General features: G+C 38.4%; 97 protein-coding genes and 1 other annotated feature. Of the genes, 83 read left to right on the top strand and 14 right to left on the bottom strand.

The window, feature by feature from the left end:
* Positions 1 to 87: IS3 family transposase (locus GVV19_RS05435; protein WP_159638028.1), on the top strand; the 87-nt coding region annotated here is incomplete at its 5' end.
* A 92-nt stretch (positions 88 to 179) separates the two neighbouring features.
* Here GVV19_RS05435 and GVV19_RS05430 read toward each other — a convergent pair.
* From GVV19_RS05430 to GVV19_RS05420, 3 genes are all read right to left on the bottom strand, one after another.
* Positions 180 to 578, bottom strand: coding sequence for an HIT family protein (locus GVV19_RS05430; protein ID WP_159640127.1), 399 nt, complete (start codon positions 576 to 578; stop codon positions 180 to 182).
* An 80-nt stretch (positions 579 to 658) separates the two neighbouring features.
* Positions 659 to 1510 carry a lipoprotein gene (locus GVV19_RS05425; protein WP_159638848.1) on the bottom strand — a complete coding sequence of 284 codons (852 nt, stop codon included), beginning with the start codon at positions 1508 to 1510 and terminating at the stop codon, positions 659 to 661.
* Between the two features lies 1 nt (position 1511).
* Positions 1512 to 2495: a peptidylprolyl isomerase gene (locus tag GVV19_RS05420; RefSeq protein WP_159638846.1), complete on the bottom strand. Its 984-nt coding sequence runs from the start codon at positions 2493 to 2495 to the stop codon at positions 1512 to 1514.
* Between the two features lie 213 nt (positions 2496 to 2708).
* Here GVV19_RS05420 and sufC point away from each other — a divergent pair, with 213 nt between their 5' ends.
* The 12 genes from sufC (at position 2709) to GVV19_RS05360 (ending at position 14798) form a co-directional block, all read left to right on the top strand.
* Positions 2709 to 3530 (top strand): Fe-S cluster assembly ATPase SufC, encoded by an 822-nt coding sequence (sufC, locus tag GVV19_RS05415; RefSeq protein WP_159638844.1) that lies wholly within the window; start codon positions 2709 to 2711, stop codon positions 3528 to 3530.
* Positions 3530 to 4342 carry a SufD family Fe-S cluster assembly protein gene (locus tag GVV19_RS05410; RefSeq protein WP_236262324.1) on the top strand — a complete coding sequence of 271 codons (813 nt, stop codon included), beginning with the start codon at positions 3530 to 3532 and terminating at the stop codon, positions 4340 to 4342. Before sufC ends, GVV19_RS05410 begins: the two co-directional genes overlap by 1 nt.
* On the top strand, positions 4333 to 5541 hold the full coding sequence (locus GVV19_RS05405; RefSeq protein WP_159646085.1) for an aminotransferase class V-fold PLP-dependent enzyme: 1209 nt from the start codon (positions 4333 to 4335) through the stop codon (positions 5539 to 5541). Before GVV19_RS05410 ends, GVV19_RS05405 begins: the two co-directional genes overlap by 10 nt.
* Before the next feature lie 8 nt (positions 5542 to 5549).
* Positions 5550 to 5990, top strand: coding sequence for a Fe-S cluster assembly sulfur transfer protein SufU (gene sufU / locus GVV19_RS05400; protein ID WP_159638840.1), 441 nt, complete (start codon positions 5550 to 5552; stop codon positions 5988 to 5990).
* Positions 5983 to 7398: a Fe-S cluster assembly protein SufB gene (gene sufB, locus GVV19_RS05395; RefSeq protein WP_159646082.1), complete on the top strand. Its 1416-nt coding sequence runs from the start codon at positions 5983 to 5985 to the stop codon at positions 7396 to 7398. Before sufU ends, sufB begins: the two co-directional genes overlap by 8 nt.
* Before the next feature lie 16 nt (positions 7399 to 7414).
* Positions 7415 to 7969: a 5-formyltetrahydrofolate cyclo-ligase gene (locus GVV19_RS05390; protein WP_159640151.1), complete on the top strand. Its 555-nt coding sequence runs from the start codon at positions 7415 to 7417 to the stop codon at positions 7967 to 7969.
* Entirely contained in the window at positions 7956 to 9113 is a 1158-nt protein-coding gene (locus GVV19_RS05385; protein WP_159646079.1) for an MFS transporter, read from the top strand. The genes GVV19_RS05390 and GVV19_RS05385 overlap by 14 nt, the downstream gene beginning before the upstream one ends.
* A 225-nt stretch (positions 9114 to 9338) precedes the next feature.
* Positions 9339 to 10586, top strand: a complete 1248-nt coding sequence (locus GVV19_RS05380) for a citrate lyase holo-[acyl-carrier protein] synthase (RefSeq protein ID WP_159638832.1) — start codon at positions 9339 to 9341, stop codon at positions 10584 to 10586.
* An 11-nt stretch (positions 10587 to 10597) separates the two neighbouring features.
* Positions 10598 to 11851: a tyrosine--tRNA ligase gene (tyrS, locus tag GVV19_RS05375; RefSeq protein ID WP_159646076.1), complete on the top strand. Its 1254-nt coding sequence runs from the start codon at positions 10598 to 10600 to the stop codon at positions 11849 to 11851.
* Positions 11852 to 11861: 10 nt separating this feature from the next.
* The gene (locus GVV19_RS05370; protein WP_159646094.1) at positions 11862 to 12458 is read left to right on the top strand and encodes a membrane lipoprotein lipid attachment site-containing protein; all 597 of its coding nucleotides are present in this window, start codon (positions 11862 to 11864) and stop codon (positions 12456 to 12458) included.
* A gap of 62 nt (positions 12459 to 12520) precedes the next feature.
* Positions 12521 to 13813 carry a serine hydrolase domain-containing protein gene (locus GVV19_RS05365; RefSeq protein WP_159646073.1) on the top strand — a complete coding sequence of 431 codons (1293 nt, stop codon included), beginning with the start codon at positions 12521 to 12523 and terminating at the stop codon, positions 13811 to 13813.
* The gene (locus tag GVV19_RS05360; protein ID WP_159646070.1) at positions 13800 to 14798 is read left to right on the top strand and encodes a S66 family peptidase; all 999 of its coding nucleotides are present in this window, start codon (positions 13800 to 13802) and stop codon (positions 14796 to 14798) included. Before GVV19_RS05365 ends, GVV19_RS05360 begins: the two co-directional genes overlap by 14 nt.
* Positions 14799 to 14844: 46 nt before the next feature.
* Here the strand turns inward: GVV19_RS05360 and GVV19_RS05355 are convergent, their stop codons facing one another.
* A complete protein-coding gene (locus tag GVV19_RS05355; RefSeq protein ID WP_207948928.1) occupies positions 14845 to 15069 on the bottom strand; it encodes a hypothetical protein in 225 nt (74 codons plus the stop codon).
* Positions 15070 to 15234: 165 nt separating this feature from the next.
* Here GVV19_RS05355 and GVV19_RS05350 point away from each other — a divergent pair, with 165 nt between their 5' ends.
* From GVV19_RS05350 to GVV19_RS05340, 3 genes are read left to right on the top strand one after another with little or no spacing between them, the layout of a single operon-like run.
* On the top strand, positions 15235 to 16542 hold the full coding sequence (locus GVV19_RS05350; protein ID WP_159638824.1) for a PTS sugar transporter subunit IIC: 1308 nt from the start codon (positions 15235 to 15237) through the stop codon (positions 16540 to 16542).
* Positions 16542 to 17579, top strand: coding sequence for a MupG family TIM beta-alpha barrel fold protein (locus GVV19_RS05345; protein ID WP_159640166.1), 1038 nt, complete (start codon positions 16542 to 16544; stop codon positions 17577 to 17579). The genes GVV19_RS05350 and GVV19_RS05345 overlap by 1 nt, the downstream gene beginning before the upstream one ends.
* Before the next feature lie 53 nt (positions 17580 to 17632).
* The gene (locus GVV19_RS05340) at positions 17633 to 18805 is read left to right on the top strand and encodes a PTS transporter subunit EIIC (protein ID WP_159646067.1); all 1173 of its coding nucleotides are present in this window, start codon (positions 17633 to 17635) and stop codon (positions 18803 to 18805) included.
* Between the two features lie 84 nt (positions 18806 to 18889).
* On the opposite strand, the gene rpsD is transcribed toward GVV19_RS05340, so the two are convergent.
* On the bottom strand, positions 18890 to 19492 hold the full coding sequence (rpsD, locus tag GVV19_RS05335) for a 30S ribosomal protein S4 (RefSeq protein WP_159646064.1): 603 nt from the start codon (positions 19490 to 19492) through the stop codon (positions 18890 to 18892).
* Positions 19493 to 19731: 239 nt separating this feature from the next.
* On the opposite strand from rpsD, the gene GVV19_RS05330 reads away from it, so the two are divergent.
* The 13 genes from GVV19_RS05330 to xerA all read left to right on the top strand — a co-directional run bounded on the left by GVV19_RS05330 (position 19732) and on the right by xerA (position 33179).
* Positions 19732 to 21471, top strand: coding sequence for a septation ring formation regulator EzrA (locus GVV19_RS05330; protein ID WP_159646061.1), 1740 nt, complete (start codon positions 19732 to 19734; stop codon positions 21469 to 21471).
* Positions 21452 to 22600 carry a cysteine desulfurase family protein gene (locus tag GVV19_RS05325; RefSeq protein ID WP_159640265.1) on the top strand — a complete coding sequence of 383 codons (1149 nt, stop codon included), beginning with the start codon at positions 21452 to 21454 and terminating at the stop codon, positions 22598 to 22600. Before GVV19_RS05330 ends, GVV19_RS05325 begins: the two co-directional genes overlap by 20 nt.
* Complete coding sequence (gene thiI, locus GVV19_RS05320) at positions 22587 to 23798, top strand: tRNA uracil 4-sulfurtransferase ThiI (RefSeq protein WP_159638805.1); 1212 nt, start codon at positions 22587 to 22589, stop codon at positions 23796 to 23798. The genes GVV19_RS05325 and thiI overlap by 14 nt, the downstream gene beginning before the upstream one ends.
* 20 nt (positions 23799 to 23818) lie before the next feature.
* Positions 23819 to 25120, top strand: coding sequence for a signal recognition particle protein (gene ffh / locus GVV19_RS05315; protein WP_159640178.1), 1302 nt, complete (start codon positions 23819 to 23821; stop codon positions 25118 to 25120).
* Between the two features lie 130 nt (positions 25121 to 25250).
* The gene (locus GVV19_RS05310; RefSeq protein ID WP_159638801.1) at positions 25251 to 25658 is read left to right on the top strand and encodes a pyridoxamine 5'-phosphate oxidase family protein; all 408 of its coding nucleotides are present in this window, start codon (positions 25251 to 25253) and stop codon (positions 25656 to 25658) included.
* A gap of 144 nt (positions 25659 to 25802) precedes the next feature.
* Positions 25803 to 26150: a 50S ribosomal protein L19 gene (gene rplS / locus GVV19_RS05305; RefSeq protein WP_159640184.1), complete on the top strand. Its 348-nt coding sequence runs from the start codon at positions 25803 to 25805 to the stop codon at positions 26148 to 26150.
* Between the two features lie 63 nt (positions 26151 to 26213).
* Complete coding sequence (gene lepB / locus GVV19_RS05300; RefSeq protein WP_159640187.1) at positions 26214 to 26780, top strand: signal peptidase I; 567 nt, start codon at positions 26214 to 26216, stop codon at positions 26778 to 26780.
* A 5-nt stretch (positions 26781 to 26785) separates the two neighbouring features.
* A complete protein-coding gene (gene ylqF / locus GVV19_RS05295) occupies positions 26786 to 27625 on the top strand; it encodes a ribosome biogenesis GTPase YlqF (RefSeq protein ID WP_159640190.1) in 840 nt (279 codons plus the stop codon).
* Positions 27610 to 28224, top strand: coding sequence for a ribonuclease HII (locus GVV19_RS05290; RefSeq protein ID WP_159646058.1), 615 nt, complete (start codon positions 27610 to 27612; stop codon positions 28222 to 28224). The genes ylqF and GVV19_RS05290 overlap by 16 nt, the downstream gene beginning before the upstream one ends.
* A gap of 41 nt (positions 28225 to 28265) precedes the next feature.
* A complete protein-coding gene (gene dprA / locus GVV19_RS05285; protein WP_159646054.1) occupies positions 28266 to 28994 on the top strand; it encodes a DNA-processing protein DprA in 729 nt (242 codons plus the stop codon).
* Positions 28995 to 29010: 16 nt separating this feature from the next.
* The gene (gene topA / locus GVV19_RS05280; RefSeq protein WP_159646051.1) at positions 29011 to 31041 is read left to right on the top strand and encodes a type I DNA topoisomerase; all 2031 of its coding nucleotides are present in this window, start codon (positions 29011 to 29013) and stop codon (positions 31039 to 31041) included.
* Positions 31022 to 32311 carry a methylenetetrahydrofolate--tRNA-(uracil(54)-C(5))-methyltransferase (FADH(2)-oxidizing) TrmFO gene (gene trmFO, locus GVV19_RS05275; RefSeq protein ID WP_159646048.1) on the top strand — a complete coding sequence of 430 codons (1290 nt, stop codon included), beginning with the start codon at positions 31022 to 31024 and terminating at the stop codon, positions 32309 to 32311. Before topA ends, trmFO begins: the two co-directional genes overlap by 20 nt.
* A 7-nt stretch (positions 32312 to 32318) precedes the next feature.
* A complete protein-coding gene (gene xerA / locus GVV19_RS05270; protein WP_236262323.1) occupies positions 32319 to 33179 on the top strand; it encodes a site-specific tyrosine recombinase/integron integrase in 861 nt (286 codons plus the stop codon).
* A gap of 208 nt (positions 33180 to 33387) precedes the next feature.
* On the opposite strand, the gene GVV19_RS05265 is transcribed toward xerA, so the two are convergent.
* Positions 33388 to 33822 (bottom strand): MarR family winged helix-turn-helix transcriptional regulator, encoded by a 435-nt coding sequence (locus tag GVV19_RS05265; protein ID WP_159640199.1) that lies wholly within the window; start codon positions 33820 to 33822, stop codon positions 33388 to 33390.
* A 21-nt stretch (positions 33823 to 33843) separates the two neighbouring features.
* Positions 33844 to 34389, bottom strand: a complete 546-nt coding sequence (locus tag GVV19_RS05260; RefSeq protein WP_159646045.1) for an NADPH-dependent FMN reductase — start codon at positions 34387 to 34389, stop codon at positions 33844 to 33846.
* Between the two features lie 215 nt (positions 34390 to 34604).
* On the opposite strand from GVV19_RS05260, the gene hrcA reads away from it, so the two are divergent.
* From hrcA to glmS, 6 genes are all read left to right on the top strand, one after another.
* Positions 34605 to 35639 (top strand): heat-inducible transcriptional repressor HrcA, encoded by a 1035-nt coding sequence (gene hrcA, locus GVV19_RS05255; RefSeq protein WP_159638764.1) that lies wholly within the window; start codon positions 34605 to 34607, stop codon positions 35637 to 35639.
* The gene (gene grpE, locus GVV19_RS05250; protein WP_166083019.1) at positions 35620 to 36159 is read left to right on the top strand and encodes a nucleotide exchange factor GrpE; all 540 of its coding nucleotides are present in this window, start codon (positions 35620 to 35622) and stop codon (positions 36157 to 36159) included. Before hrcA ends, grpE begins: the two co-directional genes overlap by 20 nt.
* A 15-nt stretch (positions 36160 to 36174) precedes the next feature.
* Positions 36175 to 37977, top strand: coding sequence for a molecular chaperone DnaK (gene dnaK, locus GVV19_RS05245; RefSeq protein ID WP_159638760.1), 1803 nt, complete (start codon positions 36175 to 36177; stop codon positions 37975 to 37977).
* 24 nt (positions 37978 to 38001) lie between these two features.
* On the top strand, positions 38002 to 39111 hold the full coding sequence (dnaJ, locus tag GVV19_RS05240) for a molecular chaperone DnaJ (protein WP_159638758.1): 1110 nt from the start codon (positions 38002 to 38004) through the stop codon (positions 39109 to 39111).
* 75 nt (positions 39112 to 39186) lie between these two features.
* Complete coding sequence (locus tag GVV19_RS05235; RefSeq protein ID WP_159646042.1) at positions 39187 to 41742, top strand: ATP-dependent Clp protease ATP-binding subunit; 2556 nt, start codon at positions 39187 to 39189, stop codon at positions 41740 to 41742.
* A 412-nt stretch (positions 41743 to 42154) separates the two neighbouring features.
* Positions 42155 to 43957, top strand: a complete 1803-nt coding sequence (gene glmS / locus GVV19_RS05230; RefSeq protein ID WP_159646039.1) for a glutamine--fructose-6-phosphate transaminase (isomerizing) — start codon at positions 42155 to 42157, stop codon at positions 43955 to 43957.
* A 107-nt stretch (positions 43958 to 44064) separates the two neighbouring features.
* Here glmS and GVV19_RS05225 read toward each other — a convergent pair whose 3' ends face one another.
* Positions 44065 to 44631 (bottom strand): hypothetical protein, encoded by a 567-nt coding sequence (locus tag GVV19_RS05225; protein WP_159638752.1) that lies wholly within the window; start codon positions 44629 to 44631, stop codon positions 44065 to 44067.
* An 8-nt stretch (positions 44632 to 44639) separates the two neighbouring features.
* Positions 44640 to 45410, bottom strand: coding sequence for an HAD-IIB family hydrolase (locus GVV19_RS05220; RefSeq protein ID WP_159646036.1), 771 nt, complete (start codon positions 45408 to 45410; stop codon positions 44640 to 44642).
* 97 nt (positions 45411 to 45507) lie between these two features.
* On the opposite strand from GVV19_RS05220, the gene GVV19_RS05215 reads away from it, so the two are divergent.
* Both GVV19_RS05215 and GVV19_RS05210 read left to right on the top strand, forming a co-directional pair.
* Positions 45508 to 46143: a M48 family metallopeptidase gene (locus GVV19_RS05215; protein WP_159646033.1), complete on the top strand. Its 636-nt coding sequence runs from the start codon at positions 45508 to 45510 to the stop codon at positions 46141 to 46143.
* 9 nt (positions 46144 to 46152) lie between these two features.
* Positions 46153 to 46896, top strand: a complete 744-nt coding sequence (locus GVV19_RS05210; protein WP_159646030.1) for an endonuclease/exonuclease/phosphatase family protein — start codon at positions 46153 to 46155, stop codon at positions 46894 to 46896.
* A 272-nt stretch (positions 46897 to 47168) separates the two neighbouring features.
* On the opposite strand, the gene GVV19_RS05205 is transcribed toward GVV19_RS05210, so the two are convergent.
* On the bottom strand, positions 47169 to 48794 hold the full coding sequence (locus GVV19_RS05205) for an Rqc2 family fibronectin-binding protein (protein ID WP_159646027.1): 1626 nt from the start codon (positions 48792 to 48794) through the stop codon (positions 47169 to 47171).
* Between the two features lie 209 nt (positions 48795 to 49003).
* On the opposite strand from GVV19_RS05205, the gene gmk reads away from it, so the two are divergent.
* From gmk to GVV19_RS05165, 8 genes are all read left to right on the top strand, one after another.
* Complete coding sequence (gene gmk / locus GVV19_RS05200; RefSeq protein WP_159638740.1) at positions 49004 to 49576, top strand: guanylate kinase; 573 nt, start codon at positions 49004 to 49006, stop codon at positions 49574 to 49576.
* Positions 49577 to 49608: 32 nt separating this feature from the next.
* Positions 49609 to 51738: a replication restart helicase PriA gene (gene priA, locus GVV19_RS05195; RefSeq protein ID WP_159646024.1), complete on the top strand. Its 2130-nt coding sequence runs from the start codon at positions 49609 to 49611 to the stop codon at positions 51736 to 51738.
* 2 nt (positions 51739 to 51740) lie between these two features.
* On the top strand, positions 51741 to 52955 hold the full coding sequence (locus GVV19_RS05190) for a transcription antitermination factor NusB (RefSeq protein ID WP_159646021.1): 1215 nt from the start codon (positions 51741 to 51743) through the stop codon (positions 52953 to 52955).
* A gap of 30 nt (positions 52956 to 52985) precedes the next feature.
* Positions 52986 to 53714 (top strand): PP2C family protein-serine/threonine phosphatase, encoded by a 729-nt coding sequence (locus GVV19_RS05185; RefSeq protein WP_159640235.1) that lies wholly within the window; start codon positions 52986 to 52988, stop codon positions 53712 to 53714.
* Positions 53711 to 55483, top strand: coding sequence for a Stk1 family PASTA domain-containing Ser/Thr kinase (gene pknB, locus GVV19_RS05180; protein WP_159646018.1), 1773 nt, complete (start codon positions 53711 to 53713; stop codon positions 55481 to 55483). Before GVV19_RS05185 ends, pknB begins: the two co-directional genes overlap by 4 nt.
* 66 nt (positions 55484 to 55549) lie before the next feature.
* Positions 55550 to 56407 (top strand): ribosome small subunit-dependent GTPase A, encoded by an 858-nt coding sequence (gene rsgA / locus GVV19_RS05175; protein ID WP_159640241.1) that lies wholly within the window; start codon positions 55550 to 55552, stop codon positions 56405 to 56407.
* Complete coding sequence (gene rpe / locus GVV19_RS05170; protein ID WP_159640244.1) at positions 56404 to 57051, top strand: ribulose-phosphate 3-epimerase; 648 nt, start codon at positions 56404 to 56406, stop codon at positions 57049 to 57051. The genes rsgA and rpe overlap by 4 nt, the downstream gene beginning before the upstream one ends.
* Positions 57048 to 57638 (top strand): thiamine diphosphokinase, encoded by a 591-nt coding sequence (locus GVV19_RS05165; protein ID WP_159640247.1) that lies wholly within the window; start codon positions 57048 to 57050, stop codon positions 57636 to 57638. The genes rpe and GVV19_RS05165 overlap by 4 nt, the downstream gene beginning before the upstream one ends.
* A gap of 30 nt (positions 57639 to 57668) precedes the next feature.
* Here the strand turns inward: GVV19_RS05165 and rpmB are convergent, their stop codons facing one another.
* The gene (rpmB, locus tag GVV19_RS05160) at positions 57669 to 57860 is read right to left on the bottom strand and encodes a 50S ribosomal protein L28 (RefSeq protein WP_159638724.1); all 192 of its coding nucleotides are present in this window, start codon (positions 57858 to 57860) and stop codon (positions 57669 to 57671) included.
* A gap of 193 nt (positions 57861 to 58053) precedes the next feature.
* Here rpmB and GVV19_RS05155 point away from each other — a divergent pair, with 193 nt between their 5' ends.
* Genes GVV19_RS05155 through GVV19_RS05145 form a run of 3 tightly spaced genes read left to right on the top strand, consistent with a single transcriptional unit; the run spans position 58054 to position 60686 of the window.
* Positions 58054 to 59289: an acetate and sugar kinases/Hsc70/actin family protein gene (locus GVV19_RS05155; RefSeq protein WP_159638722.1), complete on the top strand. Its 1236-nt coding sequence runs from the start codon at positions 58054 to 58056 to the stop codon at positions 59287 to 59289.
* 18 nt (positions 59290 to 59307) lie between these two features.
* Positions 59308 to 60369 carry a cell division protein FtsZ gene (gene ftsZ / locus GVV19_RS05150; RefSeq protein WP_159640250.1) on the top strand — a complete coding sequence of 354 codons (1062 nt, stop codon included), beginning with the start codon at positions 59308 to 59310 and terminating at the stop codon, positions 60367 to 60369.
* 35 nt (positions 60370 to 60404) lie between these two features.
* Positions 60405 to 60686 carry a hypothetical protein gene (locus GVV19_RS05145; protein WP_159638720.1) on the top strand — a complete coding sequence of 94 codons (282 nt, stop codon included), beginning with the start codon at positions 60405 to 60407 and terminating at the stop codon, positions 60684 to 60686.
* Positions 60687 to 60724: 38 nt separating this feature from the next.
* Here GVV19_RS05145 and GVV19_RS05140 read toward each other — a convergent pair whose 3' ends face one another.
* On the bottom strand, positions 60725 to 61744 hold the full coding sequence (locus tag GVV19_RS05140) for an oxidoreductase (RefSeq protein WP_159641454.1): 1020 nt from the start codon (positions 61742 to 61744) through the stop codon (positions 60725 to 60727).
* Positions 61745 to 61995: 251 nt separating this feature from the next.
* Positions 61996 to 62231: a binding site (T-box leader), on the top strand.
* A gap of 43 nt (positions 62232 to 62274) precedes the next feature.
* On the opposite strand from GVV19_RS05140, the gene GVV19_RS05135 reads away from it, so the two are divergent.
* The 22 genes from GVV19_RS05135 to GVV19_RS05030 all read left to right on the top strand — a co-directional run bounded on the left by GVV19_RS05135 (position 62275) and on the right by GVV19_RS05030 (position 91511).
* Positions 62275 to 63072: a MetQ/NlpA family ABC transporter substrate-binding protein gene (locus tag GVV19_RS05135; protein ID WP_159646015.1), complete on the top strand. Its 798-nt coding sequence runs from the start codon at positions 62275 to 62277 to the stop codon at positions 63070 to 63072.
* A 48-nt stretch (positions 63073 to 63120) separates the two neighbouring features.
* A complete protein-coding gene (gene radC, locus GVV19_RS05130; protein ID WP_159641453.1) occupies positions 63121 to 63807 on the top strand; it encodes a RadC family protein in 687 nt (228 codons plus the stop codon).
* A gap of 67 nt (positions 63808 to 63874) precedes the next feature.
* Positions 63875 to 64714 carry a rod shape-determining protein MreC gene (gene mreC / locus GVV19_RS05125; protein ID WP_159641452.1) on the top strand — a complete coding sequence of 280 codons (840 nt, stop codon included), beginning with the start codon at positions 63875 to 63877 and terminating at the stop codon, positions 64712 to 64714.
* Positions 64711 to 65241 carry a hypothetical protein gene (locus tag GVV19_RS05120; protein WP_159646012.1) on the top strand — a complete coding sequence of 177 codons (531 nt, stop codon included), beginning with the start codon at positions 64711 to 64713 and terminating at the stop codon, positions 65239 to 65241. The genes mreC and GVV19_RS05120 overlap by 4 nt, the downstream gene beginning before the upstream one ends.
* 10 nt (positions 65242 to 65251) lie before the next feature.
* Positions 65252 to 66352 (top strand): AI-2E family transporter, encoded by a 1101-nt coding sequence (locus GVV19_RS05115; RefSeq protein WP_159641450.1) that lies wholly within the window; start codon positions 65252 to 65254, stop codon positions 66350 to 66352.
* An 18-nt stretch (positions 66353 to 66370) separates the two neighbouring features.
* Positions 66371 to 67336 (top strand): metal ABC transporter substrate-binding protein, encoded by a 966-nt coding sequence (locus GVV19_RS05110; RefSeq protein ID WP_159641449.1) that lies wholly within the window; start codon positions 66371 to 66373, stop codon positions 67334 to 67336.
* 35 nt (positions 67337 to 67371) lie between these two features.
* Positions 67372 to 69885: a DNA polymerase I gene (polA, locus tag GVV19_RS05105; RefSeq protein WP_159646009.1), complete on the top strand. Its 2514-nt coding sequence runs from the start codon at positions 67372 to 67374 to the stop codon at positions 69883 to 69885.
* 3 nt (positions 69886 to 69888) lie between these two features.
* On the top strand, positions 69889 to 70710 hold the full coding sequence (gene mutM / locus GVV19_RS05100) for a bifunctional DNA-formamidopyrimidine glycosylase/DNA-(apurinic or apyrimidinic site) lyase (RefSeq protein WP_159646006.1): 822 nt from the start codon (positions 69889 to 69891) through the stop codon (positions 70708 to 70710).
* Positions 70707 to 71285 (top strand): dephospho-CoA kinase, encoded by a 579-nt coding sequence (gene coaE, locus GVV19_RS05095; protein WP_159646003.1) that lies wholly within the window; start codon positions 70707 to 70709, stop codon positions 71283 to 71285. The genes mutM and coaE overlap by 4 nt, the downstream gene beginning before the upstream one ends.
* Positions 71285 to 72442, top strand: a complete 1158-nt coding sequence (locus GVV19_RS05090; protein ID WP_159641445.1) for a DnaD domain protein — start codon at positions 71285 to 71287, stop codon at positions 72440 to 72442. Before coaE ends, GVV19_RS05090 begins: the two co-directional genes overlap by 1 nt.
* Positions 72439 to 73365, top strand: coding sequence for an ATP-binding protein (locus GVV19_RS05085; protein ID WP_159641444.1), 927 nt, complete (start codon positions 72439 to 72441; stop codon positions 73363 to 73365). The genes GVV19_RS05090 and GVV19_RS05085 overlap by 4 nt, the downstream gene beginning before the upstream one ends.
* Before the next feature lie 56 nt (positions 73366 to 73421).
* Complete coding sequence (pfkA, locus tag GVV19_RS05080; protein WP_159636714.1) at positions 73422 to 74381, top strand: 6-phosphofructokinase; 960 nt, start codon at positions 73422 to 73424, stop codon at positions 74379 to 74381.
* 19 nt (positions 74382 to 74400) lie between these two features.
* The gene (pyk, locus tag GVV19_RS05075; RefSeq protein ID WP_159636701.1) at positions 74401 to 75828 is read left to right on the top strand and encodes a pyruvate kinase; all 1428 of its coding nucleotides are present in this window, start codon (positions 74401 to 74403) and stop codon (positions 75826 to 75828) included.
* 11 nt (positions 75829 to 75839) lie between these two features.
* Positions 75840 to 76754: an ROK family protein gene (locus GVV19_RS05070; RefSeq protein ID WP_159646000.1), complete on the top strand. Its 915-nt coding sequence runs from the start codon at positions 75840 to 75842 to the stop codon at positions 76752 to 76754.
* Positions 76751 to 77977 carry an aminopeptidase gene (locus GVV19_RS05065; protein WP_159636684.1) on the top strand — a complete coding sequence of 409 codons (1227 nt, stop codon included), beginning with the start codon at positions 76751 to 76753 and terminating at the stop codon, positions 77975 to 77977. Before GVV19_RS05070 ends, GVV19_RS05065 begins: the two co-directional genes overlap by 4 nt.
* A 40-nt stretch (positions 77978 to 78017) precedes the next feature.
* Entirely contained in the window at positions 78018 to 79244 is a 1227-nt protein-coding gene (locus tag GVV19_RS05060; protein ID WP_159645997.1) for an aminopeptidase, read from the top strand.
* Positions 79245 to 79526: 282 nt separating this feature from the next.
* Positions 79527 to 81284, top strand: coding sequence for a threonine--tRNA ligase (gene thrS, locus GVV19_RS05055; protein ID WP_159641440.1), 1758 nt, complete (start codon positions 79527 to 79529; stop codon positions 81282 to 81284).
* Between the two features lie 364 nt (positions 81285 to 81648).
* Entirely contained in the window at positions 81649 to 82761 is a 1113-nt protein-coding gene (locus tag GVV19_RS05050; protein WP_159636633.1) for a BMP family lipoprotein, read from the top strand.
* 72 nt (positions 82762 to 82833) lie between these two features.
* On the top strand, positions 82834 to 84363 hold the full coding sequence (locus GVV19_RS05045; protein ID WP_159641438.1) for an ABC transporter ATP-binding protein: 1530 nt from the start codon (positions 82834 to 82836) through the stop codon (positions 84361 to 84363).
* Positions 84356 to 85450, top strand: a complete 1095-nt coding sequence (locus tag GVV19_RS05040; RefSeq protein ID WP_159641437.1) for an ABC transporter permease — start codon at positions 84356 to 84358, stop codon at positions 85448 to 85450. The genes GVV19_RS05045 and GVV19_RS05040 overlap by 8 nt, the downstream gene beginning before the upstream one ends.
* The gene (locus GVV19_RS05035; protein WP_159636597.1) at positions 85447 to 86400 is read left to right on the top strand and encodes an ABC transporter permease; all 954 of its coding nucleotides are present in this window, start codon (positions 85447 to 85449) and stop codon (positions 86398 to 86400) included. Before GVV19_RS05040 ends, GVV19_RS05035 begins: the two co-directional genes overlap by 4 nt.
* A gap of 143 nt (positions 86401 to 86543) precedes the next feature.
* The gene (locus tag GVV19_RS05030; RefSeq protein ID WP_159645994.1) at positions 86544 to 91511 is read left to right on the top strand and encodes an endo-alpha-N-acetylgalactosaminidase family protein; all 4968 of its coding nucleotides are present in this window, start codon (positions 86544 to 86546) and stop codon (positions 91509 to 91511) included.
* Positions 91512 to 91559: 48 nt separating this feature from the next.
* Here GVV19_RS05030 and GVV19_RS05025 read toward each other — a convergent pair whose 3' ends face one another.
* Together GVV19_RS05025 and GVV19_RS05020 are read right to left on the bottom strand one after the other, a co-directional pair.
* Positions 91560 to 92381: a helix-turn-helix transcriptional regulator gene (locus GVV19_RS05025; RefSeq protein ID WP_159645991.1), complete on the bottom strand. Its 822-nt coding sequence runs from the start codon at positions 92379 to 92381 to the stop codon at positions 91560 to 91562.
* Positions 92382 to 92501: 120 nt separating this feature from the next.
* Complete coding sequence (locus GVV19_RS05020) at positions 92502 to 93947, bottom strand: nicotinate phosphoribosyltransferase (RefSeq protein ID WP_159641434.1); 1446 nt, start codon at positions 93945 to 93947, stop codon at positions 92502 to 92504.
* A 78-nt stretch (positions 93948 to 94025) separates the two neighbouring features.
* Here GVV19_RS05020 and GVV19_RS05015 point away from each other — a divergent pair, with 78 nt between their 5' ends.
* The 13 genes from GVV19_RS05015 (at position 94026) to deoC (ending at position 105137) form a co-directional block, all read left to right on the top strand.
* A complete protein-coding gene (locus tag GVV19_RS05015; RefSeq protein ID WP_159645988.1) occupies positions 94026 to 95258 on the top strand; it encodes a M16 family metallopeptidase in 1233 nt (410 codons plus the stop codon).
* Entirely contained in the window at positions 95251 to 96504 is a 1254-nt protein-coding gene (yfmH, locus tag GVV19_RS05010) for an EF-P 5-aminopentanol modification-associated protein YfmH (RefSeq protein WP_159645985.1), read from the top strand. Before GVV19_RS05015 ends, yfmH begins: the two co-directional genes overlap by 8 nt.
* Before the next feature lie 102 nt (positions 96505 to 96606).
* On the top strand, positions 96607 to 96897 hold the full coding sequence (locus GVV19_RS05005) for a hypothetical protein (protein ID WP_159636559.1): 291 nt from the start codon (positions 96607 to 96609) through the stop codon (positions 96895 to 96897).
* Between the two features lie 46 nt (positions 96898 to 96943).
* Positions 96944 to 97813, top strand: a complete 870-nt coding sequence (thyA, locus tag GVV19_RS05000) for a thymidylate synthase (protein WP_159645982.1) — start codon at positions 96944 to 96946, stop codon at positions 97811 to 97813.
* Positions 97813 to 98268: a dihydrofolate reductase gene (locus tag GVV19_RS04995; protein WP_159641430.1), complete on the top strand. Its 456-nt coding sequence runs from the start codon at positions 97813 to 97815 to the stop codon at positions 98266 to 98268. Before thyA ends, GVV19_RS04995 begins: the two co-directional genes overlap by 1 nt.
* Positions 98269 to 98270: 2 nt before the next feature.
* Positions 98271 to 99569 (top strand): pyrimidine-nucleoside phosphorylase, encoded by a 1299-nt coding sequence (locus tag GVV19_RS04990; RefSeq protein ID WP_159645979.1) that lies wholly within the window; start codon positions 98271 to 98273, stop codon positions 99567 to 99569.
* 30 nt (positions 99570 to 99599) lie between these two features.
* The gene (locus GVV19_RS04985) at positions 99600 to 100325 is read left to right on the top strand and encodes a segregation and condensation protein A (RefSeq protein ID WP_159645976.1); all 726 of its coding nucleotides are present in this window, start codon (positions 99600 to 99602) and stop codon (positions 100323 to 100325) included.
* On the top strand, positions 100326 to 100871 hold the full coding sequence (scpB, locus tag GVV19_RS04980; protein ID WP_159641427.1) for an SMC-Scp complex subunit ScpB: 546 nt from the start codon (positions 100326 to 100328) through the stop codon (positions 100869 to 100871).
* Entirely contained in the window at positions 100846 to 101589 is a 744-nt protein-coding gene (locus GVV19_RS04975) for a pseudouridine synthase (protein WP_159636502.1), read from the top strand. The genes scpB and GVV19_RS04975 overlap by 26 nt, the downstream gene beginning before the upstream one ends.
* Entirely contained in the window at positions 101589 to 102287 is a 699-nt protein-coding gene (locus GVV19_RS04970; protein ID WP_159636497.1) for an RsmE family RNA methyltransferase, read from the top strand. Before GVV19_RS04975 ends, GVV19_RS04970 begins: the two co-directional genes overlap by 1 nt.
* Positions 102287 to 103027, top strand: a complete 741-nt coding sequence (locus tag GVV19_RS04965; RefSeq protein WP_159641426.1) for a hypothetical protein — start codon at positions 102287 to 102289, stop codon at positions 103025 to 103027. Before GVV19_RS04970 ends, GVV19_RS04965 begins: the two co-directional genes overlap by 1 nt.
* A complete protein-coding gene (locus GVV19_RS04960; RefSeq protein ID WP_159645972.1) occupies positions 103024 to 104472 on the top strand; it encodes a UDP-N-acetylmuramoyl-L-alanyl-D-glutamate--2,6-diaminopimelate ligase in 1449 nt (482 codons plus the stop codon). Before GVV19_RS04965 ends, GVV19_RS04960 begins: the two co-directional genes overlap by 4 nt.
* A 2-nt stretch (positions 104473 to 104474) precedes the next feature.
* Positions 104475 to 105137, top strand: a complete 663-nt coding sequence (gene deoC, locus GVV19_RS04955) for a deoxyribose-phosphate aldolase (protein WP_159645969.1) — start codon at positions 104475 to 104477, stop codon at positions 105135 to 105137.
* The last annotated feature ends 240 nt before the right edge of the window (positions 105138 to 105377 follow it).

Raw genomic sequence — 105377 nt, 5'->3', positions numbered from 1 at the left:
GACTATTTAAAATATTACAATGAAAATCGAATACAAGAAAAGCTAGGATATCAGTCTCCCGTTAATTATCGGTTGGCTTCATCCTAACTTGGTTTTTTCTTGAGTCCCAAGGAACTAGGTCAGTTCCTACCTTAATGGGTGGTTTTTCTGTGTAAAGAATAGCGTCACTGAGTGTGCCGTTATTTAGGGTTTGTACTAATTTTTTGGTAGATAGATTCAATGGCATCTGCATGCGATCCGTGTTCAATGATCAGGTCTTTGTCACTGTAGCGTGGAATAATGTGCACATGATAATGAAAGACAGTTTGTCCTGCAAGTGGACCGGAATTACTGATGATATTGAAATCTTGTACATTGAGACGCTCTTGAAGCCGTTTAGCAACGATTTGTGCTGCTGATTGAACATGGGCAAGGGTTTTGGTATCGGCGCTCATAAACGAGGTTGTAGGCGTTTTAGGGATAACAAGAGTATGTCCAGGGGTTGCTTGTGTTATATCGAGAAATGCAAGTGTAAATTCATCCTCGTAAATGATGTATGCAGGAATCTCGCGGTCAATAATTTTTTGGAATAGTGTCATAATCGTCTCCTTTTGATTAAGTATAGCACAGTCTGATTTGATGGTAAAAAAAACACACCGGATGGTGTGTTTTTGGATGCTTAAGCGAGGTAACCTGGATAGGATGCAGTGATTGCATCAAGAATATCTTTGTCATAAACTTTGAAGTTATTATCGCTAAAGACTTTAGCACGGTATGTTTTTGTAAGTGCTTGATCTTTTTTCCATTGGTTTAAAAGATCATCTTTAAATTTGTTTGCATCGGTTTCAACGATTTCAACAATGTACGCTGTACCATTTGTTTCATCTTTTAATGCACCACTTAAGCCAGGAGCTTGTTGTTGGTTCATGAATTGTGAAATTGGTGATGGGAACTGTGTTCCTTTAAGGTTGTAAATTGCTGATTTTCCAGTGTACTGGGAATTTGCCATAGCAACATCCTTAGCAACATCTTCCATTTTTTCACCTGCTTGAATACGTGTTAACGCTTCGTTTGCTTGGTCAACGGTTTGAGTTTGAAGTATATTTGCTTTGCGTGGTTGATACTCTTTTACAAGAGCGTCGAAATCTGCTTCGATAGTTTGTTTGACTAAGAATTCCATTTTCAGTGTTGGATAAACGACTTTATCGAGATAATCTTGTTCTGAACCCATGTTTAATTGTTCTAACAAGAGTGGGAACTGATCACCAAGAATTGATTTTGCTTCAGCAAGTTGTGCTTGAGCAGCTTCTTCAATTGAAGGGTCGTTAATGTCTTTGGTTACAGATTGCTCTGCGTTTTGAATAACAGTAGCACCGTTGTCTTGACGTTTCATAACTTCAAACAATTGTGTTTCTGTCACAGTTTGGTTACCAACTGTAAAAATTGTGTCATTTGATGCTGGCTTCACGCGTGCATCAGAACATCCTGCAAGAACAAGAAGAGCGACTAATAATGCTGTAATTTTTTTCATATTATTGTCCTTCCTCGATACCCATTAATGTGAGTAATTCTTTCTTGACGGCGTCATCAGTAAATTTAATATCTAAGTCTTTTGCTTTATCCCAAATTGCATTGTAAACAATTTGTTTGTTTGAAGCTGTAAGTGATGCGATGTATTTTGCTTTTTCTTCATCATTACTTACAAAGTCTTCGGGATTTGTTGAATCAACTTTAATTAAGTGCATTCCATATTGTGAAGCGGTCCATTCTGATGTTTGTCCTGCTTCAGTTGCAAGTGCAGCTGCTAAAAATTCTGGTACTAATTGTGAGGATTTATCTGTAAATCCAATGCTACCACCACGTTGTGCGGATGCAGTATCATCGGATAGGGCCATCGCTACTTCGTTAAATGGTTTTCCTTCAGCAAGTTGTGCGTTAACTTTATCAATCTTCGCTTGTTCCTCTGCTGTTGGATTTTTTGAATCGGTCATTTTGATCAAGATGTGGCTAACCATGCGTGGTGAGCTTGCTTCAACATAAGGATCTAAATATGTTTCTTTATTCGCATTCACGTAATCTAAGATAATTTGATCGCGTTTTGCCATGTCTTCATAAACAATGTTTAACTCATCAAGCCCTTTGTAGCCCAATGAAATGACATAGCTTTCAAGTTGTTGCATTCCTGCTTGACCTTGTTGCTGTGCAGTTCCAGCTTTTGCTGTTTCTGCAATTTCTTTCGATTTCTTAGCAATTTCTGGTGTCGTTTCAATTGAAGATAAAACGGAACGTTCGAAAAGTGCATATGTTTGAGTCAAACCATATCGCTCTTTAAGATCTTTGTTATAGTCTTCGGCAAAATAATTAACGCCAGCGATTTCGGAGACGACTTGTTTCCCCTCGACTGTCTTACCGCGTAAAACAGTACCTATTTGCTGTTTTGCATAGAAGCCAATTCCGGCAACTAGTACTAAACAGATAACGACGACAAACCAATATTTTTTTAAATTGTCAATCATTATAATCCTCCTTTTAACTTTCTCATTATAGGTTATTTACAACCCCATTGCAATAAAACACGGCAATGTAATGAGTGTCTCACAAGTGAATGAACTTCGTGTGAAAAAGCATGTATTTTTTAATTAATTATTAACAAGAGAATTGCGTTGGTGCGTTTAAGAATTGTACCACTGTGATATAATGATAAAAGTATAAAGAAGCGAGGAATTATCATGGCACAATTACGTATTGAAAACCTTCATGTTGAAATTGAAGGAAAACAAATCTTAAAGGGAGTAAACTTGGTTGTCAACGAAGGTGAAATTCATGCAATCATGGGGCCTAATGGAAATGGTAAATCAACGTTACTCTCTGCAATAATGGGACATCCCCGCTATGAAGTAACGGAAGGTTCAATTACATTTGATGGAGAAGATGTTTTGGAGCTTGAAGTGGATGAACGAAGTAAATTAGGACTCTTTTTAGGGATGCAGTATCCCCAAGAAGTATCAGGTGTTACAAACTCTGATTTTTTGAAATCAGCGCTAAACGCACGTCGTGAAACACCAATCGGATTGTTTGAATTCGTAAAGGGAATGGAGTCCAGTGTAAAACGTCTTCGCATGAAAGAAGACCTAGCACACCGTTTCTTAAATGAAGGCTTTTCAGGTGGCGAAAAGAAACGCAATGAAATTCTACAAATGATGATGTTGCAACCCCGTTTTACAATGCTTGATGAAATCGATTCAGGTTTGGACATTGATGCACTTGGACTCGTTGCAGAAGTCTTAAAAGAAGAACAAGATAAACGGCAAATGGGACTGATTATTGTCAGCCACTATGAGCGATTCTTTGAATTGATTAAACCCACGCATACCCATATCATGATGGACGGTCAAATTGTCTTAAGTTCAGATGAAACACTCGTTACAAAAATTGACCGTGAAGGTTATGACTGGATTGAAGCAAAACCAGCGGAAACAGAAAAAGAACATAAGCAACGAATTGCATTAGAATCGTGTGTTATCAAAGATCGAATCCAAGGTAACAAATAATGGCAATCGTAATTGAAACATCACAAAACGTAAGCCTTGAAGCAGGTTTTAATGAAGTTCATATACATGTTCACGATTCCATGAATGTGAGCTTAACCATTCCTGCCCAAACAGAAGGTAGTGTTTACCTTGTTGTGAGTGGTGCAGGGAACTTAGAATTTACTCTTGATGCCCAAGAATCTTCCAATTGGAAATACCTATGGATCAATCAAAGTAACGAAGCATTAGTTGTTGATGAACACCTTATTTTAAATGAGCGCGCTCATCTTGTCGCAAACTATGGTGAAATGTCCCTTGGAAATCATCATAAAAAAACACACATTGAATATATCGGTGCAGGGAGTCATGTCGATTTTAGAGGGGCTATTATCAGTTTCAATAATCTCAAATGGACGATTAAAGCAGATCATCAAGCGAAGAAGAGTTATGCAATGGTAACCTGCAATGCGATCGTTTTAGATGAAGCAAAACTTCACTTAGAAGTTATTGGGTCTATTGCTAAAGGTAATGGTGGATCAGAGACCCACCAAATGAGTCGTATCATGAATTTAGGTGAGACGGTTCACGGTGTAGTTTATCCGATGCTTCTAATTGACGAGAATGACGTTGCAGCATCTCATGCAGCATCAGTGGGTCAACCGAATGAAGAACATATCTATTACCTGCAATCACGTGGTTTATCGCGTCTTGATGCTTTGAAACTGATTATAACGGGCTATTTGATGCCGATTGTTGATGGCATTGATGATCCTGCAATTAAAGAACAATTAACACAAGAAATTACAGAGAAGGTGAATAACCAATGGCAATAAGAGATGATTTCCCCTTTTATAAACATCACCCTGGTGTTGCTTACCTTGATAATGCAGCAACAAATTTGAAGCCCCAGGTAGTAATTGATGCAGTTGTCGATTACTATGAACGCTTATCATCCAACATTCATCGTGGGGATTATAATGAATCACTGGAAACCAGTAATTTATACGAGTTAACTCGAAAAAAAGTCGCAGCATTTATTCATACGGAACCAAAGAACATTGTCTTTACTTCCGGTGCAAGTGAAAGTTTGAATTTGGTGGCTCATGGGTATGGGCTACACCATCTTAAGAAGGGGGATGTTGTGCTCCTTAACGAAGCCGAACATGCCTCAAATACACTCCCTTGGTTCGCATTAAGCGAAACACTCGGGATTGAAGTTGAATTCATTAAATTGGATCATGATGGAAAAATTTCAACGAATGCGCTGCGTCAAGCAATGCATGACCGTGTCAAACTTGTTTCTATTGCACATATTTCGAATGTATTAGGCTATGAGAATGATATCAAGGCATTCGCAACAATTGCTCACGAATTTGGTGCACTTATTTGTGTGGATGGCGCGCAATCAGTCGGTCATACAGCCGTTAATGTGAGTGATCTTGATGTTGATTTTTTTGCTTTCAGTGCCCATAAAATGCTCGGCCCAACTGGTGTGGGTGTTTTATATGCGAAGCCGGAAATTTTTGAAATTATGGAACCACTAAATACTGGTGGCGGCAACAATGTGCGTTATAGTGCATGCGGTGATGTTGTTCTCAAAAAAGCACCTGCAAAATTCGAATCGGGAACACCAAATATTGAAGGTGTCATTGGCTTTGGGAGCGCTATTGATTATCTTCAAAGCGTTGGATTTGAAACGATTCATAATACGATTAAACCACTCCACACGAAAGCCTTAAATGCTTTACTTGGTATGGATCATGTAACGGTATATAATCCACAAGCTGATAATGCGATTATCTCATTTTCCGTGAAAGGAATATTTGCTCAAGATGTTGCGGCATACCTCAATAGTTTGAAAATATCGGTTCGTTCTGGCGAACATTGCGCCAAAATGTTAAATGGTGCTTTAAAAGCAGAGAAAAGTGTCCGAATGTCACTTTATTTCTACAATAACGAAAATGATGTGGACCGTTTCATTGAAGCAGTCGAAACAATTACGATTGAAAAAACAATCGATTTATATTTATAGGAGGGTATATGGATTATTTTGATAACCCACAATTTTTAAGACAAATTATCATGGACCATTATGAAAATCCACGAAATAAACGCATGGAGTCAGACTATCCAAGTATTCAAATGAGTACTGACTCATGTATTGATGATCTTTTGATTCAAGCCAAGATTGAACATGGAAAGATTGTGGATGTTGCGTTTGAAGGTCAAGCATGTACGATTGCAACATCGGCAGCTTCAATCATGACAGAATTACTTAAAAATAAAACGATTGAAGAAGCAACCGCAATTATTGCTGAATACAATAAAATGCTACACCTCGATACGTATGACCACGATGTCTTGCAAGAAGCGAATGCATTTAAAAATGTTGGACGTCAAGCCAACCGTATTCATTGTGCTACATTAGGATGGCGTGGCATTACGGAATTAATTGAAGAAAGTAGGGATCAAGATGAGTGAAGAAAAAATTAGCGATCGAGATCGTTTACCCAGCGAAACGTACGAATACGGATTTCATGATAACGTCGAAGCTGTAGTACAATTTGATAAAGGGCTTAATGAAGATGTCGTGCGTGAAATTTCTCGAATTAAACAAGAACCAGATTGGATGCTAGACCTGCGTCTTAAAGCATACGAGCACTTTAAAGCGCAACCCATGCCAACGTGGGGGGCTGACTTATCGGCCATTGATTTTGAAGACTATATTTATTACCTACGACCAAGCGATCGTGCTGAAACGTTATGGGAAGATGTTCCAGAAACTATTCGGAACACGTTTGATCGTCTTGGAATTCCAGAAGCTGAAGCGAAATACTTGTCAGGTGTTGCGACTCAATACGACTCAGAAGTGGTCTACGCCAATATGCTTCAGGAAGTTGAAGCAAAAGGGGTCCTGTTTTTTGATATGGATACAGGACTACGGGATTATCCAGAAATTGTTCAAAAATACTTTAATAAACTCGTACCCTACAATGATAATAAGTTTGCAGCGCTCAACACTGCGGTGTGGTCTGGAGGCTCCTTTATCTATATTCCAAAAGGTGTTGTGTTGGATAAACCATTGCAATCCTATTTTAGAATTAATGCTGAATCAATGGGGCAATTTGAACGAACGCTCATCATTGTTGATGAGGGTGCGGATGTTCATTATGTTGAAGGATGTACAGCGCCAATCTATTCGAAAGATTCAATGCATGCTGCTGTCGTTGAAATTTTTGTGCATGAAAATGCAAAATGTCGCTATACGACCATTCAAAACTGGTCAACCAATGTCTACAATCTCGTAACCAAACGTGCAACAGTTGATGCTCACGGGGTGATGGAGTGGATTGACGGAAACATTGGTGCTTACAAGACAATGAAGTACCCATCTTGCATTCTTGCAGGTAATGCTGCGAAGGGAATGACGATTTCGATTGCTGTCGCAAGTAAAAATCAATGGCAAGATGCAGGCGCTAAAATGATACATAAAGCACCCAATACGCAAAGTACCATTATCTCAAAGTCTGTTTCACGTAATGGTGGGACTGTAAACTATCGAGGAATTGTCCATCACGATAAAAACGCTATAAATGCTAAAACGAAAATCGAGTGCGACACACTCATTTTGGATCAACTATCGATGAGTGATACGATGCCTGTAAATATTGTAGAGACCAATGCTTCAATCATCGAACATGAAGCACGCGTTTCCAAAATCTCTGAAGAAGAACTCTTCTACTTGATGAGTCGTGGACTTAGCGAAGAACAAGCGTCCGAAACCATTATTCTTGGTTTCTTAGAACCATTTACACGTGAATTACCAATGGAATATGCCGTCGAATTAAATCAATTGATGAAGATGGAGATGGAAGGATCTGTTGGGTAATAGAAAGGACATGCCTATGTCAGTGAAACGAGACATTGCTGACGCAATTATTGCACAGCGAAAAAAATATGATGTCGAAACGCGCTTGCCGTGGGACAAAGCAATCCATGACCAAGTGATAGAAAGAACGTCAGGGCATAAGGTTATTGCTTTATATGCCGCATTTAACCATGAAGTCGATACATACGCGATTATGGAAACGCTGTGGTGGGATCCCACACTGACGTTAGTCTTGCCTAAAATTAGTAATAAGGCGATGACCTTTCACCCAGTTACAGGATTTCAAGATTTGACACCAGGACAACTTGGAATCCTCGAACCTACGACAGCGGTGACCATTGACGCAAAAGATATTGACATGATGTTAATCCCAATGGTAGCATTCAACCGAAATGGATATCGTATAGGTTATGGGGCGGGGTATTACGATCGATATTTAAAAGATACTGATTTCATCAAAATTGGTCTTGCATATGACTTTCAAGAAACAACAGTTTCCTTTGAAGAAATGCATGATATACCGTGTGATGCAATCATTACAAATAGAGAGGTAATACATGCAAAACAATAGAAATAAAATGTTTAAGTTTAGTGTGGTAATGTTCCTTGTGTATGCATCCCATGCAATTATGTTTACACAAATGATTCCATACTTAACCCAACTTGGATATACGGGGACGCAAAGGGGATATATTTTGTCTTATTTTGCGGTGGTATCGATTGTGGGGCAAATTTTAGTAGGTTACCTCAGTGATCGATTCGGAGCCATTAAACGATTCTTTATTTATACTACCTTTATTCTGTTTATGACAGGGTTGATGGCCTTTAGCTTCGATGGCGCCAATTATTGGTTTCACTTTTTTGCAGTTGGAACCATGGCTGGATTTACCCGGATTGCGAGTAACTTATACGATACATGGGTTTTAGAGACTGATGGGTTGTATCACGAGTTTGGTCGCATTCGTTCTCTGGGTTCGCTCGGGTGGGCACTTACATCTTTAGTAGGTGGGTACCTTGCAACCAGTATGGGATTCCATAGTATTGGTATCCTATCAGGTTTGCTTAGTTTGTGCGTCATCTTTTTGTCATTTCGACTAGAAGAGGCTAAAACTGAATCCCCTGATCCCATCAAGTTTAAAGATATTGCAGCACTATTTCAAAATAAAAACTATGTGCTACTACTAGTTGTTTATTTTGTCGCCTACTTTGTTTACAATGCAGACGGCATCACTGTTATCGATTTGATATTTGATTTGGGTGGTAATGCGTCAAATGTTGGGACCAAATGGTTTGTGCAAGCCATCAGTGAAATTCCGATGATGATTATCATGGGACGTCTCCTAATTAAATATCGTGGTAAGAAACTCATGATTTTTGCATCCGTAATTACTGCTATGCGTTTTTTTCTTTATGCAATGGCACCAAGTGTCACAAGCATTTTAATCATGACCGTATTGCAAATGCTGTCTTATCCATTCTTACTGATTTCGCAAAAGGATCTTGTCTATCGTGAAGTGCCCGAACACTTACGTTCGACCGGACAGATGGTTGCAATATCGATAACCATTGGTTTAAGTGCCGTATTTACACCAATTTTTGCTGCAGCAATTGTTGAGATGACAACGATTCGAACAGCACTCACTGTGTTTGGTTTATTGATGATTATTCCAGCAACATTAATGCTCTTTTATAAACCAGATAATCACACAGTTTAACATATGCTTATCAACACATTTACAAATTATAACGATACAATAATCCTGTAAATCAATTGGTTTGCAGAAGGCTATTTCTCTATCCTAGGAATAGATTTCATAACTGTAACAATCGAGAAAAGGGCGAAAGCCCTTTTTTCTTCAAACTTTGTGAAAATAATTGATATTTTGATAAGAAAAAGATTGTATTTATGGTAAAATAGGGATATTGAAAGAGGGATCGATATGAATATTGTTCAATTAACTTCGGAATCAATTCGAGAGCTACGTGCGAAACGCAATGGAATTATGCGTGGCATGATTGAAGGTCAAGAAGGATCACTCCTCGTCCTTGGAGGATCGTTCGCAGGGAATGACCGACAAAGAAACGTTGTATCGTATGCAGTGTTCACAATTTTCTTTGAAATATGGGAAAGATTTAATATGGAATCGTGGTCCTATACATTTGATGAAGAAGGACTTATTTTTTACATTAAACTGGATGAAGATGCCAAAAAAGTGAAAGACATCCTTGTCCATTATGAAGATCACCATCCAATAGGCTTTGCTATCGATAGTGATGTTTTTGATGCTACACAAGAGTGGACCCGAGATTCTCTTGGCCTAACACCACGCCGTGATGAGTATTTTAAAGTTGCTTTGGATGAACTCATGAATGATATTGTTGTAGATCCTAAATACATTGATAACTATATTAAACGTGTTGAAGGCTATATTGTTAAAGGCGATAAGCAAACAATCCTTTCCAATATTTTAGTTTATGGATATGTCAGTGCATATACCAAAGAACTTGGGTTTGGAATGTATGGACCTAACTATAAAGGCAGTAACGAACAAATGAACTTTGAGAAATTTATTCATTTAGTACGGGCCTACAAAGATGAAGCACATCGTATTTTTAACGTAAACAGTCATAATGTTTCCGATATAAACCGATATCAGCATGACATTGAAACAAAAATTCAACGTGCTGTTTTAAACCAACAGACCTATAAATATCCTGTTTTTATGACAAGCATTATTATGTTTGCGTTTATAAACTCAAGAGGGTATGCAGATATTACCAAGCAGGTCAAACAATTTGGTGAAGGATTTGCACAGCATGGCTTTTTTGATGAAGATCCAAAACGCTATGAATTTGTGGAAACCGGGATGCGTGAGGTCTTTAACCACTACGTTCCGTTTCTTCAAAAGAATAAATCAATCACATCAACATTGCTCTATATCATGAGTCGTCATGATGATCAGTCGATCATTTTGCATAATGGCGACCAAAACTTGTTAAAAGTTCAGTTTCTTTCGAAGAACTTGATTCATAAAGAGGATAAATGGATTGAATTGGACAAATTCTGTAGTTCAAGTTACATTTACCCCTATGACGATACGACCCTACTTGTGATAACATGTATGTTAGATATCATGCAACGTTATTACCTGAAGATAAAAATGTTGTTTGATACACAAGAAAAATAAAGGTGGAAACAATGAAATTTTTAGATGAATTAGAATGGCGCGGTCTTGTTAAAGACGTTACAAACCGAGATGCTTTGAATGAACGTCTTGAAAATCCAATATCCCTATACTGTGGATTTGACCCAACAGCGGATTCATTGCATGTTGGACATCTCCAACAAATCATCCTTCTAAAACGTTACCAAGCACAAGGACACCATCCAATTGCGCTTGTTGGTGGCGCTACGGGTATGATTGGAGATCCACGACCAACGACAGAACGCTCAATGCTTACTGACGAAGATTTAGCTCGTAACATCGCAGGAATTGGTAGCCAAATTGAACGCATCGTCAGTTCAGATAATAATCCAGTTCGTATTTTAAATAATCGTGATTGGTTGGGTGATTTATCCATGCTTGATTTTTTAAGAGATTATGGAAAACACTTTAGTGTTGCGACAATGCTTTCAAAAGATACGATTGCGAAACGTATTCAAACAGGTATTTCGTATACTGAATTCTCGTATACAATTCTTCAAGCGATCGATTACCTTCATCTCTTTAAGAATGAAGGCGTACAATTACAAATTGGTGGATCTGATCAATGGGGAAACTTGGTTAGTGGTACTGAGTTAATTCGTCGTGTTGAAGGACATGAATCCGAAGTTTATGGTGTCACATCACACTTGATTATGAAGTCAGACGGTACTAAATTTGGCAAGAGTGAAGGGCAAAATATTTGGTTAGACCCTGAGCGTACTGATGCCTATGAGTTCTACCAATTCTGGATTAATACAAGTGATGAAGACATTATTGACTTTACCAAACGTCTATCCTTTAAATCAGTTGCAGAAATTGAAGCAATTGAAGTTGCATTTAAAGAAGCACCGCACTTACGACATGCTCAAAAAGAACTTGCGAAAGAATTGACACAAATTGTTCATGGTGATGCTGGTCTTGACATGGCGTTACGAATGACTGAAGCATTATTCTCTGGTAATGTCCAAAACTTATCTGTTGAAGAACTTCGATCAGCATTTAAAGGCAGTAGCTCACTCGATGTTGCGGAAGCAAAAACAATCGTTGATTTACTCGTTGATACCAACATTCTTCCAAGTAAGCGTGAAGCGCGTCAACTCGTGAAAGATGGTGCGATTCGTGTCAATGGCGAAGTTGTGAACGATGCCGAGTTTATCATTACAAAAGAAAACGCAATTGGCGAACAACTTACCGTCATTCGACGTGGTAAGAAAACATATCATTTAATCAACCACGTTAGCGTCTAAGGAGGCCTTGATGAAAAAGTTCCTTACATTAATAGTACTTGCATTACTTGTGACTGGATGTTCATTCGGAGAGAAGAGTCTTTATGCTGAAAAAGTAAAACGCTATGAGTCATCTTGGAAAGCAATCTTAGATCAAGATAAATTTGCGGCGTCATCACCATATTTCAATGTTAAAGCAACTATGGGTAAAAAAGGTGATGGCTACGTCTATGAAATCGTTGTGGATCAGCCACGGATTGCATTGTATGAAGTTGAAGTTGTAGTCGTTGCAAACAATGAGCCCTACAATAAAGAAACAATGATGCCATCTGCTGGAATTTTTGATGGACAATATTCAATGATTCCAAATCAAACAGATACAGAAAAAACATTTGTTGGGGGATTCCAACTTAACGGTGAAACATCCGAATCAACAGTCAATTTAAAAATTCTTGTAAGTTGGAAAGATTATTCTCATCTTGAAACAACACGAGAATTTCTCGAATTCAATCTCGAATATAAAGATGGCCCAGTCATGCCTGTAGAAGTTGCACCGACGGCGCCAACTGAAGATGCACCAGCTGAGGATGCACCTGCCGAAGATGCTCCGGCTGACGAGGAAGCGTAACATTTGAAAGAAACTACCACCAGGTAGTTTCTTTTTATAAATAATGGAGAGGTGGTAAGGTAATGGATAGAATGATTGAATCATTTTTAGCGCAATATAAGGCACAAGGAGCCTGTGTGGGGGTTATAGACCACAAAGGCCAATGGAAGTACAAAAAGGTATACAATGATGCTATGTGTCCACATCCGGTCGCAGCGCAGTCGCGCTATGGTATTGCTTCAATAACGAAACTGTTGACAGCCATTGTCATGCTTAAAGGGGTAACATCAAATTGGTGGTCGCTTGACGATTCTATATCTGATTACTTTCCAAGTTTTAATAGAAGAGATATTCGAATCCATCATTTTTTGAACCACACTTCAGGATACTATCCGCAACCGCGCACAACAATTTCGCAAATATGCCAAAAGACTGGATTTAAGCAAGAAGTTTATGACTGTGGCTTATCACCTGAATACATGGACCAGGCTGTAGCAATTCTCATTGATAAGCTAAATGCAAAGACAAAGCAACACAGTCATCCGGGAACTCATGTAAGTTACTTTAATGATGGGTATGCATTACTTGGCGAAGTCATCCGTGTAGCAAGCCCGTATGTTCATTATGAAGCAGCAGTTCAAGACTTAATTTTTAAACCACTTGGCATGCATGATTCAACTACAACGTATTTAGATGTGAACAAAGACGACCAAACCACAATCCAATATTATTGGATTGAGGATCAGTGTATCGAAATAAAAGACTACTATGACAATGCCTTTGCTTTACAAGGTGGTGGCGCAGCTAAGTCAACGCTTCAAGACATGGGAAAATTAGCAACGTGGCTAATGCAACCATCAAACGACATGTTAGCGCACCTTGAGACACATTTGCATGAGGTTGGATATGGGACTCAGTATGGATTCGGAAGTCAGTACATTCAAACTGAAATAGGTAATGTGGTAGGGCATGCAGGTTCGCTAACCGGAGTATCAAGTGCATTGTTTATAAATGAAACGAAAACTGAAGCTGCCATAGTACTTTGTAATACAAGCGATATTCCTGTACAGAAGTTAGCCCTTATGATGTTAGATGCTATGCCGAAAGATACGCCAGATGAAGTATCATGGTGTTTAGAAAAAATGAACGCTTTATACGGAAGTTACTGTGCGGGTGAAGGGTATAGCGTTGAAATATCAAATGAAAACGTAAAAATTGATGGTGTAAATCATACCTACACGACATGTAAGTGTGACTATATTAGGGTGTCTACTGACAACAATCCGATTTATCTGAAAATTATTTTTGAAGAAACAGATGTTATCGGGATTCGATTCGGACTCAGAATGTTGGAGAAAACAAATGAAAAAAACTAGACTAAAAGCTGCAAGTGTCAGCTTATCGTGGGGCGGCGCAGGGGATAAGGACCTACGTTGGCGCTATGAAAAAGGGGTTCAATACCTCAAGGATACATTTGATATCGAGGTCCTACCAATGACCCATACTCTCGATGGTAGTGAGTCGGTATACCAGAATCCACAACACCGCGCTCAAGATCTTATGGAAGCATACGAAGATGATGACATTGCGATGGTGCTGTCGTGTATTGGAGGGTCAGAGAGTGTTCGAATATTACCATATTTAGATGATGCTATTTTTATAAATAACCCAAAACCATTCATTGGTTACTCAGATTCCACAACACTTCACTTGTATCTCAATAAGCTAGGCATTAAAACATACTATGGCCCATCAATCCTTTCAGAGTTTTCTGAAAACAATGGGATGTTTGAATACAGCCGTGATTATTTCCAAAGGATTGTCTTAAATCAAGAAGCAAGTGTGACAATTGAAGCAGCAACGCAGTGGACGAGTGAGCGAATTCCATGGTTAATAGAAAATCAAAATCAGTCAAAAACAATGTATTCAAATGACGGTTTCGATTTTATCCAAGGTGATAAGGTGGTTAGAGGGCCTTTAATTGGTGGGTGTATCGAAGTGATGAGTAACCTTAGAGGTACAGATATATGGCCATCATATGAGTCTTTCGATGGTGCAATTCTTTTCCTCGAAACCAGTGAAGTGATGGCAGAACCATGGTTATTTGAGGATATGCTACGGGCATTGGTTATGGTTGGTGCACTCGAAAAGACTTCCGGTATCATCTTTGGAAAGCCTTATAATAATAAATATTATCAAGAATACCGGGAAATTATAGAAAAGATAGTACAAGAAATCGACTACCAGGGTGCCATTGTCGCCAATATGAATTTTGGTCATACCCAACCAATGTTTTCGATACCTTATGGCGGTATTGGGATTATTGACCCCAATCAAAGAACGTTCACAATCAAACAATAAAAAAGAAGAGGCGATAGCCTCTTCTTTATGGAGTAGATAGTTACTCTTAGATATATTCTTCTGATTTAACAGTGAACATAATAGCCCCTGCCATAGGGTCTTTTTTGATTTCTGCTTTTGCAATTTTACATGCCAATTCTGTATCTTGTTCGCTTGTTTCAAAGTAAAGGCGGATTCCATCTTTCTTTACAAATGTAAAAGTTGGTGATTCCATAGATTCCAAAATTGTTTGAATTTTGCTTTGCATGATCGGACTGTTTACGATAATCATAATAATGCCTCCATTAACTTCCCTACTATCATACCAATATTGGAAATTATTTTCAATCCAATTAAAAAAGTTTTTCAATAATTGCTAAAAAGTGTTGAAAATTATTTTCGAACGGTGTATCCTATGGGTGTAAGCACTATCAGTGCATCAGGAGGGAAAAGTAATATGGAAGCTTTAACACGCTTTATTGAAGAACGTATAGCACCACCGCTAATCAAATTTTCACAATTGAAATACGTTCAAGTAATGCAACGTACCGGACTTGGTATTATGAGTTTACTGGTAGTAGGATCAGTATTCTTACTCGTAGCATCATTTCCATTTGACCCATGGTTGAATTTCTTAGGAGATTTCCGCTGGGTAATCGCAGCAGCATCTGGTGTGGGGACATCATTTATTGCTCTTTATACAGTAATCACTGCTTCATATGGTTTGGTTGAGTTCTACAACAAACAACGTGGTGAAAACCATGACATCATTCAACCAATGATTTTATCAGTAGCATCATTCTTACTTCTAAACCCAGCTCAAACAGTCACAACACTTATTGAAGGTATTGCTGAGCCAGGGAAATTTACAGGAGTTCCAACAGCATACTTAGGTGCAGTCGGGGTATTTGCCGCACTTATTATTGCAATTGTAACTGTTGAAGTATATCGTTTTGTTATTAACCGTAAATTAGTTATTAAGATGCCAGAAGGTGTTCCACCAATGGTTTCTCAATCATTCATCGCTTTAATTCCATCATTTGTTGTTATTATCATGTGGTGGTTTGTAGGATCGGTATTCAAGATTAACTTACCACAAACAATCGCTGGTATCTTTACACCACTTGTACGTGTTGGTGATAGTCCAGTTGTTGTCTTGATTTCAACATTCCTAAACCGTATTCTATGGGCAGTTGGTATCCATGGTTCAAATATTGTTAACTCAGTAGGTGGAACATTCTGGGGCCAAATGACTCAAGAAAACTTGCAAGCACTTCAAGCAATGCAAGAATTGCCATATACATTTACATCAGTATGGATTGATAACTATATTTGGACAGGATTATTCCCGCTCGCTGTAGCATTAATTCGTTCAAAATCACCACGTCTCAAAGGACTTGGAAAACTGTCAATTGCTGCAGCACTCTTTAACATTGGTGAGCCACTAATCTTTGGTCTTCCAATTATGTTGAACCCATTGATGATGATTCCATTTATCTTGTCATACATGGTTCTTGCTATCGTAGCGATTATCTTAACATTAACCGGTGTTCTACCAGTTCCGGTAATGATTATTTCTTGGATTACGCCAGCACCACTTAAAACATGGTTAGCAACGAGCGGAAGCATTACGGCAGTATTATTCGTTCTTGCTGGTTGGGTCTTCATGTACTTAACATTCTACCCATTTGTAAAAGCGTTAGAAAAACAAGACTTGAAAGAAATCGCAGCAGCTGAAGAAGCACATAAAACAGAGGCAGCCTAATGTTAGGAATTTCCTGCTATTTCAAAGATTTGGATTATGACTATCTGGAATATGCTGCGAATTTGGGAGCGAAGTATGTCTTTACTTCGCTTCACATTCCAGAAGAAGACTTATCCCAATTAGATACAATGCTTCCAAAATTTCTCGATAAATGTCAGGAATTGAACTTAAATTTAGTCCCTGATATTTCACCAATGACATTTGAAAAGCTTAATATTGAGCCAAACAATTATGTTGGTTTGAAAGAAAAAGGATTCAAAGTGTTGCGATTAGACTATGGTTTTGATGATTTTGAAATTATTAAAACATTACTTCAAGATTTTGAATTGGTGCTTAATGCAAGCGTTGTGGACGAGCAATACATCATTGACGCTAAAGCCCATGGTGTAGACTTTACACACATTTCAGTAATGCACAACTTTTATCCAAAAACTGAAACCGGTCTATCATTAGAATACTTCAATAAAAAGAATGAAGCATTCATTAAATATAACATTCCAATTATGGCATTTGTTCCAGGTGATCGTTTGAAACGATTCCCACTGTATGAAGGATTGCCAACTGTCGAGAAACACCGTCAAGTACATCCATATGTTGCTGCTGTTGAGTTAATCCACAGTTGCGGTATTCAAGATATTTTGATTGGTGATTCATTAGCACATAATGAAACACTACGTTACATTCAAAGCTATATGGAAGACAAAACAATGCATATCCCAGTCTACTTAGATAAAGCATATGCATCAATGTACGAGCAACCGTATGCTATCCGTAAAGACTTATCTGAAAACGTTATTCGACTTGCAACACCACGTATTCCAGACATTGCGATTAACAATAACAACTATCGTAATAAAGGATCGATTACAATTGAAAATACGTTATCAGGACGTTATAGCGGAGAAATCCAATTGACTAAGAAAGATTTCATGATGGATGCACGTACAAACGTCATCGGATTTATTCATCCTGATTATATTGATTTAGTCCATTATATGGAACGCGATACACGAATTGTATTTGTACCTATTTCATAAGAAGGAATTTATTCCTTCTTTTTTATGAATAAGGTGCACAAAGGAGTAAAAGTATGACAATTGAAGCCATTGTGAATGGGATTCAACAAAACAAATATTTAAATGCAATGAAAACAGCCATTATTAAAGTGGCATTTATCCAAATAGGGGTAGCAGTTGCCATTTTCATGATTCATATTTTCGACCAACGCGAAATGATAAGTGCAGAGACATTCAATCAAGTTGCTCTCTACTATGGGTATTACTGCATACTACTTGGAATCATTTTCACGTTTGTAATGGCACAGGCTTTGATTCCTGTTGAACGTGAATATCAGATCTATACCGTAACGTTCTTTGTGATGATGTATGGGGTTCGATTTATGGAAAGCAATCGATTCCTCGAGTTTCCAATCGTTGCATTGTTTCTTGCATGGATTACGATTCTTGCGAGCGAAAAATTGTCGCGTATGCAGTTCAAATCAAAACATGTACCACAAGCCGTGAATGACTACATGACGAAGCTTATCCCTATCGTGATTCTTCTGATTCTTAATGTCTTGATCTTAGTTCAGTTCACAGCCATTATAGATTTATCAGCGGACATTTTGGTGTATGTTACACGCTTTGTAGCATCATTTGGTATGGTGATTGCAACAATTCTGCTGATTTGTGGATTCTGGGTCTTGGGCATCCATGGTGTTGCTGTGATTGGAACTTTGTTACGGCCATTTTGGTTTTATATGATGATTGTGAATGGCTACCAAGTGATTACAAAACAACCTATTTTATATATTGGGAGTGAGACCTTCTTCCAGTGGATTGTTTGGTTAGGCGGTTCAGGCTGCACCCTTGGTTTGGCTATCGCAATTCGTTTCTTCGCTAAAAGTGAACACCTTAAGTCTTTTGGCAAAGTGGGACTCAATTCAAGTCTGTTCAATATTAATGAGACGATTTTATTTGGAGTTCCAATTGTAGATAACAAAAACTTTAGAGTGCCGTTCTTTGTGGCACCGATTGTATGTGCTGTAGTAGGGTATGGTGCAATGGCGTGGGGTTATGTCTCGATACCTAGTATTGTGTCACCGTGGGTTTTGCCTGCACCGCTAGGGATTTTTATTTCAAGCCTAGGAGACTTTAGGAGTGTCATATTATCGCTAATCTTGATTGCAATTTCGTTTGTAGTTTATTTTCCATTTTTTAAACGATATGATCGTGAGCTCCAAGCACAGGAACACCAACGATAATAAAAAGAACTTTGCGGTTAAACCCAAAGTTCTTTTTGTGTCTCCAATAAAAAAAAGAGGCGGATGCCTCTTTTAATCTGAAGATTAACGGTTGTAGAACTCAACAACAAGTGCTTCGTTGATTTCTTGGTTTAGTTCGCTACGTTCTGGTAAACGAACATATTCACCTTTCATCTTGTCAGCGTCGAAAGTAACGTATGCTACTGTTCCAACTGATGCTTCCATAGCTTCTTTGATTGATGCCATTGAGCGTGATGATTCTTTAACTTCGATTGTTTGTCCTGGTTTAACTTGGAATGAAGGGATATCCACTTTCTTTCCATCAACAAGGATGTGACCGTGGTTTACTAATTGACGTGCACCACGACGTGTACGTGATAAGTTCATACGGTATACGACGTTATCTAAACGTGATTCAAGCATGAATAAGAAGTTGTGACCTGCAACACCCTCTTGTTTTACAGCTTTTTTGAATGTGTTGTAGAATTGTTTTTCTGTAACACCATATGTGAAACGAATACGTTGTTTTTCACGTTGTTGTAAACCGTAGTTTGATAGTTTTGGACGACGTGCTTTTCCGTGTTGTCCTGGAGCGTAATCGCGACGTTGTAATTCTTTACCTGTTTCTAAAATTGAGAAACTAAGACGACGTGCTTTTTTCCATACTGGACCATTAACTGTTGCCATTTGCTGACCTCCTATATGTCGAGTCAACCACAAATTACTAATAGTTGAGTTCATCTATTACTGTTTCCCTTATTCAGCTAAGGTACTTTAGTTCCTGCCGCGGGATGAACGCGTGGCTACCAACTTTGTGTGCTGATTTTTCATGACCTTACTAATATACAAAAGATAGCGGTAAAAGTCAATCAAGGACTTACCAAGAAACACTAAAATATGATACAATGTCACAAAGAGGTGGACCTATGAACTTACAATCTATTCCGAGTTTTATAATTGAATACAAAGTGCCAATTGCAATTGTAGTTGTTGTGATTGTCATTATGGTATTTTTTATTTCGAGATCAAACAAAAAACGACGATTAAGAAAGCAGTTTGATGCTTTAGAAGTTCGCTACAATGAACTTATGAGTATTCCGGTTCTTTTCAAGATTAACAAGGCAACAGGACTTGCAAAATTGAATCCTGAAGTTGAAAATAAAGTGATTGAGTGTAAGGACCTTTTCAACCAAATTAACCGTCAACAAGAAGTGGTAACACAGCTCTTGGCTGATACAGAAGATGCGTTAGCATACGGGAAGCTAAAAGACGCTAAATACTACTTGGTTGATTTAGAAGAAACGATTACTGAATCATTAGAACAAACCGAAACCTTAAACAAAGAACTTGAATCACTGTTGGAACAAGAGACACAACAACGTCTTGAAATTACGAATCTCAAAGAACGCTTCAGAGCAATCAAACAACAAGCAAATGATCAATCTGCAGTTTTAGGTGATGCATATGGGCAAATAGAAGTTCAAATCCGCGATATTGAGCATGCCTTTTCAGTTTTTGAAGAATGGATGTACGCGTCGGACTTCCAAAAAGCAAAAGATGTTAGTGATGAAACAAAAGAGAGTGTGGATGATTTAGAAGCACGAATCAAAACGATTCCGAAACTGTACGAAGTTGCCAAAGGATACATTCCTCAATTATTAGATGAAGTATCAAAATTGTATCAAGGGGTACGTCAATCAGGTATTTATGTTGATCACTTGGAAGTTCCCAAAAATATTGGTGTTCTCAGTGAAATTCTTAAAGATGATTTAATTGGGATTCGCGAAGGGAATATTTCAAAATCAAAAGAAAGCTTGATTGAAAGTCAAAAACGTTTGGAACAGTTAGGAATTGCAATCCAAAAAGAAGAAAAGGCACATACAGAACTCCAAGGCGTTTCAGAAGAGTTATTCACGACACTTGAATATCTTGTGGAAGCCGTTAAAGATATCAAAACTGATGCCGAAAAAGTTGAAGTACGCTTCGGCTTCGAAGGATATGTAGACCAAGTTGAAGAGTATGCTGCGATTATTGAAACACAAGATCAAATGCGTGCCAAAATCATGCGAATGATTCAAGAAGAAAAAATTCCAGCAACAACAATCCTTATTTCAGTTAATGAATTAGGGCAAGATGTTTCCATCTTCCGTGGTGAATTTGATAAACTCGTTGAGAAGGTCGAACAAGCCAATGCAGATGAATTACGCGCAGAGCGTCAATTAATGAAGTTATATCTTATTATTAATGATGTTCAAGTTCGCATGAAAAAACGCTCGTTGCCAATGATTTCTGAATCATACCGAGAAGATGTCGAAAAAGCACAACTTTATACGCGTCAAATTTCCGATATCTTAAAACACGACATGATTGAAGTCGAAACATTGAACAAAACGGTCGATGAAGCCATTGATTATACATATAAACTCCACAACAACGTTAACAATTTAGTTGGTGCAGTCGATATGTGTGAAAATGCTATTGTCTATGCAAACAAATTCCGCGCCTTTGTACCAGATATTGACGCTGAATTAACCCGTGCAGAACTCGCGTTCAACAATGGTGAGTACACTCAAGCACTCACAACCGTTATCAACGCAATTGATAAATACAGACCTAATACAGCTTATGAGGAGATGATTCGTGACAATGCAAAAAGCGCACGATAAACCAATATATTTAGATTACGCAAGTACAACCCCAACGCGTCCTGAAATTGCTCAAGATGCATTTAAGATTATGAACGAATACTACGAAAACGCTGACTCACTGCATTTTGGGGGTCAGCGTGTTTCTGACTTAGTGACTGCATCACGCAATACACTCGCTAACCAATTAGGAGTCTTACCGCAAGAGGTTATCTTCACATCAGGGGCGAGTGAGTCAAACAGTGCCGCAATCAAAGGGATAGCACTCGCGAATCAACATATTGGTAAACATATTATTACAACTGAAGTTGAACACAGCTCAACTATGGGTGCTGTAGCACAACTTCGAGATTATTTTGGTTATACAGTGGATTATCTACATGTTGATGATCAAGGTAATATCAGCTTTGATGAACTTCGCGATAAACTACGCAAGGATACTGTTCTTGTTGCTGTGATAGCGATTAATAATGAAGTAGGGGCTATAACCGATGTTCAGGCACTTGCAAAGCTCGTGAAGAAAGAATCCAATGCATTTGTTCATATTGACGGAGTCCAAGCCTTAGCCCGTCATGATTTTGAAATGACTCAGATTGATTCTGTCGCTTACTCCGCTCATAAAATCTACGGATTAAAAGGCAGTGGACTATGGTTGAAGCGATCAAATGTTCATGCACTTCCACTTATTAATGGCGGGCAGCAACAATTTGGTGTTCGTGGTGGTACAATCGATAATACTGCTGCAATACTCTGGGCGAAGACCTTACGTCTCGCCCGAGAAGACAATGCGAAAGCTCTGCCAAAGATTGAAAAGATGCAAAAATACTTGTATGATACTTTCGAAAACATGGAAGGCGTTGTTATTAACTCATCCTATGAAGGTTCGCCTTACATCTTTAACTTATCAATACTGAATGTTGGATCAGAAATTATGATGAATGGATTAAATTCCGCAGGATTTGCGGTATCTGCGCAAAGTACATGTAACTCAAAATCACTGGCCCCCTCACATGTTTTAAAAGCCATGGGGAAAAGTGACACCGCTGCATTAAGTAGTATTCGAATCAGTTTATCCCATTTAACGACAATGGAAGAGTTAGAAAAAGTCGTTCAAGAAATTTTGGAGATTAAGAAATATGTCAACCACTAATTATGAATTTATTGTTTGCCGCTACGGTGAACTTTCAACAAAAGGAAAAAACCGCCGCAACTTTACAGCACAACTCGTTCGTAACGTTCGCGCGCAATTAAAAGCTTTCCCAACACTTGAATTTAAAGAAACATATGATCGCTTGTATATCACACTTCATGAAGAAGACGGTTTAGCGGTTAGTGAAGAGCTGAAACATGTATTTGGACTCAGTTCATTTTCACTAGCAATCAAAGTGGAGCGTGATCTAGAAGTTATAGCTCAACTTGCAACCGAACTCATTCAAAAAGAAAGCGGGTCAACATTTAAAGTTCTCGCCCGCCGTCATGATAAAAACTATGAACACGTGTCTGATGTTATAAATCGTCATGTTGCTACGCGTATACTACAAAATACAGACTATAAAGTTAATGTTAAAAATCCTGATATCGGAATTATTGTAGAGATTCGTAACGATGCTGCATACATTATGATGGGTAAAATTGAAGGTGCTGGTGGTTATCCGGTCGGTATTCAAGGAAAAGTCATGTTGATGCTTTCGGGTGGAATTGACTCACCTGTTGCGGGATATCTCATGATGAAACGCGGTGTTACACTCGAAGCGGTCCACTTTGCGTCACCGCCGTACACATCACAAGAAGCTCAGAAAAAAGTCATTGACCTTGCACAAAAACTTACAAACTATCAATCATCGATTAAAGTACATGTTGTGCCATTTACAGATATTCAACTCGAAATCTATAAAAAAGTACCAGAAAGCTATGCAATCACAATGATGCGTCGATATATGCTTCGCATCGGAGAACGTCTTGCAAATGAGCGTCACGCATTAGCAATTGCTAATGGAGAGAGTTTAGGTCAAGTTGCATCACAAACACTCCACAGTATGAAGGAAATCACAAATATCAGCACATTACCAATTCTTCGACCACTAATTACTTATGATAAGGTTGAAATTATTGATCTTTCGCGTAAAATTGATACATATGAGACATCAATCCTTCCGTTTGAAGATTGCTGCACAATATTTACACCAACAAAACCAACAACGAAACCCAATCCACGAAAAGTTGAACTCTTTGAGTCAAAACTTGTGATTGAGGATCTTATTGATCAGGCAATGGAAAATATTGAAGTAATCGAAGTGACGAAAGCGATGGCTGAAGCTACAGCAGAAGTTACAGACTCATTCTTATAATTTACTAACAGGAGGCAATTATGGCATTTGATAATCTGACAAATCGTCTACAAGATACATTTAAAAACTTAACAGGTAAGGGGAAACTTACAGAAAAGAACATCGCGGATGCATTAAGCGAAATTCGTATTTCACTACTTGAAGCGGATGTTAGTTTGGAAGTTATTAATGAACTATTAGACTATACACGTAAAGAAGCAATGGGGATGAAAGTTGTTCGTGATGTTGATCCATCACAAATGTTCATCAAAATTGTTAATGACAAATTAGTTGAAATTTTAGGTGAAGAACACCAAGGCTTAACATTTACTCGTAAACCTGGTGTCATGATGATGGTTGGTCTTCAGGGTTCTGGTAAGACAACAAGTATTGCCAAGATAGCGCGTGAACTCAAAGTCAAAGAAGACAAAAAAGTGTTGTTGGTTGCAGCAGACCTTGCACGTCCGGCAGCTATTGAACAATTGAAGATTCTTGGTGAACGTATCGGTGTTGAGGTTTTTGCTAAAGAGAACAGCACACCAGTTGAAGTGGTAACGGATGCTCTAAGTTATGGTAAAGATTTCGATGTTATCCTTATCGATACCGCCGGACGACTCCAAATTGACGAAGCACTGATGCAACAATTGGTTGATATACAAGCACTTGCGAAACCTGAAGAAATTCTTTTAAGTGTTGATGCGATGTCAGGGCAAGATGTTATTCATGTTGCGAACGGCTTTAAATCAAAACTAAATTTAACGGGATTAGTTGCGACAAAATTTGATGGTGACTCACGTGGCGGATCAATTCTTTCTGTCCGATACATGACCAAAGTTCCTGTAAAATACGTTGGGGTTGGTGAAGGCATTGAAGAGTTAGAGGCATTCCATCCGGATCGAACTGCATCACGTATCTTGGGAATGGGTGATATTGTTTCACTCGTTGAAAAAGCTCAAGAAAAAATGGATATTGAAGCAAGTGAGAAATCAGCGGAACGTATGATGAACGGTCAGTTCACACTTGATGACATGTTGATACAGTTGCAACAAGTTTCAAAAATGGGGCCCATTTCAGGATTATTGAAAATGCTTCCAGGGGCAAACCAAATGGCAAATCAAATCGATGATGATGATGCGTCAAAAGGTATGAAAAAAACTGAAGCTATGATTCAAAGTATGACGAAAGAAGAACGAAATGATCCAACGATTATTCGTTCCGGTCGTAAACACCGTATTGCTAAAGGATCTGGGGTAACAACAACAGATGTTAACCGATTACTAAGTCAATATGATAAAATGAAAAAACAAATGCGTATGTTCTCCCGCATGATGGGAAAACAATAATACATAATAGAAAAGTATCCCGAAGGATACTTTTCTATTAAAGAATGAGACTTATAAGACAATGTAATCTTAAATTGCAAAGTAAGTCTAATTGCTATATCATTTAACTAGTAATCATTTTGGAGGGACTATGAATAAACATATTGACGCACTTATTACAAGACAAGAAAATGCATTCTTAACATCAATCGATGACGCTGGTTATCCAACTGTAAAAGTTGTGAGATCTCCTCGTAAACGTGATGGATTAAAGACAATGTATTTTACAACACACAATAATACACAGATGGTGAAATCATACGAAGCGAATCAACAGGCTATGGTCTATTTTATGGATGAAGCACGTTTTCAAACGGCATCATTTTATGGGACAATGACGGTCGAAACAGATCCAATAATTATACAAGAACTTATGGAGACAGAGAATGCTCCTGTGTTTGCGAAAGGCGTTGATCCAAAAACGTACTGTGTGCTTCGTTTTACTGCTGATAAAGTCAAATTTTTCAGTAATATGACGACAGAAGTTATCGATTTATAATAAACTACCTATAATGCAATAAAAATGCGGATTATCTTGCATTATTACAGTAGATGTGTTAAATTATTAAAGCATTCATGCACTCTGGTTCCGCTGATCTCGGATTTATGAGCCAGTTTAAGATACAGAAAAAGGAGAATCGAAATGGGATTAAATTTAGTAAATGAAATTACAAAATCTCAAATGCGTACAGATATCCCTGAATTCCGTTCAGGTGTAACAGTTCGCGTTGACGTGCGTATCCAAGAAGGTGGAAAAACACGTATCCAAGCTTTTGAAGGGCTTGTTATCAAACGTACAGGAAGCGGAATCGCTGAAATGTTCACAGTTCGTAAAATGTCTTCAGGTGTTGGAGTTGAACGTACTTTCCCAGTACACTCACCAATTATCGACAGCGTAACAGTATTGCGTCGTGGTAAAGTTCGTCGTAGTAAACTATACTACCTACGTGAGCGTTCAGGTAAATCAGCACGTCTTAAAGAAATTCGTTAAGAAGTTCGCTAATAGCCGTATTTATACGGCTTTTTCTTTATTGTTTCCAAAGGAGTCACAACTATGCGAGAAAAACAAGATGATAAATTTTTACTCTTAATCAAAGATTTTATTAAGAGTTTAATAATTAGTTTAATTGCTGTCTTTATCATTACACAGTTTATTGCGAGACCAGTTCGTGTTGAGGGATTATCTATGTATCCAACCCTTAACGATAACGAATTTGGATTTTCTAATGTGATTGGATTGAAAGTTTCTGATATTGAACGATTTGATGTAGTTGTCGTTCACATGGAAGAAAAAAATAGAAACATCGTAAAGCGCGTTATTGGACTTCCAGGCGAGAAAATTCGTTATGAAAAAGATGTATTGTATGTCAATGACGTTGCAGTTGAAGAACCGTTTTTAGATAACCCGTTTAAACAAAAATGGGTCGAAGATAACGATCTTGTGTTTACTGCGGACGAACCGGAATTTATTGTTCCAGAAGGGCATTACTTTGTGCTCGGAGATAACCGCCGTAACTCGTCTGATTCACGTCAGTATGGTGCGTTTGCGTATGAAGAAATCATTAGTAAGGGTGTGTTTGTATTCTTGCCCTTAAATAAACTACGCCCAGTAGGAAGGTAGATAATATGTCACAAGTTCATTGGTATCCAGGACATATGGCAAAAGCCATGCGTCTTATCGAAGAACAATTAAAAGTGGTTGATTTTGTCATTGAGTGTCGTGATGCACGAGCGCCTATGTCAACCCGAAATCCAGCTCTATCATACTCAATTGGACAAAAGAAACGTCTCATTGTTTTAACTAAGAAAGATTTAGCTGAGCCCCGAGAAACTGAAAAATGGGTAAAGCATCTTGAAGATGAAGGCCATGAGGTATTGGTGGTCAATGTGCTTCAAGATGACGTAAAAAAACTCATGGTTGAAAAAACAGATATCGTGATGGCAGAAAAACGTCAACGAGATGAGCGTCGTGGCATTCGTCCTCGCCCAGCACGAGCATTAATCGTAGGTGTCCCAAATGTTGGAAAATCCAGTATCATTAATAAAATTGCGTCACGAAAAGCCGCGGGTGTTGAAAATCGTCCGGGTGTGACTCAAGCACTAAAACTCATTAAAGTAACCGAACAACTCGAGTTGGTCGATACTCCAGGTGTTTTATGGCCGAAATTTGAGTCTGAGACAATGGGTATTCATTGTGCACTCATTGGATCAATTAAAGAAACAGGATATCCAATTGAACTCGTTACAAATTATGCGCGCGATTACTTCTTGCAAGAAAATCGTGAGGTATTAATTGAGCGATACAATATGAAAGATTTTGATATTATGACATTCTATCCTCAAATTGGAATTCATCGTGGATATATCAAAGAAGGTGGCGATGTAGAATTAGATCGAACTCGTAGCACGTTCTTGAGTGATATTCAAAATGGAAAACTGGGACGGATAACATGGGATCGCTTATAGACGAGTTTGAAAACATACTGTGGCAAGAAAATCATAGTGTGTGTGGAATTGATGAAGCTGGACGTGGTCCGATGGCGGGTCCTTGCGTAGTTGCTGGAGTCATATTTCCAAAGAACTATTATCATGCAGACATTAATGATTCAAAAAAATTATCGCCTAAGAAGCGTGATGAACTCGTCTCATTAATTAAAGAACATGCTTTGTGGTACAAAGTTGTAGTGGTTGATGTTGATCAGATTGATTTGCACAATATTTATCGAGCAACACAAATGGCAATGGAAGAAATTGCGAACTTTGCACCGGCAAGCTATATCTTGACTGATGCAATGCCCCTTTTGGATTCTCGACAACCATTCGAGTCTATTGTCAAAGGAGACGCGCGTTCTATGTCAATTGCTGCCGCTAGTGTCCTTGCTAAAACGTATCGAGATGCATTAATGGTTGAACTTGACCGGATGTATCCAGAATATGGCTTTGCTAAGCACAAGGGCTATGGTACGAAGGCACATCGTGAAGCCATCTTAAAATATGGTCGTACGAAACACCATCGTAAAACATTTAAATTTAAAGATGAGGAACAAATATCACTAGATATTTAGGACTTATCTTTTTTTATAACTATTTGTTATGGGTGATAGTTATGAGAAATTATATAAAAAATGTTGCAATTTTGTACAAAGGTGATTATGCTAAAATGCACCGGCATCTCCTTGAAAAGAAGTCTGTAGCCAATTATTCGTGTGTAGACACGTTTGTGACAATTGTGGATCCATCCTATCCAAAACGTCTGTTGGAGTTAGACCAACCACCATTCATTTTGTTTTATCAAGGTGATGTGAGTTTACTGAACAGTTCGTGTGTTGGTGTTGTTGGTAGCCGTAAGCCCTCTTCATATGCCGTTCAAGCAACGTATGAAGCGGTTGCGGTACTACGAGAACGCTACACAATAGTTTCGGGTTTAGCGTATGGCATTGATGTATGTGCCCATCTGAGTGCAATACATCATCATACAATTGCGGTAGTAGCATGTGGTTTGGATATATGTTATCCAGTTGCTCACCGTGATATCTTCAATCAACTAGGGAAGGATCATCTCATTATTTCGGAATATCCTAGAGGTGTGAATCCTGAGCGGTATCATTTTCCGTTTCGGAATCGTATCATCGCAAGTTTAAGTAAATGTATATACATTATGAGTGCGCGTCAAAAAAGTGGTACAATGGGTACTGTTGACATTGCGTTATCATTAAATCGCGAAATTGTCGTCCTTCCACATCCAATTCATGATGAATCTGGATGCGGTTGTAACCAACTCATTCAAGAAGGTGCGACGGTATTGACAAATATTAAAGAATTATCCAATATATAAATAAGGAGTGACAACTATGAAAAATCTGGTAATTGTTGAGTCACCATCAAAATCAAAAACGATAGAAAAATATTTGGGAAGTGACTTTGAAGTCGTTTCATCCAAAGGCCATATTCGTGATCTTGCCACACGTGGTAAAGATGGTTTAGGTGTCGATTTTGAAAATGAGTTTGAACCAACATACAAAATTAGTAAAGACAAAAAAGATGTCGTAAAAGAATTAAAAGCGAAAGTTAAAAAAGTAGATAATGTTTATCTTGCAACTGACCCCGATCGTGAAGGGGAAGCCATTTCATGGCATTTGGCAGATGAATTGGGAATTGACACGGATTTAACCAATCGTGTTGTTTTTAATGAAATTACAAAAGATGCAGTTCTAAGTGCTTTTGAAAAGCCACGTAAAATCGATATGGACTTAGTCAAATCACAGGAAACACGTCGTATTCTTGACCGAATTATCGGTTTTAAACTTTCGAAATTACTTCAATCAAAAATTAAGAGTAAAAGTGCTGGTCGTGTTCAGTCCGTTGCTTTAAAACTGATTGTCGATCGTGAAAAAGAAATCGATGCATTTATTCCTGAAGAGTACTGGTCAGTCTTGGCGTTCTTTGAGAATCAAGAATACCTTATTGAAACAAGTGCTGAACGTTATAAAGGAAAAAAACTCGAAATAAAAAATGCTGAAGCGGCTCAAGTCGTATATGATGCGGTTCAAGGCGAATTTACGATTACAAAACTTGAGAAAAAAGAACGTAAGAAAGATTCGAAATTACCATTTATTACATCAACGCTACAACAAGAAGCTTCAACGCGACTTGGTTTTGCAGCGAAGAAAACGATGCGTGTTGCACAAAAACTCTATGAGGGTATTCAAATGGGGTCAGAAGCAGAAGGTTTGATTACTTATATGCGTACCGACTCAACCCGTCTTAGTGACTCATTTGTTTCGGATGCGAAAGCATATATCTTAAAAACACATGGCAAAGAATACGTTGGTAAATACCGTGAAGGTAAAAAGAATGATAATGCACAAGATGCCCATGAGGCAATCCGCCCAACAAGCATTGATCGTACACCAGAATCCGTAAAACAATATCTAACACCTGACGAGTATAAATTATATCGCTTTATCTATTATCGTGCTGTTGCATCACTCATGTCGGCTGCGAAATATGATGCGGTAAGTGTTGTTTTCAGTCAAAATGATTACGACTTTAATGGTAGTGGATCCACGTTGAAATTTGACGGTTACCTCAAAGTTTATGATTACGAGAAGAGTACCGATAAAATGCTCGGTGAACTTGATGAAGCGAAAGCCTATAAAGCTCGTAATATCGAACAAAACCAACACTTTACACAGCCACCATCTCGTTACACTGAAGCCCGTCTCATTAAAGAACTTGAGGAATTAGGCATTGGCCGTCCAAGTACTTACTCAATGATTCTTGATACTATCGTTTATCGAGCTTATGCGACATTTGGTGCGGTTTCTGATACATCGCGTACGAAAGTATTCAAACCTACAGAACAGGGTGTTTTAACTAATGATAGCCTTCAGTCACATTTCTCTGAAGTGATTAATGTTCACTATACAGCGGAAATGGAAAGTGAGTTAGATCAAATCGCAGATGGAGATATGAATAATATCGAAGCACTTCAACGATTTGTTGATAAATTCTATCCATTGCTTGCTGAAGCTGATGAAAAAATGGAAAAAGTTGAAGTCGAAAAAGTTGGCGAAGTATGTCCTCTAGATGGTGGAGAGCTTGTCTACCGTTTCGGACGTTATGGCAAGTTTATTGCTTGTGCGAATTTCCCAGAATGTCGCTATAATCGTGCTTTAGAGCAAGAAAGTCGTCCGGAACCAGAAAAAACGGGTGAACAATGTCCAGAATGTGGTAGTGATTTAGTGAAACGTAAGAGTCGTTATGGAACTTGGTTTGTAGGATGTTCATCATTCCCTAAATGTCGTTACATTCAACCCAATGAAAACAGTAAGAAAAAAGCAAAGAAAAAAGAGGCAGAAGATGAAACAAACGCAAGTTAGAGTTATTGGAGCAGGGTTAGCGGGTAGTGAAGCAGCATATCAATTAGCTAAGCGTGGATATCATGTTGAACTCGTTGAAATGCGACCTGTTAAAATGACACCTGCGCACGTTACTCAAAACTTTGCGGAGCTTGTATGCTCAAACTCATTTCGCTCCGACGACATTACGAATGCGGTGGGATTATTAAAACAAGAAATGAGAATGCTTGATAGCTTGATTATGCGCATGGGTGAACAGCATAAACTTCCTGCGGGAAGTGCCCTCGCCGTTGACCGTGTTGGATTCAGTGAAGCAGTATCTGAGGCAATTCGAGCAATGGAAAATATCCAAATCATAAATCAAGAAGTTGTAGAACTCGATGATATTCCAACAATTGTAGCTACTGGTCCTCTAACCTCTGATTCATTTTCGGAATACTTAATGAACTATTTGGGACAAAGTGAATTGCACTTTTATGATGCAATAGCACCTATTGTATCGGTAGAAGGCATTAACTTTGATATTGCATATCGGAAATCACGATATGACAAAGGTGATGGGCAAGATTATATTAACTGTCCGATGACGCGTGATGAGTTTGATGCATTTTATCGTGCAATTCTTGAGTCAGAAGAAGCAGCAGCCCGTGATTTTGAAGACATTAAAGTATTTGAAGGGTGTATGCCAGTTGAAGTTATGGCTCGTCGTGGCATCAAAACGATGCTATTTGGTCCACTTAAACCAGTTGGTCTTGAGAAACCTGATGGGACACGTCCTTATGCCGTGGTTCAATTGCGTCAGGATAATGCTGCGGGTTCTCTTTACAACTTAGTAGGATTCCAAACACGCCTTAAGTGGAGTGATCAAAAAAGAATCATCCAAATGATTCCCGGGCTTGAAAATGCTGAGATTGTACGTTATGGTGTAATGCACCGAAATACATTCATTAAATCACCACTAATTCTTAATAAGCACTTTCAAACGCTGAAGCGTGACTCCTTGTTCTTCGCAGGACAAATTAGTGGTGTCGAAGGGTATGTAGAATCGGCCGCAAGCGGATTGTTTGCTGCTTTGAATATGATTCACTATCTTGAAGGAAAAGAGCTTATTGATTTATCTACTGAAACTGTTATGGGTTCGATGGCACAGTATATTGCGAATGCGAATCCCAATCATTTCCAACCTATGAATGCTAACTTTGGTCTTTTAGGGAACCGACTTAAAGATCGTGAAGCGATGGCAATTCGTAGTCAGGAACATATTAATCATTTACTTGAACAATTATCTTGATGAATTCTTGAGACACATTGCGCTGACAAACACATCTTCGGATCATACGACGGATGCCTATCACCGTGATGTGTCTCAATTTTTAGAGTTTATCGGTTCAGATTACGATGTTCTAAATTTACCCCAAGAAGTAGCGTATGGATTTCTGAGTGAATTGTACGAAGGCAGACTTTCATCAGCAAGTGTTGCGCGAAAGGTTTCAAGCCTACGTTCATTTTTAAAATTCTTACAACTTAACTATGGTGCTTTAAACAATCCGTTTACACTTATTAAAGTTAAATCAAGAAGTCGTAAGTTACCAGACTTTCTGATGTATGATGAAATTGAAAAATTACTTTTGAGTTGCGAGAACAATAGTTTGGGTGTCCGAAATCAAATGATTATTGAAGTTATGTATGCAGCTGGATTACGTGTCAGTGAAGCGGTCGATCTTCGCATCTCAGATCTTGATTTAGGGGCACGAACAATTCGTGTTATCGGAAAAGGTAACAAAGAGCGTCTCTTGTTTATCTATCCAGAACTTGTGCCAAAGCTAAGACGATATATCGAGTTTTATAGATCGTCTTTAGTTCATGAGAATGTTGAACAACTCTTTGTAAATAATTCGGGGAAACCTTTAACACCTCGGGGTATACAGTACATTCTCGAAAAACAAGGGGAGAAAGCAGGCCTACGGAAAAAAGTCCACCCCCATATGCTAAGACATAGTTTCGCGACCCACTTATTGGATAATGGTGCAAGCCTGCGGGTTGTACAAGAACTACTCGGACATGAATCATTGAGTACAACTCAGATTTATACTCATGTATCGATTCAAAAAATTCGTGAAGCGTATGATGCGGCAATGAAACAATTGCCACTCACATAATCTAACATTGTGCTATCGTTTTACTAACACAATAAATGTGTATACTCGTAGGTGTAAGAGATAATACATCTTACTAAGTATGAATATTTCTTCTCCTATCAGAAATAACAAGCATACACATATTCTTTCCCCAAAAATATGAAAAAAGCACTGTGTCCCCAACATAGTGCTTTTTTGTATATAAAAAAACCTCTTGGTGAGAAGAGGTTTAAAGTGTTTGATTTTTCGAGTCTAGCATCGCAATGACATCATCCAGTGCATTTTGAATATTTGCAAGGTCACATGGTTTTTGTTCAATTCCAGCAAAAGCTTGTTTGACCGCACTGTGTTTGCAAATTGTATTTGCGATACTCTCAGATAATGCGAGATGAACTTTGCGTTTATCGTCAAGATCTTCCTGGCGTGTGATTATATCCCGTTCTACAAGATTTTGTACAATTTTGGAAACAGCACTTTTCTTCATGCCTAAGCGACTGTAGAGACTGGTTAAATCTGTATCAGGATGAACTGCAAGATCCATCAGCACAAGGTACTCTGAGGTATTGTAGCCCAATAATCTTGCTTGTTCGTTTAAGTTGTTATTCATCATTTGGTGAATGACTAGTAATTTATCATAAATAATAGAAAGATCGTTGGTGTCCATAATTACCCCCTTTTTTTATAATTAACGAATTGTTTTAAATGCTTTAGCCCAAAGAAGGACTTGATCGAACATTTTCTCAGCATTAACGGTATGGTAGTCATGTGGTTTAAACACTGACATGTTTTCAAAATCTGCCATTAATGAGAATGTTACCATTGTTCGTACTGAAGCCATTTCTTGTTCAGCTGCGACTAAGCGTATTGTTTGAATTGCAGATAAACCGCCGAGTCCGCCATAAGCAACATATCCGACTGGTTTATTGTGTACTTCTGGATGTAAATAGTCAAGTGCATTTTTTAATGCTCCAGGAACTGCACGATTGTATTCTGCAGTAATAATAACATATCCGTCGAATGAAGCGATCTTTGATGACCAATTTTGGATTGCTTGTCCTTGAGCTTCTGTGGGTTGTGTTCCTAAAAGTGGTAGGTCATAATCTTTAAGGTCAACGAGTTCATATGTAACATTCTCGTCAGAACGAGTCGCTGCATAATCCATTACCCATTTTCCTACGGCTTGGCCATTGCGTCCTTCGCGAACGCTTCCTAAAATAACTCCGATATTCATAGTGTGTACCTCCTGTTAGTTTTTGTATCACGAACTATGCTAGTAGTGTAATTCAAAAATAGTCCACTTTTCAACTAACTTGCTCACAATAATTTTTTTTACGATGATTTCAAACAAAAAAAGGAAGTTTTAGCACTTTGGCGTTGACACTGCTAAACTCGTGTACTATAATAATAACAGGCACAGAAATGTGTGTTTAGGAGGCGAGAAATAATATGCTAACACCGCGTAAAGTAGAAATATTTAAAGCGATTGTTACGGAATTTATTAACTCAGCGGAACCAATTGGTTCGAATACACTGATTGATAAATTTAACTTACCGTACTCGTCTGCGACGATACGCAATGAAATGTCAGATCTAGAAAAAATGGGACTTATTGAAAAGACACATACATCGTCTGGAAGGGTTCCTTCGACAAAAGGTTATCGTTTCTACGTTGAGCATCTCATGGAAGATCAAGAGAATGCCAGCGTTGAGCATGCGATTGCCCAAGTCTTTTCTGACCGTCGTTTAGATATCGATGAAGCCATTCGTCAAAGTAGTGATATTATCTCACATATGACCAACTTAACAGCTGTTGTGTTAGGTCCTAGTGCAGAAGCTGAAATTCTGAAAAGTGTTCAGCTGATTCCATTAAATGAATTATCAGCGATGGCAGTCTTTGTTACAGAGACTGGACATGCAGAGAATCGAATCTTTAATTTTGAACAACAAGTTAGTATTGAAGATATCGAACAATGCACAATTATCCTTAACGAGCGTTTAAAAGGTTCGCGTTTGGGTGATGTCGTTGAAAAAATGGAAAGCATTCGTCCTTTGCTAGCTGCGAAGTTACACCAATATGAGGTGCTGTTTGAGGCCTTTGTAGGTGCATTTGTGAAGTTTGCCCAAAGTGAAGTTTACTTAAGTGGTGAACATAATATGCTCTATCAACCAGAGTTCTCAAATATTGAGAAATTGAGACAGCTCATGGCCATGTTGGAAAACAGCCAAATGTGGCAAGAACTCTCAATTAATCATGAGAATATTCGACTCCAAAAAGGAACGCATAGTGAATTAATGTGGGTCGATGATATGGCGGTTGTATCAAGCACCTTAAAACTTGGTGATGATTCTGAACACCAGTTGATGGTAGTTGGTCCAAACCGTATGGAATACGGCAGAGTCGTGTCGCTCATTGATTACGTCTCAGAATTGGTAAATGAAGTGTATGGGAAAGGTGGTCCAAATGAACGAAACGAAGAATGAAACAACAAATGAAGAAAATTTAGAAACAGAAGCTGTAGTTGCTGAAAAAGTAGAAGAGGCAACTGAAGAGCCAACGTTAGAAGAAATCAATGAAGCATTATTGCTTGAAATTGAAACATTAAAAAATGATTATCTTAAAACGTTTGCAGATACAGAAAACTTGAAGAAACGATTACAACGCGAACATGAACAAACACGTAAGTATCGTATTCAAAGTTTTGCATTGAGTGTCCTCCCAGTGATTGATAACTTGGAGCGCGCTTTAAGTCAAGATACAAGTGATGAAGCCTTCCGTGAAGGTGTAAAAATGATTTATGATCAGCTCATGGCTTCATTGCAAGCAGAGGGTGTTGAACCAATCGAAGCATTGAACCAACCCTTTGATCCAAATATTCATCAAGCGATGATGATGGAAGAAGTCGAAGGTGTAGAACCGAACACCGTCGTTATGGAATTACAAAAAGGTTATATGTTAAAAGATCGCATTTTACGTGCGAGTCTTGTAAAAGTGAGTCAGTAAAGGAGAATATAAATTATGAGTAAAGTAATTGGAATTGACTTAGGAACAACAAACTCAGCTGTCGCTGTCATGGAAGGCGGCGAAGCTAAAGTTATTACAAACCCAGAAGGAAATCGTACAACGCCTTCAGTCGTAAGTTTTAAAAACGGAGAGCGTATCGTTGGGGATGCCGCAAAACGTCAAGTTGTAACGAACCCAAACTCAGCAGTATCCGTTAAACGTTTAATCGGTACAGGTGAAAAAGTACATCTTGAAGATAAAGACTATACACCTGAAGAAATCTCGGCAATGATTTTGTCATACATTAAATCATATGCGGAAGATTATCTTGGAGAAAAAGTAACAAAAGCTGTTATTACAGTACCAGCATACTTCAACGATGCTCAACGTCAAGCAACAAAAGATGCGGGACGTATTGCAGGCTTAGAAGTAGAACGTATTATTAACGAACCAACAGCTGCAGCATTAGCTTTTGGTATCGATAAAACAGATATCGAACAAAAAGTATTAGTCTTTGACTTAGGTGGTGGTACCTTTGACGTTTCAATCTTAGAATTAGCAGATGGAACTTTCGAAGTATTATCAACTGCAGGTGATAACAAACTTGGTGGAGATGATTTTGACCACATTATCGTTGATCATTTAGTAGCACTTTTCAAAAAAGAAAATGGCATTGATTTAGCAAATGATAAAATGGCGATGCAACGTCTCAAAGAAGCTGCTGAAAAAGCGAAAAAAGACTTATCATCAACTGTAAATGCACAAATTTCATTACCATTTATCTCAGCTGGTGAAGCAGGACCACTCCATTTAGAAACAACATTATCACGTGCTAAATTTGAAGAAATGACAAAACACTTAGTGGAACGCACAATGATTCCTGTACGCCAAGCATTGAAAGATGCAGGCTTAACACGAAATGACATTCATCAAGTTCTCTTGGTTGGTGGATCAACACGTATTCCAGCTGTCGTTGAAGCTGTAAAATCAGAACTTGGTAAAGAACCAAACAAATCTGTAAACCCTGATGAAGTTGTTGCTATGGGAGCAGCTATTCAAGGTGGTGTTATCTCAGGTGATGTTAAAGACGTCTTACTATTAGACGTAACGCCATTATCATTAGGTATCGAAACTGCAGGTGGCGTTATGACTGCAATGATCGAACGTAACACAACGATTCCAACATCGAAATCACAAGTCTTCTCAACCTATGCGGATAATCAACCAGCGGTAGATATTAATGTCTTACAAGGTGAACGTCCAATGGCGAAAGATAATAAATCTCTTGGTTTATTTAAACTTGATGGTATTGCACCAGCACGTCGCGGTGTTCCTCAAATCGAAGTTACATTTGATATCGATGTTAACGGTATTGTTAACGTGTCAGCACTTGATAAAGGTACTAACCAAAAACAATCAATCACAATTTCAAACAGTTCAGGATTAAGCGATGAAGAAATCGATCGTATGGTTCGTGAAGCTGAAGAAAATGCTGAAGCAGATGCTAAACTTCGTGAAGAAGCTGAGCTCAAAAACCGTGCAGAACAATTTATCAACCAAATTGATCAAACATTAGAAAATGAAGATGCAAACGTTGATGAGGCACAAAAAGAAGAAGTTAAGAAACTACGTGATGAATTACAATCAGCATTAGATGAAAATGATATGGATACATTGCGTGAAAAACTTGATGCGCTTGAACAAGCTGCTCAAGCGATGTCACAAGCAATGTATGAGCAACAAGCACAACAAGCAGGTGAAGCACAACCTGAAACTGATGAAACAGTTGTTGACGCAGAATTTGAAGAAAAGAATTAATGAATTTGAATACGGAGGTTAGATATGGCTAAACGCGATTATTATGAAGTCTTAGGTGTATCGAAAGGTGCATCTGATCAAGAAATTAAAAAGGCCTATCGTCAGCTTGCGAAAAAGTATCATCCAGATGTTAATAAAGAAGATGGAGCAGAAGCGCAATTTAAAGAGGTTCAGGAAGCATATGATATTCTTTCTGATAGTTCTAAACGTGCGAATTATGACCAATTCGGTCATGCTGCATTTGATCAAAATGCTGGATATGGTGGCGGTGGTGCTGCAGGCTTCGATGACTTTGGCGATATCTTTAGTTCCTTCTTTGGTGGCGGATTCGGTGGCGGCGGTACACGCCGTGCCGATCCAAATGCGCCACAAAAAGGTCAAGATCGCTTCATGAGTATGAACATTGACTTTATGGAATCTGTTTTCGGAGTTGAGAAAACAGTTACTTTAAACGTTGATGAACAATGTCATGTATGTCACGGAACAGGCGCCCATTCAAAAGAAGATATTAAAACATGTTCCCGTTGTAGTGGAACCGGTCAAACTGTAACACAACAACGTACACCGTTTGGTACATTCCAAACTGCGACAACATGTCCAGATTGTGGTGGAACGGGTAAAACAATCACGAAATTCTGTAAAGAATGTGGTGGTAAAGGATTCAATAGCAAACGTGTAAACGTTGATATTAAAATTCCTGCAGGTATTGCATCAGGACAACAACTTCGCGTCTCTGGCAAAGGGGAACGTGGTTTAAATGGTGGTCCTAATGGTGATCTCTTCGTAGAGATTGGTGTGAAACCGCATAAACACTTCAAACGTGATGGAAACAACATTCATATTCAAGTTCCGCTTTCTGTAGTTGATGCAGCACTGGGAACTGAAATTGATGTTCCTACAGTTCATGGAGATGTGACTCTCACAATTCCTGCTGGTACCCAACCAAACACGAAATTTAGAATGCGTGATAAAGGAATTAAAGATTTACGTTCCTCACGTATGGGAGACCAATTCGTAGAAGTTAAATTGGAAGTCCCAACAAAACTTTCACGTCAAGAACGTGAAACTTATGAAACACTAAGAGAAGAAAAAGGTGAGAGCGTCTTTGACCGTTTTAAAAACGCGTTCAAGTGATGCAAATCACTTTTCTTTAAACTATCAATTAGCACTCATAGAGTTTAATTGCTAAAACATAAAGGAGGTAAAGCAATGAACAACGATAACTTAACTGAAAAATCCCAACAAGCCATTATGGAGGCTGTAAACTACGCAACCGCAATGGGTCATAGTTCGCTGACACCACTTCATGTGATGAAAGCAATCTTAAACACCAATGACCTCGACATTATTCTTATGGAGAGCAATGTCGAGAAAGCTGCGTTATCCAATATAACCGAAGAGGCATTATCGCGTTTGCCTAAGGTTCAAGGAGCTCAGCTTGGTGCAAGCAATGAATTTGGTCAGATGATGATGAAAGCAACGGAATGGTCAAAGAAACAAGGGGATGTCTATGTATCCTTGTATGCAATTTTCTTAGCCATTGTGGAGTTAGAATCAATCTATAAAAATTTACTGCCTTACAATGAAGTAGAGAAAGTTATGCTTGAGCATCGCGGAGGTCGAACTATTGATTCACCGCAAGCAGAAAATAACATCGATGCACTCTTAAAATATGGTCGCGATCTCGTTAAAGATGTTCGTGACGGTAAAGTCGATCCAATCATTGGTCGTGATGATGAAATTCGTCGTGTTATCCAAATATTGAGTCGAAAAACAAAGAATAATCCAATTTTAATTGGTGAACCTGGGGTTGGTAAAACAGCAATTGCGGAAGGTCTAGCATGGCGTATTATGCGTGGTGATGTTCCGTACAGTTTGAAAAACAAACAGCTTATTGAGCTGGATATGGGATCTCTAATAGCAGGTGCAAAATATCGCGGTGAGTTTGAAGAGCGGCTCAAAGCGGTGCTTGAAGAAGTTGAGAAAGCAGACGGAAATATCATCCTCTTTATTGATGAGATTCATAATCTTGTTGGTGCAGGTAAAACAGAAGGATCCATGGATGCTGCAAATTTACTAAAACCGATGCTTGCGCGTGGTGAACTTCATTTGATTGGAGCAACCACATTTAATGAATACCGTCAAAATATTGAAAAAGATGCAGCACTAGAGCGTCGTTTCCAACGTGTTACAGTTTTAGAGCCAACTGTAGACGACACCATTTCCATCCTACGTGGACTTAAAGATCGTTTTGAATCTCACCATGGTGTTACCATATTGGACGAAGCGATTGTCGCCGCAGCGAAATTATCAGATCGATATATCACTGACCGATTCTTACCGGATAAAGCAATTGACTTGATTGACGAAGCGAGTGCTTCGATTCGAGTTGAGATGGAGTCAATGCCTGAGGCGTTGGATGAGTTAACACGTCGTATCCGTCAGCTTGAGATTGAAGAAATTTCATTGAAAGATGAAACGGATGATCGGGCACTTGACCGCTTAGATGAAATAGTCGAAGAGCTCAGTAATCTAAAAGAAGAACATGATATTCTATTCGCACAATGGGAAAAAGAAAAACAAGCTGTCGACGGTATGAAGGATGCTAAAGAAGAACTCGAGAAAGCAAAATTAGATTACGAGCGTGCTCAAAATGAAGCACGGTATGAAGATGCTGCTCGACTTCAGTATGAAACGATTCCGGCATTGGAGAAACAAATCCAAGCGGACAGTGAGCTTGAAAAAGAAGGTGGTATGATCCAAGAGGTCGTTACTGAAGAATTAATTGCTGAAATTATTTCGAAATGGACGGGTATCAACATTACCAAACTTGTAGCATCAGAACGAGAAAAACTCTTGAATCTTAAAGCTGAGCTTCAAAAATCTGTTAAGGGTCAAGATGACGCATTACAAATCGTAACGGATGCGATACTGCGTTCGAAAGCACAAATCCAAGACGAGAACCGTCCGTTAGGATCCTTTATGTTCTTGGGACCAACAGGTGTTGGTAAAACTGAAGTTGCCCGCGTCCTTGCTGAACAGTTGTTTGATGACCGAAATCAAATCATACGGATTGACATGAGTGAGTACATGGAAAAACACAGTGTGGCGCGTTTAATTGGTGCGCCTCCAGGATATGTTGGCTATGAACAAGGGGGACAATTAACGGAGCAAGTCCGTCGTCATCCTTACTCAATCGTGCTATTGGATGAAATTGAAAAGGCTCATCCAGACGTATTCAATGTCTTATTACAAATTCTTGATGATGGTCGGATCACAGATAGTAAAGGTGTAACAGTGGATTTTAAAAACACAATTATTATTATGACCTCAAACTTAGGAAGCCAGTTTGCATTTGAAAAGGATACATCAATCCGCAACAACAATTACATGCAAGCAGTTCAAAGTCACTTCAAACCAGAGTTCATCAACCGTATTGACGAGATCATTGTCTTTAATGCATTGAATGATGCGGTCTTACGTGATATTGCAATTAAGTTTGTTCACGAGTTGGCACTTCGTATTCAACATCGTGATATTAATTTAGACGTAACTTCGGAAGCTATCAATGCTATCGTTGAACAAGGAAGTGATGTAACTTACGGTGCGCGACCAATGAAACGTTTTATTCAACGTGAAATCGAAACACGTATCGCTTATTTACTAATTGAACAAGATGTTGCACCACACGCAACCATAGTTGTTGATGTTGAAGACGGTAAGTTTGTATTATCCGTAGTCAACGCAGCTGAATTACTAAATTAAGAACATCGAAAGACCGACACACGTCGGTCTTTTTTTTTGAAAAAAATATTTAAAACGATACATTCAGTCAATAAAAAATAAAAATGCCATAGCGATGCGCCACTAAATAGGGACATAATTTTGAAAAATATTGAAAACTTATACCAATTTATTGTGCTTTGAAAGTGCATGTGATATTCTTTTACCCTAATGAAAGGAGATAAAAAAGACGATAATTATAGCGCCCGGCTCAAAGAAGAGTGACGAGGAAAGAGGAGTATCGAATATCGGCGGATGCCTCTTCGGTTAATGGACCGTTAGATAAGGACAAAGACACAAAACCCTTATTAACCATTACAATGTTGATTCAATCATAATAATACGATCAACGACATTAAAACTTAAATATAATCATAATCGAAGGAGATTTTTTATGTGTGGAATTGTAGGATATGTCGGCGCACGAAATGCAGTCGATGTTTTAATTGCGGGCTTGTCTCATCTGGAGTATCGTGGTTACGATTCTGTAGGTCTTGCTGTTGCAACGGATACAGATTTTAGCACGGTCAAAGTATTGGGTCGTGTAGCAAACATTATTGAACCCAGTCGATCGGTTCAATCGCTTCAACCCTGTGTAGGAATTGCGCATACGCGGTGGGCAACTCATGGAAAACCAACGCAGCAAAATGCGCATCCACACCGTGGTAAATTGGTGACATTGGTTCATAACGGAATTATCGAAAACTACCAATCAATTAAACAGGAATTAATAAGCGAAGGGTATCAATTTGAATCTGAAACAGATACAGAAGTAGCAGCTAAGCTGCTAGATAGTATGTATTCGACGATCAAACATCCATTACAGACGATTCAAGCGTTTCTTAAGCGCATCGAGGGTTCATATGCAATTGCAGTGATGTTTGTAGATGTACCGAATACAATTTATGCTATCAGAAAGGGGAGTCCGCTCCTCATTGGAATTGGTAATCAAGAGTATTTCATTGCATCTGATATGACACCAATTTTGGACTATACTCGAGATTTTGTTTTATTGGATGAATCGAGTATTGCGATGATATCATCAAATAAGCTCGAAATCTTTGATGCTGGCAGTGGTGAAGAAATGCAATTTGATGTACAACATGCATCATGGAATATTGATGAAGTCGGCCTGCAAGGCGAAAAATTCTATATGATGAAAGAAATTATTGAACAGCCAAGTGTTGTGAGGCGGTCCCTGCAAAATCGTATTCAAGATGGATTCGCAAGTTTTGAGGCAGATGGAATTGACGACCTATTCTTTGAAGACATTGAGACGATTCATATTGTTGCTTGTGGTACTGCAATGCATGCAGGTTTAGTTGGTAAGCACTGGATTGAGACGCTTGCTCGTAAATCAGTAAATGTTGACGTTGCAAGTGAATTTCGTTATCGCAATCCAATTCTAAATCCCCAAGACTTAGTAATCGTTGTAAGTCAATCGGGAGAAACTGCGGATACACTAGCATGTTTAAGTTTAGCTAAATCTAAAAGTATTAGAACACTGGGAATCGTTAATGTCGATGGTTCATCAATTGCGCGTGATGTCGATGCATTGATATTAACAAAAGCAGGGATTGAACGCTCAGTCGCGAGTACCAAAGCATATATGAGTCAGATAACATGTTTCTATTTACTTGCACACAAATTATCCCAAACGTCGATCAACATGACAGATGTGAATACAATGTTAGATGCTATGGACACAATGATTCAACATAGAAACGATATTGAGGCAATCGTCCAGCCGTATATAAATTTGAACAGTGCGTTCTATGTGGGTAGAGGTTTGGATAGTGCCTTAGCAGTCGAAGGGTCTTTGAAACTTAAAGAGATTACATATATTCATAGTGAGGCTTATGCAGCGGGCGAACTCAAACACGGCAGCCTTGCCCTCATAGATGACCAAATATTAACGGTTGCAGTTGCAACGCAATCACATTTAATCGAAAAAACAATCAGTAACATTCAAGAGATAAAGGCACGAGATGGTCAAATTCTCTGTGTTATTATGGAAAAGGTGGCGTATCGATTGGATCCAGAGGATTCAATTATTACTATTCCAAATGTTCCGGCGTTGGTCGCACCTTTTGTGGCAATCATTCCATTGCAAGTCATTGCCTATATGATCAGTGACTTGAAAGGTCTTGATGTTGATAAACCTCGAAATCTTGCAAAATCAGTAACTGTAGAATAAACCAGTAATCAGTCCTCACTTTCTGATTACGCTGAACGACGAAAAGCGATATCCTGCTCGATATCGCTTTTTATTAAAAAAAGCACATCGAGAGATGTGCTTTATGATTATTTCTTTTTGAATGCTTTAAGTTTTTTGAGAATCTTCAACCAGTTAAAGAAGTTGTAAGCAAAGAATCCTGCTGATAATGCGATGAGGAGACTAAAGACTGTAGCTTCAATACCTTGGTAGCCACCAATTTCGAATTGTCTTGAAATTAAGACAAGAGCAACGAAAATTGGCAAAATGAAATCCATGAAGCGATCTGACTTGAGTGCACGGAGTGCTTCTTCGGATTCAAGTTTTGCATAATCAGTATCTGATATTTTGATGATTTGCTTGTCTTTCAGGAAGACAAACCGTTTGAACACTTCAAATCCAACAATTACGGCAACGGCAAATACAGTCACGGCAATTAATGGAAGTTTTAAAAGTCCAATCCCTAAAACAAAGAGTAAAGCCGCCCAAATATATTGTCCATCAAGCAAACGAACTTTAGTCATATCTCCTGCTTGAAGGTGATAGCCTTCTTGCTTGTTGGGAATCACTAAAATCAATCGGCGTCTCTTATCTTTGATAATACCAAATTGGTATAACTCTTCGAGTTCACTTAATCCATTTTTTTTCTTACTCATAGTATCTCCTAAATAACATCATGCGCTTTAAGGGCATGGTAGATTCCATCTTCATTTACTGGCTTGGTCACATATTTTGCTTTTTCTTGGACGTGAGCAACTGCATTTCCCATAGCAACAGAATAGGTTGCACCTGCGAGCGCATCCATATCATTTTCGCCATCTCCAAACATTGTGTAACGTGTTGTCTTTAAATGTCTATTTAGATGTTGAATTCCATTGTGCTTTCCGGATTCAATGCTCATAATTTCTGTATTTCCAAGTTGATCAAGAACGGTTATCGTATCTTTAAACATTTCCTCACGAAGTGCTTCAGGAATTGTGTCAAAAGCATACGACATTAAATTGAAGATTTTTTCATCATTGTACGCTTGAACTGGGTAGTAAGTATCAATGTGAAAATGTGCAAATGAATCAACAAGACGTTGATTGGGTTCGCTACTTAAAAAGAGGGTATCACCTTCCATTAAAAATGGACCATCATGGACTTTAAGTAAGTCATGAAGCCATGCTACAGGAAGTGGTGTTTCTTTAATAGTATTTAAAGAAGCATCTAAGATTTGTGAACCATTTGCGAGAACAAATCCATCCCATGGCATCATATCAACGACACCAACCTCATATGCGCCAGAAAGGCTACGTCCTGTACATAAAGCTATTTTGTAACCAGTGGCTTTTAATTGCTTTAAAGCTTCAATTGTAGATTCGGGAATTGTATGACTCTTATTGTCTAAGAGTGTCCCATCTACGTCAAAATAAAATATCTCTGAATTTTTCATTTTTATCACCTAACGTATTATACCACGTTTATGCAACGAAAAAGTTGGACTTATTAATTTCGTTAATAATTCATAACGAACATGATATGATATGTCTATGAAAATAGAAATTATATATTCAAACAGGAAAACACTAGCATTACATGTTAGAGATGGGGAAGTATTCGTACGGGCACCACATCAAACTCCAAAACCATTGATTGATTCATTTGTGAAAGAAAAAGAACATTGGATTATGAAGCATCTAGATGCGTATGAACCGGCAGGATTTACGTGGGAACAACCGTCGTTAAAGATATTTGGTACGACATACCCAATCACGTATTATGCCAGTGCTAAATTTGAGATTCAACTAGAAAAGGATACGGTAATATTAAGGTATCCGACATCATGGAGTGTGGATCGATTAGAACGTACGGTGCTTCTTCACCTTAAAGATTTGTTGGATAAACAGCTTGACGCTTTGGTGACGCACTATGCTTTGGCGCTGGGAATCCAAGTACCAAAGTATAAAATCAGAAAGTACAAGCGAATCTATGGTCGCTGTAACCGTGGTGGTGAGTTAGCCTTTAACACGTACCTCTTTCATGAAAATCACCGTTTCATTGAGTATGTCGTGTTGCATGAATGTGCACATATTTTAGAATTTAATCATAGTGCTGCTTTCTATGCAATTATTGAAAAACAAATGCCAGACTATAAATATGTAATTAAAGAACGCAAGGGGCGTTAGGAGACTATAATGTTGAAAGTTGGAACATATAACATTCGTTTATTAGCCAATGATGGTGTTGATTCTTGGAAATATCGGTCACAGTACTTAATAGAATCCTTGGAAAAGGATGCTTATGATGTGATTGGTTTACAAGAAGTAACACCAAAGCAATACCATGATTTGGCACAGATTCCCGGATATCGGCTTGTTGGACAGGCCCGTGAAGTTGATGGCTCAGGTGAAGCATCTCCCATTCTTTTTAATGAACAGACATTGGAATGCCTTGAGGATAAAACGTATTGGTTGTCCGATACACCTGATGTGCCAAGTAAATTTGAGAATTCAGCATGCAATCGTGTCGCAACGATTGCGACATTTCGAATTAAGAAATCAGATGTTGTCTTTCAATTTGCTTCATGTCACATTGACCATATTGTAACGGATGCACAAGCAAAACAAATATATGTTTTAACGACATTGATGGACAAAAACTTACCTGTGATCATCACTGGTGATTTTAACTTGACACCCGATGCAGCCCCGATTCAACTTTTAGAAGCAAAGTACCAAAGTGTTGCGAAAGATTCAAAGTTTGGAACGTTTAATGATTTTGATACTCAACAGGATGTCATGGATATGGAACGAATTGATTATATTTTCTTGGACGATTCATGGACAATTCATGCTAGTGATATTGTAGTCGCCGTAAACGAAAAAGGGCGTTATAATTCGGATCATTTTCCAGTTATAGGTGTAATTTCTCAAACATAAAAAAGAGTCGGATTATTCCGACTCTTTTTCTTGCGTGTGTGCATCAAAATCATTATGGGGGCGGTGTTGCTTATCAAATGCTTCTTGCATCATCACTTTCATTTCTCAAACATCACAACGCATGATATAGAGATGTTTGATTACGAAATACATAAAGATGACCGAGAATACAGGAAGAAGAATAGCTAAAAATGGTGTCATGTACAATGCCTCCTTTATTTTACTTGCTCTATAGATAGTATAGCATGGTGTTGTTTGCTATGTAATGGTTATTAATTGCCGATATAGTGGTCGATGAGTTCTTTATCAGGATCTATAAAGATACTTTTGTGAGTGGATAAACTTACGAGACCTAACTGACCACCTGGAATTTTTTTGATATTACGGGCTTGGGTATAGTGTACTTCAACGGAACTACCGAGTCTGCTCTTAGAAAAATAAGCTGCAAGGTGAGCACATAATCTAATCTTTTGTTCGTCCAATTCGGGCGTTTTGATTAAGACATGGGCGCCAAAGTCGTATGCAGCATGAAACCACATGTCATCTTTTCGTGCAAGCTTAAAGGTGATTGCATCATTTTGAATATTGTTTTTACCAACAAAGATAGTTGTTTCATCGTCATACACAATCGTTGTGTAATTTGGTTTTTTCTTCTTTTGTTGTGTTTGACGTCGTTTAAGTCGTCGTTGATGAACGATCCCTTGTGATACTAATTCTTCTTGAATTTCCTGTGCATCTTCAACGGATGCTTGTTCGACTTGAACTTGCAACCCTTCAAAATAATGAATCCGGGCTTCAGTTTTATCGATTTGTTCTTCTAAATAACGAATCGATGTTTTCGCTTTTTGGTACTTTTTGAAATAAAGTCGCGCGTTGTCTTTTCCAGAGTAACGAGGGTCCAACGGAATCGTGACTGGATTGCCACTAAAGTCTTCAAGCGTAATCTCGTTTTGCCCATTTGGAAGTGTGCTAGCGAAGGCGAAGAGAAGGTCTCCATATTCACGTAGATGATCACTGTCTAATGCCTTTTCTACATCTTCGTACAATCGTGGTAACTTTTGTTTGCTGCGTTTAAGTTCCCGTCGAATGAGTTTAACCAAATCTCCTGTTTGTGCTTTAATCCGGTCTTGTTCTTGTAAATCGTGGAAGAAAGCATCCAATCCTTCCATGATTGGAAATTCTTGATGTGGTTTATTGAGGTGCGTTAACGGGATGATATGAAAGTCATTATCATAAACATAAAGAGTTGTGGATGTCATCAGTTCTTGAACGATGGTATCGGCATCTTCGGTTTTTAGACGATGTGTCAACTCACGTTCAAGTAAAGGTGAAATACCATTAAATTGATTTCGTAATGCACTCTCAGGATCATATGTCGCTAAGTCCATGAATGACTTTTTATCAAATTGTGGTGGGTAATCATAGGTGCTTCCGCTTACAATTGCGCGTGACGTATTTTCAAAGGGAGAAATTCGTTTGAGGGCGTCCACAATAATGCCATTATCATCCACAATAATAACGTTTGCGTACTTCCCAAGAAGCTCGACAATTAATCGATACGGGCGAATCACGCCCATATCATCGCGATGTTCAACATGTATTTCAATGATTCGGTCAAAACCATATTGTTCAATTTTTGTAATAATACCACCATCTAAATGCTTACGCATCAAGGTGAGCATGTGTGTTTGGTCAATGTTCGTTGTAGGTTTTGATCGGGTCCATTGAACGCGACTAAATACCGGATGTGTTGAAATCATTAAATTCATTTTTTTACCAGCAAAACCATGAATTAAAAACTCGTGGTTTGACGGTTGGGTAATGCGATTAATTTTGATTGGACTCGATTCGTCCATTAAAGTAACAATGCGATGTAGTAAAACGCCATCTATAGCCATAGTATCAACCTCTCAAGTGATAGTATTATATCATACCGGTATGCGTCTCGAAAGCAAAGCACAGAATAACTGTAGAATTGGAGTATCATTCAAATGTATGAAATTTAATGTGTTAAATTGTCGCAGAATCACTGTAAAATACACGAGTTTAAAAGCATTTTAAGAGAAGCTGTGGTATAATAATAAAAATATTTAAGAGGATGGTGTTTATGAAACGAGGATTACTCATTATTCTTTCGGGTCCAAGCGGTGTCGGTAAAGGAACTGTACGAAAGATTTTTTTTGAAAAGGAAGAACTGAATCTTGCATTTTCAATTTCAATGACGACGCGTAAACCGCGAAATGGTGAAATTGACGGAAAAGACTACTATTTTGTGAGTCAAGAACGTTTTAAAGAAGCAATTGAAAATGATGAAATGTTGGAATATGCAGAGTTTGTTGGCAATTACTATGGTACATTGATGGCGGAAGTGGACCGCTTACGCGATCTTGGGAAAAATGTACTCTTAGAAATTGAAGTACAAGGTGCACGGCAAGTTATTGATAAAGTACCAGATTCCTTGAGTATCTTTTTAGTACCACCAAGTATGGAAGAGTTAAAACGACGGATTGAAGGACGTCAAACAGAGTCACAAGATGTTATCCAAGAACGATTGGATAAGGCACGTAAAGAAATGGAACTAATGAACCACTACCGATACGTTATTTGTAATGAGAACCCACAACTCGCAGCAGACTCTGTTGCACTAATTATTAAGCGAAACATTGAAACAACTCTTTAGGAGTTGTTTTAAGTCTTTATAGGAGGATGAGCATGTATCTTGATGTCTATATAGAAAATAGTTTTTTAGGAAACAAAACACTGACTTACCAAAGCGGTAGTCATGATGTAAAAGCGGGTATGCGTGTTAAGGTTTTGATGAATAACCGTGAGCTTATTGGCTTCGTGAATCAAGTATATCCCCCAATTCCTATGGATTATGAGATTGCTGAAATTATAGAAGTTTTGGATGACGAACCGGTAATAAATAAAGAACTTTTTGAATTGGCAGAATGGATGAAAGACCAAACGATAGCTCCAATGATCCGTTGTCTTCAAACAATTTTGCCCAATAAATTACGACCTAAATCGAATACCAAGCGTATTAAAACACAACGGGTAGTTCGCCGATTGCATGGGAATATCCAAGGACTGACACCGACTCAAAAACAATTTCTAGATGCATTTCGCACGGATACAACATTACCTGTAAAAGAAGCACAAAAAATGTACTCTGGTTTCCGTAGTCTTATCGATAAGGGAATCCTTGCACTCGAAGATCAAGAGGTTATCTACGAAAGTAAGCCAATAGTTCAGCAGGATGCAAAGTACGCATTAACAGATGCGCAATCAGATATCCTGAAGCGGGTACACTTTAACAGTGCACACACTTACTTGTTACATGGTGTAACAGGTAGTGGAAAAACTGAGGTATACTTACAGTTGGCACATGATGTTGTGAGTCAGGGGCAGCAAGTATTAATTCTAGTTCCTGAAATTTCACTAACACCACAGATGATTGATCGTGTTTCTACGCGCTTTGGTGAAGACGTCGCGATTTATCACTCTGCATTAAATGACCAAGAAAAATATGAACAGTACATGCGGGTTAAACGGGGTGAGGTCAATATTGTCGTTGGCACACGATCCGCGGCCTTTATGCCATTTCAAAATTTAGGATTAATCGTAATGGATGAAGAACATGACAGTAGTTATAAGCAAGAAAATACACCATTCTACCACACTCGTGATGTTGCGATTCACCGAAGCAAGTATCATAAATGTCCTTTGGTCTTAGGGAGCGCTTCACCAGCATTAGAGACTTATGCAAGAGCTCTAAAAGGAGTCTATACACTTTTGGAACTACCAGAACGTGTCAATCAGACCTTTCCCAAAGTAACCGTAATCGATACGCGTCAGGCACTTAAAAACCGTGCATCTCATTTGCTGACACCGACGTTACTCGACGGAATCTATGATCGCCTACAAAAAAAACAACAGGTTATGTTGTTGCTGAATCGGCGTGGGTATATGACCTTGCTTAAAGATGTCAATAATGAGGTAATTCAATGCCCGAATTGCGATGTCTCATTAAACTATCATAAAGATGAAGCAAGTTTGAAATGTCATGTGTGTGGATACGCAGCACATCACAATGCGAACGCGAAGGGAAATCAAAACATAGTTGGTAGTGGCGTTGGAACACAACGTTTGGAAGAGCATTTACAAGTATTGTTTCCACAGGCTCGAATTGGTCGTATGGATGCAGATTCTACCCGTCAAAAAAATGCTCACGAAAAAATTCTAAATGCCTTCATGAATCACGAAACAGATATTCTTGTTGGAACCCAAATGATCGCGAAAGGTCTCGATATTGAGAATGTGACATTAGTAGGGATTATTAATGCCGATACTGCATTGGCTCACACAGATTACCGTGCTGTAGAGCTTTCATTTGAAATGCTACTCCAAGCATCTGGGCGTGCAGGGCGCGGCCAATATCCAGGGGAAGTCATGATTCAAACGGCCAATCCAGATCACTACGCGATTCAAACAGCGATTCACCAAAAATATAAGCACTTTTTCAAATTTGAAATGAACTACCGTCAAATCGCAAATTATCCACCGTATCGCTACCTTATTTCTATAATATTTAGTGATGAAGATGCAGACAAAGCATTCGCAGCTGCAAACGGGTTCGTTCCGTTTGTCGAAGACCCACAAATTCAACAAATCGGTCCAGTCATGTTACGACGTTTGAATCGTAGGCACAGAAGCCGTATAATATTAAAAGGAAAAGATCTCGATGTTATGATCGCTAAAACGCATCAAGCATTAGAGTTGTATAAGAAAATAAATAGAACAGGAGTGAGTGTTGATGTTAATCCATTAACGCTCGAATAAAGATGAGAAGAACCGAAACCTACAAAGTTCTATCTGAAGTTTACTTCAAAGATAGACATGCTCACCTTGTGTTAAAAGAATTAGATTTAAAACCTGAAGATCAAGCGTTTGTAAGTGCACTTGTGTACACAACGTTGCAACATAGTTTGTATCTTGATTATCAATTCGAAGATTTAATTGATAAGAAACTCCCGAAAGAGATTCAGTTAATAATTAAAATGGGACTGGCACAGTTTTTCAAAATGGATAAAATACCCGATTATGCCATCGTAAATGAGTCAGTGGATCTAGCAAAGAAAATAAAAAAATTCCGCTATGCGGGTGTCGTTAATGCTGTTTTGAAAAATGTTATGAAGCGAGGCGAACGACCTATTGAAGGCGATACACTTCAAGTAGCATCAATTCAGTACAGCATGCCATTATGGATTTTAAAACTTTTAAGCAAACAATACTCGGAAGCATTTGCACTGGATTACGCAATTTACTGCCAACAAATCAAGCCTGCATATGTTCGCTTAAATACACTAAAACCAACCGATACTTTGGATCCTTCAGTATTTGATACACTTGGGGGGCATACGATTGCGAAAGCTGAATTATTTAAGACAAACTATCTTGATGAGGGATACCTCTTAATTCAAGATGTTAATTCTCAAGAGGTTGTGAAACAGATGGCGTTGGAGCCAGGTATGCGCGTTCTTGATTGCTGCTGTGGTCCAGGAACAAAAACAACCCAAATTGCCGCACTTATGGAAAATAATGGTGTTATTGATGGCGTAGAATTATATGAATCGCGAGCAACATCCACACGTCAATTGATGGAACGAACAAATGTACAAATTGCGACAATTCACACGCAAGATGTACTTGAGTATCAATCGAAGGAACAATACGATCGTATTCTTATTGATGCACCATGCTCAGGATTGGGCGTTCTTTCGCACAAACATGATTTACGATATCATATTTATCCACAAGATTTAGATACGCTAGTGACTCTTCAAAAAGACATGCTCAGTCACATTGCACCGATGGTAAAAGAATCAGGTATCTTGATGTATTCAACCTGTACACTGAATCGAAAAGAGAATGAAAAACAAATTAAAGAGTTTTTAGAGAATCATGACAACTTTACGTTGCTTCACGATGAAACCATGAACCCGATGGAAACCATGGGTGATGGATTCTATATTGCCAAGTTACAACGTAAATATTAAGATAGACAAGAAGAAATGAGAGGTCTAACCGTGAAATATACAAGCATTAGCGAAATAGGATTATTACGAAAAGAAAACCAAGATAATGTCGCAGTTGTAGAAAATCATAATGCCCTTTTAGCGATGGTATGTGATGGTATAGGTGGTGCTAATGCTGGCTCAGTTGCAAGTGAAATGGCCGCACGTATGTTAGCGGAATCGTTTGTAGACCATAAATACTTTACGACGCTAGATGAGGTAACTACCTGGTTTAATAAAGCGATTACTGAAGTAAATAGAGCTGTATATCATGAATCGTTAGTGGTCCCTGAATTCCAAGGGATGGGTACAACTATGATTGCTTGCATTATTTTATCAGATGGTGCAATTGCCTTTAATATTGGAGATAGTCGCATTTATCGTTTTGAGAATCAAAACTTAACACAACTATCAGAAGATCAAACGTATGCGTACGAGATGTACCGTCGTAATCAAATCTCTAAAGAAGAAATTGATAAACATCCAAAACGAAATGTACTCATGAATGCAGTTGGAATCGATGAAAGAATCTCATTTGAAACAATTACCATTGAAAAAGGGTGGGATTATCTTCTCTTATCCAGTGATGGTCTTCACGGCTATGTTCCGTACTCAATGATCACACAAATAATGAATGAAGGAAATATACTAGAAAAAAGACATCGACTTATGGAAATGGCGTACCGTTCTGGGGGCTATGATAACATCTCGATAATATTGTTGGAGGGTGACAAAAAATGACGGAAATCATAGGGAATCGATACATACTCATTCGTAGAATCGGAAATGGCGGAATGGCCGATGTTTTTCTTGCGAAAGACACAGTTTTAGACCGTGAGGTTGCATTAAAGCGGCTGCGTGGCGAAATGTCTACAGACCCAGTATCACTGCTTCGTTTTCAGCGTGAAGCAACTGCTGCGAGTCGCCTTAGTCATCAAGGAATTGTAGAAGTCTACGATGTCGGTGAAGACAATGGGCAACACTATATTGTAATGGAAGTGGTGAGAGGTACAACATTAAAAGAGTTGATTCATCGACGTGGCGCTTTGGATAAGTTTGAAGCTGTTGCGATTATCAAACAGCTTGCACAAGCACTACAAGTTGCACATGCGAATCAAGTAATTCACCGTGACATCAAACCACAAAATGTGCTCATCAAAGATGATGGAACTGTAAAACTAACTGACTTTGGTATCGCCCTTGCAGGCGACGCAATCCAATTAACACGTCATGATTCGGTATTAGGGTCGGTCCATTATATGGCTCCAGAACTTTCGCGTGGAGAAGGTGCAACGAAGCAATCAGATATCTATGCACTGGGCGTCGTATTTTATGAACTCTTAACGGGTGAAATTCCGTATCGTGGGGAAAATCCTGTCGAAATTGCGATGAAACATATGCGTGACCCGTTTCCCTCGGTTCAAAAATTCAATCCGAGTTTGCCCAATTCAATCGTAAATGTTATTGCTAAAGCAACAGTCAAAAATCGAAACTACCGTTACCGTAATATCGATGAATTTATCGAGGATTTGTCAGATATTTTGGACCCTTCTCGTGCCGATGAACCCTTGTGGGAGTTTGAAACACCTGAAGATGACCAAGGGACACGTGTACTCGGAACATTAACTGAAGAAGAAGCTGAACTCGAGGCCAAAAAGAAAAAACGTAAAAAAATGATGATAATTGGGGGAAGTGTTGCCGCTGTTGTTGTGGTGGGACTCTTTGCATGGTTTCTATTCAGACCAAAACCTAAAGTTGATATTCAAGTTCCGAAAGTTACCGGTATGACAGTTGAAGAAGCGAAAGTAGCACTTGAACAATTAGGATTAAATGTAAATGCTTCTGTGAGTTACAGTTACTCAGACGAATACGAATCCGGCATTGTTATGGCAACAAAGCCTGGTGAAGGAGCAACTGTTGCTAAAGGAGACCAGATTAAATTAACGGTATCCCATGGAAAGATGTTCGAAGTAGGAGATTATACGGGTATGACGGTGGAAGCCGTGACACAAGCGCTTAAAGATGTTAATGTTGAAATTAAGACAGTAACTGAGCCGCGAAAAGATATGGCTCCAGGAATTGTAATTAGTCAATCAGGGTTAAATCCAGGTGATAAAATTGTCCCGAACCAACGACGTGAATTGACGCTGACAGTAAGTTCAAAGATGCAACTTTTAATTCCAGATGTTACAGGTAAATCAGTTGCGGCAGCCAAACAAGAACTTGAAGCGTTGGGGATCGTAACGCGAACAGAATTATTGCCACAGGCAGGGCTTAGCCTCGCTGAAATTAAAGAACTTGAGTACAATGTTGTCAAACGTACTAATCCATTAGCAGGAAGCTATTATGTTCAAGATGAGGGAAGTTCTGTAACGCTTTATTATTATGAAAAGATGACCAATCCGGAGCCTGAAACAAAACCGGAACCAGAAAAACCAGATACCGGCAACCCTGATAATGGAAAACCTGAATCTGGAAATTCAGGATCAAACAAACCAGGATCGGAGTAATGTAAACTAAGTGCATAAAACTGCACGCACTGAGAAAATTGCTAAAATAGAGGTATGAGGTAAAGTATGAAAAAAGCAAGAATTACGCGAATCGTTTCGAATCATTACACGATTTATATGGACGGCGAATTTCATGTTGCGAAGGCAATGGGAAAGCTTCGACTGGGACAAAAACCCATTGTAGGGGACAATGTTCATGTCGAGTTTCTTGAGGAACAATGGGTGATTCAGGAAGTTCTTGAACGGGAGAATCATCTCATACGCCCACTGGTTGCTAACATAGATCAAACCTTAATCGTAATGTCGGCGAAAGAACCAGATTTTTCATACACACTTGTAGATCGCCTTATATTTTTGATTTCACTTGAAGGTATTAAATCCGTCATTGTCATATCTAAAGCTGATTTGATTACAAAAGAGGCGCAAAATGAAATCATTCAAGAATACCAAACGCGTGGTTATCAAGTGGTTCTTACGGGCCAAAATTTACCAACGGACCCTTTAGAGAATATCCTAAAAGATAAACTATCGGTGCTTGCAGGCCAAAGTGGTGTTGGAAAATCAAGTATTTTAAATCGCATTAATGGAGAATTACAGTTAAATACGCAAGCGATTTCTAAAGCACTCGGTCGAGGACGCCATACAACCCGTCATAACCAACTTTATGAAATTGCTGGAGGATGGATTGCTGATACACCAGGATTCTCATCACTTGATTTTTCACAAGTTGATGTTCAAATGTTAGCTGAATCGATCCCAGATTTCGCGCCTTACATTGGGCAATGCAAATATCGTAATTGTTTGCATTTAAAAGAACCAGGTTGTAAAATCAAAGAAGCAGTAGAAAATGATGCTGTATCAAAAATTCGATACACAAATTATGTGGATGTAGTAAAACTAATCAAGGAGGACACACGGGGATGAAAATAGTATCGCCATCAGTATTATCTTTAGATTTTTCAGAAATGAAGACACAGCTTAAACGTGTTGAAGTAGCGGGGGCTAAGTGGTTACACTTTGATGTTATGGATGGTCACTTTGTGCCAAATATTAGTTTTGGTCCTGGCATTCTCAAACAAGTTGATCATGTATCGGATTTATTGATGGATGTCCATTTGATGATCAGTGACCCTGTTCAGTATTTTGATGCATTTATCGATGCAGGTGCTGATGCCATCACGATTCATGCTGAATGTTTTGATGATGTCATGGATGGAATTGCCGCTGTTAAGGATTTAAAAAAACGTGGTGTAAAAGCTGGAATCACATTAAAGCCAGGCACAGATATTTCGCTTATTGTTCCATATCTTAAACATGTAGATATTGTTCTTGTCATGAGTGTTGAACCAGGGTTTGGAGGCCAAGCATTCATGCCTGAAATGTTGGAGCGTATCAAAGAAGTTGACGCGTTCAGACAATCAAATAACTACGAGTATCTCATTTCTGTTGACGGTGGCATTAATGACGAAACTGGTATTCGTGCACGTTCAGCAGGCGCAGATATTTTAGTTGCTGGAAGTTATGTTTTCAGTGATGATATTGAAAAGGCAGTTATTTCTTTATTATGAGAACCGTCACACTCGTTCTAGGGGACTTTGAAGGAACCGTTGAAGGTGATGTTATCGGTGTTGACTATGGAGCCCTTGTTTGTTTAAACAAGGGCATTCCTGTTATGTTGGCATGTGGAGATTTTGATTCTGTTAGTGAAGATGATTTCCAGCGAATTAAAAACTATGCCGAAACAACAATCCGACTCAACCCAATGAAAGATGATACTGATTTTCTGTTCGCGTACAAACAAGCAGGGGATTATGATGAAATTATAGTCTATGGGGGATTGGGTCGACGCCGTGATCACGAATACAGCAATGTGATAACAGCAATGCTTGATTCGCGGATCACCTTGTACGATGGTCAAAACAAAATAAAAAGATATGATGAGGGTACTCACCATATCGCTAAAAATGATTATTACTATTTATCTGTGCTTGTTTTTGAGCCGATTACGATTACACTTGAAGGATTCAAATATCCGCTTAATCAACGTGATGTTAAATTTGGTGATACTTATCTAACATCAAATGAGATTCTAGATGATATAGGGGTTGTGACGCTTCAAGGTGGGCCTGCACTTATAATACAAGCAAATCAATAATAAAAAAACGGTGATCCACCGTTATTTTTATTATCGAGCTTGTTGTGCTTTGATAGTTTTTAATGCACGGGCGGAAATACGGACCTTAGTTGGCTTTCCATCGACCATAATTGTCGCTTTCTGAAGATTAACATTCCATTTACGACGTGTTGCACGAAGTGAATGTGAGCGTTTGTTTCCAGACATGGTTTTCTTTCCAGTTACTGAACATACTCTAGGCATACCGTAACCCCCTTTCTTGTCTATTCTTTAACGCTTAGTAACTATACCATACGCAATATGTTTAATCAAGTAGGTTTCCTAAAAAAAATAGACAAAATATGATTGTGAAATTTCTGTTGAAGTCAAGCCCTAATGCCTTTAATCTTAGCTTTGATTATGATATTATTATACTAAGCATGAAGGAGGTTCGCAAATGGAAAAACAAATCATTGCAGCATTAGAAATTGCGGATCACGAAGTACGCTTATTAGTTGGACAATTTTTCAATGGTAGATTAAATATTTTAAAAGTAGAACGTGTTCCCCATCTGGGTATCTCAGGATATACGATTATGAGTGAAACACATGTTGTAGATTCAATTAAAAAAGCTGTTGAGAATGCATCTCGCAACTTGGGGGTAGTTGTAAAGCGCATATTATTGGTTGTACCTGGAGTACATACCAAGCGCATAAACCGTCAGTTAAGGGTCCCAATTACAGGACGTATCTCGGAGTCGGATGTCCGGCGCGCATATAATGAATTAGCGAAAACACAATATCCTGAAGGATATATCTTAACAAACATATTAATGAGTAAATTTTTTGTTAATGGAAGCTCAACACGCAAGCTCCCATTAAACGAAAAAAGCGACGCACTTACAATAGAAGCAGAGTGTTACTATGGAAAACAATCAGTAATATTCCCTTATGTAAGTGTCGTAGAGAAATCGGGATTGAAAATCTTGGATATCATTTCTGATGATATCGGATTTGGTAAAGAAGCATCTCTATTTGAAGCGTCAATCGATAAGCCTATAATTGCGATAACGCTCCATGAAAAAATGACACGGTTATCCTTGTTTCATAAAGGGGTTCTGCTATCCAGTGACTACCTTGAAACGGGATTCGAGAGATTTTTAAAACAAATAGAAACAACATTAAAAGTGCCCAGTGATGTGGTACACCGATTGATGTATTACAATGTAGATTTAGATTTAGAGAACCCAAGCAATGACCCAATCTTCATGTGGTCAACAAAATCAACAACACATGTGTTGACACAAGAAGAACTAATGGCAATTGTTGCGGATGATATCAAAATGTTTTTAAAAGATTTGGTAATGCGATGTGAACCAATATTTGAATTAGGATCACCAAAATTTGTCGTGACCGGTGAGGCTAGCGTCATAGCGGGACTCGAGACCGTGATTGCGAATGAAAGTAATTCTGAAGTAACAACGTATCGGTCGACAACGTTTGGAGCGAAGGAGCCAGGCTTAACAGCTGTGCTCGGTTCGTTTTACTACTATAAAGATCAACATGTCTATCGAGAAATGACGATGGCAAGCGTTGATGAAATTGACTTTATGAATACGGTATTGAATATTGAAACAGATATAAAAGATGATTCGATTACTCAAAAACTTAAAAACATGTTCTTTGAACGATAAATTGGAGGAGTGAACAAAATGAGTACAAATTTTCAACATAGTGTAGCAAGAATTAAAGTTATTGGCGTCGGTGGGGCCGGAAATAATGCCGTTAACCGAATGGTTGATGAAGGCATGAAGGGTGTAGAGTTTTATGTAGCCAATACTGATCTACAAGTGCTTAATGTTTCACCAGTCGTGAATCGTATTGAATTAGGACGTGAAGTAACCAAAGGGCTTGGAGCTGGTGCTAATCCAGAAATGGGACGCAAAGCTGCAGTCGAAAGTGAAAATGAAATCCGTGCTGCAGTTAAAGATGCAGATATGGTCTTTGTTACTGCTGGTCTTGGTGGTGGAACGGGAACAGGAGCATCGCCACTTGTTGCCAAGATTGCTCAAGAAGAAGGAGCATTGGTCGTTGGGATCGTTACAAAACCATTTACTTTCGAAGGACGTCGCCGTCGCGAACAAGCGTCTTCAGGCCTCGATGAGCTAAAACAATATGTAGACTCTCTAATTATCGTAAGTAACAATCAATTGCTTGAAGTAATTGGCCGTATTCCTTTCCAAGAAGCATTTAAAGAAGCAGATAATGTATTACGTCAAGGTGTTCAAACAATTACAGACTTAATTGCTGTTCCTGCAATGATTAACTTGGACTTTGCTGATGTTCGTTCTGTTATGCAAGGACAAGGTAGCGCTCTAATCGGAATTGGTATGGCTCAAGGCGAGAACAAATCAATCGAAGCTGCACAAAAAGCAATTACGTCACCATTACTAGAAGCGCAAATTGATGGCGCTCGTAACGCGATTGTGAACGTTACTGGTGGAGATTCAATTTCGATTCAAGATGCGAGTGAAGCTGTTGAATACATTCGTGAAGCGGCTGGAAATGATATCGACATTATTTTTGGAGTTGCCATTAATGAAAATATTGGGGATGCAATTATTGTGACTGTGATTGCCACAGGTTTTGATGATTCAGTTCGTGATGTTCAAGAAACAGTCGCTCAAGTAGAACGTTCAGGATCACAATCATCACAAAACGAACGTACAGAAACAACTAATAACGATATTCCTGAATTTTTTAGAACACGTTAATACGGTGTGCAGTTTGCACACTATGAGGAGTTTATATGAAAAAAGTATTTGTAATTTTTCGTAACGAAGCATCATACAATCCGAAAATAATCAATAAAATTGATGAGTACTTGCGTATGATGGATGTTGAAGCAACAATTGAAGCGACAACGCCAGAATTGTTTGAACGTGTAACCGAAAATGAAGCTGTAGCGGTCTCAATGGTTACATATGACGATGCAAATGAACATATTGAAGTCATTGATGGTACATCATTAAGAACTGGTGTCGGTGCAGAACCTGTGCTCTTCGAACTTGCGAATAAACTTAAAGCATAAAAAAGGTTGTGATGTATAATTCATCACAACCTTTTCTTCTATTTAAAAGCACGTTTATATTGTTGGGTAATGAGATCGTTTTTACGTCGAGCATGGGCTGCGTGAAGCACCCAGTTAGCATTTGAGAGAAGAGGCCGCGCTAGTCCGATGTAGTCAGCTTGTTCTGATTCAATGACATAGGCCGCAAGATCGGGATTCCCTAGCATACCACAAGCAATAATATTGTTGTTGGGGAAAGCCTTCTTAATCTTATGTGCAAACGGAACTTGATATCCAGGATATATTTTAGTTGGTGGATTAATTGTAATTCCGCCAGATGAAACATTAATGAAGTCATATGAAGCCGCAACAGGTTCGAGCATACGAATTGTATCGTCCACAGTCTGTCCATTGGGTTCATAATCAGTTGCACTAACACGTAGTGACAATATCTTATGTTTTGGCCAAACTTGGGTAACCGCAGCTGTTAATTCTTGTAAGAACACGGATCCATCTTTGTACTTGTCAGTCCTATGATTTGAAGCAGGGCTCATAAATTCAGAAATAAGATATCCGTGTGCACCGTGAATTTCAATTGCATCAAACCCTGCCTTATCGGCACGAACAGCAGCTTCTTGAAAATCTTTGATGATACGTTTTATCTCGTCGGTTGTGAGGGCTACGGGTGTGCGTGAATCATCAGAATAAGCTATTGCGCTAGGTCCGTAGATGGTGTCAATTCCATCACTTGCAGTTGACTTACGGCCCGCATGATTCAATTGAACGCCGATAATGGATCCTTCCTCGTGGACAGCATCAACAATATTTTTGAATGGTGCAATTTGGTCGTCGTTGTATAATCCTAGGCAATCGTCAGTGATGCGTCCTTCTGGTGCAACGCCTGTTGATTCGATGATGATCATCCCAACTTGGCCGATTGCGCGCGAGACATAATGCGCAAAATGGAAGTATGTGGGGATACCATCATGCTTAAATACTGAATACATGCACATAGGTTCCATAACGAGGCGATTTTTCAACTCGTAGTTTTTAATCTTAGTTTTATCAAAAAGGTTCATAGTTATCACTCCTAAGGAAATTATAACACTGTTTACCGAAAATAATATTGAGATGCAATGATGTGAAGTCGGATAATTTGTGAATGGTACTTAGAAATAGCTTAATGAACGTTGGGTTAATGCAAAAACAGCAATCTTTAACAAACAGATGTCTAGGGGACGTCTTAGCATCATGTTCATTAAAAATAGAACATGATAAACAAGATTTATTAAATATGTGTTGACATATCTGAAAATGTAACTCATAATATGTAAAAGCGATGAAAAGGAAAGTAGTTTAATGAAAACTTTCAGAGAGTCTGTGTAGGGTGAGAGCAGATAGTGGCAGTTAAATGAAAATGGCCTTGGAGCAGTTTTACTGAGATAGTGTATTTAGGTAAGACCGGGTTCGCCCGTTAACGCGACAGAGTATGATAGTACTCGATAAGGATTATCTTGTGAAAGATAATTAAATTAAGGTGGTAACATGAGCACGCTCATCCTTAGGGATGGGCGTTTTTTATATGTAGAAACAATAAGGAGGAGAACATATGAAGAAATTACTCGTTGTATTAGCAGCATTATTGGTATTGGCTGGTTGTGGTGCTTCGAAAAGTGGCGATGATAAAACTATCGTAATTGGTGGAACACCGTTTCCACATGGAGATATTTTAGAGCAACTTCGCGAACCACTCAAAGAGCAAGGCTTTGAGTTAACGGTTAAAAAGTTTGACGACTACAAAATTCCGAACACTGAAGTTGAATCAGGTGGTTTGGACGCAAACTACTTCCAACACATTCCTTACCTCAAAAACTTCAATAAGGATAATGGAACGCATTTAGTGGACGTATTAAAAGTTCATTATGAACCAATTGGGATCTATGCAGGGAAGAAGTCTTCTTTAGCTGATGTTGCTAAAGGTGATACTGTACTTGTGCCAGATGATGCAACAAATTTACCAAGAGCACTGAAGGTTCTTGAAGAAATCGGTTGGATTGAGCTTGGGGATAATCGTGATACCGCAACTGTTAAAGATATCGTTAAATTTAACCAAGAAATCACCATTAAAGAAGTTCAAAGTGATGGAATTGCACCACTCATAAATGATGCAGAGTATGTTGTGTTAAACGGAAACTACGCAATCACTGCGAAAGTAGTTGATCGTGTACTTCAAACGGAAACGATCTCTCCAGAAACAATTGCAGACATTGTTAATGTCGTTGCAGTTAAAGAAGGAAATGAAGATAGTCCAAAGACCAAAGCTATTATTAAAGCATTTGAAGATCAACGTGTGAAAGATTACATTGATGCTCAATTTGCGCCAGCGGTTACAAGTGTCTTGAAATAATTTAAGTATTAAACAGAAGGATGCATATTTATTAATGGAGATGATGACATGAAAATCCATGATATGCATCCTTCTTTGCGTCCACGAGAGCGTGCTGAGCATTTAGGGATTGAAGTATTATCCGATCGGGAATTGCTGGCGATTGTATTACGTTCTGGAACCAAGTACCAATCCGTGCTTGAGATTGCGGATTTAATTTTTGAACGATGTGGTAACATTACGGGATTGCCAAAAATGACATTACATGAACTAATTAAAATTAATGGGATTAAAAAAGTGAAGGCAATTGAAGTATTGGCAATCATCGAGATTGCCAAACGAATGGTTGAGCCACATTGTGGTCAAATTGTCGAAATTTATGATACTGCATCAATTATTAAATGGTTATTCATAAAAATAGGATATGCAAAACAAGAGCAATTTCTAGTAATATACCTAAATCAAAATCGTTGTATTCTAAATCATCAAGTTTTGTTTGTGGGAACTGTAGATCGAAGTCTAATACATCCTCGAGACATCATTCGTGAAGCGAGTATCGTCGGAGCGATGAAAGTGGTATTTGTACATAATCATCCGAGTGGGACGATGGCACCAAGTCGTAGTGATATCGAAGCGACGACTGTGTTGATAAGGGCGTGTCGCCTTGTAGGTGTGGAAGTTTATGACCATTTAATTGTCTCGCAGTCAAACTACATCTCACTTAGATTTCAATTACCGGAATTGTTTATAGAATAGTGTGTGAAGAATCACGCTTTTATTTGTAAAGACAGTCATTCTTAAGTATAATAAAATAGGTGATTCAATGAAAAGAAAAAGTACTTTCAATAGCGTGATGAAGACGCTCATACTAATCATAGTCGTAGCAATTATGGGAACAGGAATGATAAAGGGATCAAAATTTTATCAAAATGTAGACCGTAATTTCTTCAGCTTCTTTTCTATGATGAAATATGGATTAATTGACTATCCAATTGAAACAGCAAGTGGCTTTATGACGGATGTAGCGACAATGTGGGACGTAAGATACGAAAATGACTTGTTACGCCATGAATTGGAAAATGCGGCACATTGGCAGACACGCGTAAAAGCTCTTGAAGAAGAAATTAGTCAGCTAAAAGCACAAAATGAATTAAAAAGTGTTTATACAGAGTTAGTTCAAATTAATGGAACCGTGAAGTATCACTCCAGTGAGAGTTGGGATAGCACAATTACAATAGACATTGGCGCCGCAGATGGTGTTAGTGTTGGTGACGGTGTTATTGCTCCGCAAGGAGTCATCGGTCGTGTTAAACACGTGAGTGAAAATCAATCCGAAGTCTCAATTTTAACTGCAAATGATGATAATTCAAAAGTATCTGTCCGTATCGAAACGGCACCAGGTGAATATGTTCAGGGAATTTTAGATTCCTATAATCATGAAACCAATCTGTTCTCAATTAATTTGCTAGAGACGAATTCGTCAATATCGCCGGATATGGTTGTATCCACCGCAGGAATTGGTGGTGTCTATCCAGCAGGATTACTTATTGGAAATGTTCATTCACAACGAAATATTGCGGACGGAATTGGTGTTGTCGTTTATGTGAAGTCGAATGTTGACTTTGATGATCTTCGATTTATATCGGTGGTTAAACGACCATGAGAACAATTCGACTAATGCATTTTGTCTATATTGTCATACTCTTGTTTTTAGATGGAGTTCTAAATGCGCTCGGGCGTCAATTTCTGATTCCACAATTTACATTTGTAAGCAATATGGCATTTATGGGTTTAATCATGTTGAGCCAAAATGATAGTAGAGAAGAGTCCATCATCAAAGCGATGATACTGGGCATTTGGTTGGAATTCAACTATATGGATAGCTTTCCAATCTTCTTTGTATCGTTTGCACTTACAATGTTGATCGTGCGACTATTCGATCGACATATCGGTTACTCTGTATCAGAGTTTATTCTGTTAATTATCGTAAGTTTATTTATCAAAGAAATAATAACTTACATCATGGCTTGGTATAGCAAGGGGTATAACCAAGAGTTTATGGCTTTTCTAGCTTATCGCAGCTTCTGGGTATTACTTGGTAATTTAATGTTGATTCCAATTGTCAGATTTGGTTACAGTAAAATGCACCAGTATATCCTAAAAAAAGCACAAAATCTCTATATGAGATAAAGGGGGACTTATGAACACACAGGAAAAAGTTAAGACGTTTATAAATAAAAACTTAACACTCAATCGACTGTTAATCGTTATTATGTCATTAGTTACATTATATTTGCTAATGCTTACAGAAGGATTCTGGATTTACGCATTTGGAAAACTTCAATCAATCTTGATGCCATTCATCATTGGATTCGGAATTGCTTATATCCTACATCCAATCACGAAGTATTTTGAAAAATTTGGAATCAAGCGACAAATTGTTGTGCCACTAACACTCATCGTTTTTGTAGCACTCGTTGTCTTATTGATTTCATCAATACTACCAAAGCTCATTACTGATATGATGACTATAATCAATTCAAGTGTTGATGGTATTCAACAACTGCTAAAGTACTACACAGATTTCCAACAAGGGAAACCAGAACCATGGGTTACAAATCTTGTAAATGAAGGTGTTAAAATCTTGGAGGGCCTTATTAAAAGCGTACCAACAATTCCAACATTTGCATCACAATTTGTCGGTCAACTGATTAATTTCTTGACGACTGCGCTCTTCTCATTAGTTATTGGTCTTTATCTCATTTTCGATTATGAAGATGTAACGCGAAAAGTATTGAATTGTGCGTATAAAGTTTCTCCAAAAGTTGCGAATTCACTCATTGTCGTGAACCGCGCTGTGTTACAATATCTTCAAACACTTATTGTCATCATGACAATAACGTTTGTTGAATATACGATTCTCTATTCGTTGGTTGGGCATAACTATGCATTAGTATTAGGTGTTATGGCTGCATTTGCATTGCTAATACCATACATTGGTCCAATCACAGTTCAAGTCCTTGCTGTTTTAACTTCACTAATGCTTCCAGTACCGCGCATTATTGCATTAGCAATTGGCTTGTTTATCCTTTCAAACTTAGACAACTATGTCATCTCACCATTTGTATATTCAAAACGAGATAAAATTGATCCGGTGTCTTCTCTCTTTGTGTTCTTTGCATCGAGTGTCATGTTTGGATTTATCGGTATTTTACTTTCAATGCCAATTTACTTCTCATTGCGTGCAATTTATGCGTTGAAGAAAAATAATTGGGAATTAGAATCAAAAGTAGAAGCGTAATTTGAAAGAGGGGTATTTATGAAAAGATTAATTAAAAGTACATTGGTTGTAGTAATGTTTACACTGATGTTGACGGGCTGCGTTCCAAAAAATAAGAATGTAGTAGTTACAAGTTATCCTTTAGAATACCTCGTAACAACATTGGCAGGAGACCGCGTAAATGTCGAACGACTTGATGTTGGGTCAACGCCTCAAACTGCTCAAATTAGAGATGATTACAAAGAAGTTCTCGAAAAAGCGGATACGATGTTTTATATCAATGAAATTCAACCTTACTGGGAAATTTATCGTGATGATATCATCTCTAACAATAAGATTGAAGTTATAGATATGGCGGAACGCTCATCACTTTACAACTTTGCTCGCTTTACAACAGTAACAGCTGCGAATTCGACACACGTAGTCGAATCACCGTATTATGATACTCCAAACTTTGAGCGGGTAGATGTTTATGATAAAGATCCGTTCATTTGGATGGATCCGCTAGCGATGACTTCGATGGCTCGAACCATTAAAGATTGGTTAGTTGCGACATATCCTGATGATGCTGCAAAATTTGAAGATAGATTTTCTAAACTAGAAATTGAATTAACGAGTTTGCAAGCCGATTTCCAACAAATCAAAACACCAGCAGTTCCCATTAAAATTGTCACGATGACGCCGACATTTGGAAACTGGCAAAAGAGTTTTGGGGTCGAAGTATATCCGGTAACCATTTCTAAGTTCGGTGCTCTTCCAACGGAAGCGATGCTCAACGATATTCGTACATCTATTCAAACAAATAATGTAAAACATATTGCCTTTGAAGAAGGTATGACGGAAGAACAAACAGCACTATACAATCAGTTAAAAACAGAACTATCGCTAACTGAGATACAATTAAGCAATGTTTATTCATTATCTGAAAAGGATGTTGCGGAACAGTATGATTACATTCGAATCATGTATCAAAACTTGGAAACCCTTAAATCGATAAGTCGATAAACCTAAGGGTTTCCTTTCTTTAAATGGAGGAAATTATGGAAAAATTACTATTAATAGATGGAAACTCGATGTTGTTTCGAGCATATTATGGAACATTATCACGAGGACATATGATGTCTTCAACAGGTGTTGTGACCAATGCTGTTTATGGCTTTTCGACAATGCTTACGAAAGCCATTGAACTTACAAAACCGGACTATATCCTTGTCGCTTTTGATACTAAGGATAAAACATTTAGACATGAGATGTTTGGCGAATATAAAGGGACCCGAAAAGAAGTTGATAATGAGTTAGTTTCCCAATTCGCTCTTGTACGAGAATTCATTGATGCATACCCAATTCCTCGATTAGAAATCAGTGGTTATGAAGCGGATGATATTATTGGAACCTTGTCAAAGCAATATAACAATGTAAAGGTGGAAATATTATCCAGTGATCGTGACTTACTACAGTTAATTGATACAAACGTTGAAGTTCTTCTCATGAAAAAGGGAATTACCGACATTAAAACGATGAACCTTCAAAATCTTGAGACGGAAATGAACATTACACCATCACAAATCGTGGATGTTAAAGCACTTCAAGGTGATACAAGTGATAATATTCCCGGAGTTCCTTCAGTTGGTGAGAAAACAGCACTTAAATTAATTCAACAGTATGGCTCATTTGAGAGCTTGTATGCTCATAAAGATGAAATTAAAGGGAAAATGGGTGAGAATGTTCGTAATTATGAAGCTCAAGCGCGTTTGTCCTACGAGCTTGCTAAAATTGATGTCGAAGTACCCAATTCCATAACCTTGGATACGCTTCGATATGCCCTTCCTGACAATACTTTGAATGCATTTTATCGAAAATATGATATGAATTCCTTAATAACAGAAGATGTTGAAATCACTGATACAGTTAAAGAAAACTTTAAAATGGCTGATCTCGAAGAATCGTGGTTGGCAGACGATGTGACATTGATGTTAGATTATGACAAGAAAGATGTACTTCAAGGGATTACCATATACAATGCTAATGATGTAGCTTTTGCCTATCTGACACTTCCAGAAATGATTCTAGACAGTGTATTCCACGGGTTACTTGGTCGTGAGAAACAGTTGTTTGCAGTTTCTTCCAAAGCCCTTTATCGTTTCGCATTAGAGCATGATATAGCGATTCAGGCGGGCATTGAAGATATTCTCTTACTCGCATTTATAATTAATCCGTCTGTGACGACATTTGAAAAGTTAAAAGACGAATACAATGCGTGGTATTTAAATTATGAAGGTCTAGAGCAAAATTTTGCGACAATTAAAAGAATGCACACATTATATTCAGAGTTGAAAGAAAAGGCTTTGAAAGATGATCTCATTGCTATTTATGATGACATCGAATTACCGCTAGTTATGGTGCTTGCGGAATGTGAATTCTTAGGAATTAATGTGGATCGTAGCATACTTGATGATGTTGCCGAAAAAACCAAGTCAAAGATTGATATGCTGACTCAATTAATTTATGACGAAGCAGGCGAGGAGTTTAACATTAATTCTCCGAAACAACTTTCCGAAGTACTATTCGATCATCTTCAACTTCCTAGTGGTAAAAAGCGCTCTACGGCAGTGTCCGTTTTAGAATCACTTGAGGGTGTGCACCCAATAATCAAGCCGATCTTGGAATACCGCAAGTACGCTAAGCTCTATAGCACGTATGCAGTTGGACTCACAAAATTTATTGGTGCAGATAATCGTATCCATACGTCGTTTAATCAACATGCAACACAAACAGGCCGTTTGTCATCAAGTGATCCCAATTTACAAAATATTTCGGTTCGTGACGAGGAGACACGTGCAATCCGCGGAGCATTCATTGCGAGTCCAGGACATAAGCTTGTAAGTATTGACTATTCTCAAATCGAGTTACGGGTCTTATCCTACTTAGCACATGAAGAAAAAATGATGGATGCATTTAAGCATGATGTTGATATTCACACGGCCACTGCAAATGAAATTTTTGGTGTTTCTTCAGCTGATGGAGCTATGCGTCGCCAAGCGAAATCTGTAAACTTCGGAATCGTGTATGGTATCTCAGGATTTGGTTTATCAAAACAACTTGATATTTCGATTGCGGAGGCAAGTGCATTTATCGATAAGTACAATGAAGCTTACCCAAATATTCAAAAATATATGGATTCGGTCATTGCAAAATGTGAGGTAGATGGTTTTGTTACAACGTATTTTGGAAGACGACGCTATATTCCAGAAATTTTCGATAAGAATCGTGCAGTCAAAGAATTTGGAAAACGTGCAGCAATGAATGCACCAATCCAAGGAACTGCAGCAGATATAATAAAAATTGCAATGGTTAAAGCACATCGTGCATTGAAAGAAGCAAATTTAAAATCAGTCATGATTCTACAAGTTCATGATGAGCTTGTTTTTGATGTAATAGATGAAGAAGTGGATCAAGTGATTTCACTGATGACATCAGTAATGGAGAGTATCGTTGATTGGCCAATTCCATTAAAAGTCTCAGTTGATATCGGATCAAATTGGTTAGGAGAGTAACGAATGCCAGAATTGCCAGAGGTAGAGACTATTGTTAAAACAATGGGTGTCTCGCTACTAAATGAACAGATTAAAGCCATTAACCTTCGATACCAACCATTATTGGAAACTGGTTCAGAGTATCCAATTGATGTGCTCGTAGGTGAATCGTTTGTTGATTTCAAACGTCGCGGAAAATATGTTTGGTTTGAGCTTACCAATGGATATAATTGGATTATTCATTTGCGAATGGAAGGCAAATTCCATCTTTATGACTCGCAACAACGACCTAACGCACATACGCATCTTACATTCAATACAGCTAACCATTACGTTCATTACTTGGATACAAGAAAGTTTTCGAGAATGGTGGTTACAAAGCATCCGGAGCAATTCTTTGAGAGTAAGCGATTGGGGTATGAACCATGGGACAACGAACTTACTCCAGAATATTTAAAGAAGAAATACAGTACAATTGGTCGTCCAATCAAGCTAGTATTGCTTGATCAAGCTATTTTTGTGGGGGTCGGAAATATATATGCAGATGAAATACTTCATGATATTCGCGTTCATCCATTAACCCCTGCGAAGATGATTTCGACGGTCAAATTGTCACAGCTTATTTTGTCTGCGCGTCGCATTTTGGAAAATGCGATTCAAGCAGGCGGAACCACAATTAGATCTTATACATCTGGACTCAACGTTCATGGTCGATTTCAAATTCAACTTGCGGCCTATGGACAAGGCGGTAAGCCGTGTCCTCGATGTGGGACAACGATGGATCGAATTGTTATTGGTGGAAGGTCAAGTGTATTTTGTCCAAAATGTCAGAAGGTGAAACGATGAAAATTGCGATTACAGGAACAATCGGTGGCGGTAAATCTCAGGCAAGTGAGTATCTACGTGCTCTTGGATATGAAGTCTATGATACCGATAAAATGGTCCATGATTATTATGAAAAGAACGGGCGCCTTTATGACGCTCTAATAACAATGTTTGGTCATGATATTCTTACGTCAACTGGCGACATTGATCGCAGTAAAATAGCGTCGATTGTGTTCAATGATTATGAAAAACTTGATGCCCTGGAAAATTTAGTCTTCCCACACATTCAACAAGATGTAAATCGTGTAAATGCCCAGAATCAAATTATATTCTTTGAAGTGCCGCTCTTGTTTGAATCACATTCCGAAAAGGCTTTTGATAAAGTAATGATGATAACTGCACCATATTCGACACGTATTCAAAGACTAGCTCAACGGGGGCTTGATGAGGCTGAAGTGAATCGCCGGTCGAAACGTCATCTTGATGAGGCTTCCAAAATTGAAAAATCGAATTTTGTAATCAATAACGACGGTTCGTTAGCTGAATTACACGACTGTATTGATGCAGTTATTCATAAATTGAGAGGAGAACAATAGTGGCGAAAGTAGTGATTCATGTAAACAAAAAATATGATCTTGCACCCGACCAATTGCATAGTTTATTGGTGTACTATCAACCACTTTTTTCGTATCCCGCAGCATCGCTCTATTTGACGCTTTACGAATTTTCTACATTAGATTCTAGTGTTGAAATAAGAGAATTACTACGAATTCTTCAAGTTGATGTACGCGAATTCGAAGCAAATCGGAAAGAGCTCGAGCGCTTTGGATTAATACGTACATTTGAACTTGATAAGTCACTTTCCTTGGAGTTGCTAGAGCCGCTTCGTCCCGTTGATTTTATGGAACACAGTACATTTGGTCGTCTGTATGCTATTGTGATGGGTCGCGAAAAGTATATCGAAGCATGTGAACATGTTCAGGTTCCGATAATCCCGGATACAGCTGAAGAAATTACTGCGCCGTTTGATATTGCAAGATTGTCCACTTGGGACGAACAATCTGAATCAGCATTCATTACAAGGCCGGTTGCCGAGACATCACGAAAAAGACGTTTTGACGCAAGTTCTTTCTTTAAGACCTTAAATCCAATGATTTTTCCAATGCAGCTTAGAACCCGGGAAGTTATTGATGTTGTTGAAGAGTTTGGAAGCAACTATAAAATAAGCTATGCTGACATGAAGTCTAAGCTCCTAGCGGCAACTAATTTTGAAACAATGATTTTTGATAAACGGAAGTTTCAGGTTCTTGTTGATCGAGACCATGGAATTCAAAATGTTAATACTGTTTCAAATGCTTATGAACTTGATCCCATCAGTTTTATTGCATATAAACAAGAAAATGATTATGTTGTGGATGCAGATAAAAATCTTATTAAGTCGCTACAGAGTAACTTTAAATTCAATGATGAGGTTGTTAATATTCTAATAGAATACATCCTAGACAATAATAATAAAAACTTGAATAAAAACTATGTAGAAAAAATTGCGGCAACGTGGAAACGTAAAGGAATTGAAACGGCTAAGCAAGCTCAAGATGAAGTATCAAGACCAATAACTAAAGTGCAAAGTCAACCTAAGGCTCGTGTAGAAATTCAATCTCCTGATTATACAGAAGCAATTGAAGTAACCCAAGAGTCGGATGATGAAAACACGAGAATTATCGAAGCATATCTTAAAGGAGGACAATCATGAGTTTTAGAAATATGTCATTTGAACTAACACCTGATCAGATTAAAGCACGTGATGAATTGGGTAAGAAATTACTTGAGTTACCTGAAATTCAATTATTTATTGAAAAGTATGACTGTCCTGAACAGGTTATCGTCGAGAATGCATCCAAATTCAAACGATGGGTTCAATCAAAACGTAAAGCACACTCATATGCAAAACATGAAGTTGTTGCTAATCCGGAGTTAGCCAGCTTTGTAGATTTAGCTTACGATAAGCATACAGGAATCATTGATGAATTCGTGACAGAACTTCCGATTCTCGATGAAATTGAAAATGAATATTCATATTTGAATAAATACCAAGTGATGCCGTTACCCTTAAATTTACGTGAAGCACACTTCGATAAGATTGACTATCAAAATGAAAGTGCTCATTTTAAATCTGTGATGGGTACGTTGGTAAAATTCGTTGAAGACAATTCGCTAGGTTACTTTATTTTTGGTGATTTAGGAATTGGAAAAAGCTATATAAGTGCGGCTGTAACGAATGAATTTGCAAAGAAAAACCATTCAGTAGCATTTGTTCATGTCCCATCATTACTTAGCCTGTTAAAGCAAAATTTTAATAACTCATACGAGTTGGATCGAATTTTACGGAAACTTAGGTCCGTTAAAGTACTTGTACTTGATGATCTCGGTGCCGAGCCGATTACGTCGTGGAGTCGTGATGAAATATTACTGTCTATTCTCAATGATAGACTTGAGAATAAACGGAAGACAATTATCACAAGTAACTACCGTCCGGAACTTTTGGTAGGGCTCTATAAACTGGATACCAGAGGAGTTTCAGATGAAATCAGAGCACGAAGACTAGTGGATAGAATCCATGCGTTAACAAGCCCATTAGAAATGACGGGTAAAAACCGTCGAATTGCACAAAAATAGATATTTAAAGGCGAAATAATTGGCGAAAAGTGGTATGATTACTCAAGAGGTGGATTATGAAAAAAATTGGCATTTTGACATCTGGTGGTGATGCGCCAGGAATGAACGCTGCAATTCGAGCAGTTGTGCGTTCTGGAATAAGTGCAGGCCTTGAAGTTTATGGTGTATTTAATGGCTATGAAGGATTAGTCAATGACAACATTCGTAAATTAGATCGTGGCGACGTGAGTGATATTATCATTCAAGGTGGAACGATCTTAGGTAGCGCCCGATTAGAAGAATTCAAGCTCGTTGAGGTTCGTGAAAAGGCAGTCGCAAATCTCGCAAAACATGGTATTGAAGGACTAGTAGTCATTGGTGGTGACGGAAGTTATCGCGGGGCACTTGCTCTAACGGAAATGGGAATAAACTGTATTGGTATTCCTGGGACAATCGATAATGATATCGATTCAACAGATTACACAATTGGTTTTGATACAGCACTAAACACTGTTATCGAAAACGTTGATAAATTACGTGATACATCAAGTTCACATCACCGCTGTTCAGTAGTTGAGGTAATGGGGAACCGTTGTGGTGACCTTGCAATTTACGCAGGAATTACCACTGGTGCAGAAGTTATCGTTACAAAAGAAACCGGCTATGATGAAGCTGAAGTTCTTGAGCGACTCAATTACTTTGAACAAGTGAAAGGAAAGCGTCATGCGATCCTTATCATCAGTGAGAAAATTACTGATGTACACTTATTAGCGCAAAAAATATCACAACATACTGGATTCTCCGGACGTGCAACAATTTTAGGTCATATTCAACGTGGTGGTTCACCTACTGCGCGTGACCGTATTCTTGCGACACAGTTTGGGGATAAAGCAGTGCAGGCATTAATGTCGGGCGAAGGTGGCCGTTGTGTTGGAATCGTAAGCGAAAAAGTAATGACAATCGATATTACTGAAGCGCTACGTACACCTAAGAAATCCAGAAAACCTTTATTTGAGTTACACGATCGATTGGTATAAGAAAGAGAGACATTATTTAATGCAAGAAATGAAAAAAACAAAAGTTATTTGTACGATTGGACCAGCTTCAGAGTCACCAGAAATGCTTGAGGCATTGGCAAAAGAGGGAATGAATATTGTTCGTTTCAACTTCTCACATGACGTCCAAGAAAACCACTTACGACGCATGAACGTTGTTCGTGAAGTTAGCGACCGAATTGGTATCAACTTGGCAATCTTACTTGATACAAAAGGACCTGAAATCCGTTGTGGTGACATGACTGATGGCGCAATCGCTTTTGAGACAGGTGATGTCGTTCGCGTTGGATTTGATGCAGATTTCATGGGAACTAAAGAACGTTTCACACTTTTAGTACCTGAAGTACATGCTGACGTTCAAGTCGGAAATTACCTACTCATCGACGATGGAAAAATGAAGTTAACAGTTATCGATAAAGATGACAAAGACCTAATTTGCCGTGTTGAAAACCCAGGATTCATCAAAACACGTAAAGGTGTGAATATTCCTAACGTAGTACTAAGTATGCCATTTATGTCAGAAAAAGACCGTAATGATATTACTTTTGGTGCTAACAACGGAATTGACTTTGTTGCTGCATCATTTGTTCGTCGTGTTCAAGATGTTCAAGACATTCGTGATGTTTTAGAAGCAGCAGGACGTCCAGATGTTCAAATCATCGTAAAAATTGAAAACCAAGAAGGTTTCGATAACTTAGAAAGCATTTTAGAACTTGCTGATGGTGTCATGGTTGCCCGTGGAGACTTAGGTGTTGAAGTAAGTACACACTTAGTTCCAATTTACCAAAAACGTATGATCGCATTAGCTAACCGTATGGGTAAACCAGTTGTTACTGCAACTCATATGTTAGAATCAATGCAACAAAACCCACGTCCTACACGTGCCGAAGCAAGTGATGTTGCAAATGCAGTTCTTGATGGAACTGATGCAATCATGCTTTCAGGAGAATCAGCTGTTGGAGCATATCCAATCGAAGCAGTTCGTGTTATGCGTGAAATCGCATTAGCAATGGAAGAAATTATTCCTTACCGTGAACGCTTATCACACGCAATCAGTACTTCAAAACGTACAATGCAAGATTCAATTGGTATGTCAGTTGCTGAAACAGCATTGAACATGAATGATGTAGAAGCAATTGTTGCCTTTACACAATCAGGTTCAACAGCACGTCGTATTTCAAAATACCGTCCAAATGTTCCTGTTATTGCAGTTACATTTGATAAAGCAGTTCAACGTAGCCTTCAATCATCATGGGGTGTCATTCCAGTTTACTCAGACGTCCGTAATGATATGACAAATGATGATGAAATTGCATCAACTTTTGCGAAAACATTTGGTATTGAACCTGGTAAAAAAGTTATCATTGCTGCTGGATATCCAACAGGAACAGGTAACACTAACTTAATGAAAATTATTGAAGTTAAATAGTAGGTAAAATTATGAAACAGTATATTGGTGTTGATTTAGGTGGTACGAATGTTCGTGTTGCAATTGTTACCGAACTTGGTGACATTGTTGAAGAAATCAAGCGTCCGTCTTTAGCATCTCAAGGACCAGAAACTGTTCTAAACAATATCGTTGACATGATCAACAGTTTAGAAAACTGTGATCAATGTGCTGGAATTGGAATCGGAATTCCTGGACCAGTAGATACAGAAAAAGGGTCGGTAACTCTATCGACAAATCTTGCTGGATTTACTGGTTTTCCAGTAGTTGATTACTTAAAAAAACATTTTGATTTACCCATTTACATGGATAATGATGCAAATGTTGCTGGTTTAGCTGAAGCTTTAGTTGGTTCAGGAAAAGGCAAGAAAATAGTTTACTATGTTACGCATTCAACAGGAATTGGTGGTGCGCTCGTAGTTGACGGAAGACTTGTATCCGGAATTCACGGATATGCTGGTGAAATTGGAAATATTGTAATTGACAGACATCGCAAACAACGCGATGACGTAAACACATTGAATGCTGGTGCGGTTGAAAATGAAGCGAGTGGATCAGCAATGGTTCGCAAAGCTCAAGAATCAATTGACCCAGAAATAACATCTGCTTCTCAAATATTTAAATTGTACGAATCAAATGATCCTAAGGCAGTTCAACTTGTTGAAGAAATGTCTTACGACGTAGGAATGCTTTTATCAATCATTTCACATGTTACAGATCCTCATATCTTTGTCCTAGGTGGAGGAGTCACATTCTCTCGCCATTTATATTGGGACAAGATGATTGAAGCGTACAAATCATTGGTTCATCCTACAATGCGTGATCGTGAATTTGTGCTTGCGTCATTAGAAGAACCAGGAGTTATTGGAGCGGCGATGTTATGCTACTCACAGGAGAAAAATGTATGACATTAATTGAAAAATATGCACAATTAGCCGTTAGAGTCGGTGTTAATGTTCAACCAGGACAAACACTACTTATTAACGTAAAAGCAGAGCACTATGAGTTTGCAAGACTTCTCGTAAAAGAAGCTTATGCAGTTGGTGCTAAAAAAGTTGTCGTTAAGTTCAGCGACGACATTATTGGAAAAGAACACGCATTACATCAAGATTTAGAAACATATACACGTGTGCCTCAATGGATTGTTGACGAGAATGATGATTACTTAACACAAGACTTATGTCGCTTGTCAGTTTATGCTCCATCTCCAGGCTTATTTGCGGATGTAGATGGCGATAAACTCGCTGCTGCAGCAAAAGCTCAAGGTGAAGCTTTAAAAGCAATGCGTGAGTATACGATGGCAAATCGTGGACAATGGTCATTAATTTCTTTACCAACAAATGAATGGGCACATGTAGTATTCCCAGAGTTACCAGTGGAAGAGGCTTATGAAAAATTACTTGAAGCAATTCTTTATGCGTCTCGCGTCACTGAAGACAAAGATCCAGTTGTTGCATGGGCTGAACACAACGCTGTCTTAGCACATCAAAATACGGTTCTTAATGACTATAACTTCAAATCTTTACACTTCAAAAATAGTAAAGGAACCGACATCACAGTTGGTCTTGTAAAAGATCATGTGTGGGCAGGTGGAGAAGAAACATCTGAAGGTGGACATAAGTTCAATCCGAATATGCCAACTGAAGAATCATTTACGATGCCAGATCGTCTTAATGTAAATGGACGTGTTTACAGTACAAAACCATTGAACTATAGCGGAAAACTCATCGATGAGTTCTGGTTAGACTTTGTCGATGGTAAAGTTGTTGATTTTGATGCAAAACAAGAAAAAGAGACATTACGTCAACTTCTTGATACTGATGAAGGAAGCCGTCACATCGGTGAAATTGCCCTTATCTCGCACAAATCACCAATTTCCGACCTAAATATTTTGTTCTACAATACATTATTTGATGAGAACGCTTCATGCCACATGGCTCTTGGACGTGCTTATCCTATGAACATCAAAAACGGTACATCAATGTCACAAGAGGAATTACTCGCTCATAACTCAAACGATTCAATTAACCATGAAGATTTCATGTTTGGAAGTGAAGATATGAGTGTTATTGGAGTAACGCAAGATGACACTGAAGTTGTTGTATTTGAAGCTGGAAACTTTGTAATCTAAGCGTGGGAAACCACGCTTTTAGTTAAAGAAAGAGGTACTTATGAAAAATATCGATAGAAAATATGCAAATTTGTTGGTTGAAACGGCTCTTAATGTACAACCGAATCAGACGTTGATTATTAATGCAGGACCAGAACACCATGAATTTGTTGCTCTTCTAACCGAAGAAGCATACAAATTAAAAGCAAAACAAGTTATCGTCAAGTTTACAAGTGAGCAAATTTCAAGACTTCACTATCTTTATCAAAGTGAAGAAACACTAACACATATCCCAGAATCATTAATTCTTGAACACGACGAGTACCTTAAAGAAGACCTAGTTAAACTAGCATTACGTAGTCCGAATCCTGGACTCATGAATGATGTCGATGCTTCGAAAGTTATGGCCGTATCTCAAGTTAGAGGAAAAGCATTACAAGCATTTGCAAACTACTCCATGAGTAATCAAGGACAATGGCTGGTTGCAGCTTACCCTACATATAACTGGGCTAAGGCAGTGTTTCCTGAATTAGAAGCGCAAAAAGCTTATGATAAGCTTTATGAGTACATTCTATATGCTACTCGCGTAACCGAAGATAATGATCCAAAACAAGAGTGGGAGAAACATAATGCCCAACTTCATAAGCAAAATAGTGCTCTAAACGCATACAATTTCGAGTCAGTTCATTTTAAAAATGGTTTGGGAACAGACATTACAATTGGTCTTGTTAAAGGACACATCTGGTCGGGTGGTAATAGTCCATCACAAAAAGGAATTCCATTTAACGCTAATATTCCAACTGAAGAGTCATTTACGACTCCAGATCGTATGAATGTAAATGGAATCGTCTACAATACGTTGCCGCTAAACAATAATGGTCGACTCATCGACAAATTCTGGTTAAAATTTGAAGATGGTGTCGTCGTTGATTTTGATGCCGAACAAGGAAAAGAGGCACTCGAAGGTCTTCTCAATACAGATGAAAATAGTCGACGTATTGGTGAAATTGCATTGGTGTCGTTTGATTCACCAATTTCAAATCTAAAAACATTGTTCTACAATACTCTGTTTGATGAAAATGCATCGTGCCATATTGCTCTTGGAAAAGGATATCCTCTAATAGAGAATGGTGGAAGCATGAATCATGATGAACTTTTAGAACGAGGTATTAATCAATCCCTCATTCACGTGGACTTTATGTTTGGGAGTGAGGATATGCATGCAGAAGGTACAACATTTGATGGAAATACCGTTACAATCATTAAAGAGGGAAATATTGTTCTGTAGTCTTTAGGCTTGTAATTTAAAAAGAGTCGAGTATAATAATACTATAAATCGATGATAAGGACATGAATGTAAAAACGTTGAACTAGAGAGTGAAGTGGTCGCTGAAAACTTCTCGTAGACATTTACATTTACAACCTTTGAGTGAATTTTCGAAAAAATTCCGTTGCTGGCGTTAACAGATAAAGTGCACTATTACAGTGAATGAAGGTGGTACCGCGTTAACACGTCCTTTTAGGGTTTGTTATCGTGGTACTTTTTTATTAGAAAGAGAAGGAAAGAAGAATGATTAATATTAAAGAAAATCCAGAATTAAATGTTCTGAATCACTCATCCGCACACTTACTTGCGCATGCCGTGAAACGCCTTTATCCAGAAGCAAAATTTTGGGTAGGTCCAGTAATTGAAGATGGTTTTTACTACGACATGGATTTGGGTGACGTCAAATTAACAGAAGACGATTTGCCAAAAATTGAGGCGATGATGCGTAAAATTGCCAAAGAAGACAAACGAATAACACGTATTGAACTTTCAAAAGCAGAAGCAATGGAAGAATTCAAAGATGATTCCTATAAACTTGATATCATTTCAAATTTAGATGAAAACGAAACAATTTCAGCATACCGTCAAGCAGAATTTATCGATCTTTGTCGCGGACCTCATGTTGAGACAACGAAAAAAATGAAATATTTTAAACTTCTCAAGGTATCCGGAGCATACTGGAAAGGCGATGCAAATAATAAAATGTTGCAACGTGTTTATGGAATTACATTTGAAACACAAGAAGATCTCGACAATTACCTAAACTGGCTTGAAGAAGCAAAACTTAGAGATCATAAAAAACTTGGGAAAGAACTTGGACTATTCATGATGAGTGAGTATGGTCCTGGATTCCCATTCTGGTTGCCAAATGGAATGAAGTTACGACAAGCCCTTGATGCTTATTACCAACAAGCTCATACACGTCGTGGTTATGTCTTTACACAAACACCTACGATGTTAAATAAGGACCTATGGGAAGTTTCTGGACACTGGCAAAATTACCGTGAAAACATGTACACTTCGTCAATTGATGATCGTGATTTCGCAATCAAGCCAATGAACTGTCCAGGCGGTATGTTAGTTTATAAAAATGACTTACATTCATACCGTGATCTTCCAATTCGCCTTGCGGAAATGGGTACTGTACACCGTCATGAGGCGAGTGGAGCCCTTAATGGTTTATTCCGCGTTCGTATGTTTACGCAAGATGATGCTCACTTGTTTATGACGCCTGCACAGTTACAAGACGAAATTATTGAAATCTTAGACTTTATTGAAGAAATCTATTCTGTCTTTGGATTAACATATTCCATTGAACTCTCGACACGTCCAGAAGATAAATATATTGGATCAATCGAGGATTGGGATCGTTCTGAGAAGATTCTTGAGGAAGCATGTATTGCGGCTGGTAAAGAATTCAAAATCAATCCTGGCGATGGGGCATTCTACGGACCTAAACTTGACTTTAAAGTCCGTGACTCGTTAAACCGTATTTGGCAATGTGGAACCGTTCAGTTGGATACAAATCTACCAGAACGCTTTGATCTAACATATGTTGCGGAGGATGGTTCAAAACAACGACCAATCATGCTTCACCGTGCTATATTTGGTTCAATCGAGCGTTTTATTGGAATTCTTATTGAACACTTTGCTGGAGCATTTCCATTATGGTTAGCACCAAAACAAGTTGAAATTATTCCTGTGAATACAGAATTCCACATGGAATATGCAAATGAAGTCAAAGAAATCTTAGAAGCACAAGGCATTCGTGTTTCGGTTGATGGACGTAACGAAAAACTGGGCTATCGCTTGCGTGAAGCTCAAATGCATAAAATTCCAATGCAAGTAATTATTGGTGATAAAGAAATCGAGGAACGCTCTGTCAACGTTCGACGTTTTGGTGAACGTGCTCAGAATCCATTCAGTCTTGAAGACTTTGTTGCTCTTGTTAACGAAGAAGTAAAATCAAAATACATTCATACAATTAACAAGGAAGCGTAAAAGAATCCCTGCTTAGGCAGGGATTCTTTTTATTTGAATAATATGTGAAATTTTTTTCGTTGCCACACATACCTAATAAACATAGAAATAATATGTATGAAGGGTAGAAAGTGAAATTTAAGAATTGTAGGAAAAAACCTTTAAATAGTACATATTTATGATTGCTGAACTTCATATAAATATCACATGATGAAAAATAAAAAATACCCTAGTAACATTTCATTATACAATGTTCTAAATCAAATTACCACAACAATCAATGATAGCGATTTCAACGCACTCTAGAGTGCGTTTGTTTGACTTGATTTTAGACATAATATTGCTTATTATTGTCTTACAAGGAGAACTTGTACGGAGGATAACAATGAAGAAATTCTGGACTATAGCATTAGTCGCATTAATGGTATTTGGACTGACAGCTTGTGCTTCACCTGAAAAGGAGCAAGAAACAGGCAAAGAAGGTACCGGTGGTGAAATTGCTTTAATCACAGACGTTGGAACGATCGATGACGGATCATTCAACCAAGGATCATGGGAAGGTGTTCAATCGTATGTTAAAGAACATAACGAAGCAAACAAGGACAAACAAATCTCAGCAACTTATTACCGACCATCAACAGCTAATGATGATGAGTACTACAATACAATTAGTAAAGCTATCAAAGATGGAAAAGCTAAAGTTATTGTAACACCTGGATTCCTATTTAATAATGCAGTATTTAGAGCACAGAAAGATTTCCCTGATGTAAACTTTATCTTTGTGGATAGCTTACCTCAAGAAAATGGTGACTCTGAGCCAGTTATTGGAAGCAATACAAACTCATTGCTATATGATGAACATGAGTCAGGATTCTTTGCAGGATATGCAGCAGTTAAAGATGGCATGACTAAACTTGGATTTATTGGTGGATACCGAGTACCAGCAGTTGAAAAATATGGTATTGGTTATCTATATGGAGCAGATGCAGCAGCTAAAGAGTTAGGCGTTGACGTTGAAGTCCGTTACAACTACGCAAATACATTTGAGCCAAAACCAGAAGTTCAAACACTTGCAGCTGGATGGTATGCAGCGGGTACTGAAGTAATCTTCGCATCAGCGGGTGGTGCAGGAAACTCAGTCTTTGCAGCCGCACAAGCAGCAAACAAGAAATCTATTGGTGTTGACAAAGATCAAAGCGCTGACAGTGAAACAATCATTACATCAGCAGTCAAGCAGTTACAAGGATCTGTTCACGCAGCATTGAAAAATCACTACGAAGGTAAATTCGAAGGTGGTAAGGCAACAACTTATGGAATCGCAAATGATTCAGTAGGATTGCCAGACAAATTTGATCGTTTCGAGACATTCACAAAAGCAGATTATGATAAAATCTACGCAGATTTCAAAGCAGACAAAGATGGAATACGTTCATCAATTCCAACAACACATGCTAATGATTTCAGCGACTTGAAATTAGAAAAAGTTAAAATTGTCTAAACCAACTAGTAATTAGAAAAGCCCCTTCGTTGGGGCTTTTTCTGTTTAAAATTCATTGAAGGAGTGAAACCGATGAATCATATCGTCGAAATGAAAGAAATAACTAAAGTATTTCCTGGCATCATTGCGAATGATCAAGTTACATTAAATATTCGCGAAGGTGAAATTCACGCACTACTAGGGGAAAATGGTGCGGGAAAATCAACGTTGATGTCAATCCTTTTTGGTATGTATCAACCAGATGGCGGAGAGATTATTGTTCGTGGAGTTCCTACGAAAATTTCAAATCCGCATGAAGCAACGGCACTTAAAATAGGGATGGTGCATCAACACTTCAAACTTGTTGATACGTTTACAGTTACTGAAAATATTATCCTTGGTGTTGAACAAACATCAAAAGGTGTCGTAGATAAAAAAGAAGCCCGCCAAGCAATTGTTGAGCTTAGTGAACGTTATGGACTGAATGTAAATCCTGATGCAAAAATTAGAGATATTTCTGTGGGAATGCAACAACGTGTTGAAATTCTCAAACTGCTTTATCGCGAAAGTGATGTCATGATATTTGATGAACCGACAGCGGTACTAACACCTCAAGAAATTGATGAGCTGATGCAAATTATGTTACAACTTCAGAAAGAAGGTAAGTCACTAGTTTTCATTACACATAAATTAGGCGAGATAAAAAAAGTAGCAAACCGTTGTACTGTTTTACGTAAAGGTAAGTATATTGGAACTGTAGATGTTAAAGATGTTTCAATTGAAGAAATGTCAGAAATGATGGTTGGACGTAAAGTTGATCTTACGATTGACAAAGCACCTGCAAAACTTGGCGATGTTGTACTATCTGTTAATGGGTTATCCATTGATTCCACGCATGGAGGTCATGACGCAATCAAAAATATTAGCTTTGATTTACGACGTGGTGAAGTTGTAAGTATTGCAGGGATTGAAGGAAATGGCCAGCATGAGCTTGTATATGCGTTAGCAGGCTTGTTGCCAATTAAGTCGGGTGTCATTGCGCTTGGTGATAATGATATTACAAATAAATCGATTCGTTATCGTAACACTCATGGGCTTTCACATATCCCAGAAGATCGCCACCGTGATGGTCTTGTCTTGGAATACAATCTGGCAGACAATATCGTATTAAAGTCTTATTTTGAAGACCGTTTCTCAAAAAATGGTTTTATGAAGTATGATGCCATTGATGTATATTCAAAAGAAATGATCGAGAAATTTGATATTCGAAGTTCAAAAGGGCCTCATACAATTGTTCGTAGCATGTCAGGTGGTAATCAACAAAAAGCTATCTTAGCCCGTGAAATTGATATGGGTAGTGATGTATTAATGGCAGTACAACCAACACGGGGTCTTGATGTTGGTGCGATTGAATATATTCATAGACAACTTGTTGCACAGCGTGATGCAGGAAAATCCGTACTTCTTGTATCCTATGAGCTATCTGAAATAATGAATGTAAGTGATCGAATTCTTGTAATGCATAATGGTGAATTAGTAGGAGAATTTACTCCAGATTCCGTAACACAGCAAGAATTAGGACTTTACATGGCTGGAGCGAAACGAGGAAATACTGATGAGTAAAATCAAAAACTATTTTAAAAACGAACAATCCCACAACTTAATTGCTTCATTATTAGCAGTAGCAATTGGACTCGTTTTTGGATTTATCGTTATTTTAGCGATTAAACCACAATTTGTCTTAAGCGCATTTGCGTTAATCCTAAAGGGTGGTTTACATGATGGACTACGTGGAATTGGTAACGTGCTCTTTAATGCAACACCAATTATCATGACGGGTTTATCTGTTGGATTTGCATTTAGAACTGGACTGTTTAATATCGGGGTAACGGGACAATTTACTGTTGGTGCCTTCACCGCAATTTATGTTGGTGTTAACTGGACATTCTTGCCTCCTGGATTTGGCTGGATTGTAGGTATTGTTTTAGGTGCTCTTGCAGGAGCTATTTGGGGACTAGTAGTTGGTGCTTTAAAAGCCTATCGAAATGTTAACGAAGTTATTTCGTCAATTATGATGAACTATATTGCAGTTTATCTGGTTAACTTCTTGATTATGCGTACAGCATTTGATGCGCAATACAGTCGTACACTACCGCCTAAAAATGCATACTTGCCAAGAATGGGATTGGATACAATCTTCCCGAATTCATCATTGAATATTGGTATCATTATTGCAATAATTAGTGCTATAGTTCTGTATATCGTGCTCGAGAAAACTACATTTGGGTATGAACTTCGCGCTGTTGGATTTAACCGACATGCAAGCCGTTATGCTGGAATTAATGAGACACGTAGTATCATCTTATCAATGATGATTGCTGGAGGTCTTGCTGGACTAGGTGGAGCGTTGATGTATCTATCTGATGTTGGAATATACATGACTACCTTATATGGATTACTCAAAGAAGGATTTGATGGAATTGCTGTTGCCTTGTTGGGTCAAAACAATCCAATAGGTATAATCTTCTCAGGTCTCTTTATCTCTCAAATTACATATGGTGGTAATAACTTACAATTATTCCGTCTAGAGCCCGAGATCATCCAAGTCATCACATCCGCAATTATCTATATTTCTGCATTAACTGTATTCTTGCGAGGTGTTATTGGTAAACTAACACGAGATAAAAAATCAGGAGGTAAAGAATCATGACAATGGCATACTTTGTATTTCAACAAATGCTCTATGTAGCGATTCCATTACTCATGGTTTCACTTGGTGGACTCTTTTCTGAACGCAGTGGTGTTGTAAATATTGCCTTGGAAGGAATTATGGTATTTGGTGCCTTCTTTGGAATCCTAACACTATTCATGTTACAAGGAATGTTTGCGCCGCAACTTCTGTTTGTAATTGGAATGATCGCAGCGATTCTAGCAGGAATGGCAATTGCCGCAGTACACGCATTTGCATCTATCAACATGAAGGCGGATCAAACTATTTCGGGTACTGCGATCAATATGTTCGCACCTGCTTTTGCGGTTGTTATGGCCCGATTGGTTTACTCTGTTAAAGAAATTCCATTCAAAAATGTATTCTTAATTCGAAAAGTTCCATTGTTAGGGGACATACCTGTCATTGGTGACTTATTCTTTAAAAATGCGTATATTACAACGTACCTCGGATTCATTATTCTGATTGTTGTTGTATTCGTAATGTACAAAACACGTTTTGGATTACGTTTGCGTGCGGCGGGTGAAAACCCTAATGCACTTGATGCGGCCGGAGTAAATGTCTACAAAATTCGATGGGCTGCTGTATTAATCTCTGGTGCACTGGGTGGACTTGGTGGATTTGCGATTATGATTCCAGTAAGTACATCATTCTCGGGAACTGTGAGTGGCTACGGATTCTTAGCGCTTGCGATTTTAATTTTTGGACAATGGAAACCGATACCGGTATTCATTTCATCAATTTTCTTTGCATTAACCCTTACAATCTCAAATGTATACTCTGCAATTCCATTCTTTACAAATTTAAATATACCAGAACAATTCTTCAAGATGTTCCCGTATATTGCAACCTTAATTGTCTTATGGTTCTCTTCGAAAACACAAGCAGCTCCAAAAGCTCTTGGGGATCCATACGACCAAGGAAAACGTTAAACGCTTCGAAAGAAGCGTTTTTTTATTGTATGTTTGTTTTATTTAAACCTCAACATATATAACTTCTATCACAATTTAACTAAACACACACCACAATGTAAGTGCTATCATTAATTTGGGCAAAGGCTCTAGATGGAGGAAATATGAAAAAATTAATGATTGGTCTGTGGTCATTGGTATTAGTTTTAACGTTATGTGCTGTTAACCCACAAATAGTTAGTGCTACTACTGATACCAATCCAGATTGGATAAGTTTGTTAAGTCCACAAGGAACAATAGAGGAGAGAATTGAAGATGAAACGCGTTATATTCAATTGTCATCTCACGAAGCAAACAATAATAGTGATAAGTCTGCTTTTTTCACCAAAAAGAACGGATGGAAAATGAATGGAAAAGAAGTTGGAACTTCACTGACTTTTATTCCGTTATCCAACCCACAAAAAACACGACTAAATATTATGTTGTTTTTTAAAGACTTCAATAATTACATTTCTATTGGATACAATGCAAGTGGATGGTTTTGGCAATATGCAGTCGATGGTCAAGGAACGTATGGTGCCCTCGGCGGAACATTACCACTTCAAAATGAATCTTACAGCCTTGATGTTACATTTAAAGATAATAAGTTTATTTTGAAAGGAGCTCAATCTGAAGGCGAGCAAACTGTAATTAGTGATCATATGTTTGACCCAGGAATAGTCGATGCTTTAGCTCCATATCAAGATATTGCGATTAGATTGGGTCAATTTGGTAGTGAGTCTTCGAGTATTATGATCAAATCGACCGATCAAACAGATATTCCTAAAGAAATTATTCGTGAACCACGCGAAACTGTGGATATATATGATGATTATGAATTTAAATTGGACTTCGAATCAGAATCTCTAGGCGATACGAAGGTCCTCTTTCCAATGCTTGGCGATGTTAAACAAGAAATCGTTACCACGGAATCAGGCCAAGCACTAAAGGTTAATTTTGATAGCGCATCGGGAAAACAAATTGCAACTTTCGAGCGAGTCGCACTTATGGATAATTACACAATTGAAGCTGATGTGACTGTTAAAGGAAAAGCAAATCGGTTTGGTTTTGCGATGCGTGCTGTAGATTCTAAAACGTTTGCAACTGTCTCAACAGGAGATGAAACGAATCTCTTTTTCAGTGAGCATTTCGGGACGAAGTCGAGTTATTCTAGCATGGCCGAAGGCCCACGTATCGAACAAGGAAAAACATTTAAAATGACTGCTAAAGTGTCTGATTCAACGTTGGCTCTCTCTGTTGACGGGGAAGAAGTGTTCTCAAATATCATGGGAAGTCTTCATCCTAATGCTGCGGAAATTGGAATCTTTAAAGACCGTGGAACACTGGAAGTGTTGCTCGATAATGTTGTGATTCGTCATATTCCGCAACAACGTCCTACAGATCCAATTGAAGGTGGTACACTCACAACAATAAAGTCTGATGCAATGACAGTCACCATAGACGAAACATTTCCACGTATTGTTAAGTATGAACTTAATAATGGAACCATAATGCATGGACAACCTAGCATTTTAAATACATTGGTACTTAACGGGATTGATGTAATTCCTGAGGTTTCTATGACACGTTTGGCTGAAAATCAAGTTGAGTATCTCATGAAGGTACGGGATGAAGCTCACATGCTAAATGTCGATCTTACTGCGATACTTAGGGTGGACGGGGAAAGTGTTACGTTTGAAGTAACAAAAATTCAAAACAACAATCCGACACCGTACACTAACGAGACAACAGTACGGACGATTGAAATCCCGAATCATAGTTTAGTTTCTGTTCGTAGCAGTGAAGCAGATTCACAGCTCATGGCGACACGAATGTCTACTGATACTACTGTTTCGGGCGATACGCTTGTACCTGTAGATTCACAATTACGCAGATATAATCAGCCACTTATGTATGGGTTTATTTCTAATGGTGAAGTCGCTGCCGGAATCTACTCAAACTCACAATATTCAGCGGGTGGTGGTTCCAATGACTTTACTCGCGTAAATGCACGTGTTCAAGAATATCTGAGTTTTAACTCAATGGGGCTGCAAAGTTCACCATGGTATTATCATCGTGATGTGATGTATGACGATGATACTCTAGAGTTGCCAGTTGTTAAGGTAGTACTCAGTGAAGATCGAAATAATGATCAAACAGTAAATTGGCAAGATGCTGCAATCGCCTATCGGGATATCATGTATGTTGCTAAAGGAGCTGAAGATGTACCAGATTTAGTTGCATATCGCATTGCAATGAATTTTGGTTCACACGCACAAAATCCATTTTTAACGACACTGGATGGTATCAAAAAAATCGGACTTCACACAGATGGTCTGGGTCAATCTATTCTGCTCAAAGGATACGGTAGTGAGGGTCATGATTCTGGTCACTTAGATTATGCGAATATTGGAAGTAGAATTGGTGGTGTCACGGAGTTTAGAAAATTACTTGATCGATCCGTAGACTATGGAGCACGTATTGGGATACACGTGAACGCTAGTGAGACGTACCCAGAATCTAAATACTTTTCTGAAACGTTGCTGAGAAAAAATGCGGACGGTTCATACAATTATGGTTGGAATTGGATTGATCAAGGGATTAACATTGATGCTGCTAAAGATCTTGCAGGTGGCCGGCGTGAACGATTTGAAGAATTAGGGAATGTCTTAGGGCCCAACAACAATTTAGATTTCATTTATGTTGATGTATGGGGTAATGGACAATCTGGTGATAATGGTGCCTGGGCAAGCCATCAGTTAGCGAAGGAAATTAATGATCAAGGATGGCGTCTTGGTGGTGAATGGGGATATGCCTTTGAACCAGATACGACATTCTCACATTGGGCTGCTGATTTGACCTATGGCGGCTACAAATTAAAAGGTATCAATAGTAATGTTGCGCGATTTATTTATAATCATCAAAAAGATGTATGGGTTGCTGATTATCCAGCTTATACCGGAGCAGCGATTGCGCCACTTCTTGGGGGTTACGATATGAAAGACTTCGAAGGATGGCAAGGGCGAAATGATTACAACGGATACATCGTTAATCTATTTGAGAACAATGTCCCGACTAAGTTTGTTCAACATTTTACAGTAAATCAATGGGTCAATGGTGAAGTGGTTACGATGACGAATCAAGATGGATTGTCCTATGAATGGACTCCGGAAATGGAAGTAACACTCATCGACGAGATGAACAATACACTAAAAATCAAACGGGGTTCAAATGATTTTAAAAATGATTACGATGGTTATACACATCGTACAATGACGTTGAATGATAAAATCGTATTAGATGGTGAAACGTACCTAATTCCTTGGTCATGGGATGCAACGGGCAAGACGCTTTCTAATGCAGAAGAAAAACTGTATCACTTCAATAAAATAGGTGGAAAAACTGAGTGGGAACTCCCTTCAGATTGGAATGTGAGTTCTGTGATGTACTACAAACTCACAGAAACGGGTAAAGAACTGGTTTCTGAAATTCCGGTAGTTGACGGAAAGATAACACTGAATGCAGAGGCTGATATGCCGTATTCCGTTTATCGTGGTACTCAGAAGCAAGCTGAAATGACTTACGGTGAAGGAGCACATATCGTTGACCCTGGGTTCAATACACAAAACCTGGATGCATGGACACAAAAAGGTGATACTGATTCGATTACAATCGAAAAATCACAAGCTTCGAATGATATGCTTGTGATGCGGGATAATGATTCACTTTCATCTGTATCACAAGTTCTCACCGATCTTACCCCTGGTGCAGATTACGTGGCTTATGTTGGCGTGGATAACCGTAGCGATGCGAAAGCAACACTTTCAATTGTTACGGATGAAGAACGAAAAGAAGCGTACACAAATCGCTCCATTGCGGAGAACTATGTCAAGGCCTATGAGCATAATACGAAATCATCAACTGTGGATGATACAAGTTACTTTCAAAATATGTTTGTCTTCTTTAAAGCACCTCAAACTGGCGACGTAACGCTTCAATTGACCCGTGAACCGGGAAGTGGTGCGACGTACTTTGACGGTGTACGAATAACGGAAAATGCAGGAAATCCAATCGATGAAACGGGTAACTTTTTCAATGATTTTGAGAATAATGCTCAGGGCATTTACCCATTTGTCGTCGGTGATATAGAGGGGGTAGAAGATAACCGAACTCATTTATCCGAAAAGCATGATCCGTACACACAACGAGGTTGGAATAATAAACGAATTAGCGATGTAATCGATGGAGATTGGTCACTTAAAACAAATGGACTGACCGGGCGTCAAAGACGCGTGTATCAAACGATTCCACAAATGGTGCGTTTCGAACCCGGACAAAAATACATGGTATCGTTCGACTACGAGATGGGTTCAGATTATACTTATGCAGTGATGATAGGTGATGGACACTTAAGTAATAATGAACAGATGCTTGAAATGGTATCAACCAGAGACCAAGAAGGGCCTCAAAGAATGGAATTTGAGATTACGGGATCTGAGACGGGCCAGACATGGTTTGCTATTTACTCGACAGCTACGAAGGCAGATGTCGAAGATGCATCAAATAAAGACATCAACTTCCGCGGGTATAATGATTTCATTCTAGATAATATATCTATAGTAAATCAAACTAATATAACTCCACCACTAACAGATTTAAGTATCGAGCGCTTACGTACACTCATTGCACAATTTGAAGCACTTGAGGTGAACAACTATACAGTAGACTCGTACACACATTTAGAAACAAGTGTTAAACAGGGTGTTGCACTATTAGCGAAAATTGATGAAAGAGCATTATTGGATAAGCCTTCACAAAGTGAAATTGACAGTATTATTATGGAAATTGAACGTGGTTTTGAAAACCTTGAACTTCGAGATTCCGTCACCCCTGTCGATCCTCTAGAACCCGTAAATCCGATGGATCCATCCGATCCGGGAGTGAAGCCAGAAGGATCTTCAGATAATGGAAACTCGAACCTTCCTTCGACAGGTGTTGCTGTAAATTCAATGATAGTTATATTTGGAAGCATGATGAGTGTAATAGGTATCGTGCTTTGCTTCACTAAATTTAAACGACGTTCTAATCCCTAATTAAAAAAACGCTTCTTCTGAAGCGTTTTTTTTACTTGTTTTGGGTAATTATTTTGGTTGAAAAGTATCTTTATACTTTCTAGGGCTCATACCAATTTCTTTCTTAAAAAACTGCGAGAAGTAGGACGGACTCGAGAATCCGACAATTGCCGAAATTTGTGATATTGAATAATCAGTGCTCTCAAGCAAGCGTTTTGCTTCTGTGATCCGTTTGTTAAGGACAAAATCGATGGGTGACATCCCCGAATGTTTTTTGAAGATATGTGAGATATAGTACTTATTTAGAAACGTTAGTTCAGCGAGTTTATCCAGTGTGATTGAATCTCTAAAATTCTTATTGATGTAATTTTCGATGAAGATACAATCGTTGTTGACATCTTCACGATTGACAACAACCGTGAGGTTCAAGATGGTTCGACGTACAATACTTATAATGAGACTTTTGAGGTGAAGATCCACGATCATTTCGTGATAAGGTTCTTTAAGCCGAGTTTCTGTGACTAAAGATTTTAGAAAGTAGAGAACTTCGTGTTTGTATTCGTAATAGTTATGGACAGAAAAACCGTCATTTTCATACTCGGAAACAAACTCGATTCCATCAATGGCCACAACAATATATTCTAAGGGATCATGAGAATCCGAAAATTCAGTATGTAGGATATTGGGGTTAACAAGGACGAGATCATCCTCGCGAACATTAATTGTAGTGTTATCTTGAAATATGAAACGACCAGTTCCACGAATTACGTAAAATAGTTCGGTGAAAGCATGGGAGTGTAGTGTTGAATGCCAATCGGCATCAAATTTTGAATGATGAATAGAACGTAAGTGAATCGTATTAATATGATTCATAAGCGATGTGTGGGTCATTGGTCAATCCTCCTAAAATAAGTATACGCTTTCACGATGCAAACACAAAGTGCTTTTTTCACAACATGCTTGTTATTATCATTAAAAATACCCAATCTGAATGTGATTGGGTATTTCCTTTTATTTGTTTTCGTTAATGTCGTGGAGTAAGGACAATTTTAAATCATAAAGTTTTTGCGATAAATCCACATAATACTGGTGTGGATAATGCAGACGCTTCACTTCATCCCACATTGTTTCTAGTTCTCGTTTCGAGTAGATAGCAATATCATCCAAGTGAGGGAGTGCATAAACACACTTACCATTCACGAAGATTGGAACTTGAAGTTCGCGTACTTGGTAATTCGTTAAGGTCTTCTTCTTCCAAGGTGCTGCAGGATCGAAGATTGTTATTTCATCTGTAGGGATGATCTCATCGGCAAGAGCGATATAGTCGGCAAGGGCTTTTTCGCTTGTATTGTCATAAAAACGGTATAGTCGTTTGTGACCTGGGTTCGTGATTTTTTCAATATTTTCCGAAACTTTAATTTTAGGAATGATTGCCCCATCACGCTCCTGTGCTACAAGTTTATAGACACCACCAAGGACTGGTTCAGATTTGGAGGTAATTAAGTTTTCGCCAACTCCGAATTGATCAATTGCTGCACCTTGATAAATTAAGTCATCAATTAAGTATTCATCGAGTGAATTCGAAGCCATAATCTTACAATCCTGAAGTCCACTTGCATCGAGCATGCGGCGTGCTTCCTTTGATAAATACGCTAAGTCTCCAGAGTCAAGACGAATTGCCTTAAGGCGGTATCCGTTTGGTTCTAGATATTCTTTAGCAACTTTGATTGCATTTGGAATACCAGATTTCAAGGTGTCATAGGTATCGACTAAGAAGACAGAGTTGTCGGGATTGTTGCGAGCATATGTCATAAATGCATCCAGTTCATTATCATGAAGTTGGATAAAAGAATGGGCCATTGTTCCTGCAACATATGCCCCATATTTATGACCGGCTAGCGTATGTGATGTTCCCACTGCCCCCGCAATAATTGCTGCACGTGCACCATCAAGTGAGGCGTCAAATCCATGAGCGCGACGCGCACCAAATTCGAGAACCGTGCGCCCACGAGCCGCATTAACAATACGGCTTGCCTTCGTCGTGACCAAGGTTGAATAGTTTATTGAAAGTAACAATATCGTTTCAATGAGTTGAGCTTCGATGACTGTACCACGAACTGTTACAAGTGGTTCGTTTTGGAAGACGACAGTACCGTCCTCGACGGCCCAAACATCGATGTTAAGGTCCATATTAAGTAAGTAATCCAAGAATTCCGGATCATCAAATCCTTGTGTTTTTAAATAATCGATATGTTCTTGTTGGAATTTAAAATTGTTGATAGCTTCAATGAGTTTCGATAAACCATTGAAAATCAAATATCCTCCTTTGTTGGGGATTTTTCGTGTGAACATGTCAAAATAGACAATTTCCTCATGACGTTGTTCTTTAAAATATGTATACGCCATTGAAAACTCGTAGAGGTCTGTTAAGAAAACAGAATCTTTAGGTTGAATCATGATGTCACCATGCTTTCTATTTAATTGTGATTGATGTACAATTATAGCATTATTGTATCATTTTTAGGAGCGTATAACATGATTGAACACACTAATCTGGCAAATAATATTCACATCACTAAGATTTATGAACCAAAATTTAAAGAAGTACTGATCAATTTGAAAGTTGTTTTCGAATTAAATGATCAACAAAACACCGTCGCAAACATTTTAAGTAGAATGATGAACGACCGCACTACTGCAACGCCTACGAAAGAACAGTTACAAAAACGTTTGGACTTTATGTATGGCACAAAAACAAGTAGCAATACATATACTGCTGGTAAGTATCAAGTCATCGACATTGCCGTTAAAAGTATTCATGCGAAGTTTACAGATGAACCTGTACAACAAGCACAAGTTGACCTTTTAGCAGATATGTTTTATGAAGTGCTTATCAATGAAGAGACGGTAAACGAAGCCAAGGATGGTCTGCGTTTGCATCATGCTCGCATCAAGGAAAGCAGCGCTCATTATGCGCAACAACAAGCATTTTTGAACGCTGCACCCGATTCGCTATTTTCGGTTAACTCATTTGGGACGCTTGAAGCAATCGAAACGGTCACAGTAGAGATGGTGAAAGACTTTCACCAAACACTCGTTGAGGAAGCGTTTAAGTCCATTTATATTGTTGGAGATCTTCACGACATTGATGTCTCGCGTTTTAATCAGGGATTTTCAAACAATATAGAAACCCCACTTATCTATCCCGAAATCACGGAAAAAATGATGACACAGCATCATGCAGGTGGACAAACAGAAATCGTCTCGTTATATGCTACAGACATTGACCCATACCATGATCTCTATGCTGCGTATTTAGTATTTGTTGCGTATCTTGGACAATTGCCGTCATCACTGCTGTTCCAAAATATACGGGAGAAGCATAGTTTGGCGTATTCAATTTATGCGTCACGTCAGCTTTTTGACGGTGTCATGATTATTGCGACAGGTATCAACGATCGTAATCTTGACAAGACACTAACTCTGATTCAGGAGCAATTTGAAATTATGAAGCAGGAATCACTGGATATCGAACCTGCGATTCAATACCTTAATTTAGGTTTAGAAGGTACTACAGAAAATCTTAAACGGATTGCTGACCGTCAATTTAGAAATGAGTTATTAGGTGTTGACGAAAGTATTGAAGCACTACAAGAGAAAATAACAAATGTAACAGTAGAACAGGTGAAAGAAGTTATTGGTCACCTGGGTGCGCCATTTACTTATGCGTATCGTGCACAAGGGGAAGGAGACAATAACCATGAATAAAATTGACAACAGCTTTAATGAATCAGTTTCGACATTCGTAACAGAAAGTGGATTGTATACCTATATTATTCATCATCCTGGATTTAAACGCTCTGCGGCTGTATATGGTACACCTTTTGGAGCACTAAATATACAACAACGTAAAGATGGCGAAATAATAGAACACAAGAAAGGTGTCCAACATTTCTTGGAACATAAGTTGTTTGAAGATGAAGCTGGAGACATTCTGTCTCAATTTGCAGCGATGGGAGCAAGTGGAAATGCATTTACATCCTATGAACAAACATTTTATTACTTTGGTCATAATGGTGCGATAGAAGCGCCACTTTCCTTGCTGTTAGACTTCGTAAGCTCATTTACGGTGACTGCAGACAGTGTCGAAAAGGAAAAAGGAATTATCGTTGAAGAAATGAAAATGTATGAACAACGACCAATAACACGCCTTATCAATGAAACCTATCGGAATGCATTACATCAATTTCCATTTATCTATGACATCGTTGGAACGGAAGAAAGTATTAATGCAACCACTCTAGAAGATCTTTGTAAGGCTTATGACCTGAACTATAACGATAGTCGAATGGTTCTGGCTATTGTTACCCCAGAAGATCCTGAGGTCGTCAAAGAAATTGTTGAACGAAAAACTAAGAACCATATTAAAGTAGAAAGTCAGGTTGAAGATGTTTACCCTGATGAACCACTTGAGGTAAAACACACACGTCGCGAAATTTTCGAAAATGTAGAAACACCTAAAATGAGTTTATCGTTTAAGCTTCCGTATACAGGGACGAGTCTTCAAAAAGAAGAGTTTCTATTCGACATGCTCTTAGAAATGAATTTTTCAGAATTAAACCCACATTATCAAACATGGCTCGACGAAGGTGCAATATCACACTCATTTGCGTATGGAACTGAGGTTCAAAAAACCTTTGTTTTGATTACTTTTTTTAACGAAGGTACCGAATACGCACGTTTTGAAGAAATAATTAATGACCAAATGGTCCACCTTATTGCAGATCAAGAACAGTTCGATCAGCTCAAAAAAAGATACTATGGTGAGATGGTTATGTCGCTATCAAATGCAGATTATTTAGCCGTTAATGTGGCCAGAGAACATTTCCAAGAAATGCACTATTTTGGCTTCTTAAGCATGGTTCAAGCACTTACCTTTGAGGATATTCTCGAAATAAAAGCTAAGGTCAAAACTGACAATTCAAGTTTCTTGTTGATGTCCCAAAATCAATAAAGATGGCAGTGCCATTGGATTAAAAGCAGTGAATTTCACTGCTTTTTTGGTGTTTGCAAATCAAAAATGATTTCTTTAGTCTAAGCGAAAAGGAGGTGACATATGAATGTTGTCCAAACAGTCGGGTATTTACACCGACTCCCCGAAAAAGCAGTAAACCATACAGTACAAAATTATGCAGACTTTGAACTCGAAGTGACTTCGAATTTCCGACAATCTGATGGAACGTTTTTAAACACAATCCTTCCAATGAGAATTTGGAAGGGTGGATGTCTTGAAATTCTAGATCATGCGAAAATCAACGATATCATGTCTGTGAAAGGACGGCTTGAATTCATCAATGGTGAAATGATGATAATTGCCGAACATATCGAGTACTTACATCCCAAGTAGTATCTTTACGAAGGTTTTTTTTGTATAATAATGTATAGGTGATAAAATGAAAAACTATTTAGAAATGATGCGTTTTGTTCGAGATCATGGGCAAGACCGCGGTGATCGTACCGGAACGGGAACACGTAGTGTTTTTGGCTATCAAATGCGCTTTGATTTACAAGAAGGATTTCCGCTCCTCACAACGAAGAAAGTTCACTTTGCTTCTGTTGCGAAAGAGTTGCTTTGGTTTATTAGTGGTGACACGAATATTCAGTGGCTTGTTAAAAACAATGTACGAATTTGGAATGAATGGCCTTATCAGAAATTCGTAGCGTCTGAGTTTTATACTGGTGAAACCATGGCTGAATTCATTGAACGAATTAAAACTGATGATGCTTTTGCAAAACAGTTTGGTGATTTGGGACCAGTCTATGGTAAACAATGGCGCGATTTTAATGGGGTTGATCAATTGAATAATGTTATTGAACAAATCAAACACAATCCCAATTCACGACGCATCATTTTAAGTGCATGGAATCCTGAATTTATTGAAGAGATGGCGTTGCCACCGTGTCATGCATTTCTACAATTTTATGTTTCTGAAGACAAAAAGTTGTCACTTCAATTGTATCAACGAAGTGCAGATATCTTTTTAGGTGTTCCATTTAACATTGCATCCTATGCATTATTAGTACATATGATTGCGAAGGTGTGTGATCTCCAAGTTGGTGAATTTGTTCACTCGTTTGGAGATGCACATATCTATGCCGATCATTTTGATGCTGTAGAAACCCAATTGGCAAGAGACGTTCGGACGCTACCGCAATTAGTGATTCATGGCAATCAATCATCAATCGATGACTTCTCCTATGAAGATTTCGAGCTAGTAGGTTACGATCCGCATCCACTGATAAAAGCGAAGGTCAGCGTTTAATGTACATTATTATCGCTGCCGTCAATCATAAAAATACGCTGGGGTTAGATGGTAGCATGCCGTGGCATAATAAAGAAGATTTGCAACATTTCAGAAATACGACGTTACATCAAAAACTTATTATGGGCCGCAAAACATATGAAGGACTACCTAAGAAACTCGATAAACGTGATATTTACGTCGTGACTCGTGACACAACCTATCCGAACGCGATTCATGATTTGCAAAGTTTCTTGAAAGCTCATCAAGAAGACAAAGAAACTTATTTTATTGCAGGTGGTGGTGAAATTTATCTACAAAGTATGGAATTTGCAGATAAATTAATCATTTCTAAAATTGATAATGAAGTTGAAGGCGATACCTTTTTTCCAGCGATTGACTTAGAAATGTTTGCCCTAACTGAAACAAAACATTTTGATACTTTTGAATTAAATATATACGAGAGGAAACAATAATTATGAGAATGGTCGATATCATTGAAAAGAAACGAGATGGCTTAACGCTAACGCAAGAAGAAATCAAATTTTGGATTGAAGGTGTTACAAATAATACAATACCAGAATATCAAACAAGTGCCTTGTTAATGGCAATTGTTCTTAAAGGAATGAATGTTGAAGAAACAACTGTACTTACCGAAGCGATGCTCCACAGTGGCGATATTATTGACTTAACAGCAATTGCTGGAAAAAAAGTAGACAAACATTCAACCGGCGGTGTAGGGGATAAAACTACGATTATTTTGAGCCCTTTAGTTGCTGCTGCAGGCGCTAAAGTTGCGAAAATGAGTGGACGTGGTTTAGGTCATACTGGGGGTACGCTTGATAAACTTGAAGCTATCCCAGGATACAACATCTCTTTAACATCAGACGCATTTATAAAACAAGTAAATGACATTAATGTTGCGGTTGTGGGTCAAACTGGAAATCTAGTCTATGCAGACAAAGTGCTTTATAGCTTACGTGACGTAACCGGAACAGTTAATGCGTTACCATTAATTGCATCATCAATTATGTCAAAGAAATTAGCTGGAGGTGCGGATTGTATTCTTCTTGATGTTAAGTATGGCGAAGGCGCCTTTATGAAAACTGTTGAAGATGCACGTAAACTTGCTGAAACAATGATTCAAATTGGTCAAAACTTAGGCCGTGAAGTAAATGCGATGCTGACGAACATGAATCAGCCACTTGGAAATGCAATTGGTAATGCATTGGAAGTTCGCGAAGCCGTTGAAACACTGAAAAACAATGGTCCTAAAGACCTTGAAGAGCTTTGCCTCGTCGCAGCCGGATACATGTTATTTCAAGCACAATTTGTAGATTCACCTGAAAAAGGGTACGATATGGCTTTGGAAACACTGCGAAGTGGCAAAGCTTACGAGGTATTCTTAAGTTGGATTGCTGCTCAAGGTGGCGATATTTCAGTCTTTGAAGATCTTGATACCTTCACACATGCAACCTATTCAAAAGAAGTCATTGCAAACAAAGAAGGATATCTCCATGATCTGAAAGCTATGGAACTTGGACTTGTATCCATGCATCTTGGTGCGGGTCGTCAAACGAAAGAAGACACAATTGACTACAAAGCTGGAATTATGCTTTCACAAGAAGTAGGGAATAAAATTGAAGTCGGGGATGTTCTTGCAACACTTTACAGTGACCAAGAAATTCTTGAATCACATGTACAGGATGCAGTAGCATGTTTTGAAATCAATAACGATACAATCGAAAAACCAGAATTAATCGCTGCAATCTTATAACAACGAAACAATAATGAAACGGAGTCACTCATGAACTTTGAAGTTACACTCGAACAATTCAACGGTCCTTTGGACCTCATGCTATACTTGATCAAGGATAAGAAACTTGACCTTTTTGATTTAAATATCCTTGAACTTGCCAATCAATACATCACGTTTATTAACCAAGCGCAAGAACAAAAACTTGAAGTGGCGAGCGAGTACATGAGTGAGTTAGCGGGGCTTATCGAATACAAAAGTAAGCGACTGTTGCCTCGTGACAAATCAGAGTTGGATACAAATGCTGTAGACGATGCAGAAACCGATTTAGTGCGCCGATTAGTCGAATATCAACGTTATAAAGATGTCAGTATTGAACTGGCACAACGATATGAAGAACGATCGAAGCAATTCTCTAAACCTGTTTCTGCAGGTCTCTTCAAGCAGTTGCGTCAAGAACTCAACGACACCATTACTTACGAACAGACACCGTATGACTTAATGAGTGCAATGACAAAAGTCTTGGAACGGTTTAAAATTGCAAATCCACAAGATGTTTCAATTGAGAGAGTAGAACTCTCGGTAGATGATGTGATTGAGGATTTACGTCGTAAATTTACAAACGATAAAGTGTACAAATTGGAAACACTCTTACAAGAGTCATATTCACTTCAACATTTACTCGTAAGTTTTTTAGCGGTATTAGATATGCTGCGCATGGGAGAACTCAGAGTAAACTTCCAAGGTGATGATGTCTTTTTAAGGGGAGGAATATAAATGGAAAATCTCGGAATAATCGAGGGAATACTTTTTGCATTTGGTGACGAAGGTGTAGATCGAGAACAATTAATGCTTGCGATGAACCTTGATGCAGAACAACTCGAACAATTAATTCAAAATTATAAACAAAGCTTAGATGCTCAATCACGTGGCCTTGAACTTGTCGAATTTGGTGGATTGCTAAAACTTGTTACCAAAGAAGCACTTCATGAAGTGATTACGGATATGTTGGAATTCAAGAAGAATCGCCAATTATCACAAGCAGCTCTTGAAACCTTGGCAATCGTCGCCTATAAACAGCCGATTACACGAGTTGAAATCGAAGAAATTCGCGGCGTTAATTCGGATATGATGATGCGTCGTTTAGAAGCCCTTGATCTCGTGAAAGAATCGGGCCGCGCGGAGACGCCGGGAAGACCGATTCTCTATGAAATTACAGACTCATTTATGGATGTCTTTAAGCTTACATCCCTAAAAGAACTACCAGAAATAAAACTAGAAATGTTGGATGAAACTCATGAACTCTTCAAATCAAGCAATTAGATTACAAAAATTTATCGCCCAAGCTGGTGTTGCATCACGTCGCAAAGCCGAAGAATTGATCGCACAGGGCAGGGTTAGCCTTAATGGCAAAAAAGTTACTGAAATGGGAATCCATGTTGTTCCTGGCGATGAAGTCCGTGTTAACGGCAAATTAATCGGCTCAGAGGCTCAAAAGGTTTACTATCTCTTAAACAAACCAAAAGGGATTGTGTCAACGGCAAAAGATGAAAAAAACCGTACGAATGTTACCGACTTTGTACCAGATCATCAACGTGTTTTCCCTGTTGGTCGTTTAGACCGTGAGACAACCGGTGCATTGATACTAACTAATGATGGTGAATTTGCGAATTTTATGACACATCCTCGCTACGACATGCCTAAAAAGTACCGGGTAAGTGTTGATGGAAAACTCACACGAGCAATATCAAGTCAGCTTGAATCTGGAGTTATGATTGACGGCGTTGAGTATAAAGGAATTGAGTTCGAAATGGTAACGTATGATTTAAAGAAAAATCGCAGTCAGTTTACCGTTACTTTGCATGAAGGAAAGAACCGTCAAATTCGTAAAATGTTTGCTCATTTTAAAATTCCAGTCTTAAAATTACACCGTTACGCAATTGGAACGTTAGAACTTGAAGATATGAAAATTGGAATGTATCGAGAATTACGACCATTCGAAGTCAAAAAACTATTATTAACAGCAAAGGGTGAGATTTAATGCAGCAATTTTTTGTTGAAGCGTTGAGTGCGCCATACCTTTCGCAAGACCAATGGAATCAATGCAAAAAAGTATTGAGAATGCGAAAAGGGGATCAAATTCGGATTGTCGACAATAATGGACGTGGTATTCTTGCTGAGTTCAACAACGATGACCTGACCGAAATTGTTGAAGTTGAATCACTCGAATGGAAACCAAAGAAACGTACACTTAGACTTATTGCATCATTAATACGAAGCGAGCGATTGGAATGGATGATTCAAAAAGCATGTGAATGTGGCGTCGACGAAATTGTTCTTTATAGTGCAGATCATGGTGTTGTTCGTGATTTTGGTAAACGCGCTGACCGAAAGTTAGAACGCTTGAATCTGATTGCTAAAGAAGCATCAGAACAATCGTATCGACAACATGCTATAAAAGTTGTAAATCTAATCGGAAAACCGGAAATAAAAGAGTATTTATCAGATTTAAATGTCTTTGCAGATATCGGTGATCAACCGCACTTGTTAACAGTATTAACAGATGAGGTTTCGTCCGTTACTGCAATCGTGGGCCCTGAAGGTGGCTTTTCACTAAAAGAGCGCGATTATTTTAAAGATATAGGATTTAAGGAAGTGAGCTTGGGACATAATGTGTTGCGTGCAGAAACAGCGAGTCTCTATATTGCGAATATGCTTTCTGCTGCGGAGGTGATTTAATGGGACTACTTCAAAAATATCATAAACAAAAACCAGTCAAAATGATGATTCGAAAATATGATTCATTGTCTAAACAATATGCCTTAAATTTGAAGGCTAAAGAACCATACGATTATCTGAAATTATCGTTGTTTGAAACAGCGTTAGCAAATAAGACTACGATTGAACAGACATTCGAAGCAATTCGTTCAAAGAATCTAGATATGTGGGAGAACCTTTCTTTTAATGAACGTAATTTTATTGTTAAATGCGACAACGCAACTCAGAAGGCAAAAATGAAGAAGTTCATTTTCGAAGAACAAGCAATCTACATCCCATTTTTCGACAAGTTACTCAATACGCTGTATGATCGTGAAACAGCAATTTTAGAATTACCCCAGTATTTTAAACTGTACAATGATTTTAACGCACGAATTCAATTAGATTTATATGGTTTTGAACCTTATAAAGCGAATATGTCGTGTGCTCATTGTATTGCCAGTGATGCAACTACAATCGTACTTTATGATAAAAAGCAGGGAGTTTTTTACAAAATCTCTGATGATGCATTCAAACAGTACCCAATACTGCAAGGAATACCAGTTGAACGCGAACTGTTGGAAACACTTGGACATGCTTTGCTTGACCAATCGGACACAGGCAAATTTTTGGATTTGTTAATCCAACATGAAATGATTTCAAAACGATGTGTTAAAAAGATTGAAAAATTGAAAAAGAAGGACAAGGAAATAGTGCTATGAAAAAACTCAGCGAACTCACAAATATAAAAAGTGATCGAATGATTGAAAAGCTGGTGCTTGATTCGCGAGACGTTGTTAATAACGGAATGTTTTTTTGTCTAGAAGGATTGACGGTAGATGGACATGACTATGTTGAAGGGGCTATTGCAAATGGTAATGTTGCCATTGTACATTCAAAACCACTTGAACGTATTGCAGGCATAGATTACATACAAGTTCCTGATGTAATGACAGCATTGCATAAAATAACGTCGCTTTTCTATGATAATCCATCCGAAAAACTCTATATCTATGGTATTACAGGTACTAATGGAAAAAGTACGACGATGAAAACGGTGCGTAATATTCTGGACCGATTTGGTGTAAAAGCCGGTTACATTGGTACCATTTCAGTGGAATATGGTGACCACAAGTTCTCACCTAGTTTAACCACTCCAGATATCGTAGAGTTGCAATCATATCTTCGTGACATGGTTGATGAGGGTGTTACAGAATTGTGTTTGGAAGTATCCAGTCAGGGTCTCGCTTTACGCCGCATTGAATCCATAAAATTCAACAATGCATCGTTTACAAACCTTACACATGATCATTTAGATTACCACAAGACCATGGAAGACTATTTCCAAGCCAAAAAAATGTTGTTCGATAGTATGGGTCCAGAAACGTTTAACGTATTTAATACTGATGACGATTATAGCCAACGTTTGATTGCAATGAATTACCCGCACACGGTGACGTATGGCATTGAGAATCCAGCGGATTATATGGCCAAAGATATTGAATTATTTGACCGTTATACGCGCTTTACCTTGGTGCACCAAGATGTAGAGTATCCTGTCGAGACAAGTTTTGTTGCAATTTTCAATGTCTACAATATGCTTGGCGTCATTGCAATTTTAAATCAACGGGGTTATTCGATTGAAACGATTATTCCAGAATTAAAGGACATCGAACATGTTGATGGTCGCCAGACAATTGTCGATGAAGGTCAAGACTTTAAAGTCTTTGTTGACTTTGGTCATGCGCCAGACAGTATGAAGAATGTCTATGAATTTGTACGTACCGTGACACCTCCTGGTAATAAAATTATTACAGTTTTTGGAGCTGCAGGTGCACGTGATCATCTAAAACGCCCAATAATGGGAAAAGTAAGCTCAACTTTAACGGACCATGTTATAATAACAGAGCATGACAACCGCAATGAGGAAGTGGTTGACATTACACAAGATATTATTTCAGGGATGCCAAATGATAATTATGAGTTTGTGCCAATCCGATATGATGCTATTGAGAAGGCATTGAGAATGGCAAAACCACATGATTCAGTTGTTCTCATTGGAAAAGGTGAAGAGAAATTCATTTATCGAGCATTCGGTAAAGAAAAATGGATGGGTGACGAAGTCGCTGCATCAGAAATTTTGAGGAAAATGAAAGAGGAGGAATAACCATGGAACTCAATCAATATATCGATCACACGCTTCTAAAACCAGAAGCAACACAAGCACAAATTATTGCATTGTGCGAAGAAGCAAAACACTACAACTTTATGAGTGTATGTGTAAACCCTGTTAATGTAGCGCTTGCTGCTAAAGAACTTGCAGGAACGGATGTTGACGTATGTACAGTTGTTGGTTTCCCATTGGGGGCAACACCACTAGCTGTTAAAGCGTTCGAAGCAAAGGCTGTCCTAGAAGATGGTGCAACAGAAGTTGATATGGTCATTAACATCGGTGCGTTAAAAGAAGGACGTCTTGATTTCGTAGAAAATGAAATTCGGGAACTAAAGAAAATTGTTGGCGACAAAGTTTTAAAAGTAATCGTTGAATCATGCCTATTAACTGACGACGAAATTGCAACGGTGTCACAACTTGTTGTTAATGAAGGCGCAGATTTTGTTAAGACATCAACAGGCTTTAATAAAGAAGGAGCAACAGTAAATGCAGTACGCATTATGCGTGAGACCGTCAAAGATAAAGCAGGAGTCAAAGCTTCTGGTGGCGTTCGTTCACTTGAAGAAATGAATGCAATGATTGAAGCAGGAGCATCTCGTATCGGATCATCCTCAGGAGTTGCAATTATGGAAGGTCTAAAATCAGATAGTGACTACTAATAATAAAAGATAGGACAGCCGTCCTATTTTTTGTTGCTATGCAAATTTTGTTACTCTAAAAAAAGGATTGATTTGTAGAAAAATCTTCATTTAGTATGCAAATTGAACATCGTAATATATGTATTATTTGGATAGAAATTGGCTTATAAATTGACCATTAGGCAAGAAACAAGAAAAACCCTTAAAAAATGGTAAAAAAAGTGAAATACCTTAAGAAAAGCGTTTCATTCTATGATTTAT

This window comes from Erysipelothrix anatis (assembly GCF_009828745.1).
Lineage (GTDB): Bacteria > Bacillota_I > Bacilli_A > Erysipelotrichales > Erysipelotrichaceae > Erysipelothrix > Erysipelothrix anatis.
This window is presented reverse-complemented; position numbering and strand designations above follow the sequence as displayed.

What these genes read in the sequence shown, in the direction of transcription:
- GVV19_RS05430 (WP_159640127.1), bottom strand. Translation starts at nt 578, where the DNA reads ATGACACTATTCCAAAAAATTATTGACCGCGAGATTCCTGCATACATC.
- GVV19_RS05425 (WP_159638848.1), bottom strand. Translation starts at nt 1,510, where the DNA reads ATGAAAAAAATTACAGCATTATTAGTCGCTCTTCTTGTTCTTGCAGGA.
- GVV19_RS05420 (WP_159638846.1), bottom strand. Translation starts at nt 2,495, where the DNA reads ATGATTGACAATTTAAAAAAATATTGGTTTGTCGTCGTTATCTGTTTA.
- sufC (WP_159638844.1), top strand. Translation starts at nt 2,709, where the DNA reads ATGGCACAATTACGTATTGAAAACCTTCATGTTGAAATTGAAGGAAAA.
- GVV19_RS05410 (WP_236262324.1), top strand. Translation starts at nt 3,530, where the DNA reads ATGGCAATCGTAATTGAAACATCACAAAACGTAAGCCTTGAAGCAGGT.
- GVV19_RS05405 (WP_159646085.1), top strand. Translation starts at nt 4,333, where the DNA reads ATGGCAATAAGAGATGATTTCCCCTTTTATAAACATCACCCTGGTGTT.
- sufU (WP_159638840.1), top strand. Translation starts at nt 5,550, where the DNA reads ATGGATTATTTTGATAACCCACAATTTTTAAGACAAATTATCATGGAC.
- sufB (WP_159646082.1), top strand. Translation starts at nt 5,983, where the DNA reads ATGAGTGAAGAAAAAATTAGCGATCGAGATCGTTTACCCAGCGAAACG.
- GVV19_RS05390 (WP_159640151.1), top strand. Translation starts at nt 7,415, where the DNA reads ATGTCAGTGAAACGAGACATTGCTGACGCAATTATTGCACAGCGAAAA.
- GVV19_RS05385 (WP_159646079.1), top strand. Translation starts at nt 7,956, where the DNA reads ATGCAAAACAATAGAAATAAAATGTTTAAGTTTAGTGTGGTAATGTTC.
- GVV19_RS05380 (WP_159638832.1), top strand. Translation starts at nt 9,339, where the DNA reads ATGAATATTGTTCAATTAACTTCGGAATCAATTCGAGAGCTACGTGCG.
- tyrS (WP_159646076.1), top strand. Translation starts at nt 10,598, where the DNA reads ATGAAATTTTTAGATGAATTAGAATGGCGCGGTCTTGTTAAAGACGTT.
- GVV19_RS05370 (WP_159646094.1), top strand. Translation starts at nt 11,862, where the DNA reads ATGAAAAAGTTCCTTACATTAATAGTACTTGCATTACTTGTGACTGGA.
- GVV19_RS05365 (WP_159646073.1), top strand. Translation starts at nt 12,521, where the DNA reads ATGGATAGAATGATTGAATCATTTTTAGCGCAATATAAGGCACAAGGA.
- GVV19_RS05360 (WP_159646070.1), top strand. Translation starts at nt 13,800, where the DNA reads ATGAAAAAAACTAGACTAAAAGCTGCAAGTGTCAGCTTATCGTGGGGC.
- GVV19_RS05355 (WP_207948928.1), bottom strand. Translation starts at nt 15,069, where the DNA reads ATGATTATCGTAAACAGTCCGATCATGCAAAGCAAAATTCAAACAATT.
- GVV19_RS05350 (WP_159638824.1), top strand. Translation starts at nt 15,235, where the DNA reads ATGGAAGCTTTAACACGCTTTATTGAAGAACGTATAGCACCACCGCTA.
- GVV19_RS05345 (WP_159640166.1), top strand. Translation starts at nt 16,542, where the DNA reads ATGTTAGGAATTTCCTGCTATTTCAAAGATTTGGATTATGACTATCTG.
- GVV19_RS05340 (WP_159646067.1), top strand. Translation starts at nt 17,633, where the DNA reads ATGACAATTGAAGCCATTGTGAATGGGATTCAACAAAACAAATATTTA.
- rpsD (WP_159646064.1), bottom strand. Translation starts at nt 19,492, where the DNA reads ATGGCAACAGTTAATGGTCCAGTATGGAAAAAAGCACGTCGTCTTAGT.
- GVV19_RS05330 (WP_159646061.1), top strand. Translation starts at nt 19,732, where the DNA reads ATGAACTTACAATCTATTCCGAGTTTTATAATTGAATACAAAGTGCCA.
- GVV19_RS05325 (WP_159640265.1), top strand. Translation starts at nt 21,452, where the DNA reads ATGCAAAAAGCGCACGATAAACCAATATATTTAGATTACGCAAGTACA.
- thiI (WP_159638805.1), top strand. Translation starts at nt 22,587, where the DNA reads ATGTCAACCACTAATTATGAATTTATTGTTTGCCGCTACGGTGAACTT.
- ffh (WP_159640178.1), top strand. Translation starts at nt 23,819, where the DNA reads ATGGCATTTGATAATCTGACAAATCGTCTACAAGATACATTTAAAAAC.
- GVV19_RS05310 (WP_159638801.1), top strand. Translation starts at nt 25,251, where the DNA reads ATGAATAAACATATTGACGCACTTATTACAAGACAAGAAAATGCATTC.
- rplS (WP_159640184.1), top strand. Translation starts at nt 25,803, where the DNA reads ATGGGATTAAATTTAGTAAATGAAATTACAAAATCTCAAATGCGTACA.
- lepB (WP_159640187.1), top strand. Translation starts at nt 26,214, where the DNA reads ATGCGAGAAAAACAAGATGATAAATTTTTACTCTTAATCAAAGATTTT.
- ylqF (WP_159640190.1), top strand. Translation starts at nt 26,786, where the DNA reads ATGTCACAAGTTCATTGGTATCCAGGACATATGGCAAAAGCCATGCGT.
- GVV19_RS05290 (WP_159646058.1), top strand. Translation starts at nt 27,610, where the DNA reads ATGGGATCGCTTATAGACGAGTTTGAAAACATACTGTGGCAAGAAAAT.
- dprA (WP_159646054.1), top strand. Translation starts at nt 28,266, where the DNA reads ATGAGAAATTATATAAAAAATGTTGCAATTTTGTACAAAGGTGATTAT.
- topA (WP_159646051.1), top strand. Translation starts at nt 29,011, where the DNA reads ATGAAAAATCTGGTAATTGTTGAGTCACCATCAAAATCAAAAACGATA.
- trmFO (WP_159646048.1), top strand. Translation starts at nt 31,022, where the DNA reads ATGAAACAAACGCAAGTTAGAGTTATTGGAGCAGGGTTAGCGGGTAGT.
- GVV19_RS05265 (WP_159640199.1), bottom strand. Translation starts at nt 33,822, where the DNA reads ATGGACACCAACGATCTTTCTATTATTTATGATAAATTACTAGTCATT.
- GVV19_RS05260 (WP_159646045.1), bottom strand. Translation starts at nt 34,389, where the DNA reads ATGAATATCGGAGTTATTTTAGGAAGCGTTCGCGAAGGACGCAATGGC.
- hrcA (WP_159638764.1), top strand. Translation starts at nt 34,605, where the DNA reads ATGCTAACACCGCGTAAAGTAGAAATATTTAAAGCGATTGTTACGGAA.
- grpE (WP_166083019.1), top strand. Translation starts at nt 35,620, where the DNA reads ATGAACGAAACGAAGAATGAAACAACAAATGAAGAAAATTTAGAAACA.
- dnaK (WP_159638760.1), top strand. Translation starts at nt 36,175, where the DNA reads ATGAGTAAAGTAATTGGAATTGACTTAGGAACAACAAACTCAGCTGTC.
- dnaJ (WP_159638758.1), top strand. Translation starts at nt 38,002, where the DNA reads ATGGCTAAACGCGATTATTATGAAGTCTTAGGTGTATCGAAAGGTGCA.
- GVV19_RS05235 (WP_159646042.1), top strand. Translation starts at nt 39,187, where the DNA reads ATGAACAACGATAACTTAACTGAAAAATCCCAACAAGCCATTATGGAG.
- glmS (WP_159646039.1), top strand. Translation starts at nt 42,155, where the DNA reads ATGTGTGGAATTGTAGGATATGTCGGCGCACGAAATGCAGTCGATGTT.
- GVV19_RS05225 (WP_159638752.1), bottom strand. Translation starts at nt 44,631, where the DNA reads ATGAGTAAGAAAAAAAATGGATTAAGTGAACTCGAAGAGTTATACCAA.
- GVV19_RS05220 (WP_159646036.1), bottom strand. Translation starts at nt 45,410, where the DNA reads ATGAAAAATTCAGAGATATTTTATTTTGACGTAGATGGGACACTCTTA.
- GVV19_RS05215 (WP_159646033.1), top strand. Translation starts at nt 45,508, where the DNA reads ATGAAAATAGAAATTATATATTCAAACAGGAAAACACTAGCATTACAT.
- GVV19_RS05210 (WP_159646030.1), top strand. Translation starts at nt 46,153, where the DNA reads ATGTTGAAAGTTGGAACATATAACATTCGTTTATTAGCCAATGATGGT.
- GVV19_RS05205 (WP_159646027.1), bottom strand. Translation starts at nt 48,794, where the DNA reads ATGGCTATAGATGGCGTTTTACTACATCGCATTGTTACTTTAATGGAC.
- gmk (WP_159638740.1), top strand. Translation starts at nt 49,004, where the DNA reads ATGAAACGAGGATTACTCATTATTCTTTCGGGTCCAAGCGGTGTCGGT.
- priA (WP_159646024.1), top strand. Translation starts at nt 49,609, where the DNA reads ATGTATCTTGATGTCTATATAGAAAATAGTTTTTTAGGAAACAAAACA.
- GVV19_RS05190 (WP_159646021.1), top strand. Translation starts at nt 51,741, where the DNA reads ATGAGAAGAACCGAAACCTACAAAGTTCTATCTGAAGTTTACTTCAAA.
- pknB (WP_159646018.1), top strand. Translation starts at nt 53,711, where the DNA reads ATGACGGAAATCATAGGGAATCGATACATACTCATTCGTAGAATCGGA.
- rsgA (WP_159640241.1), top strand. Translation starts at nt 55,550, where the DNA reads ATGAAAAAAGCAAGAATTACGCGAATCGTTTCGAATCATTACACGATT.
- rpe (WP_159640244.1), top strand. Translation starts at nt 56,404, where the DNA reads ATGAAAATAGTATCGCCATCAGTATTATCTTTAGATTTTTCAGAAATG.
- GVV19_RS05165 (WP_159640247.1), top strand. Translation starts at nt 57,048, where the DNA reads ATGAGAACCGTCACACTCGTTCTAGGGGACTTTGAAGGAACCGTTGAA.
- rpmB (WP_159638724.1), bottom strand. Translation starts at nt 57,860, where the DNA reads ATGCCTAGAGTATGTTCAGTAACTGGAAAGAAAACCATGTCTGGAAAC.
- GVV19_RS05155 (WP_159638722.1), top strand. Translation starts at nt 58,054, where the DNA reads ATGGAAAAACAAATCATTGCAGCATTAGAAATTGCGGATCACGAAGTA.
- ftsZ (WP_159640250.1), top strand. Translation starts at nt 59,308, where the DNA reads ATGAGTACAAATTTTCAACATAGTGTAGCAAGAATTAAAGTTATTGGC.
- GVV19_RS05145 (WP_159638720.1), top strand. Translation starts at nt 60,405, where the DNA reads ATGAAAAAAGTATTTGTAATTTTTCGTAACGAAGCATCATACAATCCG.
- GVV19_RS05140 (WP_159641454.1), bottom strand. Translation starts at nt 61,744, where the DNA reads ATGAACCTTTTTGATAAAACTAAGATTAAAAACTACGAGTTGAAAAAT.
- GVV19_RS05135 (WP_159646015.1), top strand. Translation starts at nt 62,275, where the DNA reads ATGAAGAAATTACTCGTTGTATTAGCAGCATTATTGGTATTGGCTGGT.
- radC (WP_159641453.1), top strand. Translation starts at nt 63,121, where the DNA reads ATGAAAATCCATGATATGCATCCTTCTTTGCGTCCACGAGAGCGTGCT.
- mreC (WP_159641452.1), top strand. Translation starts at nt 63,875, where the DNA reads ATGAAAAGAAAAAGTACTTTCAATAGCGTGATGAAGACGCTCATACTA.
- GVV19_RS05120 (WP_159646012.1), top strand. Translation starts at nt 64,711, where the DNA reads ATGAGAACAATTCGACTAATGCATTTTGTCTATATTGTCATACTCTTG.
- GVV19_RS05115 (WP_159641450.1), top strand. Translation starts at nt 65,252, where the DNA reads ATGAACACACAGGAAAAAGTTAAGACGTTTATAAATAAAAACTTAACA.
- GVV19_RS05110 (WP_159641449.1), top strand. Translation starts at nt 66,371, where the DNA reads ATGAAAAGATTAATTAAAAGTACATTGGTTGTAGTAATGTTTACACTG.
- polA (WP_159646009.1), top strand. Translation starts at nt 67,372, where the DNA reads ATGGAAAAATTACTATTAATAGATGGAAACTCGATGTTGTTTCGAGCA.
- mutM (WP_159646006.1), top strand. Translation starts at nt 69,889, where the DNA reads ATGCCAGAATTGCCAGAGGTAGAGACTATTGTTAAAACAATGGGTGTC.
- coaE (WP_159646003.1), top strand. Translation starts at nt 70,707, where the DNA reads ATGAAAATTGCGATTACAGGAACAATCGGTGGCGGTAAATCTCAGGCA.
- GVV19_RS05085 (WP_159641444.1), top strand. Translation starts at nt 72,439, where the DNA reads ATGAGTTTTAGAAATATGTCATTTGAACTAACACCTGATCAGATTAAA.
- pfkA (WP_159636714.1), top strand. Translation starts at nt 73,422, where the DNA reads ATGAAAAAAATTGGCATTTTGACATCTGGTGGTGATGCGCCAGGAATG.
- pyk (WP_159636701.1), top strand. Translation starts at nt 74,401, where the DNA reads ATGCAAGAAATGAAAAAAACAAAAGTTATTTGTACGATTGGACCAGCT.
- GVV19_RS05070 (WP_159646000.1), top strand. Translation starts at nt 75,840, where the DNA reads ATGAAACAGTATATTGGTGTTGATTTAGGTGGTACGAATGTTCGTGTT.
- GVV19_RS05065 (WP_159636684.1), top strand. Translation starts at nt 76,751, where the DNA reads ATGACATTAATTGAAAAATATGCACAATTAGCCGTTAGAGTCGGTGTT.
- GVV19_RS05060 (WP_159645997.1), top strand. Translation starts at nt 78,018, where the DNA reads ATGAAAAATATCGATAGAAAATATGCAAATTTGTTGGTTGAAACGGCT.
- thrS (WP_159641440.1), top strand. Translation starts at nt 79,527, where the DNA reads ATGATTAATATTAAAGAAAATCCAGAATTAAATGTTCTGAATCACTCA.
- GVV19_RS05050 (WP_159636633.1), top strand. Translation starts at nt 81,649, where the DNA reads ATGAAGAAATTCTGGACTATAGCATTAGTCGCATTAATGGTATTTGGA.
- GVV19_RS05045 (WP_159641438.1), top strand. Translation starts at nt 82,834, where the DNA reads ATGAATCATATCGTCGAAATGAAAGAAATAACTAAAGTATTTCCTGGC.
- GVV19_RS05040 (WP_159641437.1), top strand. Translation starts at nt 84,356, where the DNA reads ATGAGTAAAATCAAAAACTATTTTAAAAACGAACAATCCCACAACTTA.
- GVV19_RS05035 (WP_159636597.1), top strand. Translation starts at nt 85,447, where the DNA reads ATGACAATGGCATACTTTGTATTTCAACAAATGCTCTATGTAGCGATT.
- GVV19_RS05030 (WP_159645994.1), top strand. Translation starts at nt 86,544, where the DNA reads ATGAAAAAATTAATGATTGGTCTGTGGTCATTGGTATTAGTTTTAACG.
- GVV19_RS05025 (WP_159645991.1), bottom strand. Translation starts at nt 92,381, where the DNA reads ATGACCCACACATCGCTTATGAATCATATTAATACGATTCACTTACGT.
- GVV19_RS05020 (WP_159641434.1), bottom strand. Translation starts at nt 93,947, where the DNA reads ATGATTCAACCTAAAGATTCTGTTTTCTTAACAGACCTCTACGAGTTT.
- GVV19_RS05015 (WP_159645988.1), top strand. Translation starts at nt 94,026, where the DNA reads ATGATTGAACACACTAATCTGGCAAATAATATTCACATCACTAAGATT.
- yfmH (WP_159645985.1), top strand. Translation starts at nt 95,251, where the DNA reads ATGAATAAAATTGACAACAGCTTTAATGAATCAGTTTCGACATTCGTA.
- GVV19_RS05005 (WP_159636559.1), top strand. Translation starts at nt 96,607, where the DNA reads ATGAATGTTGTCCAAACAGTCGGGTATTTACACCGACTCCCCGAAAAA.
- thyA (WP_159645982.1), top strand. Translation starts at nt 96,944, where the DNA reads ATGAAAAACTATTTAGAAATGATGCGTTTTGTTCGAGATCATGGGCAA.
- GVV19_RS04995 (WP_159641430.1), top strand. Translation starts at nt 97,813, where the DNA reads ATGTACATTATTATCGCTGCCGTCAATCATAAAAATACGCTGGGGTTA.
- GVV19_RS04990 (WP_159645979.1), top strand. Translation starts at nt 98,271, where the DNA reads ATGAGAATGGTCGATATCATTGAAAAGAAACGAGATGGCTTAACGCTA.
- GVV19_RS04985 (WP_159645976.1), top strand. Translation starts at nt 99,600, where the DNA reads ATGAACTTTGAAGTTACACTCGAACAATTCAACGGTCCTTTGGACCTC.
- scpB (WP_159641427.1), top strand. Translation starts at nt 100,326, where the DNA reads ATGGAAAATCTCGGAATAATCGAGGGAATACTTTTTGCATTTGGTGAC.
- GVV19_RS04975 (WP_159636502.1), top strand. Translation starts at nt 100,846, where the DNA reads ATGAACTCTTCAAATCAAGCAATTAGATTACAAAAATTTATCGCCCAA.
- GVV19_RS04970 (WP_159636497.1), top strand. Translation starts at nt 101,589, where the DNA reads ATGCAGCAATTTTTTGTTGAAGCGTTGAGTGCGCCATACCTTTCGCAA.
- GVV19_RS04965 (WP_159641426.1), top strand. Translation starts at nt 102,287, where the DNA reads ATGGGACTACTTCAAAAATATCATAAACAAAAACCAGTCAAAATGATG.
- GVV19_RS04960 (WP_159645972.1), top strand. Translation starts at nt 103,024, where the DNA reads ATGAAAAAACTCAGCGAACTCACAAATATAAAAAGTGATCGAATGATT.
- deoC (WP_159645969.1), top strand. Translation starts at nt 104,475, where the DNA reads ATGGAACTCAATCAATATATCGATCACACGCTTCTAAAACCAGAAGCA.